The organism is Oceaniovalibus sp. ACAM 378 (assembly GCF_008085915.1).
Classification (GTDB): Bacteria; Pseudomonadota; Alphaproteobacteria; order Rhodobacterales; family Rhodobacteraceae; genus Oceaniglobus.
The window spans coordinates 56,436-169,290 of sequence record NZ_VSJK01000012.1 but is presented as its reverse complement, the minus strand read 5'-3'; the positions used below and the strand labels follow the sequence as shown (position 1 = coordinate 169,290).

At 60.7% G+C, this 112,855-nt stretch carries 108 protein-coding genes and 1 pseudogene (2 of these 109 only partly in view); 62 read left to right on the top strand and 47 right to left on the bottom strand.

The window, feature by feature from the left end; genetic code table 11:
• The 3 genes from addB to trxA all read left to right on the top strand — a co-directional run.
• Positions 1–2,772 carry the 3' portion of a double-strand break repair protein AddB gene (gene addB / locus FQ320_RS17115; protein ID WP_148474399.1) on the top strand. It extends 168 nt beyond the left edge of the window, so the window shows 2,772 of its 2,940 coding nt (coding positions 169–2,940); the start codon falls outside the window, past its left edge; the stop codon is at positions 2,770–2,772.
• Entirely contained in the window at positions 2,769–6,128 is a 3,360-nt protein-coding gene (gene addA, locus FQ320_RS17110) for a double-strand break repair helicase AddA (protein WP_148474398.1), read from the top strand. Before addB ends, addA begins: the two co-directional genes overlap by 4 nt.
• A gap of 88 nt (positions 6,129–6,216) precedes the next feature.
• Complete coding sequence (gene trxA / locus FQ320_RS17105) at positions 6,217–6,537, top strand: thioredoxin (protein WP_148474396.1); 321 nt, start codon at positions 6,217–6,219, stop codon at positions 6,535–6,537.
• A 56-nt stretch (positions 6,538–6,593) separates the two neighbouring features.
• Here the strand turns inward: trxA and FQ320_RS17100 are convergent, their stop codons facing one another.
• The gene (locus tag FQ320_RS17100; protein WP_148474394.1) at positions 6,594–7,505 is read right to left on the bottom strand and encodes a hypothetical protein; all 912 of its coding nucleotides are present in this window, start codon (positions 7,503–7,505) and stop codon (positions 6,594–6,596) included.
• A 62-nt stretch (positions 7,506–7,567) separates the two neighbouring features.
• Here FQ320_RS17100 and hslV point away from each other — a divergent pair, with 62 nt between their 5' ends.
• The 3 genes from hslV to FQ320_RS17085 all read left to right on the top strand — a co-directional run bounded on the left by hslV (position 7,568) and on the right by FQ320_RS17085 (position 10,795).
• Positions 7,568–8,125, top strand: coding sequence for an ATP-dependent protease subunit HslV (hslV, locus tag FQ320_RS17095; RefSeq protein ID WP_148474392.1), 558 nt, complete (start codon positions 7,568–7,570; stop codon positions 8,123–8,125).
• A 74-nt stretch (positions 8,126–8,199) separates the two neighbouring features.
• The gene (gene hslU / locus FQ320_RS17090; protein ID WP_148474390.1) at positions 8,200–9,510 is read left to right on the top strand and encodes an ATP-dependent protease ATPase subunit HslU; all 1,311 of its coding nucleotides are present in this window, start codon (positions 8,200–8,202) and stop codon (positions 9,508–9,510) included.
• A gap of 40 nt (positions 9,511–9,550) precedes the next feature.
• Positions 9,551–10,795, top strand: coding sequence for a nitrate/nitrite transporter (locus FQ320_RS17085; RefSeq protein WP_148474388.1), 1,245 nt, complete (start codon positions 9,551–9,553; stop codon positions 10,793–10,795).
• On the opposite strand, the gene FQ320_RS17080 is transcribed toward FQ320_RS17085, so the two are convergent.
• Genes FQ320_RS17080 through FQ320_RS17070 form a run of 3 tightly spaced genes read right to left on the bottom strand, consistent with a single transcriptional unit; the run spans position 10,757 to position 13,059 of the window.
• Positions 10,757–11,356, bottom strand: a complete 600-nt coding sequence (locus FQ320_RS17080; protein ID WP_255509564.1) for a Smr/MutS family protein — start codon at positions 11,354–11,356, stop codon at positions 10,757–10,759. The two genes, FQ320_RS17085 and FQ320_RS17080, sit on opposite strands and share 39 nt — an antisense overlap.
• A gap of 3 nt (positions 11,357–11,359) precedes the next feature.
• On the bottom strand, positions 11,360–12,397 hold the full coding sequence (locus FQ320_RS17075; RefSeq protein WP_148474386.1) for a murein transglycosylase A: 1,038 nt from the start codon (positions 12,395–12,397) through the stop codon (positions 11,360–11,362).
• The gene (locus FQ320_RS17070) at positions 12,394–13,059 is read right to left on the bottom strand and encodes a Tim44/TimA family putative adaptor protein (protein WP_148474384.1); all 666 of its coding nucleotides are present in this window, start codon (positions 13,057–13,059) and stop codon (positions 12,394–12,396) included. Before FQ320_RS17070 ends, FQ320_RS17075 begins: the two co-directional genes overlap by 4 nt.
• A 104-nt stretch (positions 13,060–13,163) precedes the next feature.
• Here FQ320_RS17070 and FQ320_RS17065 point away from each other — a divergent pair, with 104 nt between their 5' ends.
• On the top strand, positions 13,164–13,676 hold the full coding sequence (locus tag FQ320_RS17065) for an FxsA family protein (protein ID WP_148474382.1): 513 nt from the start codon (positions 13,164–13,166) through the stop codon (positions 13,674–13,676).
• 57 nt (positions 13,677–13,733) lie between these two features.
• Positions 13,734–14,237 (top strand): protein-export chaperone SecB, encoded by a 504-nt coding sequence (gene secB, locus FQ320_RS17060; protein ID WP_148474380.1) that lies wholly within the window; start codon positions 13,734–13,736, stop codon positions 14,235–14,237.
• A 95-nt stretch (positions 14,238–14,332) separates the two neighbouring features.
• Here the strand turns inward: secB and dnaQ are convergent, their stop codons facing one another.
• From dnaQ to FQ320_RS17040, 4 genes are read right to left on the bottom strand one after another with little or no spacing between them, the layout of a single operon-like run.
• Complete coding sequence (gene dnaQ, locus FQ320_RS17055) at positions 14,333–15,016, bottom strand: DNA polymerase III subunit epsilon (protein WP_148474378.1); 684 nt, start codon at positions 15,014–15,016, stop codon at positions 14,333–14,335.
• Complete coding sequence (coaE, locus tag FQ320_RS17050; protein WP_148474376.1) at positions 15,009–15,608, bottom strand: dephospho-CoA kinase; 600 nt, start codon at positions 15,606–15,608, stop codon at positions 15,009–15,011. The genes dnaQ and coaE overlap by 8 nt, the downstream gene beginning before the upstream one ends.
• Positions 15,605–16,441 (bottom strand): shikimate dehydrogenase, encoded by an 837-nt coding sequence (locus FQ320_RS17045; protein ID WP_148474374.1) that lies wholly within the window; start codon positions 16,439–16,441, stop codon positions 15,605–15,607. The genes coaE and FQ320_RS17045 overlap by 4 nt, the downstream gene beginning before the upstream one ends.
• A complete protein-coding gene (locus tag FQ320_RS17040; RefSeq protein WP_148474372.1) occupies positions 16,438–17,037 on the bottom strand; it encodes a nucleoside triphosphate pyrophosphatase in 600 nt (199 codons plus the stop codon). Before FQ320_RS17040 ends, FQ320_RS17045 begins: the two co-directional genes overlap by 4 nt.
• A gap of 409 nt (positions 17,038–17,446) precedes the next feature.
• On the opposite strand from FQ320_RS17040, the gene FQ320_RS17035 reads away from it, so the two are divergent.
• The 7 genes from FQ320_RS17035 to FQ320_RS17005 all read left to right on the top strand — a co-directional run bounded on the left by FQ320_RS17035 (position 17,447) and on the right by FQ320_RS17005 (position 24,831).
• Positions 17,447–17,899, top strand: a complete 453-nt coding sequence (locus FQ320_RS17035; RefSeq protein WP_148474370.1) for a CopD family protein — start codon at positions 17,447–17,449, stop codon at positions 17,897–17,899.
• Between the two features lie 131 nt (positions 17,900–18,030).
• Positions 18,031–19,302: a transcription termination factor Rho gene (gene rho / locus FQ320_RS17030; RefSeq protein WP_148474368.1), complete on the top strand. Its 1,272-nt coding sequence runs from the start codon at positions 18,031–18,033 to the stop codon at positions 19,300–19,302.
• Positions 19,303–19,329: 27 nt separating this feature from the next.
• Entirely contained in the window at positions 19,330–20,619 is a 1,290-nt protein-coding gene (gene mnmE, locus FQ320_RS17025) for a tRNA uridine-5-carboxymethylaminomethyl(34) synthesis GTPase MnmE (protein ID WP_148474366.1), read from the top strand.
• 3 nt (positions 20,620–20,622) lie between these two features.
• On the top strand, positions 20,623–22,497 hold the full coding sequence (gene mnmG / locus FQ320_RS17020) for a tRNA uridine-5-carboxymethylaminomethyl(34) synthesis enzyme MnmG (protein WP_187393934.1): 1,875 nt from the start codon (positions 20,623–20,625) through the stop codon (positions 22,495–22,497).
• An 8-nt stretch (positions 22,498–22,505) separates the two neighbouring features.
• Positions 22,506–23,123, top strand: coding sequence for a 16S rRNA (guanine(527)-N(7))-methyltransferase RsmG (gene rsmG, locus FQ320_RS17015; RefSeq protein WP_255509562.1), 618 nt, complete (start codon positions 22,506–22,508; stop codon positions 23,121–23,123).
• Positions 23,116–23,922, top strand: a complete 807-nt coding sequence (locus FQ320_RS17010; protein ID WP_148474362.1) for a ParA family protein — start codon at positions 23,116–23,118, stop codon at positions 23,920–23,922. Before rsmG ends, FQ320_RS17010 begins: the two co-directional genes overlap by 8 nt.
• Positions 23,923–23,934: 12 nt before the next feature.
• On the top strand, positions 23,935–24,831 hold the full coding sequence (locus FQ320_RS17005) for a ParB/RepB/Spo0J family partition protein (protein ID WP_148474360.1): 897 nt from the start codon (positions 23,935–23,937) through the stop codon (positions 24,829–24,831).
• Here FQ320_RS17005 and hemW read toward each other — a convergent pair.
• Genes hemW through rph form a run of 3 tightly spaced genes read right to left on the bottom strand, consistent with a single transcriptional unit; the run spans position 24,820 to position 27,306 of the window.
• On the bottom strand, positions 24,820–25,995 hold the full coding sequence (hemW, locus tag FQ320_RS17000) for a radical SAM family heme chaperone HemW (RefSeq protein WP_148474358.1): 1,176 nt from the start codon (positions 25,993–25,995) through the stop codon (positions 24,820–24,822). The two genes, FQ320_RS17005 and hemW, sit on opposite strands and share 12 nt — an antisense overlap.
• Complete coding sequence (rdgB, locus tag FQ320_RS16995) at positions 25,988–26,599, bottom strand: RdgB/HAM1 family non-canonical purine NTP pyrophosphatase (RefSeq protein ID WP_148474356.1); 612 nt, start codon at positions 26,597–26,599, stop codon at positions 25,988–25,990. The genes hemW and rdgB overlap by 8 nt, the downstream gene beginning before the upstream one ends.
• A complete protein-coding gene (gene rph, locus FQ320_RS16990; protein WP_148474354.1) occupies positions 26,596–27,306 on the bottom strand; it encodes a ribonuclease PH in 711 nt (236 codons plus the stop codon). Before rph ends, rdgB begins: the two co-directional genes overlap by 4 nt.
• A gap of 123 nt (positions 27,307–27,429) precedes the next feature.
• Here rph and hrcA point away from each other — a divergent pair, with 123 nt between their 5' ends.
• Together hrcA and FQ320_RS16980 are read left to right on the top strand one after the other, a co-directional pair.
• Positions 27,430–28,494 carry a heat-inducible transcriptional repressor HrcA gene (gene hrcA, locus FQ320_RS16985; RefSeq protein ID WP_148474351.1) on the top strand — a complete coding sequence of 355 codons (1,065 nt, stop codon included), beginning with the start codon at positions 27,430–27,432 and terminating at the stop codon, positions 28,492–28,494.
• A 55-nt stretch (positions 28,495–28,549) separates the two neighbouring features.
• Positions 28,550–29,119, top strand: a complete 570-nt coding sequence (locus FQ320_RS16980; RefSeq protein WP_370513081.1) for a nucleotide exchange factor GrpE — start codon at positions 28,550–28,552, stop codon at positions 29,117–29,119.
• On the opposite strand, the gene mutS is transcribed toward FQ320_RS16980, so the two are convergent.
• Positions 29,088–31,742, bottom strand: coding sequence for a DNA mismatch repair protein MutS (mutS, locus tag FQ320_RS16975; protein ID WP_187393933.1), 2,655 nt, complete (start codon positions 31,740–31,742; stop codon positions 29,088–29,090). The two genes, FQ320_RS16980 and mutS, sit on opposite strands and share 32 nt — an antisense overlap.
• A 155-nt stretch (positions 31,743–31,897) precedes the next feature.
• On the opposite strand from mutS, the gene FQ320_RS16970 reads away from it, so the two are divergent.
• Complete coding sequence (locus FQ320_RS16970; protein ID WP_148474348.1) at positions 31,898–32,608, top strand: HAD family hydrolase; 711 nt, start codon at positions 31,898–31,900, stop codon at positions 32,606–32,608.
• A gap of 41 nt (positions 32,609–32,649) precedes the next feature.
• Here FQ320_RS16970 and FQ320_RS16965 read toward each other — a convergent pair whose 3' ends face one another.
• A complete protein-coding gene (locus tag FQ320_RS16965; RefSeq protein WP_148474346.1) occupies positions 32,650–33,867 on the bottom strand; it encodes an argininosuccinate synthase in 1,218 nt (405 codons plus the stop codon).
• A 150-nt stretch (positions 33,868–34,017) separates the two neighbouring features.
• Between FQ320_RS16965 and ilvA the strand changes: the two genes are divergently transcribed.
• Positions 34,018–35,277, top strand: a complete 1,260-nt coding sequence (gene ilvA / locus FQ320_RS16960) for a threonine ammonia-lyase IlvA (RefSeq protein WP_148474344.1) — start codon at positions 34,018–34,020, stop codon at positions 35,275–35,277.
• Positions 35,278–35,289: 12 nt separating this feature from the next.
• Here the strand turns inward: ilvA and FQ320_RS16955 are convergent, their stop codons facing one another.
• Positions 35,290–35,607 (bottom strand): Hpt domain-containing protein, encoded by a 318-nt coding sequence (locus tag FQ320_RS16955; protein ID WP_370513080.1) that lies wholly within the window; start codon positions 35,605–35,607, stop codon positions 35,290–35,292.
• Between the two features lie 129 nt (positions 35,608–35,736).
• Here FQ320_RS16955 and FQ320_RS16950 point away from each other — a divergent pair, with 129 nt between their 5' ends.
• Positions 35,737–37,041: a PP2C family protein-serine/threonine phosphatase gene (locus FQ320_RS16950; protein WP_148474342.1), complete on the top strand. Its 1,305-nt coding sequence runs from the start codon at positions 35,737–35,739 to the stop codon at positions 37,039–37,041.
• On the opposite strand, the gene FQ320_RS16945 is transcribed toward FQ320_RS16950, so the two are convergent.
• Positions 37,038–37,484, bottom strand: a complete 447-nt coding sequence (locus FQ320_RS16945; RefSeq protein WP_148474340.1) for an NUDIX hydrolase — start codon at positions 37,482–37,484, stop codon at positions 37,038–37,040. The genes FQ320_RS16950 and FQ320_RS16945 overlap by 4 nt on opposite strands.
• Before the next feature lie 83 nt (positions 37,485–37,567).
• Here FQ320_RS16945 and FQ320_RS16940 point away from each other — a divergent pair, with 83 nt between their 5' ends.
• The 8 genes from FQ320_RS16940 (at position 37,568) to FQ320_RS16905 (ending at position 46,753) form a co-directional block, all read left to right on the top strand.
• Positions 37,568–38,566, top strand: a complete 999-nt coding sequence (locus FQ320_RS16940) for an Hsp33 family molecular chaperone HslO (RefSeq protein WP_148474339.1) — start codon at positions 37,568–37,570, stop codon at positions 38,564–38,566.
• Positions 38,553–39,149: a CoA pyrophosphatase gene (locus tag FQ320_RS16935; RefSeq protein ID WP_148474337.1), complete on the top strand. Its 597-nt coding sequence runs from the start codon at positions 38,553–38,555 to the stop codon at positions 39,147–39,149. Before FQ320_RS16940 ends, FQ320_RS16935 begins: the two co-directional genes overlap by 14 nt.
• Positions 39,146–40,297, top strand: coding sequence for a CCA tRNA nucleotidyltransferase (locus FQ320_RS16930; protein WP_255509561.1), 1,152 nt, complete (start codon positions 39,146–39,148; stop codon positions 40,295–40,297). The genes FQ320_RS16935 and FQ320_RS16930 overlap by 4 nt, the downstream gene beginning before the upstream one ends.
• A gap of 57 nt (positions 40,298–40,354) precedes the next feature.
• Positions 40,355–42,196, top strand: coding sequence for an ABC transporter ATP-binding protein (locus tag FQ320_RS16925; protein WP_148474333.1), 1,842 nt, complete (start codon positions 40,355–40,357; stop codon positions 42,194–42,196).
• A gap of 10 nt (positions 42,197–42,206) precedes the next feature.
• Complete coding sequence (locus FQ320_RS16920) at positions 42,207–44,060, top strand: ABC transporter ATP-binding protein (protein WP_148474331.1); 1,854 nt, start codon at positions 42,207–42,209, stop codon at positions 44,058–44,060.
• Between the two features lie 53 nt (positions 44,061–44,113).
• Positions 44,114–45,355: a class I SAM-dependent RNA methyltransferase gene (locus FQ320_RS16915; RefSeq protein ID WP_148474329.1), complete on the top strand. Its 1,242-nt coding sequence runs from the start codon at positions 44,114–44,116 to the stop codon at positions 45,353–45,355.
• Between the two features lie 16 nt (positions 45,356–45,371).
• A complete protein-coding gene (locus FQ320_RS16910; RefSeq protein ID WP_148474327.1) occupies positions 45,372–46,157 on the top strand; it encodes an ion transporter in 786 nt (261 codons plus the stop codon).
• A gap of 89 nt (positions 46,158–46,246) precedes the next feature.
• A complete protein-coding gene (locus FQ320_RS16905) occupies positions 46,247–46,753 on the top strand; it encodes a murein L,D-transpeptidase family protein (protein WP_148474325.1) in 507 nt (168 codons plus the stop codon).
• A gap of 42 nt (positions 46,754–46,795) precedes the next feature.
• Here the strand turns inward: FQ320_RS16905 and FQ320_RS16900 are convergent, their stop codons facing one another.
• Positions 46,796–47,308: a CAP domain-containing protein gene (locus FQ320_RS16900; RefSeq protein ID WP_148474323.1), complete on the bottom strand. Its 513-nt coding sequence runs from the start codon at positions 47,306–47,308 to the stop codon at positions 46,796–46,798.
• Between the two features lie 172 nt (positions 47,309–47,480).
• On the opposite strand from FQ320_RS16900, the gene FQ320_RS16895 reads away from it, so the two are divergent.
• Entirely contained in the window at positions 47,481–48,080 is a 600-nt protein-coding gene (locus FQ320_RS16895) for a L,D-transpeptidase (protein ID WP_148474321.1), read from the top strand.
• 149 nt (positions 48,081–48,229) lie between these two features.
• On the top strand, positions 48,230–48,412 hold the full coding sequence (locus tag FQ320_RS16890) for a hypothetical protein (protein WP_148474319.1): 183 nt from the start codon (positions 48,230–48,232) through the stop codon (positions 48,410–48,412).
• 74 nt (positions 48,413–48,486) lie between these two features.
• Here FQ320_RS16890 and hemH read toward each other — a convergent pair whose 3' ends face one another.
• Together hemH and FQ320_RS16880 are read right to left on the bottom strand one after the other, a co-directional pair.
• Entirely contained in the window at positions 48,487–49,584 is a 1,098-nt protein-coding gene (gene hemH / locus FQ320_RS16885) for a ferrochelatase (protein ID WP_255509560.1), read from the bottom strand.
• Positions 49,585–49,642: 58 nt separating this feature from the next.
• On the bottom strand, positions 49,643–50,485 hold the full coding sequence (locus FQ320_RS16880) for a methyltransferase domain-containing protein (RefSeq protein ID WP_148474317.1): 843 nt from the start codon (positions 50,483–50,485) through the stop codon (positions 49,643–49,645).
• Positions 50,486–50,513: 28 nt separating this feature from the next.
• On the opposite strand from FQ320_RS16880, the gene FQ320_RS16875 reads away from it, so the two are divergent.
• Together FQ320_RS16875 and grxC are read left to right on the top strand one after the other, a co-directional pair.
• Positions 50,514–51,230, top strand: a complete 717-nt coding sequence (locus FQ320_RS16875) for a ComF family protein (RefSeq protein WP_148474439.1) — start codon at positions 50,514–50,516, stop codon at positions 51,228–51,230.
• A gap of 33 nt (positions 51,231–51,263) precedes the next feature.
• A complete protein-coding gene (gene grxC / locus FQ320_RS16870) occupies positions 51,264–51,521 on the top strand; it encodes a glutaredoxin 3 (protein ID WP_148474315.1) in 258 nt (85 codons plus the stop codon).
• Between the two features lie 13 nt (positions 51,522–51,534).
• On the opposite strand, the gene ubiG is transcribed toward grxC, so the two are convergent.
• A complete protein-coding gene (ubiG, locus tag FQ320_RS16865; protein ID WP_148474314.1) occupies positions 51,535–52,284 on the bottom strand; it encodes a bifunctional 2-polyprenyl-6-hydroxyphenol methylase/3-demethylubiquinol 3-O-methyltransferase UbiG in 750 nt (249 codons plus the stop codon).
• An 81-nt stretch (positions 52,285–52,365) separates the two neighbouring features.
• Here ubiG and pip point away from each other — a divergent pair, with 81 nt between their 5' ends.
• The 5 genes from pip to FQ320_RS16840 all read left to right on the top strand — a co-directional run bounded on the left by pip (position 52,366) and on the right by FQ320_RS16840 (position 58,846).
• Positions 52,366–53,337 carry a prolyl aminopeptidase gene (gene pip, locus FQ320_RS16860; RefSeq protein WP_148474312.1) on the top strand — a complete coding sequence of 324 codons (972 nt, stop codon included), beginning with the start codon at positions 52,366–52,368 and terminating at the stop codon, positions 53,335–53,337.
• Positions 53,338–53,418: 81 nt separating this feature from the next.
• Positions 53,419–54,411, top strand: coding sequence for an ABC transporter permease (locus tag FQ320_RS16855; protein ID WP_148474310.1), 993 nt, complete (start codon positions 53,419–53,421; stop codon positions 54,409–54,411).
• Positions 54,408–55,577 (top strand): ABC transporter permease, encoded by a 1,170-nt coding sequence (locus tag FQ320_RS16850; RefSeq protein WP_148474308.1) that lies wholly within the window; start codon positions 54,408–54,410, stop codon positions 55,575–55,577. The genes FQ320_RS16855 and FQ320_RS16850 overlap by 4 nt, the downstream gene beginning before the upstream one ends.
• Entirely contained in the window at positions 55,574–57,217 is a 1,644-nt protein-coding gene (locus tag FQ320_RS16845) for an ABC transporter ATP-binding protein (RefSeq protein WP_148474306.1), read from the top strand. Before FQ320_RS16850 ends, FQ320_RS16845 begins: the two co-directional genes overlap by 4 nt.
• A gap of 84 nt (positions 57,218–57,301) precedes the next feature.
• Positions 57,302–58,846, top strand: a complete 1,545-nt coding sequence (locus FQ320_RS16840) for an ABC transporter substrate-binding protein (RefSeq protein WP_148474304.1) — start codon at positions 57,302–57,304, stop codon at positions 58,844–58,846.
• A 90-nt stretch (positions 58,847–58,936) separates the two neighbouring features.
• Here FQ320_RS16840 and FQ320_RS16835 read toward each other — a convergent pair whose 3' ends face one another.
• The 6 genes from FQ320_RS16835 to FQ320_RS16810 all read right to left on the bottom strand — a co-directional run bounded on the left by FQ320_RS16835 (position 58,937) and on the right by FQ320_RS16810 (position 65,752).
• A complete protein-coding gene (locus FQ320_RS16835; protein ID WP_148474302.1) occupies positions 58,937–60,259 on the bottom strand; it encodes a TRAP transporter large permease in 1,323 nt (440 codons plus the stop codon).
• Positions 60,256–60,762: a TRAP transporter small permease gene (locus FQ320_RS16830; protein ID WP_255509559.1), complete on the bottom strand. Its 507-nt coding sequence runs from the start codon at positions 60,760–60,762 to the stop codon at positions 60,256–60,258. Before FQ320_RS16830 ends, FQ320_RS16835 begins: the two co-directional genes overlap by 4 nt.
• Positions 60,763–60,813: 51 nt before the next feature.
• Positions 60,814–61,848: a TRAP transporter substrate-binding protein gene (locus FQ320_RS16825; RefSeq protein ID WP_148474300.1), complete on the bottom strand. Its 1,035-nt coding sequence runs from the start codon at positions 61,846–61,848 to the stop codon at positions 60,814–60,816.
• A gap of 384 nt (positions 61,849–62,232) precedes the next feature.
• Complete coding sequence (locus FQ320_RS16820; RefSeq protein ID WP_148474298.1) at positions 62,233–63,126, bottom strand: sugar kinase; 894 nt, start codon at positions 63,124–63,126, stop codon at positions 62,233–62,235.
• Positions 63,127–63,129: 3 nt separating this feature from the next.
• A complete protein-coding gene (locus FQ320_RS16815) occupies positions 63,130–63,966 on the bottom strand; it encodes an NAD(P)-dependent oxidoreductase (RefSeq protein ID WP_148474296.1) in 837 nt (278 codons plus the stop codon).
• An 85-nt stretch (positions 63,967–64,051) separates the two neighbouring features.
• Complete coding sequence (locus FQ320_RS16810) at positions 64,052–65,752, bottom strand: ATP-binding protein (protein WP_148474294.1); 1,701 nt, start codon at positions 65,750–65,752, stop codon at positions 64,052–64,054.
• A gap of 355 nt (positions 65,753–66,107) precedes the next feature.
• Here FQ320_RS16810 and rimP point away from each other — a divergent pair, with 355 nt between their 5' ends.
• Genes rimP through infB form a run of 4 tightly spaced genes read left to right on the top strand, consistent with a single transcriptional unit; the run spans position 66,108 to position 71,488 of the window.
• Complete coding sequence (rimP, locus tag FQ320_RS16805; protein ID WP_148474292.1) at positions 66,108–66,713, top strand: ribosome maturation factor RimP; 606 nt, start codon at positions 66,108–66,110, stop codon at positions 66,711–66,713.
• 3 nt (positions 66,714–66,716) lie between these two features.
• Positions 66,717–68,336 carry a transcription termination factor NusA gene (gene nusA / locus FQ320_RS16800; protein ID WP_148474290.1) on the top strand — a complete coding sequence of 540 codons (1,620 nt, stop codon included), beginning with the start codon at positions 66,717–66,719 and terminating at the stop codon, positions 68,334–68,336.
• A gap of 6 nt (positions 68,337–68,342) precedes the next feature.
• Complete coding sequence (locus FQ320_RS16795) at positions 68,343–68,990, top strand: RNA-binding protein (protein ID WP_148474288.1); 648 nt, start codon at positions 68,343–68,345, stop codon at positions 68,988–68,990.
• Positions 68,987–71,488, top strand: a complete 2,502-nt coding sequence (gene infB / locus FQ320_RS16790; protein ID WP_148474286.1) for a translation initiation factor IF-2 — start codon at positions 68,987–68,989, stop codon at positions 71,486–71,488. Before FQ320_RS16795 ends, infB begins: the two co-directional genes overlap by 4 nt.
• A gap of 356 nt (positions 71,489–71,844) precedes the next feature.
• On the opposite strand, the gene FQ320_RS25720 is transcribed toward infB, so the two are convergent.
• The 4 genes from FQ320_RS25720 to FQ320_RS16775 form a co-directional block, all read right to left on the bottom strand.
• Complete coding sequence (locus tag FQ320_RS25720) at positions 71,845–71,985, bottom strand: hypothetical protein (protein ID WP_187393932.1); 141 nt, start codon at positions 71,983–71,985, stop codon at positions 71,845–71,847.
• Positions 71,986–72,121: 136 nt separating this feature from the next.
• Positions 72,122–72,520 (bottom strand): (deoxy)nucleoside triphosphate pyrophosphohydrolase, encoded by a 399-nt coding sequence (locus FQ320_RS16785; protein ID WP_148474284.1) that lies wholly within the window; start codon positions 72,518–72,520, stop codon positions 72,122–72,124.
• On the bottom strand, positions 72,517–73,803 hold the full coding sequence (argJ, locus tag FQ320_RS16780) for a bifunctional glutamate N-acetyltransferase/amino-acid acetyltransferase ArgJ (RefSeq protein WP_255509575.1): 1,287 nt from the start codon (positions 73,801–73,803) through the stop codon (positions 72,517–72,519). Before argJ ends, FQ320_RS16785 begins: the two co-directional genes overlap by 4 nt.
• 128 nt (positions 73,804–73,931) lie before the next feature.
• A complete protein-coding gene (locus FQ320_RS16775) occupies positions 73,932–74,771 on the bottom strand; it encodes a peptidylprolyl isomerase (protein ID WP_148474282.1) in 840 nt (279 codons plus the stop codon).
• Positions 74,772–74,939: 168 nt separating this feature from the next.
• Between FQ320_RS16775 and secA the strand changes: the two genes are divergently transcribed.
• From secA to FQ320_RS16760, 3 genes are all read left to right on the top strand, one after another.
• Positions 74,940–77,636, top strand: a complete 2,697-nt coding sequence (gene secA / locus FQ320_RS16770) for a preprotein translocase subunit SecA (RefSeq protein ID WP_148474280.1) — start codon at positions 74,940–74,942, stop codon at positions 77,634–77,636.
• 101 nt (positions 77,637–77,737) lie between these two features.
• Positions 77,738–78,706: a hypothetical protein gene (locus tag FQ320_RS16765; protein WP_148474278.1), complete on the top strand. Its 969-nt coding sequence runs from the start codon at positions 77,738–77,740 to the stop codon at positions 78,704–78,706.
• A gap of 22 nt (positions 78,707–78,728) precedes the next feature.
• The gene (locus FQ320_RS16760) at positions 78,729–80,294 is read left to right on the top strand and encodes a phosphate ABC transporter substrate-binding/OmpA family protein (RefSeq protein ID WP_148474276.1); all 1,566 of its coding nucleotides are present in this window, start codon (positions 78,729–78,731) and stop codon (positions 80,292–80,294) included.
• A 40-nt stretch (positions 80,295–80,334) separates the two neighbouring features.
• Here FQ320_RS16760 and radC read toward each other — a convergent pair whose 3' ends face one another.
• Complete coding sequence (gene radC, locus FQ320_RS16755) at positions 80,335–81,093, bottom strand: DNA repair protein RadC (protein WP_148474274.1); 759 nt, start codon at positions 81,091–81,093, stop codon at positions 80,335–80,337.
• Between the two features lie 435 nt (positions 81,094–81,528).
• Here radC and FQ320_RS16750 point away from each other — a divergent pair, with 435 nt between their 5' ends.
• The gene (locus tag FQ320_RS16750) at positions 81,529–82,146 is read left to right on the top strand and encodes a TetR/AcrR family transcriptional regulator (RefSeq protein ID WP_148474272.1); all 618 of its coding nucleotides are present in this window, start codon (positions 81,529–81,531) and stop codon (positions 82,144–82,146) included.
• Positions 82,147–82,163: 17 nt separating this feature from the next.
• Here FQ320_RS16750 and FQ320_RS16745 read toward each other — a convergent pair whose 3' ends face one another.
• A complete protein-coding gene (locus FQ320_RS16745) occupies positions 82,164–82,919 on the bottom strand; it encodes an NYN domain-containing protein (RefSeq protein ID WP_148474270.1) in 756 nt (251 codons plus the stop codon).
• Between the two features lie 62 nt (positions 82,920–82,981).
• A pseudogene (locus FQ320_RS16740) lies at positions 82,982–83,116 on the bottom strand (S-(hydroxymethyl)glutathione dehydrogenase); the annotation flags it as partial.
• Between the two features lie 54 nt (positions 83,117–83,170).
• Between FQ320_RS16740 and FQ320_RS16735 the strand changes: the two are divergent.
• The gene (locus tag FQ320_RS16735; protein ID WP_148474268.1) at positions 83,171–83,470 is read left to right on the top strand and encodes a hypothetical protein; all 300 of its coding nucleotides are present in this window, start codon (positions 83,171–83,173) and stop codon (positions 83,468–83,470) included.
• Positions 83,471–83,483: 13 nt separating this feature from the next.
• Here FQ320_RS16735 and FQ320_RS16730 read toward each other — a convergent pair whose 3' ends face one another.
• Positions 83,484–83,924, bottom strand: coding sequence for a cytochrome c (locus FQ320_RS16730; protein WP_187393931.1), 441 nt, complete (start codon positions 83,922–83,924; stop codon positions 83,484–83,486).
• Positions 83,925–84,165: 241 nt separating this feature from the next.
• Here FQ320_RS16730 and FQ320_RS16725 point away from each other — a divergent pair, with 241 nt between their 5' ends.
• Together FQ320_RS16725 and FQ320_RS16720 are read left to right on the top strand one after the other, a co-directional pair.
• Positions 84,166–85,872 carry a DNA polymerase Y family protein gene (locus tag FQ320_RS16725; protein ID WP_148474433.1) on the top strand — a complete coding sequence of 569 codons (1,707 nt, stop codon included), beginning with the start codon at positions 84,166–84,168 and terminating at the stop codon, positions 85,870–85,872.
• 518 nt (positions 85,873–86,390) lie between these two features.
• Entirely contained in the window at positions 86,391–86,738 is a 348-nt protein-coding gene (locus FQ320_RS16720) for a DUF2794 domain-containing protein (RefSeq protein WP_148474264.1), read from the top strand.
• An 87-nt stretch (positions 86,739–86,825) separates the two neighbouring features.
• Here the strand turns inward: FQ320_RS16720 and FQ320_RS16715 are convergent, their stop codons facing one another.
• The 3 genes from FQ320_RS16715 to FQ320_RS16705 all read right to left on the bottom strand — a co-directional run bounded on the left by FQ320_RS16715 (position 86,826) and on the right by FQ320_RS16705 (position 89,594).
• The gene (locus FQ320_RS16715) at positions 86,826–87,668 is read right to left on the bottom strand and encodes an NlpC/P60 family protein (RefSeq protein ID WP_148474262.1); all 843 of its coding nucleotides are present in this window, start codon (positions 87,666–87,668) and stop codon (positions 86,826–86,828) included.
• Positions 87,665–89,062 (bottom strand): M17 family metallopeptidase, encoded by a 1,398-nt coding sequence (locus FQ320_RS16710; protein ID WP_148474260.1) that lies wholly within the window; start codon positions 89,060–89,062, stop codon positions 87,665–87,667. Before FQ320_RS16710 ends, FQ320_RS16715 begins: the two co-directional genes overlap by 4 nt.
• A gap of 142 nt (positions 89,063–89,204) precedes the next feature.
• Entirely contained in the window at positions 89,205–89,594 is a 390-nt protein-coding gene (locus FQ320_RS16705; protein ID WP_148474258.1) for a hypothetical protein, read from the bottom strand.
• A gap of 137 nt (positions 89,595–89,731) precedes the next feature.
• Here FQ320_RS16705 and FQ320_RS16700 point away from each other — a divergent pair, with 137 nt between their 5' ends.
• Positions 89,732–90,379, top strand: a complete 648-nt coding sequence (locus FQ320_RS16700) for a carbonic anhydrase (protein WP_148474256.1) — start codon at positions 89,732–89,734, stop codon at positions 90,377–90,379.
• Here FQ320_RS16700 and FQ320_RS26485 read toward each other — a convergent pair.
• Together FQ320_RS26485 and FQ320_RS26480 are read right to left on the bottom strand one after the other, a co-directional pair.
• Entirely contained in the window at positions 90,366–90,443 is a 78-nt protein-coding gene (locus tag FQ320_RS26485; protein WP_255509574.1) for a hypothetical protein, read from the bottom strand. The two genes, FQ320_RS16700 and FQ320_RS26485, sit on opposite strands and share 14 nt — an antisense overlap.
• Positions 90,440–90,640, bottom strand: coding sequence for an NAD(P)H-dependent oxidoreductase (locus FQ320_RS26480; protein WP_255509558.1), 201 nt, complete (start codon positions 90,638–90,640; stop codon positions 90,440–90,442). Before FQ320_RS26480 ends, FQ320_RS26485 begins: the two co-directional genes overlap by 4 nt.
• Before the next feature lie 119 nt (positions 90,641–90,759).
• Between FQ320_RS26480 and FQ320_RS16690 the strand changes: the two genes are divergently transcribed.
• Positions 90,760–92,418, top strand: a complete 1,659-nt coding sequence (locus tag FQ320_RS16690; RefSeq protein ID WP_148474254.1) for a thiamine pyrophosphate-binding protein — start codon at positions 90,760–90,762, stop codon at positions 92,416–92,418.
• Between the two features lie 12 nt (positions 92,419–92,430).
• Here FQ320_RS16690 and FQ320_RS16685 read toward each other — a convergent pair whose 3' ends face one another.
• From FQ320_RS16685 to FQ320_RS16675, 3 genes are read right to left on the bottom strand one after another with little or no spacing between them, the layout of a single operon-like run.
• Positions 92,431–92,793: a Lin0512 family protein gene (locus FQ320_RS16685; RefSeq protein ID WP_148474252.1), complete on the bottom strand. Its 363-nt coding sequence runs from the start codon at positions 92,791–92,793 to the stop codon at positions 92,431–92,433.
• Positions 92,790–93,152 carry a Lin0512 family protein gene (locus tag FQ320_RS16680; RefSeq protein WP_148474250.1) on the bottom strand — a complete coding sequence of 121 codons (363 nt, stop codon included), beginning with the start codon at positions 93,150–93,152 and terminating at the stop codon, positions 92,790–92,792. The genes FQ320_RS16685 and FQ320_RS16680 overlap by 4 nt, the downstream gene beginning before the upstream one ends.
• Before the next feature lie 3 nt (positions 93,153–93,155).
• The gene (locus FQ320_RS16675; protein ID WP_148474248.1) at positions 93,156–93,995 is read right to left on the bottom strand and encodes a prephenate dehydratase; all 840 of its coding nucleotides are present in this window, start codon (positions 93,993–93,995) and stop codon (positions 93,156–93,158) included.
• 131 nt (positions 93,996–94,126) lie between these two features.
• Here FQ320_RS16675 and FQ320_RS16670 point away from each other — a divergent pair, with 131 nt between their 5' ends.
• The 7 genes from FQ320_RS16670 to FQ320_RS16640 all read left to right on the top strand — a co-directional run bounded on the left by FQ320_RS16670 (position 94,127) and on the right by FQ320_RS16640 (position 102,889).
• Positions 94,127–94,639: a cytochrome c family protein gene (locus tag FQ320_RS16670; RefSeq protein WP_148474246.1), complete on the top strand. Its 513-nt coding sequence runs from the start codon at positions 94,127–94,129 to the stop codon at positions 94,637–94,639.
• A 202-nt stretch (positions 94,640–94,841) separates the two neighbouring features.
• Complete coding sequence (locus FQ320_RS16665; protein ID WP_148474244.1) at positions 94,842–96,884, top strand: extracellular solute-binding protein; 2,043 nt, start codon at positions 94,842–94,844, stop codon at positions 96,882–96,884.
• Positions 96,885–96,895: 11 nt separating this feature from the next.
• Positions 96,896–97,981 carry a microcin C ABC transporter permease YejB gene (locus FQ320_RS16660; RefSeq protein ID WP_148474242.1) on the top strand — a complete coding sequence of 362 codons (1,086 nt, stop codon included), beginning with the start codon at positions 96,896–96,898 and terminating at the stop codon, positions 97,979–97,981.
• A 40-nt stretch (positions 97,982–98,021) separates the two neighbouring features.
• Positions 98,022–99,173: an ABC transporter permease gene (locus FQ320_RS16655; RefSeq protein ID WP_255509573.1), complete on the top strand. Its 1,152-nt coding sequence runs from the start codon at positions 98,022–98,024 to the stop codon at positions 99,171–99,173.
• Positions 99,170–100,777, top strand: coding sequence for an ABC transporter ATP-binding protein (locus tag FQ320_RS16650; RefSeq protein WP_148474240.1), 1,608 nt, complete (start codon positions 99,170–99,172; stop codon positions 100,775–100,777). Before FQ320_RS16655 ends, FQ320_RS16650 begins: the two co-directional genes overlap by 4 nt.
• A 100-nt stretch (positions 100,778–100,877) precedes the next feature.
• On the top strand, positions 100,878–101,540 hold the full coding sequence (locus FQ320_RS16645) for a TrkA family potassium uptake protein (RefSeq protein ID WP_148474239.1): 663 nt from the start codon (positions 100,878–100,880) through the stop codon (positions 101,538–101,540).
• On the top strand, positions 101,540–102,889 hold the full coding sequence (locus FQ320_RS16640) for a TrkH family potassium uptake protein (protein ID WP_255509557.1): 1,350 nt from the start codon (positions 101,540–101,542) through the stop codon (positions 102,887–102,889). Before FQ320_RS16645 ends, FQ320_RS16640 begins: the two co-directional genes overlap by 1 nt.
• Here the strand turns inward: FQ320_RS16640 and FQ320_RS16635 are convergent.
• The 4 genes from FQ320_RS16635 to FQ320_RS16620 all read right to left on the bottom strand — a co-directional run bounded on the left by FQ320_RS16635 (position 102,877) and on the right by FQ320_RS16620 (position 107,321).
• Positions 102,877–103,719, bottom strand: coding sequence for a TIGR01459 family HAD-type hydrolase (locus FQ320_RS16635; RefSeq protein WP_148474237.1), 843 nt, complete (start codon positions 103,717–103,719; stop codon positions 102,877–102,879). The genes FQ320_RS16640 and FQ320_RS16635 overlap by 13 nt on opposite strands.
• Positions 103,716–104,972 carry an FGGY-family carbohydrate kinase gene (locus tag FQ320_RS16630; protein ID WP_148474235.1) on the bottom strand — a complete coding sequence of 419 codons (1,257 nt, stop codon included), beginning with the start codon at positions 104,970–104,972 and terminating at the stop codon, positions 103,716–103,718. The genes FQ320_RS16635 and FQ320_RS16630 overlap by 4 nt, the downstream gene beginning before the upstream one ends.
• A 58-nt stretch (positions 104,973–105,030) precedes the next feature.
• Positions 105,031–106,395 carry a D-alanyl-D-alanine carboxypeptidase family protein gene (locus tag FQ320_RS16625; RefSeq protein ID WP_148474428.1) on the bottom strand — a complete coding sequence of 455 codons (1,365 nt, stop codon included), beginning with the start codon at positions 106,393–106,395 and terminating at the stop codon, positions 105,031–105,033.
• 218 nt (positions 106,396–106,613) lie between these two features.
• Entirely contained in the window at positions 106,614–107,321 is a 708-nt protein-coding gene (locus FQ320_RS16620; RefSeq protein WP_148474233.1) for an HAD family hydrolase, read from the bottom strand.
• 127 nt (positions 107,322–107,448) lie between these two features.
• Between FQ320_RS16620 and clpS the strand changes: the two genes are divergently transcribed.
• The 4 genes from clpS (at position 107,449) to hemF (ending at position 110,632) form a co-directional block, all read left to right on the top strand.
• Entirely contained in the window at positions 107,449–107,769 is a 321-nt protein-coding gene (gene clpS, locus FQ320_RS16615) for an ATP-dependent Clp protease adapter ClpS (RefSeq protein WP_148474426.1), read from the top strand.
• A gap of 16 nt (positions 107,770–107,785) precedes the next feature.
• Positions 107,786–108,790 (top strand): class I SAM-dependent methyltransferase, encoded by a 1,005-nt coding sequence (locus FQ320_RS16610; RefSeq protein WP_148474232.1) that lies wholly within the window; start codon positions 107,786–107,788, stop codon positions 108,788–108,790.
• A 19-nt stretch (positions 108,791–108,809) separates the two neighbouring features.
• Positions 108,810–109,616: an SDR family NAD(P)-dependent oxidoreductase gene (locus FQ320_RS16605; RefSeq protein WP_148474230.1), complete on the top strand. Its 807-nt coding sequence runs from the start codon at positions 108,810–108,812 to the stop codon at positions 109,614–109,616.
• 92 nt (positions 109,617–109,708) lie between these two features.
• A complete protein-coding gene (gene hemF / locus FQ320_RS16600; protein WP_370513079.1) occupies positions 109,709–110,632 on the top strand; it encodes an oxygen-dependent coproporphyrinogen oxidase in 924 nt (307 codons plus the stop codon).
• A gap of 10 nt (positions 110,633–110,642) precedes the next feature.
• Here the strand turns inward: hemF and FQ320_RS16595 are convergent, their stop codons facing one another.
• Positions 110,643–111,023, bottom strand: a complete 381-nt coding sequence (locus FQ320_RS16595; protein WP_148474228.1) for a hypothetical protein — start codon at positions 111,021–111,023, stop codon at positions 110,643–110,645.
• A gap of 166 nt (positions 111,024–111,189) precedes the next feature.
• On the opposite strand from FQ320_RS16595, the gene FQ320_RS16590 reads away from it, so the two are divergent.
• Positions 111,190–112,662 (top strand): MFS transporter, encoded by a 1,473-nt coding sequence (locus FQ320_RS16590; RefSeq protein ID WP_222861622.1) that lies wholly within the window; start codon positions 111,190–111,192, stop codon positions 112,660–112,662.
• Here the strand turns inward: FQ320_RS16590 and hemE are convergent.
• On the bottom strand, positions 112,631–112,855 hold the end of the coding sequence (gene hemE / locus FQ320_RS16585) for a uroporphyrinogen decarboxylase (RefSeq protein WP_148474226.1). The gene runs 810 nt beyond the window's last position; only the last 225 of its 1,035 coding nucleotides appear in the window; the start codon falls outside the window, past its right edge; the stop codon is at positions 112,631–112,633. The genes FQ320_RS16590 and hemE overlap by 32 nt on opposite strands.

Below are 112,855 nucleotides of genomic sequence, written 5' to 3'. Positions count from 1 at the left end.
CTGTTTCACGCCCATACCGGCCTGTTGCCGCGCCTGCGATTGCTTGGCGATCTGTCGGGTGTGCTGCCCCCCACGGACGGCCCTGCCCCGGTGTCACCGCTGCAACGGCGGCTGGAATTGGCGCGGCTGGTCGGTCTGCTGATTGAGAGGGATCGCAGTCTGGCCCCCCGCGCGGCGATCTTCGATCTGGCCGAAAGCCTCGCCGCGTTGATGGAGGAAATGCAGGTCGAAGGTGTGGCCCCTGATGCGTTGGAGGCGCTGGATGTCAGTGACGAATCCGGCCATTGGGCGCGCAGTTTGCGATTCATCTCGATCGTGCGACAGTTTTTCGAACAGGATGCCGCGCCCGATCCGGGGCGGATGCTGCGCCAATCGGTCGACCGGTTGATCGCCCACTGGCAGGATAATCCGCCACAACATCCGGTGATCGTTGCAGGGTCAACCGGATCGCGCGGCGCGACGGCTGATCTGATGATGGCGGTGGCGCGTTTGCCGCAGGGCGCAGTGATCCTGCCCGGATTCGACTTTGACCAGCCCGATGCGGTCTGGGACAGGCTGGATGATGCGCTGTCGGGCGAAGATCACCCGCAGTTCCGTTTCGCCCGGCTGATGCAGCGGCTCGACATCACCCCCGACAAGGTTCAACGCTGGAGCGACGCCGATCCGGCCCGCGCGCGCAACCGGCTCGTCTCGCTTGCGCTGCGCCCCGCACCGGTGACAGACCAGTGGATGACCGAGGGCCCCAATCTGGGCGATCTGGCCCCCGCCACCCGCGACATGACCCTGATCGAGGCCGCGACCCCGCGACAAGAGGCGCTGGCGATTGCTCTGTGTCTGCGTGATGCTGCCGAGCGGGGTGAAACCGCCGCTCTGATCACCCCCGACCGGATGCTGACCCGGCAGGTTGCCGCGGCGCTGGACCGCTGGTCGCTGATTCCCGATGACAGCGCGGGGCGTCCTTTGGCGCTGTCCGCACCGGGGCGGTTTTTGCGGCAGGTGGCGGGGTTGTTCGGCACGCGACTGACCGCCGAAACGCTTTTGGCGCTGCTGAAACATCCATTGAGCAACTCGGCGGGTGATCGTGGCCCGCATCTGCGCCTGACCCGCGAATTTGAACTGTGGCAGCGGCGAAAAGGCCCCGCATTTCCCACGGGTGAAACCATCATGGGCTGGGCCGCCGACCGCAGCGCCGAAGACATCGCATGGGCCGGATGGCTCGCGCCGCTTCTGGCGGGGTTGGAATTCCTTGGCACAGACTCCCTGACCGTGCATCTGGAACGGCTGATCGCATTGTCCGAAGCGCTGGCCGGTGGTCCCGAAGGTGGCAGCGGCGAATTGTGGTTAAAGGAAGCGGGGAACGAGGCTGCAAAGAAGATCGCCGAACTGCGCGCCGTGGCCGACACCGGCGGCGACATGGGCACGGCGGATTTTCGCATGCTGTTGCAGGGTGTTCTGGATACCGGCGAAGTGCGCGAACCTGTGCAATCCCATCCCGGCGTGATGATCTGGGGCACGCTTGAGGCGCGGGTGCAGGGGGCCGATCTGGTGATCCTCGGCGGGCTGAACGATGGTATCTGGCCGCAACTGCCCGCGCCCGATCCATGGCTGAACCGGCGGATGCGTCAACAGGCCGGGTTGTTGCTGCCCGAACGGCGTGTCGGCCTGTCGGCGCATGATTTTCAGCAGGCGATTGGCGCGAAAACCGTCATCCTGACCCGCGCCACCCGCGACGCGGAGGCGGAAACCGTGGTGTCACGCTGGCTGAACCGGCTGAGCAACCTGCTCAGCGGGCTGCCCGGCATTGGCGGCCCCGAAGCTCTAGCCGCGATGCGCGCAAAGGGACAAGGCTGGCTCGATCTTGCCCGCGCCATCGAGGCGGATTTCGAGACGGTTTCCCCTGCGCCCCGTCCCGCCCCCCGACCGCCGGTCGAAGCCCGCCCGACGCAACTGTCGGTGACGCAGATCAAGACGCTGATCCGCGATCCCTATGCAATCTATGCCCGGCATATCCTGCGGCTGCGCCCGCTGGACCCGCTGCACCAGATGCCCGACGCGCCCCTGCGCGGCACGGTGGTGCATGCGATCTTTGAGCGTTTCGTCGCCGAAGTGCCAGATCCGACAGCGCCCGATGCGCGGGCTCGCCTGTTGGCGCTGACCGAGACTGTTCTGGCCGAAGAAGTGCCCTGGCCCACCGCCCGGCGCATGTGGGCGGCGCGGCTGGCGCGGGTCGCCGACTGGTTTCTGGACGGCGAAGCAACGCGGCGGATCGAGGCCACACCACTGGCTCTGGAAGGCAGCGGCGCCTTTGCGGTGCCCGGAACCGCCTTCACCCTGACCGGCAAAGCCGACAGGATCGACCGGCGGACCGACGGGCGGCTGGTGATCTATGACTATAAGACCGGCACACCGCCAAAGCCGCCCGAGATGGAATATTTCGACAAGCAGTTGCTGCTTGAGGCCGCCATGGCCGAGGCTGGCGCGGTCAAGGGCGTGCCCCGGGCGGCAGTGGCCGAAGTGGCCTATATCGGGCTGGGCAGCACCCCGGTGTTCACCCTCCTGCCCCTGCGCGATCACGAGGCCGAAGAACCGCTCGACCCCGATGAAACCATCGCCGGATTGCGTCGCCTGCTGGCGGCCTTTGATCGCCGGACCCAAGGGTATTCCAGCCGCCGCGCCATGCACAAGACGTGGAACGACGGTGATTACGACCATCTCGCGCGGTTCGGAGAATGGGACGAAAGCCAACCACCAATGCCGGAGGATGTCGGATGATCGCGCCAAACGAGGCCACCGCCCGCCAGATTCAGGCCGCCGATCCGGGCACGTCCACTTGGCTTTCGGCCAATGCCGGATCGGGCAAGACGCGGGTGCTGACTGACCGGGTGGCGCGGCTGTTGCTGGACGGGGCATCGCCACAGAACATCCTGTGCCTGACCTACACCAAGGCGGCGGCGTCCGAGATGCAGAACCGGCTGTTCCGGCGGCTGGGCGAATGGGCGATGACGCCCGACGCCGGGCTGCGCGCGGAACTTGGCGATCTTGGGCTGGGCGACGCAGAAGACATCGGGGCCGAGCGCCTTGCGCAGGCGCGCACGCTGTTCGCTCGGGCGATCGAAACCCCCGGTGGGCTGAAGATCCAGACGATCCACTCATTCTGCGCCGCGCTCTTGCGCCGCTTTCCGCTTGAGGCTGGAGTGTCGCCGCAGTTCACCGAAATGGATGAACGCGCCGCGCGGCTGCTGACCGATGAGATTGTCGAGGAGATGGCAGAGACCCTTGCGCCGGATGTGATCGACGGGCTGGCACGGCATTACACCGGCGAAGATTTTTCCGCCCTGATCGGCGCAGTCTCTCGTTATCGCGACCGTTTTCTGCCGCCACTGGATGATGCTGCTATATTCGGGCGGTTCGGCCTTGCCCCCGAATCGGACGCTGAAACGCTGATCGGTTCGGTGTTCCTTGGCAGTGAGCACGCGTTGTTTTCCCGCCTGCTGCCCGTACTTTCAGCCGGAACAGTCACAGACCAAAAGGCGGCGGCGGCGCTTGGTCCTGTCAATGCCACCAACCCCGGCCTTGGCGATCTGGCGATCTGCGAGGGTGTGATGCTTTTTGGCGGCACGGCCAAATCGCCGTTCGGCGCCAAGACGGGCAGCTTTCCCACCAAGGCGACACGTGGGAAACTGGGCGATGATATCACCGCGCTGGACAACCTGATGCTGCGGGTAGAGACGGCGCGCGACAGCCGACTTTGCCTGATCGCCGCCGAAAAATCCATCGCGCTGCACCGCTTCGCCCAGATTTTCCTGCCGTTGTACGAGGATCGCAAACTGGCACGCGGGTGGCTTGATTTCGAAGATCTGATTCTCAAAGCGCGCGGGTTGCTGACCGATCCGGCGGTCGCGCAATGGGTTCTGTTCCGGCTGGATGGCGGAATCGATCACATTCTGGTGGATGAGGCACAGGACACCAGCCCGGCGCAATGGAGCGTGATCGAGCGGCTGACTCAGGAGTTTTCCGCCGGAGACGGGTTACGCTCGGCGGGCGAGAGGTCGCTGTTTGTGGTCGGGGACCGGAAACAATCGATCTATTCCTTTCAGGGGGCCGATCCCGACGAATTTGAACGCATGTATGACCGGTTCCGCAGCAGGCTGTCGGGGACCGCTCCGTTGCAGAGGCTGGAACTGCAACACTCGTTCCGGTCGTCCGGTGCGGTGCTGTCGGTGGTGGATGCAGTGTTCGGCGGCGAGGGTGACGGCCCGCTTGACCTTACGGCAAGCCACCGGGCGTTTCACGATGATCTGCCCGGCCGGGTCGATCTCTGGCCGATCCTGCTTCCCGAGGATGAGGACGAGGACGCCGATTGGACCGATCCCGTCGACCGGGTCAGCCCCAACGCCGCCGATGTGCGATTGGCGCGGGCAATTGCCGGTGAAATCCGCCGGATGATCGACGACAAAGAGACTGTTCCGGCCCAAGGCGGCACACGACGCCCGGTTCATGCGGGCGATTTTCTGATCCTTGTGCAACGTCGCAAACGCCTGTTCAACGAGATCATCCGCGCCTGCAAGCAGCAGCGTCTGGACATTGCCGGGGCCGACCGGTTGAAACTTGGCGCGGAACTGGCGGTTCGCGATCTGCGCGCGCTTCTGTCGTTCCTTGCCACGCCCGAGGATGATCTGTCGCTTGCGGCCGCCCTGCGTTCGCCGCTGTTCGGGTGGAGCGAGGCAGAGCTCTATGGTCTGGCGGCGGAACGGAGCGAACGATACCTGTGGCAGGCTTTGCGCAATCGACGCGCCGAGTTTCCCGCAACGCTGGCGGTGATCGATGCCCTGCGCAAAGATGCCGATTTCTTGCGCCCCTATGACCTGCTTGACCGGATCATGCTGCGCCATCGCGGACGGGCCAATCTTTTGGCGCGGCTTGGCGACGAAGCTCAGGATGGGTTGGACGAACTGCTGAATCAGGCTCTGGCCTATGAACGGATGGATATTCCGTCGCTGACCGGGTTCCTTGCCTGGCTGGATGCCGACGATGTCGAGGTCAAGCGTCAGGCCGACAGTGCCGGCAGCCGAATCCGCGTGATGTCGGTGCATGGGGCCAAGGGGCTTGAAGCGCCGATCGTCATCCTGCCCGACACTCTGCGCAAGAAAACCGATATCCGCGACGAAGTTTTCCCGGCAGATGACGGCACCCCCCTGTGGCGCACCCGGGCCGACGAGATGCCGGAACTGCTGAAGTCCGCCAAGGCCGGGCTGGTCGAGGGTGACGATGCCGAACGGGCGCGGCTGCTGTATGTGGCGATGACCCGGGCGGAAACCTGGTTGATCGTCTGTGGCGCGGGCAATCCCCCCACGCCGTCATGGTATGGCGCCGTGGAACAGGCGATGTCGGACATGGATTTCCTGCGCTGCACCTTCCCCACCGGCGATGGCATAAGGCTTTCCCATGGCGACTGGACGGGGGGTGCGTTGGTCGAGCGGCAGGCCAAGCCCGCGCTGGTGTCGATGATGCCGGGCTGGGTGGCCCGGCCCGCACCCCTGCCCGCCGTCATTGAACCCGCGCTGATCCCTTCGGGGCTTGGCGGGGCAAAGGCGTTACCGGGCGAAATGATGCCTGAATTGCGCGACGAGGCGATGGAGCGGGGAACCGCGATTCACCTGCTGCTTGAGCATCTGCCGGGCCATGCGCCCGAATTGTGGCCCGCGATGGCCGCGCGTCTGGTGGGTGACGACCGGGCCGAGGAAACGTTGGAGGAGGTCCGCCCATCGCTGATCTCACCGGAACTGGCCGATCTGTTCGGCGCCGAGGGGCTGAGCGAGGTCGAGCTTTCGGCCCATCCGGGCGGGCAGGCGATGAACGGGATCGTCGACCGGCTGATCGTGACCGCTGACAGGGTTCTGGCCGTCGATTACAAATCGAACCGGCTGGTTCCGGAAACGGCCCAAGCGGTGCCCGAAGGGGTTCTGCGCCAGTTGGGGCTTTATGCCGCTGCACTGGCCGAAATATTCCCCGACCGCGCCATTGAGACCGCTATCCTGTGGACGCGCACTGCCACGTTGATGCCTGTGCCTGCCGCATTGTCCAAGGCGGCGCTGCTCCGGGCGCTGACCGCCACCACGACATCGTGAGATCGGGCGCACAATAACCCCGACATCTTGACGGCCCGATCCCCGGTACATAGGTTCCGGCCTGACCCCATTCCGCAGGAGAATTCACATGGCCACCTTTGCAGTCACCGACGCCACCTTCGATGCCGAAGTCAAACAGAGCGACATCCCCGTCGTCGTCGATTTCTGGGCCGAATGGTGTGGACCCTGCAAACAGATCGGCCCGGCGCTGGAAGAACTCAGCACCCAGTATGAAGGCCGGGTCAAGTTCGTCAAAGTCAACGTCGACGAGAACCCGAATTCCCCCTCTCAGATGGGCGTTCGCGGCATTCCGGCACTGTTCCTGTTCAAAGACGGAGCAGTCGTGTCGAACAAGGTGGGCGCAGCCCCCAAGGCGGCACTGGCCAGCTGGATCGAAAGCGAAATCTGAGCCATTCCGACAGGTTTCACGACAAGGGCGCCCCGCAACGGGCGCCCTTTTGCGTTTCAGACATCCCAGCCATGGCGACGCACGGCGGCGATGATCTGTTCCCCTGCCATGTCATCGCCCGCGTTGATCGTCGTCTGTTTCAGGAACCAATATAAGTATCCGGCGAAATCGGGCCGGTGGTCGGCAACCCGGGCAAAAGCGCGTTCGATGCCCAACATCGCGACATTCAGCGCGATATGGTGAAAATCGATTTGCGCGAACAGGATTGCGGGCTTTTCCAGAAAATATCCCATCAGGGCGACAGATGAATTCTGCGTCACCACATAGTCGCACCCCCGCAGCAGAGGCTCCATCGGGCGTTTTACGACCGAAAGGCGAGTGTGGGCACCGGCCAGCGTATCAAGTGCTGCGCGTTCGGCATCGTCATAGATCTCATTCGGGTGCAGCGCGGCGATGACCCGCCGGTCACCGCTGTGGGCCAGTGTTTCGCCGAGCATGGCAATCGGACTGACGGTCTGGAAACTGCGCCGGTCCAGCAATCGCCCCTGAAGCGGTACATAGACATATCCGTCACGGGTGATCTTGTCGGCGTGATGTCCGAAATGTTGCCTGCGCCGTCGGTCCCAGAACCGCTGTGCCGCCGCCCGGTCAATCATCCCGGGATCAAACGTTTCGCGGGTAATCGACCACTCCCACCGCTTTGCCGAAGCCTCGATCCGCCAGAAAGGATAAAGATAGGCAAGCCGCGTGGTCAGCGCCCGCGGGTGAAACGGATGTTCCATGTGAAACAAAGCATAGCCGGGCTGTTGCTCGGAAGCGGCGCGTGCGGCATCTGAATTGCGGCACAGTTCGACCGTCATGCCCCGGTCGTTGAACGCGGAAATCAGCCGGTTGGAATAATTGTGCTGCCCCGCCCGCGCCCGGGCCAGCAATTCCTCGTCATAAAACACGCTCAGGGTTTTGCACATCGGCAGACCGGTTGTCCTTGGCTGGGCCTGCCGCCATATAGCTTGAAACGAAAGGGCACGACATGGCTAAGAGCGAATTTCCCGGCTGGCACGGAACCACGATCATCGGCGTACGCAAGGGCGGCGAGGTGGTGATCGCCGGAGACGGGCAGGTCAGTCTGGGCCAGACGGTGATCAAGGGCACCGCGCGAAAGGTGCGCCGCCTGAAACCCGGCGGGCACGAAGTGGTGGCGGGGTTCGCCGGATCGACCGCCGACGCCTTTACCCTGCTGGAACGCCTCGAGGCCAAACTTGAGGCGACACCGGGCCAGTTGCAGCGCGCCGCGGTCGAACTGGCCAAGGACTGGCGTACCGACAAATACCTGCAAAAACTTGAAGCCATGCTGATCGTCACGGACGGCACTGATCTTTATGTGATCACCGGCGCGGGCGATGTTCTGGAACCGGAACATGACGTCACTGCCATCGGATCGGGCGGTAACTATGCGCTTGCGGCCGCCCGTGCCCTGATGGACGGCGATCTGGGTGCCGAGGAAATCGCCCGCCGCGCCATGGCGATTGCGGCAGATATCTGTGTCTACACCAACGGCAAGCTGACCGTCGAAAAGATCGCGCCGTGATGACCTTCCTCCGCCACATGGTTGGCAAACTTGCCCTTGGCACATAAGTCACACCGTAACAGAGGATGACACCCATGACCGATCTGACCCCCCGCGAAATCGTTTCCGAACTGGACCGTTTCATCATCGGCCAACAGGACGCCAAACGCGCCGTGGCCGTTGCCCTGCGCAACCGCTGGCGTCGCAAACAACTGGGCGATGACCTGCGGGACGAGGTGTATCCGAAGAATATCCTGATGATCGGCCCCACCGGCGTGGGCAAGACCGAGATTTCGCGCCGTCTGGCCAAACTGGCCCGCGCGCCCTTTCTGAAGGTCGAGGCGACGAAATTCACCGAAGTCGGATATGTCGGGCGCGACGTTGAACAGATCATCCGCGATCTGGTGGAATCCGCCATCACGATGACCCGCGACTATATGCGCGAAGACGTGAAGGCCCGGGCCCAGCAGAACGCCGAAAACCGCGTGGTTGAGGCGATTGCCGGCGAAGGCGCCCGCGAACAGACCCGCGAGATGTTCCGCAAGAAGCTGCGCGATGGTCTGTTGGACGATACCGAGATCGAGTTGGAACTGACCGACACTTCGAACCCTCTTGGCGCGATGGAACTGCCGGGGATGCAGCCCGGACAGATGGGCGGGATGATGAATCTGGGCGATCTGTTCGGCAAGGCGATGGGCGGTCGCAAGGTGAAAAAGCGGCTGACTGTTTTGGAAAGCTATGAGGTGCTGCTGGGCGAAGAGGCGGACAAGCTGCTGGACGATGAAACCGTCACTAAAGCCGCGCTGGAAGCGGTGCAGGAAAGCGGCATCGTGTTTCTTGATGAGATCGACAAGGTTTGTGCCCGCTCTGATGCGCGCGGCGCGGATGTGTCGCGTGAAGGCGTGCAGCGCGATCTGCTGCCCCTGATCGAAGGCACGACTGTTTCGACGAAATACGGCCCGGTCAAAACCGACCACATCCTGTTCATTGCATCAGGCGCATTTCACATCGCCAAACCCTCTGACCTGTTGCCCGAATTGCAGGGACGACTGCCGATCCGGGTGGAACTGCGCCCGCTTACCGAAGAAGATTTTGTGCGCATCCTGACCGAAACCGACAACGCGCTGACGCTGCAATACACCGCATTGATGAAGACCGAAGAGGTGGGCGTTTCCTTTACCCCCGAAGGTATCCGCGCGCTGGCCAAGATCGCGTTTCAGGTCAATGAAGCGATCGAGAATATCGGCGCGCGGCGTCTTTATACCATCATGGAAAGGGTGTTCGAGGAACTGTCGTTCACCGCGCCCGACCGTGGTGGCGAAGAAATCGTGGTGGATGCCGATTTCGTCGAGGCAAATCTGGGTGAACTGGCCCGTTCCGCCGATATGAGCAGATACGTGCTGTAGCCCCCTTCCCTTTCCTTGGGGAAAGGGATGAAAGGGTTGCATGACGTTCTTTCGCTTCCTTCACGCCAACCGGCTGTTTCTTTTGGCAGGCGTATTGCTGTCGTTTACCTCGAGCTATGGTCAAACGTTTTTCATTGCCCTGTTCTCGGGGCAGATCATGGAAGATTTCGGGCTGAGCGACGGACAATGGGGGCTGACCTATACCATCGCCACCACGGTATCGGCCATCGTCATGGTCTGGGCCGGGGTTCTGACCGACCAGTTTCGGATACGCAATCTGTCGGTGGTGGTGTCTCTGGGGTTGGCTCTGTCCTGTCTGGCGATGGCGGTCGTACAGCCGATCTGGGCGCTTGGGATCGTTGTCTTTGCGCTGCGCCTGTTCGGACAGGGCATGATGAGCCATCTCTGCGTCGTGTCCATGGCGCGCTGGTTCGTCGCCACGCGCGGGCGGGCGCTGTCGGTTGCGGCGATGGGTTTTGCCTTTGGACAAGCCGCGCTGCCGGTGATTTTCGTCTCGCTGCAAAAGGTGTGGGACTGGCGCCTGCTGTGGGTTCTGGCGGCGGTGCTGGTGCTGATTGCGACGCCGGTGATCTTTCGCCTGTTGAAGTCCGAACGCACGCCGCAGTCAGTTTCGGAATCCACCAGTTCCACAGGGATGAACGGACGTCAGTGGACACGGGGCGATCTGCTGCGTCACTGGTTGTTCTGGGTGCTGATACCGCTGATGCTGGGCCCAGCCGCCTGGGGCACGTCGCTGTTTTTTCATCAGGTGCACCTGACCGGCATCAAGGGCTGGGACATGGTGGATTTCGTCGCCTTGCTGCCGCTGTTCACAGTGGCATCAATCGCCGCGACATTTGGCACCGGCGCATTGATCGACAGGTTCGGCACTTCGCGGCTGATGCAGTTGTATCTGGTGCCCTTCATCATCTCGTTCTTCGTGATGGCCGGCGCCGAAACACTGTGGGGCGCGGCATTGGCGATGATGTTGCTTGGCATCGGCACCGGCAGTCAGGCCACCATTCCTGTCGCGTTCTGGGCCGAATACTATGGCACCCGGCATTTAGGGGCGATCCGTGCGCTGTCCGGGGCGGTCATGGTGTTCGGATCGGCCATCGGACCGGGGATCACGGCGGCGCTGATCGACCGGGGCATCGATTTCCCCGATCAGATGTGGGCAATGTCCGCCTATTTCGCCTTTTCGGCAGCGATCAGTACGATTGCCATCGCCAAGGCGCGCCAAACGTTAACGGTTGCGCCTGAGATAGACGTAATACGCGCCTGAGCCGCCATGGCTCTGATGCGCCTCCGAAACCTGCAATACTGCCTGCGACAGCGGCGCCATGCGCAACCACTGTGGAACCTGCCGTTTCAAAACTCCGGGGCCAGATCCAAACGGATCGTGCCGTTTACCCGACCCCTTGCCGGTAATCACCAACACCAACCGCCGGCCCATGGACTGCGATCCGAGGATAAACGAGGTCAGCGTCGGATTTGCCTGAGCCAGCGTCATACCGTGCAGATCGACCCGCCCCTCCACAGGCAGTTTGCCGCGCCGCATACGGGTGAACGCCTTGTGATCCATGTTCAGCCGGTCCTGTGCCAGACGCTGCTGAACCGGCGGAACAAGATCGAAGGCAGGCCGGGTGTCGCGCACCCGCTGGCCCATGGTGAACGTCGGAATCGGCGCGCGCGGCGGTTCGGGATCGGGGGGTGGTGGTGCAGGCTCGGGTGGATACGACGGCTTGCTGCGGGCTGGATGCATCGGCACGGCCTGATCCGCAACGCGACGCCAAAGCGCGCGGTCCTCGGCGCTCAGCCGGGGGGGCAGTTTACCGCGCACCACCTGTCAGAATCCGGGAGCAAGCGCATAGGCACGCTGAATCGGCATGAGCACGATCATCCGCCCGCGGTCTTTCACCCGCCCCGCTCGCAGACCGGCGGTGCGACCGGTACCGAAGAATATGTCGGCCCGCTGTGCGCCTTTGATCGCCGACCCGGTGTCCTGGGCAATCATCAGCCGTCGCATCGGTTCACGCCCGCCTTTTTCGATCCAGACGGGCGCACCCAACGGGGTGAAACGCGGATCGACGGCGACCGAGCGCAGGGTGGTAATCGACCGGTTCATCGCGCCCAGCGGACCCCTATCGGCAGGCACTTCACTGACTTCGCGGAAAAAGACATAGGACGGATTATGGCGCATCAGTTCGGCGCCGTCTTCTGGATTGGCCTTGACCCAGGCGCGGATCGCTTGTGCCGAAGCGGCATGGGGCGGAAAGGTACCACGGCGGATCAGCTCTTTCCCGATAGAGCGATAGCTGTGCCCGTTTTTCCCGGCATAACCCACGCGCATCCCGCCACCCTCGGCCAGTTTGACCCGGCCCGACCCTTGCACGTGCAGGAAATAGACATCGACCGGATCGTCGATCCAGGCGAGTTCCAGCCCCTTTTCCTCCATCACGCCCTCGGTTTCGATCGCCGCACGTGAATGCCAAGGTTGCCCCTGATCCGCGTCGCCTGGAAGGCCATAGAGTGGATACTGGTATTTTCCACCACGAAATCGTGATCCGCTGAGTTCAGGTTCATAATACCCGGTGAACAACATCGGATCGCCGTCTTCGATCAGCACCGGACGAAAGAACAGTTCAAAGAATGTACGCGCGTTAGTCTGACTGGCCGCCACGGCGCAAACGCTGCGCCATTCCGGATCGCGCATGTCGCGGCAGGTGTCTATGAACACCGACAGGGCTTCGGCGTGATCGTCGTTCTGCCATCCGTTGAGATCTGAGAACGACAGGATCTTGTGTGTTGTCTCGGCCAAGGCAGGAGGCGGGGTGGTCATCGAGACCAACCCCGCAAGCCAGGCTGCGACAACGGCACGGATCATTCCCCGGTGGCGACCAGTTGCCAGTTCGGATCGTTCGCACCCATGGTGCGCCCGAAGGTCCAGACGTCGCGCTGTCGCTTGATCTCGGTTGCGCTGCCTTCGATGATGTCGCCACCATGGTCGCGGACCACCGATGTCAATTCGCCGGTGAACCGGATGGTTACTTCGCCAAACTGGGTATCACGGGCGTATTCTGCCTCAGTCAGCGCAATTTCACGCAGGCCAATGAAACTCGCGTCGACCGTCAAACCTTTTTCGCGGCGGTCATGAATCACCTCTTCAAAAGCCTCGGCCACCTCGGGCGCAAGAAACGAACGAACCTCCGAGATATCGCCATTTTCAAAGGCCATCAGGATCATCTCATAGGCGCCACGCGCACCGGTGAGAAATTCGGTTACGTTGAAATCCGGCTCGGCCAGTTTCATTGCTGAAAGTGCCTTGGCGCTGGAGGTGCCATCCTCGACATGATCGGTGATGTCCCGGTCCGGCCCGCCTTCGATCACTTCGAAACCGCGGCGGTCCCGCTTTGCGTCGGTCGGGGTCGGGCCAGTCACCGGCGGTTTTTCAAATCCATCACGGGTACCTAGCACATTGCGCAGCCGCAAAATCAGAAAAACCGCGATGGCGGCCAGTACTAAAAGCTGGATCACGGCGGAACTCATCTGAACCTCATTCGGGGGCGGGGGTTTGTTTCGCCGCCTTTCTCAACATATGTAGGTGCGGGGGACGGTCAAGTCCACCACTGCACGGGAATACGGAGGTTGCTATGTGGCTGTTTGTGCTGTTTCTTGCCATTCCGCTGATCGAGATCGCACTGTTTATCCAGATTGGCGGGCTGATCGGGCTCTGGCCGACGTTGGGCGTCGTGATTCTGACGGCGATTCTGGGCACCTGGCTGGTTCGGGCGCAGGGTGCGCTGGCCCTTGGTCAATTGCGCGGTTCGTTCAATGAATTGCGCGATCCGACAGAACCTCTTGCCCATGGTGCGATGATACTTCTGGCGGGGGCGTTGTTGCTGACGCCGGGCTTTTTCACCGATTTCTGCGGGTTCGCGCTGCTGATTCCCGCGGTTCGCGCCGCTGCGTTCCGGTTTTTGCGCGCAAGGATCAGCGTTCAGGGCTTCAGTTATGGCAATAAGCCGCCGCACGCCACCACCGAACGATACCCGGGCGATGATAAAGGCCCGGTGATCGACGGTGATTACCACGAGGTCGAAGAATCGTCCAAGCGTCCGACCCATCCGCCCCGCACCGGACCGTCAGGTTGGACCCGGCATTGAGCGCCATGTGACGACCTGCTAGAACCGCTGCAACCAATTTTGATCAAGGAGCCGGATATGGCCGAACCCGAAGCGACGACACCCGAAGCCCCCAAGACACCGGCGATTCCGCAACTGCGGATTCTCGGGCAGTTCATCCGTGACATGTCGTTTGAAAACATCGTGTCGCGCAACGGATCGAACGGCGCGGTGACCCCCGATGTGCAGGTTCAGGTGGCGTTGGACGCCAAGAAACGCGGTGAAGGCCAGTTCGAAGTGACCGCCAAGTTCAACATCACCTCAAAGAACAAGGAAAGCGAAGCCACCCTGTTCGTGCTTGAACTGGAATACGGCGGTATCTTTGCCATCGAGAACGTGCCGGACGATCAGCTGCACCCGTTCCTGATGATCGAATGCCCGCGCATGTTGTTCCCCTTTGTGCGCAGGATCGTCAGCGATGTGACCCATGACGGCGGTTTTGCACCGCTGAACCTGGACACGATCGATTTTGTCGCACTGTATCGCCAAAGCCTGCAACAGCGTGCCGCTGCGCAAAAAGCCAGCGAAGCAAAGCCGAACTAGAGCGATCCGCCTCTACCAACAGACCACTGGAACGAAATCCGGCCGATCAACGGGCCGATTTCGTTCCAGTGGATAACCGCCTCGTTCAGCGGTGATCAGGCCTTGTTCCAAATCGCGCCGTCGCCCATGGCCTGAACAAAGGCGTTATGGGCGGCGGCTTCGGCATCGCTCAGCCGTGAAGGCAGGGCACGGGGCCGGGGATACGGGCGCCATGTGGCATCTCCGGATGATCCCTTCGCCCTTGTGGTTGCCAGCACCAGATCGGGCTGACGTCCGCCAATCAACTCCAGATACACTTCGGCCAGAATTTCCGAGTCCAAAAGCGCGCCGTGCAGAGTGCGGGACGAGTTGTCGATCCCAAACCGGCGGCACAAGGCATCCAGCGACGACGGCGAGCCGGGGAATTTCTTGCGCGCGATGGCCAGAGTATCGATGGCTTGGGTGATCGGTAGTGCGGGCAGACCCATCCAGCCAAGTTCAGCATTCAGAAACTTCATATCGAAGGCGGCGTTATGGATCACCATCTTCGCATCGCCGACAAAATCGACAAATTTCCGGCCCACGGCCGCGAACAGCGGCTTGTCGCGCAGAAAATTGTCACCCAATCCGTGAATTTCGAACGCGCCCTGCGGCATGCTGCGTTGGGGATTGATATATTCGTGAAAGGTCTTTCCGGTCGGCATGTGATTGAACAGTTCGACCGCGCCGATCTCGACGATTCTGTCACCGGTTTCCGGTTCAAACCCAGTGGTTTCTGTATCGAGAACGATTTCACGCATCTGCCTGCCCTTTTCTGATCTGCCGCATCAGCACCGCAACCGCCCGTTCGGCTCTGTCCAGCGTTGTCGTATCAATGACCACGTCGGCCCGTGCGCGTTTCTCGGCGTCGGGGAGCTGTTTGGCAAGGATCCGCTCGAATATCTCTTCGCTCATTTCGCCCCGCGCCATGACTCGGCGGCGCTGTTCAGCGGCATCGGTCGACACGACGACAATGGTGTCCATCTGCGCATCGGCCCCGGTTTCAAACAATAGCGGAACGTCAAGAACGATAATCGCTGCCGATGATCCTTCGACAAAGGCGCGCCGGTCCGCAGCGACCAGCGGGTGAACCAATGCTTCAATCCGGTTCAACGCTGCAGGGTCCCGGGCGATCCATTTCTTCAATCGCGCCCGGTCCACCTGTCCGTCCTGCACCGCATCGGGGCAGAGGGCCGCCATGGGCGCAACCGCCGCGCCATCAATGCCATAGATCCGATGTACGGCCGCATCCGCATCCCACACCGGAACCCCCAGTGCAGCGAACATGCCCGCCGTCGTGGATTTGCCCATGCCGATAGAGCCGGTCAGTCCGATCAGATGAGGCCTGCTCATCCGCCCAGAACCACCTCGCGGGTGCGAGCGTCAACCTCGGGGCGCATACCGAACCAGCGTTCGAACGCCGGTGCCGCCTGATAGATCAGCATCCCCAACCCATCGACGGTGACACAGCCGAATTCGCGTGCCCGTTGCAGGAATGTGGTGTCGAGCGGCGTATAGACCAAATCCGACACCACCGCTGTGGATGACAACCCGTCCAGCGGTACCCGGAAATCCGGTTTGCCCTGCATCCCCAAGGAACTTGCGTTTACCACGGTTTGCGCCTCGTCGAGCGCATTTCCGGCCTTTACCCAATCATAAACCACAATCTTGCCGCCGAATTCGGCTCTCAGCGCTTCGGACCTTGCGCGGGTGCGGTTGGTCAGGCGGATTTCCGGCACCCCGGCATCAATCAGTGATGTGATGACCGCACGGGCCGCACCCCCGGCGCCAAAAACCGCAGCCGGTCCCGACTTGGCATCCCAGCCCGGCGCAGATTGCCGCAGGTTTTGAATAAACCCGTAACCATCTGTATTGTCAGCATGAATCTTGCCGTCGGCACGAAAAATAAGCGTATTAGCTGCCCCGATCAATGCCGCACGATCGGTCACCAGATCGGCAAGCTCCAACACCGCTTCCTTATGGGGAATCGTCACATTGCAGCCGACGAACCCCATCTTTGGCAGGGCGCGGATCACTTCGGCCAGGTTCGACTGAGCCACATCCATGGGGATATAGAAGCCACGCAGCCCTAAGGTACGCAGCCAATGTTGATGCAGCGCCGGCGAACGACTGTGGGCGATGGGGCTGCCGATCACGCCGGCCAGTGGGATTTTTGCTTCGGTCATGATCGCAGAATGCCTTTCAACGTCAGCCACGACAAGAGCTCGAGCAGTGGCAGACCCAGTACTGTGAAATAATCGCCCTCAATACGCGTAAAGAGGCGCGCGCCTTCCTCCTCCAATTTGTAGCAGCCGACAGAGTGGCGAATGCTCTCCCAGTTTCGCGCTATATATTCGTCGATATACGTGTCGGAAAGATCACGCATCGTCAGGCGCACGGTTCCCACATGACGCCAGACCGGACGGGCATTTTCAAACACTACTATGGCCGAAAGCAGCCGATGGCTCTGCCCCGACAGCGCGCGCAGTTGCGCACCGGCATCCTCAGGTGAGTCTGGCTTGGCCATAATGCGCTGTCCGATCTCAAGCACCTGATCACAGCCGATCACCAATCCATTCGGGTATTTCTGCGCCACTTTCGCCGCCTTGAACTCGGCCAGAGCATCGGCAACATCGCGGGGCGTCGCCTGCTCGGCCTGCATCGCGGCACGGATCGCATCTTCGTCGATCCTTGGCGTTTCCACATCAAAGACCACCCCGGCCCGTTGCAACAGCTGTTGCCGGATGGCCGAAGAAGACGCGAGGATCAGTTGCGGCGTCATGGGATTATTCCGTGGATAAGTCACCCCGAAGGGTTGGGGCAAAATGGGACAGAAAGCAGGCATCACTGCTCATACAGGAATTCCAAGTTTCTTTTCACCTTTCGTCCAGAAATTGTCCACCGTGGATGAACCTTGCACAGCGAATGGGGACAGTCTGAAATTCGACAACCATCCCCAAAACCACCATTGGTTTCATCCACAGGCAAAAAACTGTAACCCATTGACTAATTACCATAATTACAGGTGTCTTAGAGTTACACACAGGGTTTTACCGGGCATGCGTCCCTCCGAACGCTCTGTGGACAACATGGGGGATTAGACGTTGATCCCCGTTATCCCGGCCCCTACTAACCACTACAACTCTTCTATCTTCTCTTTAATATAAGTGAAGGGAACTCAGAGGACCGCCATGACTGACCTGCTCTTCGTCATTTATCCCTGGATCAAATCCTTGCATGTGATCAGCGTGATCTCCTGGATGGCGGGGTTGTTCTATCTTCCACGGCTTTTCGTGCATCATGTAGAATCGGTGGCTCGGAACAGTGACAGCGAAGCAGTGTTTCAGATGATGGAGCGCAAACTGCTGCGGGTCATCATGACCCCTGCAATGATCGCCACCTGGCTGTTCGGTCTGATCCTGGTGGTCACCCCCGGGATCATCGATTGGACCGCTTACTGGCCTTGGACGAAGGCTGTGGCGGTCATTGCGATGACGTGGTTTCATATGTGGTGCGCAGGGCAACGAAAAGCCATTGAAACGGGCCGAAACACCCGTCCCGGAAGCTATTTTCGAAAGATGAACGAAGTGCCGACGCTGCTGATGTTCATCATCGTATTTTCGGTCATCGCTCGTCCGTTTTAAGATCGGTTGACATTGCGACCAGGATTGGCTAGCAGACAGTCCGGTGGTCGTCCGATCACTGAACCTCCCTTTCCGACCTGACAAAAGCACGCCTCGGCGTCTGTCATTTTTCGCTGTCGAGGATTGCCCGCATGACACAAGACCGTTTGAACCTAGCCGAACTGAAGGCGCAAAGCCCCAAGGCCCTGTTGTCCCTGGCTGAAGAGCTGGAGATTGAAAACGCGTCGACCATGCGTAAGGGCGAGATGATGTTCTCGATCCTCAAAGAACGCGCAGACGATGACTGGATCATCGGCGGTGACGGTGTGCTTGAGGTTCTGCAGGACGGTTTCGGGTTTCTGCGCTCGCCCGAGGCAAACTATCTTCCCGGCCCCGACGATATCTATGTTTCGCCCGATATGATCCGCCAGTACGCGCTGCGCACCGGCGACACGGTCGACGGCGTGATTCGTGGCCCCGACGAAAGTGAGCGGTATTTCGCGCTGACCGAAGTTGAATCGATCAACTTTGAAAGCCCAGAGAAGGCGCGCCATAAGGTTGCATTTGACAACCTGACGCCGCTGTATCCGGATGAGCGCTTCAAGATGGAGCTTGATGATCCGACGGTCAAAGACCGTTCGGCCAGAATCATCGATCTTGTGGCGCCCATTGGCAAGGGCCAGCGGGGATTGATTGTTGCGCCTCCACGTACTGGTAAGACGGTTCTGTTGCAAAACATTGCCCACTCGATCGAGAGAAACCATCCTGAAGTTTATCTGATCGTTCTGTTGATTGATGAACGGCCCGAGGAAGTCACGGACATGCAGCGTTCGGTCAAAGGCGAGGTCGTTTCCTCAACCTTCGACGAACCGGCAACCCGGCACGTTGCCGTGTCCGAAATGGTGATCGAAAAGGCCAAGCGGCTGGTGGAGCATAAGCGGGATGTCGTTATCCTGCTGGATTCGATCACCCGACTGGGTCGGGCATTCAACACGGTTGTGCCGTCTTCGGGCAAGGTTCTTACCGGTGGTGTTGATGCCAACGCGTTGCAACGGCCAAAGCGTTTCTTTGGCGCGGCCCGGAACATCGAAGAAGGTGGCTCGCTGACCATCATCGCCACCGCGCTGATTGATACCGGCAGCCGCATGGACGAAGTGATCTTTGAAGAGTTCAAAGGTACCGGCAACAGTGAGATTGTGCTGGATCGCAAGGTCGCAGACAAACGTGTCTATCCTGCGATGGATATTCTCAAATCCGGGACGCGCAAGGAAGAGCTGTTGATCGAGAAATCCGATCTTCAGAAAACCTATGTCCTACGCCGCATTTTGAATCCGATGGGAACAACCGACGCCATCGAGTTCCTGATTTCAAAACTGAAACAGACCAAATCAAACGCGGATTTCTTCGATTCTATGAACACCTGACACGCAAGGCGTTATCGGAGCCTGATCATGGATACGATTTTTGCGCTTGCCAGTGCCCAAGGTAAAGCGGGCGTCGCGGTTATACGAATCTCAGGTCCCCAGTCCTTTGAAACAGCTCGGGAACTTGTCGGGACACTCCCGCAGTCGCACAGGGCCGGACTGCGGGATATAACTGACCGGCAGGGCCGGTTGCTCGATACTGGTCTGGTCATCGCGTTTGATGATGGGCGCAGTTTTACGGGCGAACCCACGGTTGAATTCCAACTCCACGGCAGTGTTGCCGTCGTGATGGCCGTTCTGGATGTATTGGCGTCATTTCCTGACGTCAGAACGGCGGAGCCGGGCGAATTCACACGGAGAGCATTGGCCAAAAATCGGCTGGACCTTACTCAGGTTGAGGCATTGGCAGATCTGATCGACGCAGACACCGAATCCCAAAGATTGCAGGCGCAGCGTATCCTGTCGGGCGCGTTGGGCAAGATTACCGAAACCTGGCGAAAGAACCTGATACGTGCCGCCGCGCTGTTGGAAGCGACCATTGATTTCGCGGACGAGGATGTTCCCGAAGACGTCAGCCCAGAGGTTTTGAGCCTGATCGACAATACCCTGGTCAGTATACGAAAAGAGCTTGAAGGCAGCGGAGCCGCTGAACGGATCAGGCAAGGTTTTGAAGTGGCAATCGTTGGTCCGCCCAACATCGGAAAATCGACGCTATTGAACGCGCTGGCTGGACGGGAGGCTGCGATCACATCGGAGATCGCGGGCACGACTCGGGATGTGATTGAAGTCCAGATGAACCTTGGAGGATTGGCGGTGACGCTGCTGGATACGGCTGGCTTGCGCGAGACGACGGATATAGTCGAAAAGATGGGCGTTGAACGCGCGCTTTCGCGTGCAGAGACGGCAGATCTGCGGGTTATCTTGGTCCAAGACCTGGATAACAGTCCCAGCGTACTTCCTAGAGAAGGTGATTTGGTCCGTGTTGGGAAATGTGATAATGGCGGTGATACGGTCAACGGGGTGTCCGGGATAACCGGAAATGGCCTTGATCAAATGATTCGCGATATAACGGATGTACTTAAGGTGCGTGCTTCGGGGGCAGGGCTGGTTACGCGCTCACGACATCGGCAAGCGCTAAGTACGGGTGTTGCCGCTTTGGTTGAGGCGCAGCGTGAACTGTGCAATGATAATCCCCGATCCGAGTTGGTGGCGGAAGAGATTCGCCGATGTATCAGAGGCCTCGATATACTCGTTGGGCGTATTGGGATTGAGACAGTTTTGGACGAGATTTTTTCCAGTTTTTGCCTAGGTAAGTAAGGAGTGTTTCACGTGAAACAATTCGATGTCATAGTGGTAGGTGGCGGACATGCAGGTGCCGAGGCTGCGCATGCGGCTGCGCGCCTGGGTTGCAAAACCGCTTTGATTACCTTGGATAAAACTAAGATCGGAGTGATGTCTTGTAATCCGGCCATTGGTGGTTTGGGAAAAGGGCACTTGGTTCGTGAAATCGACGCCCTAGACGGTCTAATGGGCCGTGCTGCTGATCAAGCAGGCATACAATTCAGGTTGCTCAATCGCAGGAAGGGTCCGGCGGTACAGGGTCCGCGAACGCAAGCCGATAGAGATCTTTATCGAAATGCCATCCAAACCATGCTCGGCGCACATCCCAATATTGCCATAATTGATGGTGAGGTTGATGACTTATGTCTGGACCAAGGGTCTAAGATTACAGGTGTAAGGCTGGTCGATGGCACTCAGATCTCAGCGGGTAGCGTTGTCATCACAACTGGGACTTTTTTGCGTGGCATAATCCATATTGGCCACAATTCGCGTCCAGGGGGAAGAATGGGCGAGGGGGCGGTTTCCGGGCTTTCGCGGCGTTTCGATGAACTCGGCTTGCCTTTGGGACGCCTTAAAACCGGAACGCCGCCCCGTCTTCGTAGTGGCTCGATCAATTGGGCAGATTTGGAAACTCAACCCGGTGATGCAGAACCGACAATGTTGTCATTCTTGTCGGTCGCGCCAACCGCCCGGCAAATCTCTTGTGGAATCACCCACACAAATGAAAATACCCATGACATTATTCGTCAGAATATTGATCGGTCCGCGATGTACGGTGGACAAATAGATGGCGTCGGGCCGAGATACTGTCCTTCCATTGAAGACAAGATCATGCGTTTCGCTGACAAGTCCTCTCACCAAATTTTCCTTGAACCTGAGGGGCTTAATGTTGAATCCGTCTATCCTAATGGTATTTCAACGTCGTTGCCGGCCGAAGTCCAATTGGAGTACGTCCAGTCAATAAAGGGTTTGGAGGCCGCTGAGATCCTGCAACTTGGCTATGCGATCGAATATGACTATATCGATCCGCGTTCTCTGGATTCAACGCTTGCGGTGCGCGGTGTCCAAGGCCTTTATCTGGCGGGACAGATCAACGGAACGACGGGCTATGAGGAAGCGGCAGCACAAGGATTGGTGGCTGGTCTGAATGCCGGCCAACTGGCGCTTGGGGGCGAGCCAACTGAATTTCGCCGCTCCGAAAGCTATACTGGCGTCATGATAGACGATCTTGTTCTGCGGGGTGTATCTGAACCCTATCGTATGTTCACGTCACGCGCAGAGTTTCGACTTTCGCTTCGAGCTGATAATGCAGATCAGCGTCTGACCCCGATGGGAATCGCTTTGGGGTGCGTCGGTCAGGAGCGTCGGGAGTTCTATCACGCAAAGATAGATAGGTTGACTAAAGCAAAAGCCCAACTTTTGGCCTGTTCCTGGGCCCCCAGTACGTTGAAAGCTGCTGGTTTCAACCTGTCCAACGATGGCGTGAAACGTAATGGATTCCAGCTGCTCAGCTTCAATGGCATCGATTTCAGCGATTTGATCAAATTAGATCCCGCACTGGAGAAAATCGATCCATCCGAGCGAACTCAGTTATCGAACGATGCGCTGTACGCGAACTATTTGGACAGGCAACAGCGTGATGTGGAAATGCTGCGCGCCGATGAAGACTTGCGGATTCCGGCTGACCTCGACTTCGCACCGATTGGTGGGTTGTCTAATGAGGTTAAGTCCAAGTTGAAATTGGTTAGGCCGTCATCCATTGCACAGGCGTCAACAATTGAGGGCATGACTCCGGCGGCTTTAACTGTGATTATTGCTGCCATACGGGCGCGTGAATTGCGTAAGGTCGGTTGATGCAGTCTATGTCGGAGTTCATCGTAGGTCATCCGGTTGTTTCACGTGAAACATTAAAGCGTCTCGAAATCTATCAAGCGCTCCTTGCCGAGTGGAATAGACGGATCAATCTGGTTTCCAGCGCAACGCTTACTCAATTTTGGACTCGGCACATTGCTGACTCTGTTCAGTTGCTCGAATTTGCTGACAGAAGTGAGGGAAGATGGCTCGACATGGGAAGCGGTGCGGGGTTCCCGGGACTTGTGCTGGCTATGGTTGGTGCGGACTATAAGACTTCATTTGACTTTATCTTGTTAGAGAGCGATCAGCGAAAATCAACTTTTATGCGCGCAGTCGCAAGGGAAACGGACACCTCTGTAAATATCTTGTCATCGCGCATCGAGGAAACTCCACCAGTGAACGCACATATAATTTCTGCACGCGCGCTCGCGCCTTTGCCAAAATTGTTGGATTTGGCCGAAAGGCACAGAGCGCCACTGAGCCTATGTATTTTCCCGAAGGGCGCGACGGCTGATCAAGAGATATCCGATGCCCGTAAGGAGTGGATTTTTGACGCTAAAAAGCACTCCAGCAAGACGGACCCGAGTGCGACTGTGCTGGCAATAGGAGAGTTCAGACGTGGCTGATCCCATCAGGCCAGCCGCGGCCCGTATCATTGCAGTGGTGAATCAAAAGGGTGGGGTGGGTAAGACCACTACCACGATTAACCTGGGGGCAGCGTTGGCCGAAGATGGGTACAACGTGTTGATCGTCGATCTGGATCCGCAGGGAAACGCTTCGACGGGTCTTGGAATTGAATCGTCCAGCCGAAAATTGACGACGTATGATCTTTTGCTGGACGATGCTCCGCTGGAAGATGTCATTCACATTACGGAGTTCGATGGGCTTTGGATTTCGCCGGCGACGTCCGATCTTAGTTCGGCCGACATTCAGATGGTTTCCAATGAAAAGCGCAGCTTTTTGTTGTTTGATGCTTTGCGACAGCCCGCGATCGATAAATATGCGTTTGACTTCATCCTGATCGACTGTCCTCCGTCTTTGAGCCTGCTGACGGTCAATGCAATGGTCGCGGCACATTCGGTCCTTGTCCCGTTGCAAAGTGAGTTCTTTGCCCTGGAAGGGCTGTCGCAACTGATGTTGACCATTCGTGAGGTGCGCCATTCCGCCAACCCGGATTTAAGGATCGAAGGTGTGGTTCTTACGATGCATGACGGCCGCAATCGGCTTGCGCAACAGGTGGAACTGGACTCGCGCGAAACGCTGGGTGATTTGGTGTTTCAGACAATTATCCCACGGAATGTCAGGGTGAGCGAAGCGCCGTCATATGCACAGCCGGTTCTGACCTATGATACGGCGTCGAAGGGGAGCGTGGCCTATCGCGCACTTGCCCGGGAACTGGTACATCGTTACGAAATTTCTGGCTGATCGGATGGTAAAATGACAGACAAAAAACAGGAACGCAGAGGCTTGGGTCGTGGGCTGTCCGCATTGATGGCAGATGTTGGTGTTTCCGATGAGTCGGGTTCGGACCGAACGTCTCGTCGCGCGGATCAGCGCATTCCGGTGGATCATATCGAACCCAATCCGGATCAGCCGCGGCGGAGTTTTTCGGCTGAAAAACTTCAGGAGCTGGCCGCGTCGATACGGGAAAAGGGGGTTATTCAGCCTCTTATTCTTCGACGCAATCCCAGAAATCCTGATCGCTATGAAATTGTCGCAGGTGAACGCCGTTGGCGTGCGGCGCAGATGGCGCAATTGCATGATCTGCCAGCAGTCATTCGTGAACTGGATGACACGGAAGTTCTTGAAATTGCGATTATTGAGAATATTCAGCGCAGCGATCTGAACGCAGTTGAAGAGGCGGCGGGCTTTCGTCAGTTGATGGATCGATTTGGACATACCCAAGAACGTCTTGCCGAGGCTTTGGGGAAAAGCCGTAGCCATATCGCAAACCTGTTACGGCTGCTGAACCTGCCCGAGGATGTTCTGGCGCTGTTGCGCGACGGTGAGATTACCACTGGTCATGCGCGGGCATTGATCACCACCGATGATCCTTCCGGTCTGGCGAAACAGGTTGTGGCCAGAGGGCTTTCAGTGCGCCAAACTGAACAACTTGCCAAGGGTCCGAAGGGGCCAACCGATGCGCCGAAGCCGCGTCAGAAGCCTGAGAAAGACGCCGATACTCGCGCACTTGAGCAAGATCTTGCGGCGGCGGTTGGGATGTCAGTGGTGATCAGCCATGATGACGGCAAGGAATCAGGTGGAATAACGATCCGTTACAAGACCCTGGAAGAGTTGGATGAGCTTTGCAGGATGCTGTCGTCAAGTCGGTAGGGTGAATTGATCTTCCAACAGATTTCGCAATACGGCGTTCAACACTGATCGCCCGCGGTGTGTGGCCCGCAGATTATCGCCGGTCTGTTCGACGAGCCCGTCGGCGACCAGATCGGCAATCTTGCGGGAATTCAATGATGTGCTGCCCAGCGTTTGATATCGCTCAAGGGAAATGCCTTCGCTCAACCGCATTCCCATCATCAGGAATTCAGTGGCTTGATCGCGCCGCGACAGGATCTCGGTCGTGTCTGGTGCTTCGTCGCGCGATAGGGCCGCCATCCATCCGCCCGGTTGTCTGATGGCCTCGGTTGCGTATTTGGTACCCTCAATTGTCAAACGCCCATGGGCGCCGGGGCCCACGCCGACATAATCGCCATAGCGCCAATAGATCCGGTTATGACGGGATTCAGCGCCGGGTCTTGCGTGGTTTGAAACCTCATAGGCTGACAGACCGGCCGCGCCGCACAACTCTTGCGTCAGATCGAACATATCGGCGCTGCGGTCTTCATCTGGCAGGCCGGGCAATAGCCCCCGGGCGTGACGGTCCCCAAAGGCCGTTCCGTCCTCTACCGTCAATTGATAGAGCGACAGATGGTCCACCGCCATATCCAGCGCCAGTGTCAGCTCTTGCCGCCATTCTTCAAGCGTCTGTTTTTGTCTGGCATAGATCAGATCAAAGCTGACGTTGTCAAAAGTGGAGCGCGCAACGTCAAAGGCCGCAGTCGCTTCAGCGACGGTATGCAGCCGACCCAAAGCGCGAAGATCGGGATCATTCAGGGCCTGTATCCCCATTGAGATCCGGTTAACGCCCGCCGCGCGATAGTCACGGAACCTGCCAGAGTCGACCGAAGTGGGGTTTGCCTCAAGCGAAATTTCAAGATCGTTCGCGGTGGGCCAACAGGCGCGTGCGGTATCGATAACGGCTGATACAACATCCGGATTCATCAGGCTGGGTGTGCCGCCGCCGAAGAATATCGTGTTCAGGACACGATCGGGAACCAAGGCCGCTTGCCGACGGATTTCCGAAATAAGCGCGACCCGCCATGCATTTTGGTCGACCCGGGTAGTAACGTGACTGTTGAAGTCGCAATAGGGGCATTTCGATTGGCAGAATGGCCAATGCACATAAAGCCCAAACCCGCCTGCCTGCCAATCGTCAGGCAAAACAACCTGCCACAAGTTTGCGAAAGGCGTCGGCGCGGTGGCTGATGCGGTTCTTTTCCATGCGATCCATTTCACCAAATGTTATATTATAACCATCCGGCATGAAGATGGGGTCATACCCGTGCCCCTGTTCGCCGCGCATGGGCCAGACGACCTGACCGGGCATGACGCCCGGGAACACTTCGTCATGGCCATCGGGCCAGGCCATCACCAAGGTACAGCAAAACCGCGCTGTACGCGGATGGGGTGCATTCGCCGCCTCTAACTTGTCGTGCGTCCGGGACATCGCCATTGTGAAATCCCGGCCCTGAGGCGTTTCGGCCCAGTCGGCGGTATAGACGCCCGGCGCGCCATCCAGCGCGTCAATCTCGATCCCCGAGTCGTCGGACAGGGCGATCAGGCCACTGGCCTTAGCGGCGGCGTGGGCCTTCGTGCGGGCGTTTTCGACAAAGGTTGTGCCATCCTCGATTGGTTCGGGCAGGCCCAACTCTCCGGCAGACACCACCGCGACAGAAAACGGGCGGAGAAGATCGGCGATCTCCTCCAACTTGCCCGCGTTATGTGTCGCGATGAGCAGTCGCTCACCAGAGAACCGGCGTGTCATGCCACGGCTGCCTTTTGTGCCGCCACCAGAGCTGCCTTGCCCTTGTCGGCCAGATCCAGCAGTTCGGCCATTTCGTCGCGTGAGAATGTCGCGCCTTCTGCCGACATCTGCACTTCGACCAGACGGCCCGAGCCGAGCAGCACAAAATTGCCGTCAACGCCGGCTTCGCTGTCCTCGGGATAGTCCAGATCAAGCACCGGTTGGCCGGCGTACAAGCCACAGGACACCGCCGCCACATGATCGATGATCGGATCGGTCACAACGTCGCCGGCCTTCATCAACTTGTTCACCGCAAGCCGCAAAGCAACCCAACCACCGGTGATCGAGGCACAACGGGTGCCGCCATCGGCCTGAAGCACATCACAGTCGATGCTGATCTGCCGCTCGCCCAGAGCCACCCGGTCGATGCCTGCACGCAGGGAGCGACCGATCAGGCGCTGAATTTCCTGGGTACGACCGGATTGGCCGTTCTTGGCCTCGCGGCGCATGCGGGTGTGGGTGGCGCGGGGCAGCATACCGTATTCGGCGGTGACCCAGCCCAGACCGGTGTTTTTCAGAAACGGAGGCGGGCGATCTTCGATTGAGGCGGTACACAGAACATGTGTATCGCCGCACTTGATCAGGCACGATCCTTCGGCATGGCGGGTAAAGCCGGTTTCGATGGTGATCGGACGCATTTCGTCCAGTTTACGGCCAGAGGGGCGCATGGCATGTCCTTTGCAAATTCTGCGCGGTGATACCCATGGCCGCGCATCCGGTGCAACCCCCGCCGATTGACCTTATACGCGCACTCCGGTCTAACTGCACCCGCACATCCGGAGGGTGACGCGATGACCGATGCTTCCAAATTACTGGCGCAGATGAACGACCGCTCACGCGAAGTGTTTCGCCGGGTGGTCGAAGGATACCTTGAATCCGGCGATCCCGTGGGGTCGCGGACCCTAACGCGCACGATGACCGAAAAGGTCAGCGCGGCAACGGTGCGCAACGTCATGCAGGATCTGGAACATCTGGGTTTGCTGAACAGCCCCCATGTTTCGGCCGGGCGGATACCGACGCAGCAAGGGTTGCGGATGTTTGTCGACGGATTGCTTGAGATCGGCAATCTGACGGAAACCGACCGCGAAAAGATCGATGCCACCCTTGGGAAAAACGAAAGCGATGTGGGCGGCTTGCTTGACAGGGTCGGCAGCGCGCTTTCAACGGCCACCCGTGGGGCCAGTGTGGTGCTGGCGCCCAAGCACGAGGCACCGATCAAACATCTGGAGTTCGTCAGCCTGTCGGCGGAACGCGCGCTTGTGGTGATTGTTTTTGGCGATGGCCACGTGGAAAACCGCCTGTTTCATCCCCCGGCTGGTCAGACGCCCAGTTCCATGCGCGAGGCGGCGAATTTTCTGAATGCGTTGGCCATGGGCAAGACGCTGAGCGAGTTGCGCAGCACAACCGAGCGTGAAATCGCGACCCGGCGACAGGAACTTGACGCGCTGGCCGCCGATCTGGTGGAAAGCGGGCTGGCAATCTGGGAGAATGAAGGCGAGCGATATGAACGTCTGATTGTGCGGGGTCGGGCAAACCTGTTGGCGGGCGCCACCGAAACCGAAGACCTGGACCGCATCCGAACCTTGTTTGACGACCTGGAGCGCAAGCGCGATATCGCCGAGTTTCTGGAATTAACCGATGAAGGCGAGGGGGTGCGCATTTTTATCGGCTCTGAGAACAAGCTTTTTTCACTTTCGGGTTCCTCTCTGGTGGTTTCCCCATATATGAACGCTGACCGTAAGATCATTGGCGCCGTCGGCGTGATCGGACCGACCCGGCTGAACTATGGCAGGATTGTTCCGATCGTGGATTACACGGCGCAGATGGTTGGTAAGCTGCTGACCGACCGAGGTTGATTGGGTAATGAACATGACGAGACCAGAAAAAGACATCGAACGCGCAATTGAGGAAATGCTTGCCTCGGAAAAAGGGTTCCCCGAGAAAAAAGGTGTCGGGCCACAGTCGCTCGACGATCTGGCCGAGGGTGAGCCGGAAGATCCGTTGGCCGAACTGGACGCTCTGCGCGCCGATCGTGACCAATACCGTGATCGATTCATGCGTGCGCTGGCCGATGCGGAAAATGCGCGCAAGCGGTCCGACCGTGACCGTCGCGAGGCGGAACAATACGGCGGATCGAAACTGTCGCGCGACATTCTGCCCGTCTTCGATAACCTGAAGCGCGCGCTTGAAGTCGTCACCGACGAACAGCGCGCGTCGAACAAGGCGTTGCTGGACGGGATCGAGCTGACGATGCGCGAACTTATTTCAGTGCTTGCCAAGCATGGGATCGAGCCGATTACGCCCGAGATCGGCGATAGGTTCGACCCCAAGCTGCATCAGGCGATGTTCGAGGCGCCGGTGCCGGGTTCCAAGGCGGGCGATATCATTCAGGTGATGGGAACCGGGTTCGTGCTCCATGACCGGCTGTTGCGGGCGGCGCAGGTCGGCGTCAGCTCGACCCCGAAGCCGAAAGAGTCTTGAGCTCGTAAATCAGCTTCAATGCCTCGATGGGTGAAAGCTCATCGGGGCGAATGTCGCGCAACCGGTCCAATGCGGGTGATTTCACGGCAACCGGGGCAGGGGTGGCGACAATCGAGAACAGCGGCAGATCATCGATCAGTGTCGCCTTTTTCCCGCCGCCTTCCCGTTCGCCTGTTTCCAGCGCCTCAAGCACAACACGGGCACGGGCGACCACAGGGTCGGGCAGGCCCGCCAACCGTGCAACCTGCACCCCGTAAGACCGGTCTGCCGAGCCCTTGCGGACCTCGTGCAGGAACACCACGTCACCCTTCCACTCCTTGACCGTCACGGTGGCGTTCTGCGCCCCGGACAGGCGGTCGGCCAGCTGTGTCATCTCGTGGTAATGGGTGGCGAACAGGGCGCGGCAACGGTTAACGTCGTGCAGATGCTCCATTGTGGCCCAGGCGATGGACAGCCCGTCATAGGTGGCGGTGCCGCGGCCGATTTCATCCAGAATAACCAATGCACGATCATCGGCTTGATTGAGGATAGCAGCGGTTTCGACCATTTCCACCATGAAAGTCGATCGCCCCCGCGCCAGATCATCGGCAGCGCCGACCCGGCTGAACAGTTGCGACACGATGCCGATGCGCGCTTCTTTCGCGGGGACAAAACTGCCCATCTGCGCCAGCAGGGCAATCAGAGCGTTCTGCCGCAGGAACGTTGATTTACCCGCCATGTTGGGGCCGGTCAGCAGCCAGATCGCGGTGGGGCTGTCGGGTTCGGACAGATGGCAGTCATTGGCGATGAATCCGCCCTTGCCCTGTCGGCGCAGCGCCTGTTCCACCACCGGATGCCGTCCGCCGGTGACGTGAAACACCCGGCTGTCGTCGATCACTGGGGCGCACCAATCCTCGCCCCGGGCCAGATCGGCAAGTGCGGCCAGCAGATCGAGTTCGGCAAGCGCCGCAGCGGTCACGCCGATCCGTGCGGCCGAGGCTAGAACAGCGTCTTTCAAGCTGGCATAGAGCCGCTTTTCAATCTCCAGCGCCCGCGACCCGGCGTTCAGGATCTTTGTCTCAAGTTCGCTCAGCGGAACGGTGGTGAACCGCACAGCGCTGGCCGTGGTCTGGCGATGGATGAACGTGTCGTTCAGCGGTGGAGACAACATTTTTTCGGCATGGGTGGCCGTGGTTTCGATAAAGTAACCCAGCACATTGTTGTGGCGGATCTTCAGCGTAGGCACGCCGCATTGCGCCGCATAATCCGCCTGCATCCCGGCGATCACGCCGCGCCCTTCGTCGCGCAGGGTGCGCGCCTCGTCCAGCTCGGCGTCATAGCCTTGGGCGATGAAACCACCATCGCGCACCAGTAATGGCGGCTCGGCGATCAGTGCTCGGTCGAGCAATGCGGTCAGATCACCGTGCCCGCCCAACGCGTGCAATGCCTCGGAGATAATCTGTGGCATATCGCCGGTAATACGCTTGGCAATATCGCACGCGCGCTCCAACCCGGCGCGCATTGCGGTCAAATCGCGGGGGCCGCCGCGATCCAGCGCCAGACGTGACAGCGCACGGTCCATATCGGGCACCCGGCGCAGATCGGCGCGCAGATCCTCGGACAGCCGCACATCAGACACCAGCGCACGCACCCCCGCCTGCCGGGCCTGAATCGTGTCCAGCACCCGCGATGGGCTGTTCATCCGCCGATCAAGCAACCGCCCACCGCCCGCCGTCAGCGTGCGGTCGATGGCGGCGATCAGCGATCCGTCGCGCCCGCCCGACAGGCTGCGGGTGAGTTCAAGGTTACGGCGGGTTGCGGCGTCGATCTGCATGACGCGTTCCGCCGCTTCACGGACTGGCGGGCGCAGCAGCGGCAAATTGCCCCGCTGGGTCAGGTCAAGATATTCGACAAGGGCCGCCATGGCAGACACCTCGGCCCGGGTGAATGCGCCGAAAGCATCCAGCGACCCCACATGGAACAAGGCACACAGCCGCTTTTCCCCGCCGGCCGAATCGAAACTGCCCCGCGACATGGGCGTGATCGCCGCACCCATATCGGTAATGATCGGGGTCAAATCAGCCTCGCGGGTGTCGGCGACCAGAACTTCGCGCGGGGCGATGCGCGCCAGATCGGCACCCAGCCGCACAACGGGGCATTGGGTGACGCGAAATTCGCCAGTCGAAATATCGACCCATGCCAGCGCGGCGTCGTCGCGGATTTCCGCATGTGCCGCCAGAAAGTTGTTCTGCCGCGCCACCAAAAGACTGTCTTCAGTCAGGGTGCCGGGGGTAACCAGCCGCACAACGCCGCGCTCCACCACGGATTTCGCGCCGCGCTTTTTGGCCTCGGCGGGGTTCTCCAACTGTTCGGCAACCGCAACGCGAAACCCCTTGCGGATCAGGGTCAGCAGATATCCTTCCGCGGCATGGAACGGCACGCCGCACATGGGGATGTCTTCCTCCAGATGTTTGCCACGCTTGGTCAGCGCGATATCCAGCGCTTCGGCAGCCGCGACGGCATCGTCAAAGAACATCTCGTAAAAATCGCCCATGCGGTAAAACAGCAGGGCATGGGGATGGTCCGCTTTGATGGCAAGATATTGTGCCATCATCGGTGTGACGGCGGCGGCAGCGCTGGTCATATGTTCCCCCGGATTGGCCGCGGGCACGGTATCCGGGGCGACGGTCAGGTGAAAGGCGAAATCCGCCATTTTCAGGGTGTACGGCGCGGCAGGAAGCGTTGAAAGTTTGCCCTGACGGTGGCAGATATCTCAACGGTTCAGCGAAGGAGACGGATATGCGGATTGCCATGTGGTCGGGGCCGCGCAACCTGTCGACGGCGATGATGTATTCCTTTGGCGCGCGGGCCGATTTTGCCGTGTCGGATGAGCCGTTTTATGCCGCCTGGCTGACCGAGTCAGGCGTCCGTCATCCGATGCGCGATGCGATTATCGCCGCCCAAGACGCCGACGCAGACAAAGTGGCCGCGACCTGTACCGGGCCGGTGCCGGGCGGACGGGCGCACTGGTATCAAAAACACATGCCACACCACATGCGCCCCGGTTTCATGCCCGACTGGCCCGATGACACGCGGCATGTGTTCCTGATCCGCCATCCGGCGCGTGTCGTGGCGAGCTATGCGGCCAAGTCGGAAAATCCGACAGTGCAAGGGCTGGGATTTGAAGATCAGTACCGGCTGTTCCGTACGTTTGCCGAAAATGGGCCGGTGCCGCTGGTGATCGACAGTGAGATAATCCGCGCCGACCCGGAAACCGCGCTTGAGGGGCTGTGTGTGGCCCTTGGCGTGGGGTTTGACCCTGCCATGCTGCACTGGCCGGTGGGTGGACATGCGAGCGATGGAGTGTGGGCCGCCCATTGGTATGGGGCGGTGCATCGTTCAACCGGATTCGCCGGGCCCGAGGGTCCGTTGCCCGAATTGGCCGGGCGCTATGGCGAATTGGCCGAGGCGGGCATGGCGCCATATGAGAAGTTGCGGGAGTATTGTTGAACGTGCGCCCCGGCTGTTGAACAACCGGGGCGTTTGATTGATCAGGCCGTCCGCTTGTTCCGGTTGGCAATCAATTTCAGGCGCAGCGCGTTCAGGTGGATGAACCCGGCGGCGTCTTTCTGATCATAGGCTCCGGCGTCGTCCTCAAACGTTACATGCGCCTCGGAATACAGCGAATGATCAGACCAGCGGGCAACGGTGCGTGCCGATCCCTTGTACAGCTTGATACGGACCGTGCCGGTGACATGCTCCTGGCTCTTGTCGATCAGGGCCTGCAACATTTCACGCTCGGGGGAGAACCAGAAGCCGTTATAGATCAGTTCAGCATAGCGCGGCATGATCGAATCTTTCAGATGCGCCGAACCTGAATCCAGCGTGATCTGTTCGATGCCCCGATGCGCCTCAAGCAGGAGCGTACCGCCCGGTGTTTCATAGACGCCGCGCGATTTCATCCCGACAAAGCGGTTTTCCACCAGATCCAGAATGCCGACACCATGTTTGCCGCCCAGCTCGTTCAGGCGGGTCAGGATGGTGGCGGGTGACATCGCTTCGCCATTGATCGCGACCGCATCGCCTTTTTCAAAGGTAACCTCGACCATCTCGGGGGTGTCGGGTGCATCTTCGGGGCGGGTGGTTCGTTGCAGAACGTAATCCGGAGCCTCTTCGGCGGGATTTTCCAGAACCTTACCCTCGGACGAGGTATGCAGAAGGTTGGCATCGACGCTGAACGGTGCTTCGCCCCGTTTGTCCTTGGCGATGGGAATCTGGTTTTCTTCAGCAAAGGCCAGCAGTTTGGTCCGGCTTGACAGATCCCACTCGCGCCAGGGCGCAATCACCCTGATATCGGGGTTCAGTGCATAGGCGGCCAGTTCGAACCGTACCTGATCATTGCCCTTGCCGGTGGCACCGTGGGCGACGGCATCGGCACCTTCGCGTGCGGCGATTTCGACCAGCCGCTTGGAAATCAGCGGGCGGGCGATTGATGTGCCCAGCAGGTACAGCCCTTCGTACAGGGCGTTGGCGCGAAACATCGGGAAAACGAAATCGCGCACGAATTCTTCGCGCAGGTCTTCGACATAGATCGCCGATGCGCCCATCAACTCGGCTTTGGCGCGGGCGGGTTCCAGTTCTTCGCCCTGACCCAGATCGGCGGTAAAGGTCACCACCTCGCAGCCGTATTCGGTCTGCAGCCATTTCAGGATGATCGAGGTGTCGAGACCCCCGGAATAGGCAAGCACGACTTTCTTGGGTGCAGACATCGGATGTTCTCCATGGGGCGGACAGACAGCGGCGGCGATACAGCGTTTGCGCCTCAAGAGCAAGTTGGCGGCGCAGGGAGCAGACGTCAGTGGCGTCGAACCCGCAACTGCGGTCTTGTCGCCGGTCCGCAAACGCGGCACTTAGAGGTCATGAATGATTTTCAGGACGATTTCCAAGACAGGGCTCTGGCGACCACCGCCCGGTTGCGCGCGCTTTTCCCCGCCACACCGTTGCAGCACAATGACTATCTGTCGCAACGATTTGGCGCCGATATCTGGCTGAAACGCGAAGATCTGACGCCTGTCCGATCCTATAAGATCCGCGGCGCGTTCAATGCGATGCGCAAAGTGCGCAAAGACAACCCGGAGCAGGATCTTTTCGTCTGCGCCAGTGCCGGCAATCATGCGCAGGGCGTGGCCTTTGTCTGCCGTCATTTCGGTGTGCGCGGCGTGATCTTCATGCCGGTTACGACGCCGCAGCAAAAAATCTTCAAGACCCGCACTTTTGGTGGCGAAAATATCGAAATCCGCCTGATTGGTGACTATTTTGATGCGACGCTGAAGGCCGCACAAGAGTATTGTGTGACGGCGGGCGGGCATTTCCTGTCGCCCTTCGACGACCTTAACGTGATCGAGGGTCAGGCCAGTGTCGCAGTGGAAATGCTTGAGGAAATCGGCACGCCCCCGGACGTGGTGATTCTTCCGGTCGGCGGGGGCGGGCTTTCCTCGGGGATGAAACGCTTTCTCGACCGGGTCGCGCCCGAATGCGAGTTGATATTGGTTGAACCAAAAGGCGGGGCCAGCCTGACCGCAGCCCTTGCAGCGGGCGAGCCGGTGACCCTGCCACAGATCGATTCATTCGTGGATGGTGCTGCCGTTGCCCGAATCGGCGAGCTGACGTTTGAGGTGCTCAAGCATGTTGCGCCCGAAAATGTGGTGCTGGCGCCCGAGGATCGGATCTGCGTCACCATCCAGAATATGCTGAACGTCGAGGGGATCGTTTTGGAACCGGCCGGCGCGCTGTCGATTGACGTGCTCGAGGATGTGGCGGATCGGATCAAGGGCAAACGTGTGGTCTGCGTCACCTCGGGCGGCAATTTTGATTTCGAACGCCTTCCCGAGGTCAAGGAACGGGCGCAGCGTTATGCGGGCGTCAAGAAGTACTTTATTCTGCGGATGCCCCAACGCCCCGGCGCCCTGCGTGATTTTCTTGCGATGCTGGGCCCGGAAGACGACATTACCCGCTTTGAATACCTCAAGAAATCTGCCCGCAACTTTGGATCGGTCCTTTTGGGCATCGAAACCTCGGATGCGGATAATTTCGTGATCCTGACCGAGAAACTGAATGCCACAGATTTTACATTTCGCGACATTACAAACGATTTGGCGCTGACCGAGTTCCTGATCTGAACCACCGGGCGCCTAAAGCCCGGCAAGAAATTCTGTGCGCGACGCATCATAGCACCGGATCACATCAGCGACAGGCACCTGATCAGCCCTGCCCGTTTCAGCCAGTGCTTCGCCCTGTTCACACAGGTCGGCGAAGGCGGCAAACCCCAGATTCAGCGCCGAACCTTTCAGAAAATGCAGATCGGCGGCCATGGTTGCCGGATCGGATGTGATGCGCAGGCGGTCGATCACGCCGTCCACCTCCTCCAGAAACAGCGCGACGACTTCGGAAAAGTCATCTTCACCGATCTCGGATCTAAGTTGGGTGATACGGCCCCATGCAATCATCATCGTCTCTCCCTCGTAGAGAGCCTTTTGCCGCAAACCCCTTAAGGTATGATGATTAGATACAAAACCGTTCAGGCAGCGTTTTCACGGAACCTTAACCCCAGTGCGTGAAAAGATGTTATGGATTCCGAAATGGGCGACTTCGAAAACGATTCCGGCGTACCGGGCCCCCAACTCAACTCAACCGCGATCGTGGATCCGATTGAACGGGTTCTTGTTGTCGACGACAGCCGGCTGCAACGCAAGATCCTGACGTCCTCGCTTGAAAAATGGGGGTTTGAGGTTCATCAGGCCGAATCAGGGCAGGCGGCGCTGGACCTCTGCGAGACCGAAACTTTTGACCTGATCATCAGTGACTGGATGATGCCGGGGATGAGCGGGCTGGAATTTTGCCGGATATTCCGCAAACGGGCGCGGAAACGGTATGTCTATTTCATTCTTCTCACTTCCAAATCCGAAAAGAACGAGGTGGCCACCGGGCTGGAAAGCGGTGCTGACGATTTCATCACCAAACCCGTCAGCGCCGAGGAATTGCGCGCGCGTATCGCGGCTGCCGCACGGATCATGAAGAACGAACGCGAACTGTCGGAAAAGAACCGCATGATCTCGGCGGCCTATGCCGAAATCAAGGCGCTGTATGCGGCCGTTGACCGTGACCTGAATGAGGCCCGCAAATTACAACATTCGTTGCTGCGCGAGCGGGCGGTGGATTTCGGAACGGCCCAGGCGGCGCTTGTCCTGCGATCTTGTGGCCATGTCGGCGGCGATCTGGTGGGGCATTTCCGGATCGACAAACACCGGGTGGGCCTGTTTTCGCTCGATGTATCGGGCCATGGCATTGCCCCGGCCCTGTTGACCGCGCGGCTGGCAGGATATCTTTCGGGCAGTTCGCCGGATCAGAATATGGCGCTGATCCAGACCGCGCCGGGTGTCTATTCTGCCCGCGACCTGTCCGAGGTGGCGCACCGGTTGAACCGGATGATGATCGACGATGTGGATACCGAACATTATTTTACCATGCTACTGGCCTATGTCGATTTGTCTTCGGGGGCTGTCGAGATGATTCAATGCGGCCATCCCCACCCCTTGCTGCAACGGGCCGACGGATCAGTCGAACAGCTGGGCACGGGCGGGATGCCGATCGGCCTGTTATCCGATCCGGTGTTCGGCCTGTGTTCTGCCCGGTTGAATCCGGGCGACCGCCTGTTGCTCGCATCGGACGGTATAACCGAATGCGCCGACGAAGCGGGCACCCTTCTGGGCGAGGAAGGATTGATCGAAATCATGCAATCCAGCGCCGATGTGAAGGGCGAGGCGTTTTTTCAGGCGCTTCTGTGGGATCTTGCATCCTATGCCACCAAGGAAGAAATGGATGATGACGTTTCGGGTGTTCTGTTGGAGTTTACCGGCCCTGATACGGGCCCAGAAGTCGGTTAAAAATGAATGCCGCAGAAATGTTCCAGCAGCGCCGCATCCCCCGGATTGCCAAGCAGGTCCAGCGCCTGACCGGTTTCGACCCAGACGGCCGAATGCCCCGGTTCGCTTGGCGGGCCGCGCTGCAATATCGGGCGCGCCACATAGATATGACAGACCTTTTCCGCGTGGATTCCGTATTCGGGCATATATGTGAACCGCCTGAATGCGCCGATCCGGCGCGGGGCCGCGATGTGCCATCCGGTTTCTTCGTACACTTCGCGGTGCAATGCGGCGATGGGTGATTCGCCCGGATCGATGCCCCCGCCCGGCAGTTGAAACTCGGGCACCGGTTCGGCCTGCATCGTCAAAAGCAGAGATCCGCCCCGGGGCAGGATCGCATAGGCGCCGGGCCGGTGCACATATTGCACCCCGAATTTGGGCGCTTCGCCATACCGCCTGATCATAACTGTCCCTCTGGTGGTTGGTGATCCGGTTGTCCGACCTATATAGACGCGGTATGCCAAGGCGCGCCGCGCAAGGAAACCCCATGACCATCGCTTCGAAAATTGCTTGGGATGATACCGTCCTGCCGTTCCAACTTGACCGTTCCGACATCCGGGGGCGAATCGTGCGCCTTGATGGTGTGCTGGACAATGTGCTTGAACAGCACTCGTATCCGCCCCAGATCGAATCTCTGGTGGCTGAAATGGTCTTGCTGACCGCATTGATCGGTCAAACGATAAAACTTCGCTGGAAACTGTCGCTGCAAGTGCGCGGCGATGGCCCCGCCCGGTTGATCGCCACGGATTACTATGCCCCCGGTGCCGATGGATCGCCCGCGCGCATCCGCGCCTGGGCCAGTTTCGATGCGGATCGGCTGGACGCAGAAAAAGCGCCGTTCGATCTGATCGGCAATGGGTATTTCGCGCTTTTGCTGGATCAAGGGCAGGGTAATACGCCTTATCAGGGGATCACGCCGATTGCCGGAGGCTCGCTTTCATCCTGTGCGCAGACCTATTTCGCCCAGTCTGAACAACTGCCCACCCGGTTCGCGCTGTCTTTTGGCCGGTCGCAGATTCCGGGCGAAACGGAAGGGTGGCGCGGTGGTGGCGTGATGCTGCAACACATGCCCAAATCATCGCCCTTTACCGCAAGTGGGGATGCCACCGGCGAGGGTGGGCTTCTTGAGCCGGCCGATATTCTTGACGGGGACGAAGGCGAAAACTGGCTGCGTGCCAATACGCTTTTGGATACGGTGGATGATCTTGAGCTGATCGGGCCATCGGTTCAGCCAACCGACCTTCTCTATCGATTGTTCCACGAGGAACGCCCGCGGGTGTTCGACGCGCAACCGGTAACCTTTGGGTGTGGCTGTTCCGAAGACAAAGTGCGGCAAAGCCTGTCGATCTATTCGACCCGCGACATCGCGACCATGACGACCGACGACGGTATCGTCACCGCCGATTGTCAGTTCTGCGGTGCGCATTACAAACTTGACCCCGCCACGCTGGGGTTCGAGGCGAAGACGGCTGATGACGACGCGTGACCGCCTTATGGCGGCGTTGGACAGACCGGCCGCCGCCGCTTCGTCGGATTTTGACCTGAACCCCGGCACCTTGCTGCCGCAGGGGCGGAGTTTGCGTGGGGCCGGGGTGCTGATCGGGGTGATCAACGGCGATCGCGGGGCACAATTGATCCTGACCAAACGCTCGTCGGCGCTCAGGCATCATCCGGGACAGATCGCTTTTCCGGGTGGCAAGATCGATCCAAGCGATGCAGATGCCACCGCCGCCGCCCTGCGCGAGGCGCAGGAGGAAATCGGGCTGGACCCCGCCAATGTCGAAGTCTTGGGCGCCCTGCCATCCCATGAAACCGTCACCGGGTTCACCATCACGCCGGTGATCGCGCTGATTCGCGCCGAATTCGATGCGCGTCCCGAACCGGGCGAAGTTGACGAGGTGTTTCGCGTGCCCCTGTCCCATGTCGCCGATCCGGGCCAGTATAAGATACAGGGCCGTCGCTGGCGCGGGACCGAGCGTCTGTATTTCACGGTGCCATGGGGACCATATTATATCTGGGGCGCAACCGCCCGCATTCTGCGCGCTTTGGCCGACCGGATGCAGCCGTGACCCGGGTGACCGGTGATTGGCTGACCCATCCCGGCACTCAGACGGTTTTGGCAGTGTTGACGAACGGCGGACACCGGGCGTTTCTTGTGGGTGGTTGTGTGCGCAATGCCCTGATCGGCGCCCCCGTCGGAGACATCGACATTTCCACCAATGCAACACCGGACCGGGTGACCGAACTTGCCGAGTCCGGCGGATTGCGGGTCGTGCCGACAGGGATTGACCATGGTACGGTCACGGTGATCGCCCACGGTCAGCCGCACGAGGTGACAACATTCCGCCGCGATGTGGAAACCGATGGACGGCGCGCGGTGGTGCGATTTTCCGACCGGATCGAAGATGACGCGAGCCGCCGCGATTTCACGATGAACGCGCTTTATGCCGATGCTTCGGGACAGGTGGCCGATCCGCTGAACGGTCTGGCCGATCTGCTGGCCCGCAAGGTGCGGTTTATCGATGATCCGGCGGCGCGGATAACCGAGGACCACCTGCGCATCCTGCGGTTTTTCCGCTTTCACGCGTGGTATGGCGATCCGGCGCAGGGCATTGATCCTGAAGGACTGGCCGCCTGTGCTGCGCTGGCCGATGGGATCGATCAGCTCTCGCGTGAGCGTATCGGGGCCGAAATGCTTAAGCTTCTGGCCGCCCCCGATCCCGCCCCCGCCATTGCTGCCATGACGCAGGCCGGTGTTCTGGCGCGCGTGATGCCCGGTGCCGACCCCGTGACCTTGGCGCCGCTGGTGCATCTGGAAAATGACCGCATCGCCGATCCGATCCGCCGTTTGGCCGCGCTGGGTGGCGTGGGCGTGGACGAGAGGTTGCGCCTGTCCCGGAAAGATAGCGCGCGTTTGAAAATCTTGCGCGACGGTATCGGTGACATGATGCGGCCTGCCGAACTGGGTTGGCGGCACGGTGCGCAGACCGCAACACACATCCTGCTGTTGCGCGCAGCGATTTTGGACCGTCCGATAAGTACTGCCGATCTGTCCGATATCGCCGCCGGTGCTGCAGCGGTCTTTCCAGTATCCGCCGCGGATCTGATGCCCGGTCTGACCGGTCCGGCGCTTGGCGCAGAGCTGAAACGGTTGGAACGCCGCTGGATCGATGCGCGCTTTGCCCTGAGCCGGGACGATTTGCTGAACGCTCCCTGACGTTCTATCTTCTCCGGGGCCGCGAAGTTTATCAGGGCCCTCAAAGGCACATTGCGCATGTTCCGATTTTTCGAGAATCTGGTCGACCCTTATATCGCGTATGAGGAAGTGGACAGACCGCCAACGCGGCTCTGGCCGTTCATGCGTGACTATTCCCGCCCGTTTCGCCGTGTCTTCATTCTGACCGGAGCCAGCGCGGTGGCTGTGGCGGCGGTGGAAATCTGGCTGATCTGGTACATGGGGCGGGTGGTCGATCTGTTGTCGTCGGACGCCCCCGGCACCATCTGGGCGCGCCACGGCACCGAATTCATCGCCGTTGCTCTGTTCATCCTGTTCATCCGGCCACTGTTGCAGGCGGTGAATGTCGCGCTTTTGAACAACGGAATTCTGCCGAATTATGGCACGCTTTATCGTTGGCGGGCGCATCGCCATGTGCTGCGTCAATCGGTCGGTTGGTATGAAAACGATTTTGCCGGGCGCATCGCCAACCGGATCATGCAGACCCCGCCCGCAGCGGGCGAGGTGGTGTTTCAGGCTTTCGATGCCATTGCGTTTTCAATTGCCTACATCATCGGTGCGGCGGTGCTTTTGTGGGGCGCGGATGTGCGGCTGGTGGTGCCGCTGCTGTTCTGGCTGGTGCTTTATGCCCTGCTGATCCGCTGGACTGTGGCACGGGTCGGCCCGGCGTCGCAGGCGGCGTCGGATGCCCGCAGCGCGGTGACCGGGCGGGTGGTGGACAGTTACACCAACATTCATTCGGTGAAACTGTTCGCGCAGGACGATACCGAAGTCAGCTATGCCCGCGATGCGATCGAACAGGCGCGGCGAACATTCAACGTCGAGATGCGGATTTTCACCACGATGGATGTGACGCTTGTGGCGCTGAACGGTCTGCTGATCGTCGGGGTTGTCGGTTGGGCGATATGGCTGCTGATCGGCGGCAGCGCGACAGTGGGCGTGGTTGCGGCGGCGACCGCTCTGGCGCTGCGGCTGAACGCGATGACCGGCTGGGTGATGTGGGCGCTGACGACATTCTTTCGCAATCTTGGCGTGGTGGCCGAAGGGATGCAGACCATCGCCCAGCCGATCACCCTGACCGATGCACCGGATGCGCCGCCATTGAACCTGACCGCAGGGCGGATCGAGTTGCGCGGGCTGACGCATCACTATGGCCGCACCTCGGGCGGATTGGCCGATATTTCGCTGGTGATCGAGCCGGGCGAAAAGGTCGGCATCGTCGGGCGATCCGGGGCGGGGAAATCCACCCTCGTCAAGCTGCTTTTGCGGTTCTACGACCCTGACGGCGGGCAGATCCTGATTGACGGACAGGACATCACCGGAGTGCAGCAGGATTCACTGCGCGCCGCCATCGGCATGGTGCAGCAGGACAGCTCACTTTTGCACCGCTCGGTGCGCGAAAACATCCTGTATGGCAACCGGACCGCCACCGAGGCTGATATGTTAGCGGCGACAAGACAGGCCGAGGCGCATGATTTCATTATGGATCTGGAAGATCCCGAAGGGCGGCGTGGATTTGACGCGCAGGTGGGCGAACGCGGCGTGAAACTGTCGGGTGGCCAACGGCAGCGCGTGGCGCTGGCCCGGGTGATGCTGAAGAACGCGCCGATCCTCGTGCTGGACGAAGCCACCAGCGCACTGGATTCCGAGGTCGAGGCCGCGATTCAATCCACCCTCTATGGCATGATGGAGGATAAGACGGTGATCGCCATCGCGCACCGCCTGTCCACGCTCAAAGCGATGGATCGAATCGTGGTGATTGACGACGGGCGCATTGCCGAAACCGGCGATCACGATACCTTGCTTGCCAAAGGCGGGCTCTATGCCCGGTTCTGGGCGCGCCAGTCGGGTGGGTTCATCGATACGGAAGCAGCAGAGTGATTGTCCCAGAATGAACATTTCCGTCACGCGATTTGCCGATCTGATCGATGCCTTTCGTCCAGCCGAGGGCCCGCCGCCGCGCACCCTTTGGGCGTTTTTTGCTTGGAACCTGTCGGGGGCATGGCGCTGGCTTTGGGTGGCGGGTGGATTGTCGGCGCTGGCCGGCACTGCCGAAGTGGTTACGGCGCTGATGCTGGGCTGGGTGATCGACGCAGCGCTGAACACCGGGGCGGCGACATTCTTTGGCGAAAACCTGTGGCTGCTGATCGGTGTCGCAGCGTTCTTCATTCTGGTGCGCCCGCTGTTGTTCGGGCTGTCGGCTGCATCAAACGCGATCATTGTCGGCCCCAATGTGAACCCGCTTGTGCTGACCCGGTTGCACCGCTGGACGCTGGGCCAGGCGGTGACGTTCTTTGATGACGATTTCGCCGGACGCATTGCACAAAAACAGATGCAGACCAGCCGCGCGATCACCGATGTGGCGACCGAGGTGATCAACGTGGTGTTCTTCGCGCTTGCCTCGCTTGTCGGATCGGCGCTGTTGCTGACCACGATCAACGGTTGGGTCGCTTTGGCGCTGTTTGTCTGGCTGGTGACTTATCTATGGCTGATCCGTTGGTTCATGCCGCGCATCCGCAAGCGGGCAAAGGCCCGGGCGGCCTCGCGTGCCATGGTGTCGGGGCAGGTTGTGGATACGATCACCAACATCAAGACGGTGAAACTGTTCGCCCATGACGATCACGAGGACCGCGCTGCCATTGGTGCCATCTCGACCTTCCGTGACCGGGTGATCCATTTCGGCGTGCTGGCTTCTGGGTTCCGAATTTCGCTGATGACGCTGGCGGGGACGCTGCCGGTGCTTTTGGTCGGCGGAACGCTGTATCTCTGGGCGCAGGGCACGGCGACCCCCGGTGATATCGCCGCTGCCGGGGCGATCTCGATCAGGATTGCACAGATGACCGGCTGGGTGTCGTTCACGATCATGGCGATCTATGCCAATGTCGGCGAGATCGAGGATGGGATGAACACCCTCAGCCCGGCCCACACCCTGACCGACCGTTCCGGCGCGCGGGAACTGCAGGGCGATGGACCGGTGCATTTTGACCACCTGAGCTTTGCCTATGGCCGCAAGACGGGTGGCATCCGCGATATCGACCTGACGGTCGCGCGAGGTGAAAAGCTGGGGATTGTCGGGGCTTCGGGGGCGGGAAAATCGACGCTGACCTCGCTGTTGTTGCGGCTCTATGATGCTGAACAGGGCCGGATCACCATCGCCGGGCAGGACATCCGTGACGTCACACAGGCCAGCCTGCGCGGCAAGATCGCCATGGTCACGCAGGAAACCGCGATGTTCAACCGGTCGGCCCGCGACAACATCATGTATGGCCGCCCCGGTGCGACCGAGGACCAGATGATCGCCGCCGCCAAACGTGCGGAGGCGCATGAATTCATCCTGAAACTTGAGGATTTCAAAGGCCGCACGGGATATGACGCGCATCTTGGCGAACGCGGCGTGAAGCTTTCGGGCGGACAGCGGCAGCGCATCGCGCTTGCCCGCGCCATGCTGAAGGACGCACCGATCCTTGTGCTGGACGAAGCGACAAGTGCGCTGGATTCCGAGGTCGAGGCAGACATCCAGCGTGCATTGGATCAGGTGATGGAAGGCAAGACCGTGCTGGCCATCGCGCACCGCCTGTCCACAATCGCGCGGATGGACCGCATCGTGGTGCTTGAGGACGGGCAGATCGTCGAGCAAGGCACCCATTCCGATCTCCTGGCGAGAAACGGCATCTATGCCCGGTACTGGAACCGCCAGTCGGGTGGGTTTGTCACATTTTCGGAAACTGGCGAAGCTGCCGAGTGATTCCGCCGCTGGCTGGCATTGTGCCGCCGCGCCGCAAGGCGTAACCCCGTTCGATGGAACATCGCATTGAACGACTTGGCCACATGGGCGACGGCATCGCGCCAACCGCTGACCGGGGGCCCGTATTTGCCCCGCGCACCCTCCCCGGAGAGGTGGTGAGCGGCGAGATCATCGGCGACCGGATCGCGGCGCCAAAGATCGTCACGCCCTCATCCGACCGGGTGACGCCGCCCTGTCCGCATTATAAATCCTGTGGCGGCTGCTCGTTGCAACACGCCAGCGATGGTTTCGTCGCCGCGTGGAAGGTGGATGTGGTGCGCCGGGCCCTGACCGCGCAGGGGATCGATGCGCAAATCCATAGCCCTGAAACGTCACCGCCGAACAGCCGACGCCGCGCAACTCTGTCGGCGCGGCGTACAAAGCGCGGCGCGACGGTGGGCTTTCACGGGCGCGCATCAGGTACAATCACCGAGATTCCCCATTGTTTGCTGGTCGATCCGGCCATCGTTTCGGCTCTGCCGGTGCTGGAAATCCTGACCGTAGAGGGTGCGTCGCGTAAGGGCGAAATCGCGTTTGCCGTCACGGTGTCGGGGTCTGGTCTGGATGTATCTGCGACCGGGGGCAAACCGCTGGACGGGCCTTTGCGCGTCACGCTGGCCGGGATCGTTGCGCAGACCGGATTGGCCCGGCTGACCTGGGACGGTGAGACGGTCGCGATGGCCGAACCCCCCGAACAACGGTTCGGTGCGGCGCGCGTGGTGCCACCGCCCGGCGCATTTCTTCAGGCCACCGATCACGGGCAGGCGGCGCTGACCCACGCGGTTCTGACTGCGGTGGGCGGTGCAAAACGGGTGGCCGATCTGTTTGCCGGGTGCGGCACTTTCTCGTTGCCACTTGCCGCCAAGGCCGAGGTACATGCGGTCGAAGGCGAATCAGACATGATGGCCGCGCTGGATCGGGGTTGGCGGGGTGCTGCGGGATTGAAACGCGTGACATGCGAAACCCGCGATCTGTTCCGTCGCCCGCTGCTGCCCGACGAATTGAACCGTTTCGATGCCGTGGTGATCGATCCGCCCCGCGCCGGTGCCGAAGCACAGGTGGCCGAGATCGTGCAGAGCCGGGTCGCAACTGTCGTCATGGTGTCGTGCAATCCTGTCACTTTTGCCCGTGATGCCAGCGCATTGATTGCCGGCGGATTTACCCTTGCTGATGTGACGACGGTCGATCAATTTCGCTGGTCGCCCCATGTCGAACTTGCGGCGCGGTTTGATCGACGCCATATCGCAACCGCCTGACAAAGACGGAGACGAGATGGGATTTCGCGAAAGACTGGCGTGCTGGCTGGATCAACCTTCTGTCACGAATTTCATCCTTGGCGTGATCCTGTTCAATGCGGTGCTTTTGGGGCTGGAAACCTCGGACACTGTCATGGATATGACGGGGCCGCTGATTCCGGCGCTCGATTCGCTTTGTCTGGCGATTTTTGTGGTCGAACTTCTGGCCAAGATGCTGGCCCATGGCGCGCGATTCTGGCGCAGGGGCTGGAACATCTTTGATTTCGTCATCGTCGGCGTGGCGCTGGTTCCGGGGGCGCAATCGCTGACCGTTCTGCGCGCCCTGCGGATATTGCGGCTGTTCCGGGTGCTGTCGGTCGCGCCCAGCCTGCGCCGTGTCGTCGAAGGATTCGTGAGCGCGCTGCCTGGAATGGCCTCGGTCTTTGTGTTGATGAGCGTGATTTTCTACATCGGTGCGGTGATGTCGACGAAACTGTTCGGCCAGAGCTTTCCCGACTGGTTCGGCGATATCGGTCTGTCAGCCTATACGCTGTTCCAGATCATGACGCTTGAATCCTGGTCCATGGGGATCGTGCGGCCGGTGATGGAGACCTATCCCTATGCCTGGATGTTCTTTGTTCCGTTCATCGTTGTGACCACCTTTGCGGTGGTCAATCTTTTGGTTGGTCTGATCGTGAACTCGATGCAGGATGCCCACGCCTCAGAGAGCAATGAACGAACCGACACTTACCGCGACGAGGTGCTGATCCGTCTGATCGCGATCGAGTCGCGGCTGAAAGGCGACACAGACGCGAAACCGTGACCGAGGGGGCACGATATCCTGTTCCGGGGCGCGAGCGAATCCGCTATGGTGAAAGAAAACACCCGAGCAGTAGCAGCAGTAGGCAGATCATGACTTTGAACCGTCGATTCTTTCTTTTTTCGGCACTGGCCGCGCTCAGCGCCTGTGCCAGCTCGAAATTCCGTCGTTATAACGGCCCCGAGGTGACGCAGGTCGTCGTCAACAAGGGCCAGCGTCAGATGTATCTGATGAACGGCAACCGGCAGCTGAAGAAATATAAATTCGATCTGGGATTCGCACCTGCCGGCCACAAACAGGTGGAAGGCGACGGCAGGACGCCCGAAGGCGTTTATTTCATCGACCGCCGCAATCCGGAAAGCCGGTTCCACCTGTCGCTGGGCATATCCTATCCCAACGAGCAGGATCGTTTCCTGGCGTCGCAAATGGGCAAAAGCCCGGGGGGCGACATCTTTATCCACGGGCGCGGCCCGTTTTATAACCTCAAGAAGAACCGCAAGCCGGATTGGACATGGGGCTGCATTTCGATCAGCGACCGTGAGGTCGAAGATGTCTATGCGATGGTGAAAACCGGCACCCCGATCGTGATCACCGCCTGAACTGTCGGCGGTGATCAAAAGGTTCTGATCACAGTCCGGCGATCAGGTTCCGGTGATCATCGTCCACCAGATTTTGCCTGAATCTTCCTGATACCAGGCAAAGCCCAGGCTCCGCGCCCGCGAGTCGGTCATGATGTCGCGTGTCGACGGTTCGCTCGCCCAGGCGCCCAGGGTTTCGATCTCGGTCTCGAAACTCTCGGAGATATTTTCACCCAGCAGCGTTCCGGTGTATCCGACACGGCGCACCCGATCCAGTGGCGACGATCCGTCCGATCCGAAATGCCAGGGCCGGTTCTGTACCGCCATGTCGCGCGAATGGGTGGCGGCGGCGGCGGTCAGTTCCGCGTTCAGCTGCAGCGGCACCCCGCCCGACGCCGTACGCAGCGCATTGACCGAATCCAACAGTCGAAATTGGATCTCGGCCGTATCCGACGCGTTGATATGATAGACCCGGGACAGCGGCTTGCCGTCGGTGCCAAGGGTCGGCGGGGCGGGTGTGGCGCAGGCGGCCAGCCCCAACATGAGGGAAAACAAAATAGCAATGCGACGCGTCATCGTGGGTTCATCCGGCTGGGTTTGCTGACCTCGTTTATAGGCAAACGTGTGCCGGTTCAAACCCCAACGATCGGACGGCGAGCATGTTCGCGCCAGAGTGATTTGCGACGTGGGCCGACTCAGGATATATTTCAGAGTATTCACACATCTTTTATCAATCTGAAGGTTTGACATGGCTATGTTCACCAAACCGACACTGACCCGCCGGAATTTTCTGGCCAACTCCGCAGCCGTCTCGGCCGTTCTGGCCACGCCAGCGCTGGCCCAGCAAAGCGGCAGCACCGAATATCTTCCCCCGGCCAGCACCGCACGCCGCAATGCGTCGAGTTTTCGAATGCTGGATTGGCGCCCGTATTTCAAATCGCTCGCCGGTGGTGCCATTCTGGTGGATATCGATTCGCGCGCCCTGCATTTCTGGACAGCAGACGAAGCGACTTACAAACTGTTCCCGACATCGGTACCTCTGACTGACGATTTGACGCGTCTCGGGCGCACAAGCGTCGTGCGAAAGGTCGAGGGCCCCGAATGGCGTCCGACCCCTTCGATGAAAAAGCGCAATCCCGAATGGCCCGACTTTGTCCCCGCGGGCCCGGATAATCCGCTGGGAACGCATGCACTGTATCTGAGCTGGACATATTACCGGATTCACGGCACCCATGACACGCGCAAAATCGGTCGCAGATCATCGAACGGCTGCATTGGTCTTTACAACGAGCATATCGCCCAGCTGTTTGGAATGACCTCCAACGGCACACAAGTGTTGCTTATTTGACGAAATTCAGCGCGTGCAGGGCCTTATGGCATGATCAGTCATTTGCATCGGCGTGCCTTTGCTGCTTAAACATTTGTACGAGGTACAGTCTTGGGTGCCTGTTGCCGTCCTCAATAACCCTCGGCGGCAGGCGGATACTGGAGGATACAATGAAGAAACTTGCACTCGCAGCCGCACTTTCGGTTGCCGCAACCGGCGCATTCGCCGGCGGCCTGGCCGCTCCGATCCTGGAGCCCGCGATCATCGTCGAAGAAACCACGTCTTCTTCCGGCGGCATCGTGATTCCGCTTCTGCTTTTGGCCGTGATTGTGGCTGTTGCCGCATCCGACTGATCGCTTTTGCGATACGACAACAAAAAGGCGGCCAGACTGCTCTGGCCGCCTTTTTTCATGGGTAAATCCCGGGCTCATTCCCGGTTGATCCAGCCCTTCAGGTTTCGTTCGATCACGTCCGACAGGACGTTCAGATGCGCCGCATCATCGTTCAGACAGGGGATATAGGTGAATTCTTCACCGCCCGCATGTTCGAAACTTTCGCGGATTTCCCCGTTGATCTCTTCCAGCGTCTCAATGCAATCAGCCGAAAACGCGGGCGATATGACTGCGATCCGCCTTTTGCCGGCCCGCGCCAGTCGCGCGACCTCTTCCACCGTATAGGGCTGAAGCCATTCCTCAGAGCCGAATCGCGACTGAAATGTCGTGATGATCTGGTCATCCGCCCAACCAAGCCGCTCTTTCAGCAGCCGCGTGGTTTTTTGGCAGTGGCAGTGATAGGGGTCGCCCTCAAGAAGATAGCGTTTCGGCAGACCGTGATATGTCGCCACCAGAATGTCGGGCTTTTCCTCCATGGCGTCATAGGCCCGCGCGACCGATTGGGCCAATGCATCGATATAGCCCGGCTCTTCGAAATAGGCAGGAACCGTGCGTACAGAGGGCTGCCATTTTTCAGCCATCAACGCGCGGAACATCTGGTCGTTCGCCGTGGCCGTCGTCGGCGCTGCGTATTGCGGATAAAGCGGGAAGAACAGGATCTTCTGGCACCCGGCATCAATCAGGCGCCGCAGCCGTGATGCCGTCGACGGGTTGCCATAGCGCATGCAGTAATCAACCATCACATCGTCGCCAAAACGCGCCTGCATCGTGGCGGCGATCCCGGCTGTCTGTGCCTTGGTGATGGTGGCAAGGGGGCTTTCATCCGCCTCGTTGTTCCAGATCAGCTTATAGTTCGCGCCCGAGGTAAACGGGCGTTTCGTCAGGATGACCAGTTGTAACAGCGGCTGCCAAAGCCAGCGTGAATAATCGATCACGCGCTTGTCAGACAGGAATTCATTCAGATAACGGCGCATCGACCAATAGTCATAACCGTCCGGTGTACCGAGGTTGGCCAGCAGCACACCGATCTTTTCGGGCGGTATTTTTGGGTGGTCCACCGGCGCATGGGCCGGGCACACCGCATCTGTGGCCGTGAAAAGGGGCGTTTCGTCCATTGATTTCGTCTCTGGCATGTTCGGCCCCGTCATTCATGGTGATCAAAGGCTTGAGATAACGGGTTTTGCCCGGGGGTCAATCGCGGTGCGACGTCACGTCATCGTGCAGCCCGGTCTCCGTCACACCCAAAGCCTCGGCCAGCCGGCCTTTCGCGGATCCCGGGCGCAGCGCCTTCGGTTGGCTGTCGTCAGGCGCCCATCCGGTCAGGAACACCAGATCGAAAGTCGCCCGAATGCGCCCGTCTTCGGCAGGAAAACCCGCTGCATACAGGGTGGCGGCCTGAGTAAACAGCGCGCGGGGGGCGGGTCGACGGTCACGCGCCAGCAGGGCGTTGGTTTCGCCCATCGCCCGCAGATCGCGCATCAGGTGCAGCGGCGTGGCATAGGTAACGCGCAGAGGTGTCGAATCCGCCACCGGCAGCGCGAAACCCGCCCGTTGCAAAAGTGCACCCAGATCACGGATTTCGCCCATGGGTGCGATCCGGGGCGAAAGACCACCGCGCACCGCGATCTCGGCTTCGGCCAGCGCTGCGCGCAGTTCGTTCAGGGTCTGACCGCCGAACAGGACCGCAATCAGCAGCCCATCTGGCCGCAACGCCCGCCGCGCCTGCACCAGTTGCCCCACCGGATCATCGGCCCAGTGCAGCGCCATCGCGTGAATCACCAGATCGTGCGCCAGCGGCAAAAGGTCGGTCGTTTCGTTATCGGCAACAATCCGGGCGCCCGGAATGGCATTGGCCCATAATTGCGGATGACCGGTGATAATCGCCGGGCTGGTAAACGTCCTGTTAACCTCTTCCAGTCTCTCCTGCACCTGCGCGATGGCTTCGTCATGGAGAAACGCCGCCGGATCGCGTGTTGCGCGTTGTCGGTGCAGGGTTAGGGCAGTGCGGTCGGTCAGGCGGGGCGGTGTGCTCATGGGAGGGAGTTAAGCGCGAATGACCAGAATGCAAAGTGCGCTGAGCCTTATCTATCCCCACCAATGCGTTTCTTGCGATGTGCTGGTCGAACAAGGGGGCGGGCTGTGCGGCAGTTGCTGGCGCGACACGCCGTTCATCTCGGGCCTTGTTTGCGACAGTTGCGGCACGCCACTGATGGGGCAGGAGTCTGACCGGGCCGAGCATTGTGACGACTGCCTGACGCTTGAGAGGCCATGGGGGCGGGGGCGGTCGGTTATGCTGTACCGTGATCGCGGGCGGCGGTTGGTGCTGGCGCTGAAACATGGCGACCGGCACGACATCGCGCGTCCGGCGGCCGGTTGGATGGCCCGTGCGGCGGCGCCGGTGATCCGGCCCGACACATTGGTCGTTCCGGTGCCCATTCATTGGCTTCGGATGTTGAAGCGGCGGTTCAATCAGGCGGCGCTGCTCGCGACCGCGCTGGGCGCTGCGGCGCGATTGCAGGTGTCGACCCGGGCGTTGGCGCGGACACGGCGTACCGATCTCCAGGATGGTAAATCCCCCGAACAGCGGTTCGCCAATGTCGCAGGGTCGATCCGCCCGCATGCGAAATACGGTGCCTTGCTGGATGGGCGGCATATTCTGCTGGTGGACGACGTGATGACCACCGGCGCGACCCTGGCCGCCTGCGCCGAGGTCTGTCTCGCGGCGGGTGCGCAGAGCGTTGATATTGTCACACTGGCAAGGGTGGCCAAGGATGCCTAGGTATTGCATCAAACCGGATAAGGAGAATGCACCATGGCCACTGTCGAAATCTATACCTCGCCGACTTGCGGATTCTGCCACGCGGCCAAGCGGCTGCTGACAACTAAGGGTGCCGGCTTTGCCGAGATCGATGTGTCCCGCGATGCGGCGCAGAAACAGGCGATGATGCAGCGTGCCAATGGCCGCCGCACAGTGCCGCAGATTTTCATCGACGGTCAGCATGTGGGCGGTTTCGACGAATTGAATGCGCTGGAGCGGGCTGGCAAACTCGACCCCATGCTGGCGGCCTGACAGGCGCGCCGGCTCAGGCCGGTTTCACGCTGGTTGTGGTGTAATTGCAGCTCAGATCGCGGTCGGACAGGCTCCAGTTCCATGACAACGGATTGAAGACAAAACCGGTCTTGTCCACCGGATCGAGCCCCGCGCGGCGCAGCAGGTCGAACAATTCGTCGGGAGTGATGAATTTCGACCAGTCGTGGGTGCCCTTTGGCAGCCAGCGCATCACCCATTCCGCCCCGAGAATCGCCATGGCAAAGCTTTTGGGGTTCCGGTTCAGCGTTGAACAGACCATCAATCCGCCGGGTTTCATAAGCTGGCGGCAGGCCGTCAGATAGATCAGCGGATCGGCGACGTGTTCGACGACTTCCATGTTCAGCACGGCGTCAAACTGTTCGCCCGCTTCGGCCAGTGCCTCGGCCGTGGTATGGCGGTAATCGATGGTCAGGCCCGACTGTTCGGCGTGCAGCTGCGCAACCGGAATGTTGCGTTCGGCAGCGTCGGCGCCCACCACATCGGCCCCCAGCCGCGCCATGGGTTCAGACAACAACCCGCCACCGCAGCCGATATCGAGGATTCGCAGCCCGGCGAACGGCGCCTGCGTCTTCAGGTCGCAGCCAAATTCCGCAGCGATCTGCGCGGTGATATAATCCAGCCGGCAGGGATTCAGCATGTGTAGCGGCTTGAATTTTCCGTTCGGATCCCACCATTCGGCTGCCATCGCCTCAAATTTCGCGATTTCGCTGTCATCGACGGTGTTTATGGCGGCGCTGGACATGGGCGGACCTTTTTGCGTTGGCGGGCCCCTTTTCGCGACGATACCGTGGCGGGGCGGGTTTGCACCATATATAGGACTGTCATGGATAAGGTCTCTGGTCAAAAGAACGCAGCCCAGTTTTTGTATCCGCCGGTCGATCCGTTCGATCAGCGGATGCTGGAGGTGGGAGATGGTCATCGCATTTATGTCGAGCAATGCGGGGCGCGTGACGGAATTCCGGTGATCGTGCTGCATGGCGGCCCCGGCGGGGGCTGTTCGCCGTCAATGCGGCGATATTTCGACCCGTCAGTGTATCGCATCGTGTTGTTCGATCAGCGCGGCTGTGGTCGTTCGCGCCCGCATGCCTCTGTCGAGGCGAACACCACATGGCATCTGGTCGCCGATATCGAACGGATCCGAAAGGCACTGGCCGTCGACAAGTTCATCGTGTTTGGCGGAAGCTGGGGTGCGACGCTGGCGCTGATCTATGGCGAAACGCATCCCGAACGGGTGGCGCATCTGGTGCTGCGCGGTGTGTTCACGATGACGCAGGCGGAATTGCAGTGGTTCTATGGCGGTGGCGCGGGTCAGTTCTGGCCCGATGTCTGGTCACGGTTCACCGATCTGATTCCCGAAGATGAGCGTCACGATCTGATCGCAGCCTATCACCGGCGGCTGTTTTCCGGCGATTTGCAGGTCGAAACCCGTCATGCACGTGCCTGGACCGCCTGGGAAAATACGCTGGCCAGTATCGACAACGACGGTCCCGGCGGCGAAAGTCCGGGGGAGTATGCCCGTGCCTTTGCCCGGTTGGAGAACCACTATTTCACCAATGCCGGATTTCTGGAACGTGACGGCCAGATCCTGAGCGATATCGGCCGGTTAAAAAATGTGCCGGGCACAATCGTGCAGGGCCGGTATGACATGATCTGCCCGCCCGCATCGGCATACGGGCTGCACCGGGCATGGCCGGGATCGCGCCTGATCATGATACCGCGCGCCGGACACGCGCTGTCAGAACCGGGGATCAGTCGCGCATTGGTCCAGACGATGGACGGGCTGAGGCCGGATTGAATTCCGCGTCGTCGCCGGTGACTCGGGGGCGATGCCAAGGGGCTTTACACGCGGCACCAGCTTTCACTACTCTGGCGGTCAATGAAAAGCCTGACACGCATTGTATTGCACCGGCTGTTTCTGGGTCTGCTGACACTTTTTGTGGTTTCGGTCGTAATTTTCACGGCCGTCAACATGTTGCCCGGGGATTTTGCGCAGGCGATTCTGGGGCAAGGTGCCACGCCTGAAGCCGTGGCATCAATCCGTCGCGATCTGGGGTTGGATCAGCCGCCGGTCATTCGGTATTTTCAATGGCTGGCAGGGGTCATTCAGGGCGATCTGGGCAGAAGTTTCGCACAGGCAAATTTCACCAGCTTCACCGGCACCACGTCGGGGCAATCCAGCGTTATGGGACAGATTGCGCCACGGTTTGCCAACACCATGTTTCTGGCCGGGGTGACTGCGGCGATCGCCGTGCCAGTCTCGCTGGCCCTTGGGATTCTTGCCGCGCTGTATCGGAATTCGGTTTTTGATCGGGTGGTGAATATCGCCACCCTATCGTCGATTTCGTCGCCGGAGTTCTTTCTGGCTTATATCCTGATCCTGTTTCTGGCGGTGCTGAATCCGTTGCTGCCGTCCCTGTCCAACATTTATTCCGATATGGGCTTGGGCGAGAGGCTGGAACGGACTCTGTTGCCCGCGCTGACCCTGACGCTGGTGGTGACTGCACATATGATGCGCATGACCCGTGCGGCGATTATTAACCTGTTGGCCAGCCCATATATCGAAATGGCGCGGCTCAAGGGGCTGTCGCCGATGCGGGTGATTCTGCGTCATGCGCTGCCCAATGCGCTGGCGCCGATCATCAACGTGATCGCGCTGAATCTGGCCTATCTGATCACTGGTGTCGTGGTGGTTGAGGTGGTGTTTGTCTATCCCGGCATCGGGCAGTTGTTTGTTGATTCGGTCAAGAACCGGGATATTCCGGTGGTACAGGCCTGCTGTCTGATCTTTGCCGCCGCCTATATCCTACTGAACCTGATGGCGGATCTGATGTCGATTCTGTCGAATCCCCGGCTGAGGCATCCCCGATGATCGTTCTGACCGGCCTTGCGGCAACAATTGCCGGGTTGCTGCTTGCAGCATGGGTTTTTCGCTTTTTTGGCCGAATGTCCGGGCGGCCCGCGTTTCGCGACATGGGGATGACATCTGCCTTTGGCTGGATGCTGGCGGTGTTCTTGTTGTTCTGGGCGGTGCGGCTGTATTTCTTTGTCGATGGCGCCGTTTTCTTCCGCTGGGCGGTGCAGGGGTTCATTCTGTTCGCTGTCATGGCATTTCTGTTTCGGCTGCTGGGGCGGTATCTGGGCACGGCTGCCACAAAGCGCCTGTTCCGGGCGATGCCGCTGACCGCCAGTTTCGGCATCCTGACAATTCTGCTCTATGCTGTCGTGGCGATCTTTGCCGGGTCCATCGCACCCCACGGACAAGAAGAGATTTTTGCCCGGGTCAATATCCTGCCCGGTGGCAATCCGGAATTTGGCGGCGATCCGGCGTTTCCTCTGGGCACCGACCAGATCGGGCGCGACCTGCTGAGTCGGCTGATCTTCGGCGCGCAAAATACGGTTGGCATCGCCTTTGCAACGACGCTGTTGGCGTTTCTTCTGGGCGGGACTCTGGGGTTTCTGGCGGCGACGCTGGGGGGCTGGCTGGATCAGTTGCTCAGCCGGATGGTTGACGTGCTGATGGCGATTCCGTCGCTGATCTTTGCGCTGCTGCTGATGACGATCGCGTCGGCCTGGGCGGGGTCAGAGCAGGGGCTGCTGACGCTTTACATGATCTTCATTATCGCACTGATCGATTCGACCCGGGTTTACCGGCTGGCCCGGGCGGTGGGCGGAAACATAGTGGTGATGGATTATATCGAGGCGGCGAAGCTTCGCGGCGAAGGGATGGGATACCTGATCTTTCGCGAAATCCTGCCCAATGCCATGGCGCCTCTGCTGGCCGAATTCGGGCTGCGGTTCTGTTTCGTGTTCCTGACCATCGCATCGCTGTCGTTTCTCGGCGTGGGCATCCAGCCGCCGCTGGCCGACTGGGGCACCATGGTGCGGGACCTGTCGCAATTCATCAACTTTGCCGCGTTTTCACCGCTGACAGCCGCATTGCCATTGATGGCGGCAGGGGCCATCGCTCTGTTGACCGTGGCGGTGAGTTTCACGGTGGACTGGATGCTGCACCGGTCATCGGGGCTTAAAGAATGACACAGCTTCTAAAAATCCGCGGTCTGAAGATCGAAGGTCGCAGCGATGAGATCTGGATGCCCATCGTCAACGGTATCGATCTGGATCTGAACAAGGGCGAGGTGCTGGGCCTGATCGGCGAATCCGGCGCGGGCAAATCCACTGTCGGGCTGGCCGCCATGGGGTTCACCCGTGACGGATGCCGGATTTCGGCTGGATCGGTGGCGTTCGACGGCGTGGATCTGGTCAGCGCCCCGGCGGCTGTGAAACGTGCGATGCTGGGCAGGCGTATCGCCTATGTGGCGCAATCGGCAGCGGCGAGCTTCAATCCGGCGCACCGGATCATCGACCAGCACACCGAAGGCCCGACGCAGCACCACGTCATGGACCGCGCCCAAAGCCAGCGTGACGCGATGGATCTCTATGCCAAGCTGCGCCTGCCCAACCCCGAAGAAATCGGATTCCGCTATCCCCATCAGGTCAGCGGCGGGCAGTTGCAGCGCGCGATGACGGCGATGGCCATGTCATGTCGGCCCGACCTGATCGTGTTCGACGAACCCACCACCGCGCTGGACGTCACGACCCAGATCGAGGTTTTGGCGTCGATCCGTGACATCGTGGAACAGTTTGGCACAGCCGCAATCTATATCACCCACGATCTTGCCGTGGTTGCGCAGATGGCTGACCGGATCAAGGTGCTGCTGAAGGGCGACGAGGTCGAAGAGGCCGATACACGCACCATGCTGTCAGCGCCGACGCAGGAGTATACCCGTTCGCTTTGGGCCGTGCGAAGCTTTCAGCGCCCCGCGAAACCCGCCATTCCTGTGGCTGCCGTGCCAAGCGTTCGGGTGCGCGGCATCAGCGCCTCCTATGGCAAGATCAGCGTGCTGCACGACGTTAGCTTTGACATCCACGCCGGGCGCACCCTTGCCGTTGTCGGTGAATCCGGGTCGGGAAAATCCACTGTCGCGCGCTGTATCACCGGGCTCTTGCCACCCTCGGATGGGTCGATCGAATTTGATGGCGTGTCCTTGCCCGCCGATTATCGCAGGCGCACCAAGGATCAGTTGCGTCAGGCGCAGATGATCTATCAGATGGCCGATACGGCGCTGAATCCGCGCAAGACAATCGGTGAAATCATCGGTCGCCCGGTTGAATTCTATGGCGGGATCCGAGGCGCCAGAAAACGCGCCCGGGTCGAGGCATTGCTGAACGAGATCGAGCTTGAGCCGAAGCAATACATCGACCGGCTGCCGTCGGAATTGTCGGGCGGGCAGAAACAGCGCGTCGGCATTGCCCGGGCGCTGGCGGCCGAACCGAAGTTTATCATCTGCGACGAAGTGACCAGCGCGCTGGATCAACTGGTCGCAGAGGGCATTCTGAAATTGCTGGCACGCTTGCAGGATGACCTGGGGCTTACCTATATGTTCATTACCCACGATCTGGCGACGGTTCGCGCCATCGCCGACGAAGTGGTGGTGATGAAGGACGGACGCGTGGTCGAACAGGGCGGCAAGGCCGGGATGTTTCAGCCGCCGCACCATCCCTATACCGACCTGTTGTTGTCGTCGGTGCCGGAGATGGACCCTGATTGGCTGACGCGGCTTCTTGCCGAACGCGGAAATGATACCATCGGTGACGGCGCAACTGATAAGATGTGACAGGATCATGCCAGATGTCCGGTCATCCGGACGCCAAGAAGGCGGAACAGAACCGCCGCAGCACAAGGCAACAGGGAGAAAGACATGACACGGATTTCACGACGCGGTCTTCTGCGCAGCGGTGCGGCTGTGGGCGTTCTTGCGGCCACCGGATTTCCAGTACTGGCACAGGCGAAAAGGGGCGGGCGGCTGCGGCTGGGTCTGAATGGCGCCAACACATCCGACAGCTGGGATGGCCGGACCCATTCCGATGCTTTCATGGTCAACGGTGCCCATGGCTGCGTGTTCGACTGCCTGACCGAGGTTTCGGCAACCGGCGAACTGATCGGCGAACTGGCCGAAAGCTGGGAGGCCACGCCGGATGCAAAGACCTGGACGTTCACCCTGCGGCAGGGCGTGACCTTTCACAACGGCAAGGCATTCGGCGCCGATGACGTGCTGGAATCCCTGTCGATGCACGTGGCTGACGGCGCAAAATCAGCCGCCCAGCCCATCGTCGCCAGTATCGACGAGATGAAAAAGACCGGCGACCATCAGGTTCAGATCGTGCTGAAGGAAGGCAACGCAGACTTTCCCTTCCTGATGTCGGATTACCACCTTCTGATGTACCCCGCCGGCCAGATCGACGAGGCGATTGTCAAAGGCATCGGAACGGGAATGTACGAGGTGGTCAGTTTCGATCCCGGCGTGCGTTTCGTGGGCAAACGGGTGGCAAGCCACTATAAGGATGGCAAGGCGGGGTGGTTCGATGAGGTTGAATTCATCGCGATCAACGATTCTTCGGCCCGGATGAACGCGCTGCTGACCGGACAGGTCGACGCGGTAAATCGGATCGACTTCAAGACCGAGCCGCTGCTGAAGGCCAATCCGAAGATCAAGATTTTCGAAGTGACGGGCAACCAGCACAATACCTTTCCGATGTTGATGGACGTTCCGCCCTTCGACAATCTGGATGTGCGGCTGGCGCTGAAATATTCGGTGGATCGTCAGGAACTGGTCAACAAGATCCTGCAAGGCCACGGTGCCGTCGGCAACGACCACCCCATCGGCCCGGCAAACCAGTATTATGCCAAAGATCTGCCGCAGATCGAAATGGACCCCGACAAGGCAAAGTTTCACCTGAAAAAGGCCGGGATGGAAAATCTGACGGTCGATTTGCGAGTGTCGAATGCTGCGTTCAACGGCGCTGTGGATTCCGCGCAGTTGTATCAGGCATCGGCGAAAAAATCCGGTATCGACATCAACGTGGTGCAGGAACCGGCCGATGGATATTGGTCGAATGTTTGGCTGAAACAGCCATGGTGTGCGGCATATTTCTCGGGCCGCGCGACCGAGGACTGGATGTTCGCCACAGCATACGAGGCCGGTGTGCCGTGGAATGACAGCCACTGGACCGATGCGCGTTTTCAGGAGTTGCTGTTGCAGGGTCGCAAAGAGCTGGATTCGGCCAAGCGGCGCACGATCTATTACGAAATGCAGCAGATTCTGTCGGAACGCGGCAGTACCGTGATCCCGATGTATGCCAACTTTGTCGATGCGGCGGCGTCGGGGTTGGCCCATGGAGAAACTCTGGGCAACAACTTTCAGATGGACGGGTCGCGCATTGCCGAGCGGTGGTGGTTTTCGTAACCGCCGCAGACCGTTCGAAAAGGCCAGATGAAAACGCAAGCCTGACATGCAACTCCCCGCCACCGCGCGGGGAGTTTTCGGTTCACCCGGTCAATAGACGATCCAGACCAGCCAGAGCGTGATCGCGGGAAACGCGGCCAAAATCGCAACCCGCAGGATATCAGTGAGGACAAACGGCAAGACGCCGCGAAAGGTCTGACCGATGGGAATGTCCTTTGCCATCGAATTGATGACGAACAGGTTCATTCCCACGGGCGGTGTGATCAGCCCGACTTCGACCACGATCAGCACCAGAATGCCGAACCACAGCCCGAATTCGGCGGGCGGCACGCCGAAATCCAGCGCCGACATGATCGGAAAGATGATCGGAACGGTCAGCAGGATCATCGACAGACTGTCCATGATACAGCCAAACGCCAGATACATGATCAGAACCACTGTAAGGATGAACCAGGGCGAAAAACCCTGACCGGCCACCCATTCTGCCGAGTGTTGCGGCAGTTGCGTCAGGGCGAGAAACCCGTTGAACAGTGCCGCGCCCAGAACGATCAAAAAGATCATGCCGGTTGAGGATGCGGTCGCCAGAATCGCCTGCACCAGTTTCGCCCAGCTCATCCCGCCGGACAGAGCCGCCGCTATTCCGGTACCCGCAGCACCCACGGCTGCGGCCTCGGTCGGGGTGAAAACGCCCAGATAGATGCCGCCGACCACCACAAGAAAGATCGTCAGCACCGGCCAGACTTTGCCCAATGCGCGCATCCGCGCCCCCCAGGGCACGCGCGGCAATGTCCCGCCCGAGTTTGGCGAGATCCGGACCCAGATCGCGATGGCGCACATATATCCCAGTGCTGCCAGCAACCCCGGTATCATCGCAGCGACGAACAGCTTGGCGATGTTCTGTTCCGTCAGAATTGCATAGATCACCAGAATGACGGAGGGCGGAATCAGAATACCCAGCGTCCCGCCCGCCGCCAGTGTCCCGGTGGCCAGCGCCCCGGAATAGCCATAGCGGCGCAGCTCGGGCAAGGCGACCTGCCCCATGGTGGCGGCGGTGGCCAAGGATGATCCGCAGATCGCCCCGAACCCGGCACAGGCCCCGACGGCCGACATGGCGACGCCGCCCTTCCTGTGGCCCAAAAACGCCTCGGCTGTTTTGAACAGAGATCTGCTCATTCCCGACAGGGTGGCGAACTGACCCATCAAAAGAAACAGCGGGACTATGGAGAGAGAATAGCTTGAAAATGTGCTGAACGTCAGGCTTTTCATCTGGTTCAGCGTCATACCCGTTGCGCCGGTCACCAGATAGGTTCCACCAAAGGCGACGGTCAGCATCGCCAGCGCAATCGGGATGCGCAGGAAGATCAGCACCAGCAGCGCCGGAAACGACCAAAGGGCAAGCTCGTAATTGCTCATTCCCGGGCCTCGGCCACAGCGCGGATCACACAGAACGCAGCGACCAGCGCAAACACCACAGCCCCGACCAGCCCGGCGGCATAGGCCTGCCACAACGGCAGTTGCAGGATGAACGTCGTTTCACCATAGCGCAGTTTGTCAGCCATCCCGAGATACAGCCGCCAAGCTATGATCGTTGCAGCGGCAGTCATCAACAGGTTTGACAGAATGTCGATTGCCGCATTTCCGCGCGTGCCGAACCAGTTTTGAAACAGGTCGACTCTGGCATGGCCGCCGGTGAACTGACACCAGGGCAGAAAGCTGAAGACGGCAAACCCGACACCCAATTCGATCCATTCGAAATCACCGGGAACCGGGCCCAACCCGATGTTCAGTGGCACAAGGGCGCGCCCGGTGATGCTGACACAGGTCATCGCGACCAGAGCCAGCAGAACCGCACCGCCGATCAGCGCCATTGCCATGGCCATCAGACCGGCGGCGCGTTCAAGATTTGAATAGAACATGAAGATCCCGGCAGATGGTGGCGCGACCCCTCGCGGGACTCGCGCCGCGCGTCATTTTCCGGAGTTCGCGGCGATGTGGGCGCGAGCTTCGTCGATCAGGGCCTGACCGTCGATGCCCTTGTCGTTCATCTCGGCGATCCAGCGGGCATAGACCGGCTGTGCGGCCTCTTTCCAGCGTGCCGTCTCGGTTTCGTCCAATGTGGTGATCGAGTTGCCGGCGGCCGCTGCGATATCACGCGCGGGCTTGTCGTATTCGAACATCACTTCGCCCGCGAACCGGGCCAGCTTTTCGCCACTCTCCGCCTCGATGATCGCCTTGAGGTCGTCGGGCAGCGCATCGAACCTGTCCTGATTCATCACCAGAACGAAGGTGGCGGTGTAAAGCGCCTCGGTTCCGCCAAATTCGGCATGGTTGGTGACCAATTCGGACAGCTTCATCGCCGGCGTCACTTCCCAAGGGATGACGGTGCCGTTGATCACACCCTTTGACAGCGCCTCGGGCACGGCGGGCAGCGGCATTCCGACAGCGGTCGCGCCAAGCTCGCCCAGCAGATCGGTGATGATCCGCGTCGGCGCACGCAGGGTCTTGCCCTGCATGTCTTCCAACCGGGTCACCGGATCTTTGGTGTGGATCACGCCCGGGCCGTGCACCCAACCGCTCAGCACCTTGACGTCGGCATATTCGTTGGCCTGAAAATCGCTCTCGATCATCTGCCAAAAGGATACGGCGGTCGCCACGGGATCGCTCATCATGAACGGCAGTTCGAACACTTCGGTGCGTGGAAAACGGCCCGGAGTATAGCCTGACAGCGTCATCGAGATGTCGACGACTCCGTCGCGCGCCTGATCCAGCAGCGCATTGGGCGCCCCACCCAGAGCCATCGCATCGAACATCTGGATTTCAATGCGTCCGTCCGATGCCTCTTTCAGCCGTTCGGCCCATGGCACCAGCATGTTCTTTGGCAGGTTCGCGGCCGGTGGCAGGAACTGGTGCAAGCGCAGGGTAACGTCCTGTGCAAAGGACGGCGCGGCGGCCAAAACCAGTGCACCGGCGGTCGCAAGACCAAAAAGAGCGCGACGTTTCATGGAAGTCCTCCGTGGTGTGACCCGGGGTTCGGCCCCGGTGCGAGTATTTTTGCGTTCGTTGACGCAGATGGCCCATTTGTCCCGCTGCAGCGACACACCGCAAGACCAAACATGAAAGGGCGCAAGCATCATCGCCGGTATTCGGATGTCCGGAGCGGATGCTCCTCCTTGGGTGTTGACCGCTGAATTCTATTCAACCTCATCCTGAATCGGTTCGCCGATCAGGGGTCTGCCTTGGAAACGGGCGGCGACTTAGGGCAAGATGGCCGGCAAAACCCTGACGGCGTCGTGTCCGGCCACCAACAGGAACTGGCTCGCCGGTTTGTTGGACATGTCGATCAACGATTTGCCGTGGGCCTTTGGTCCATGCCGGGCACCGCGCCATCAGTCACGGGGCAAAATCGCACCCCGAACGCCGACAACCCGGCGCGCCATGTCATGACCGCGCAGCATCGCGAGGCCCAGATCGTCCGAGATCAGGTATTCGGCCAGAAATCCGCCGTTGAAGCTGTCGCCTGCCGCGGTGGAATCGACGATCCGCTCGGCCCGGAGATAGGTGGCGCCGGGCATCGCTGCACCGATCGGCAAAGGTCCGTCGGCGCCGCGTTTCAGGGCGCCAGTGCCAACTCCGGTATCTGTTAGCCGCGTAATGACCGCTGCGTCCGAAGCATCGCCGAACAGCGCCTGTTCGTCGTCGACCGACGGCAGGGCAATATCCGCCCGCGCCCAAAAGGCCGACATGGTGGCGCGGGCGGTCGCTGCATCCTCCCACAGGCGGGGGCGATAGTTCGAATCAAAGGCCACCCGCCGCCCGGCGGCACGCAGACGGTCCAATGTGGCCAGTAGCCGGTCGCGGCCTTCGGGCGACAAGATCGCGATGCTGATGCCGGACAGATAAATCACATCGGCCGCGTCCATTGCGGCCTGTTCCGCGTCACTGGTGAACATTTGCCGCGCGGCGGACTGATTGCGCCAATAGTGGAAACTGCGTTCGCCCGCGTCATCGACGGCGATGGAATAAATGCCCACCTGCCGCTCGGGATCACAGGTAATTCCCTCGGTGCCGATGCCTTCGTCGGCGGCAAAATCGATCAGCCCCTTAGACAGCGGATCCTGCCCGACACGGGTCAGGTATTGTACCTGCCCGGCGTCGCCCAATGCGCGTTGCAGATAGATCGCGGTATTCAGCGTGTCACCCGCAAAGCCGACGCGAAAACCACTTTGATCGCTGCTGATCTCGGCCATCGCTTCGCCAAGGCATACTATGTTGAGTGTCATGGCTCAGACCTTCTTGCGATCATTGACGATGGTCATCTGCGCCAATCCGCTGTTGCCCAGATCGACGGCGGCGAAAGGTCCGCCATGGCACATATGGCCCGGATCGGCCGGGTCTTGCGGGGTGGTTTCAGCCAACACCTGTTCCGCGAACTGTTCGGCGTTGTCTTTCGGACGGTACCCGAGGAACGCGGCGGCGGAATTGTCGACCGGCGCGCGGTCGTTGTCGCTGACGCCATAAATCACCGTGAATCCGGTGACCGGCGTGTCGATGGCGCGCTGCACCAGCTGAATCAGGTCGTCATAGGACAGCCACGACCCCAGAGCCCGGGCATTGTTCACCTGAGCACAGGACAGGATGCGCAGGTGAACAGATTCCAGGCCGCGCTTTTCCCAGTACATCCGCCCCAGATCCTCGGCGAAACATTTCGCCAGACCATAGAAGGTGTCGGGCCGGTGCGGCACGTCGGTGCCGATGAATTCTGTCTTGGGGTACATCCCCACCGCATGGATCGAACTGGCATAAACCACCCGGCGCACCCCATGGCGGCTGGCGGATTCCCAAATGTTGTAGGCGCCGATAAAGTTCGGGCCAAGCAGCTCTTCAAACGGGGCTTCGTCGACGATGGCACCGAAATGCACCACCATGTCAGCGCCTTCCAGCAAAGCGTGGATCGCATCGAAGTCGGCCAGATCAGCGCGCACAAAGGATTCGCCCGGATACAGGGTGCCGATGTCTTCCGCGATATCTGAACTGACCAGCGAATCGCAAATCTTGCTCAGCGGTTCGCGCAGGTACGACCCCAGCCGCCCGGCGGCCCCGGTCAGGACGATCTTTTTCATCGGCAGTTTCTCCTCGGGTGGTGTGTTGCCACGACCCTAGCATTCCGTCGAAAGCACCGCCAGCATCCGCCGCACCACCCGGCCATCAGCGCGGTTTCAGCACCCGCGCGAGTTCGGCCACCAGCCTGTCCCGTTCCAGCGGCTTTGACAGGTATCCGTCAAATCCTGCCCGCAGGAAACGTTCGCGGTCTTCCGGCGCGGCGTCGGCGGTCAAAGCAATCACCGGGACGGACCCGCCATCGCCGTGACCGACACGCAGCCGGTCCAGTGTTTGCCGTCCGTCAAGGCCGGGCATGTGCATGTCGAGCAGCAGGAAATCGAACTGCTCCGCGACCAACCGCTCCAGTGCCGCCGCTCCGCTGTCGGCCTGCTGCGATTTTACCCCCAAGCGGCCAAGCAAAGCCGTGGCGATCACCCGATTCGCCCGGTTGTCGTCGACCACAAGAGCGTGCAGCCCGTCGAACGATTGCGACCCGCCCGGTGTTGGTTTGGATAAGGTGTCGGAGTCGGCGACGATCAGCGGGATCAGCGTTTCAAACGCGCTGCCCTGTCCCGGGGTCGAGCGGACGGTGATCGTGCCGCCCATCAGCGTGACAAGCGAGTGCGATATGGCAAGGCCCAGCCCGGTGCCCGAGGCCGCCCGCGCGCCGTCCGGATCGACCTGGCTGAACGATCGGAACAGCCGCCCAAGCGCCACAGCATCCATACCAGAGCCGGTGTCGGTAACGATGATCTGCAAAACCCGGGCGTCCGGCGGGCCAGTGCTACCGACCGTCATCCATACATGACCTGAATCGGTGAATTTCAACGCGTTCGAGATCAGGTTGGTCATCACCTGCCTGATCCGCTGTGGATCAATCATCAGTCGCGGCGGCAGGTCGGGATCGACGGTCAGGCCGAGCGAAAGCCCCTTGTCCCGCGCCAGATCTGCGAACAGGGCGATGACCCCCGATGCGACCGCCCCGATTTCGGCGGAAACGGGCTTTACATCCATACGCCCCGCTTCGATCTTGGCGTGATCCAGCACGTCATCCATCAATGATTTCAGCGACAACGCTGAATCAAACAGGATGCGCGCACGGTCGCGTGCGGTGTCGTCGCGCGCTTCGTCCTGTGCCAGTTGGGCAATGCCAAGAATACCGTTGAGCGGGGTGCGAATCTCATGGCTCATCGCGGCCACGAAACGGGATTTCGCGCGGTTCGCGCTTTCCGCATGATAAAGGGCGCGCACCAACAGGGTCTGCACCTTGTTCATATCGAGGATCGCCAACACCACATAGAGTGTCGCAACCCCCGTCATCACCAGCCCCATGGCGATTTCAAACTGCGATGTGTCGGACACCAAAATGGGCACCACAACCATCAGGACGAAAATCAACAGCGGACCACCCGGACACAATGCGCTGAGCAGCAGAAACCGACGCACCAGCAGAACATGGATCAGCATCCCGACAAATATGCTGAACGCGAACATTCTTGCGGCGGGTGATCCGTCTTGCCAGGCGAGAAATGCGATCAGGTCGACCCCGATGGAAATCGACACGTCCAGCAGCATATTCAATATATGGACCCGCCGGTCATAGCGTTTCTCAAGATAGCGAACTGTCACCAGCGCATAGTATTCAGCAAACGGGTAGGCCCATGCAAGCGTCAGAGCCACCCATGAGGGGACAAACACCGATCCCACAAGAATCGCCAGACAGACCGTCACGATCCGCGCAGGCATTTCCTGAACCGTCATTTCATTTTGACGCCGCATCGCGCGCAGATAGCTGTTTGACGGCACGCCATCCCTTTCCCGGTCAGCCCGGCGGTATACTGGCCCGGCGGGGTTAATCTTTTCCGAACTTTGGCCCGAACTTTGGCCGGATCATTGGCCCAAAAAAGTTCGGACTTCGCTCGGGCGCGAATTTCGCCTTGGCCGGATTCCGCTCCGGCGCGGCGCTGGCGGAGGAAACTGCGCGTTTTGGCCTTGAACCGGGATCAATGTGTCTGTATGTGGTCGTTCATCAGCGGTGCGTCGGGGTCCAAACCCGAAGGCCCCACCGGAACTTGTGACGGGCCGCGCGCCCGTTTTTTTGTGCCCAGCCGCCAGACCCGAACGCCAAACCCGATTCCACACCGAACCCCGAGGCCCGGACATGTCCGAAATGATTGCGAAATCCAACATCGACCGCCGCCTTGCCGCGGTTTTCGGCCCCGTGATCGAGGGGCTGGGATTCGAACTGGTGCGCGTCCGTTACATGGGCGGCAAGACCCCCACGGTTCAGATCATGGCCGAACGCCCCAATGGTGGCATCGAAGTGGACGAATGCGGCCAGATATCCACAGCGATATCGGCCCATCTGGATGTCGAAGATCTGATCGATGAGGCCTATTCGCTTGAGGTTTCCAGCCCCGGCATTGACCGCCCGCTGACCCGGCTCAAGGATTTCCAGACCTGGGAAGGTTATGAGGTCAAGCTTGAAACCGATGAGCTGATCGACGGTCGCCGCCGGTTCAAGGGTATTCTGGCCGGTGTCGAAGGCTCTGAAGTGCTGATCGAGATCGAAGAAGGCACTATCGGGCTGCAATTTGACTGGTTGTCGGATGCAAAGCTGGTTCTGACCGAAGACCTGATCCGCGACGTCCTGCGCAGCCGCAAGGATGCCGGATTGATCGACGAGACACAGTTTGATGCGGTTGAAACCGTGTTGGACGATGAAGACGAAGACGAAAAGGGCAACACGCCCCCGAGGGAGAATTGAGCGATGGCAATCACATCCGCCAACCAGCTGGAACTGTTGCAGACCGCCGAGGCGGTGGCCCGCGAAAAAATGATCGACCCGATTCTGGTGATCGAGGCGATGGAAGAATCGCTCGCCCGTGCCGCAAAGTCCCGCTATGGCAGCGAAATGGACATCCGCGTCCATATCGACCGTAAAACCGGTCGCGCCGCGTTTACCCGCGTGCGCACGGTGGTCGAGGATGAATTGCTTGAGAACTATCAGTCCGAACTGACCGTCGAACAGGCGAAACAGTTTATGGCCGATCCTTCCGTCGGTGACGAGCTGACCGAAGAAGTGCCGCCGGTCGAAATGGGCCGCATCGCCGCGCAAAGCGCCAAGCAGGTGATCCTGCAAAAGGTGCGCGAAGCCGAGCGTGATCGTCAGTTCGAAGAATTCAAGGATCGTGCAGGCACCATCATCAACGGTGTCGTCAAACGCGAGGAATACGGCAACGTCATCGTCGATATCGGTCGGGGCGAAGGCATCCTGCGCCGCAACGACAAGATCGGGCGCGAAAGCTATCGCCCGAACGACCGCGTGCGCTGCTATATCAAGGACGTGCGCCGCGAGGTTCGTGGCCCACAGATTTTCCTCAGCCGCACCGATCCGCAGTTCATGGCCGAGCTGTTCAAGATGGAAGTGCCCGAGATCTATGATGGTATCATCGAGATCAAGGCCGTCGCCCGTGACCCGGGTTCGCGCGCCAAGATCGCCGTGATTTCCTATGACAGCTCCATCGATCCGGTGGGTGCCTGCGTTGGTATGCGCGGCAGCCGGGTTCAGGCCGTGGTGAACGAACTTCAGGGCGAGAAGATCGACATCATCCCCTGGAACGAAGACATGCCGACATTCCTTGTCAACGCGCTGCAGCCGGCCGAAGTGTCGAAGGTGGTGCTGGACGAAGAAACCGGCCGGATCGAAGTCGTCGTGCCCGACGAGCAGCTTTCGCTGGCCATCGGACGGCGTGGACAGAACGTGCGGCTTGCGTCGCAGCTGACCGGCCTCGACATCGATATCATGACCGAAGAGCAGGAAAGCTCGCGTCGTCAGGCGGAATTCGAAGAACGGACCAAGCTGTTCATGGACACGCTGGACCTGGATGAATTCTTTGCTCAGCTTCTGGTGTCGGAAGGCTTTACCAATCTGGAAGAAGTCGCCTATGTCGAAGCGAATGAGCTGCTGGTGATCGAAGGCGTCGATGAATCCACCGCTCAGGAGCTTCAGGCGCGGGCCAAGGACTATCTGGACGAACAAAATCGCAAGGCTCTGGAAAAGGGTCGCGCGCTGGGTGTTCAGGACAGTCTGGTTGACTTTGATGGCCTGACTCCCCAGATGATCGTTGCACTGGCAGAAGATGGCGTGATGACGCTGGAAGATTTCGCCACCTGCGCCGACTGGGAACTGGCCGGCGGCTGGACCACGGTGGACGGCGAGCGTGTCAAGGACGACGGCGTGCTTGAGAAGTTTGACGTTTCTCTGGAAGAGGCGCAAACTATGGTTATGACTGCCCGGATTCAGCTGGGTTGGGTTGATCCCGCCGAACTCGAGTCCAAGGCGGAAGAAGAGCCAGTCGAAGATGCCGACGCCGAGACCGGGGTATAGTCCCTGATGTCCCGCGGAGGTCGCGAAAAGGTCCATGACGATCCCGAGCGCAAGTGTATTGCGACCGGGGATATCCACCCAAAGCGGGGTCTGATCCGCTTTGTCGTGGGGCCGGATAACACGGTGTATTGCGACGTCTCGGAAAAGTTGCCGGGGCGGGGCATGTGGGTTTCGGCAGAACGTGCAGCGCTGGAAATGGCGGTGCAGAAAAAGCTGTTCTCGCGCGCTGCGAAACAGCAGGTGACGGTGCCTGACACGCTGATTGCGGATGTTGATGCCGCGTTGCTGAAGCGGGTGACGGACCGGTTGTCGATGGCGCGCAAGGCGGGCCGGGCGATCGCCGGATTTGAAAAGGTCAAGGATTGGCTGGGTAAAGAACAAGTATCCATCCTGATACAAGCCTCGGACGGGTCCCCACGGGGAAAGTCCAAGTTGCGACCGCCCGGCGGACGGGGGTCGTTTTTCGATATTTTGACCGCGCCAGAAATCGGTTTGGCATTCGGTCGGGAACATGTGATACATGCGGCGCTCGCCGCCGGGGCACTTGCTGATCGATTTCGCGAGGACGCCGTGCGGCTTTCGGGCGTTCGAGATGCCGGTGAGCAGACAAATGTCGGTGGAGCGTCCACCGGAAAGGTGAAAAAGACCACATGAGCGATAGTGACGGTAAAAAGACACTCGGCCTTATGGGCGGTCCACGGTCGGGGCAGGTGAAGCAGAGCTTCAGCCACGGACGGACCAAAAGTGTCGTGGTCGAAACCAAGCGCAAGCGCGTCGTGGTGCCAAAGCCCGTAGCGACAAAACCCGGCGGCGGAGGATCCTCTGCCAGGGGTGGAGATCCATCCAAGCGGCCGGCCGGAATTACGGATGCCGAACTCGAGCGCCGGATGAAGGCGCTTGCCGCCGCCCGCGCCCGTGAGGCCGAGGAAACCGCTCAGCGTGAAGCCGACGAAAAAGCCCGCGCCGAAGAGCGTGAGCGTCGCCGTGCGGAAATCGATGCCAAAGAGCGCGAAGAGCGCGAGCGTGAAGAAGCGCTGAAGGCAAAGGCCGAGGAAGAAGAGCGTCGCAAACGCGAAGAGGCCGCAATCAAGGCCCGTGCCAACGCGCCTGTTGCCCCCGCCGCAACGCCCGCCGACCTTGAGGCGCAAACAGCCGATTCGCCACGCGGAAAATCTTCGGTTGCTCCGCGCAAGGTTGATGATCGCGAAACCGATCGAAATGCCAAGAATGCCAAGACCCGTGAAGATTCGCGCCGGTCGGGCAAACTGACGTTGAACCAAGCGCTGACCGGTGGCGAAGGCGGCCGTCAACGCTCCATGGCACAGATGAAGCGCAAGCAAGACCGTGCGCGTCAAAAGGCGATGGGTCAACAGGTCGAGCGGGAGAAGATCGTGCGCAACGTGAACCTCCCCGAGGCAATCACTGTGCAGGAGCTGGCCGTTCGTATGGCCGAGCGTGTGGCCGACGTCGTGAAGTTCCTGATGAAAGAAGGCGTCATGGCGACGCAGAATCAGGTGATCGACGCCGATTTGGCCGAACTGGTCATCGAAGAATTTGGCCATAAGGTTGTGCGAGTGTCTGATTCTGACGTTGAGCAAGTGATCGATCAGGTCGCAGACGATCCGAAAGACCTGAAACCACGTGCGCCGATCATCACGGTCATGGGCCACGTCGACCACGGCAAGACCTCTCTTCTTGATGCAATCCGCAAGGCCAAGGTCGTTTCGGGCGAAGCCGGCGGGATCACTCAGCATATCGGCGCCTATCAGGTGACCACAGAGGCAGGTACGAACCTGACGTTCCTGGATACACCGGGTCACGCCGCGTTCACATCGATGCGGGCCCGTGGCGCGCAGGTGACCGACATTGTGGTTCTGGTCGTTGCGGCGGATGACGCCGTGATGCCCCAGACGATCGAGGCGATCCATCACGCCAAGGCCGCCAATGTGCCGATGATCGTGGCGATCAACAAGATCGACCGCCCCGCGGCCAATCCAACCAAAGTCCGCACCGATCTGCTGAACCACGAAGTCGTGGTTGAAAAGATGTCCGGCGATGTTCTTGACGTCGAAGTGTCGGCGCTGACCGGTCAGGGCATGGACAGCCTGCTTGAGGCGATTGCGCTTCAGGCGGAATTGCTGGATCTGAAGGCGAATCCCGATCGCGCCGCCATGGGTGCGGTGATCGAGGCACAGCTTGACGTCGGTCGCGGCCCGGTCGCAACCGTTCTGGTGCAAAACGGCACCCTGAAGCGCGGCGATATCTTTGTCGTCGGCGAGCAGTGGGGCAAGGTGCGCGCTCTGATCAACGACAAGGGCGAACGCGTGAACGAGGCCGGTCCGTCGGTTCCGGTCGAGGTTCTGGGCCTGAATGGCACACCCGAGGCAGGCGATGTTCTGAACGTCGTGGATACCGAGGCGCAGGCGCGTGAAATCGCCGAATACCGTGCCCATGCATCCAAGGACAAGCGCGCAGCGGCAGGTGCCGCGACCACGCTGGAACAGATGATGGCGAAAGCCAAGGCCGATCAGGAAGTCGCCGAGCTGCACATCCTGCTGAAAGCCGACGTTCAGGGTTCTGCCGAGGCCATTGTTCAGGCGTTGGAGAAGATCGGCAACGACGAGGTCCGTGTGCGTGTATTGCACTATGGCGTCGGCGCGATCACGGAATCCGACATCGGTCTGGCCGAGGCCAGCGGTGCGCCTGTGATTGGCTTCAACGTCCGTGCCAATGCTCCGGCGCGGAATGCCGCCAGCCAGAAGGGTGTGGAGATCCGGTATTATTCGGTGATCTATGACCTTGTGGATGATGTAACGGCTGCGGCCAGCGGTCTTCTGTCGGCCGAGGTGCGCGAAAACTTCATCGGCTATGCGGAAATTCGCGAAGTGTTCAAAGTGTCGAACGTGGGCAATGTTGCCGGGTGTCTGGTGACCGAAGGTGTTGCACGTCGCAGCGCCGGTGTCCGTCTGCTGCGCGACAACACGGTTATTCACGAGGGCACACTGAAGACGCTGAAGCGCTTCAAGGACGAAGTGCCCGAGGTTCAGTCGGGTCAGGAATGCGGTATGGCGTTCGAGAAATACGACGACGTTCGCCCCGGCGATGTCATCGAGATCTTCGAGCGCGAGGAAGTTGAGCGTAATCTCAGCTGATCACGGCGATACGGAAAAGCAGGGCCCGAAGAGAGGCCTGCGCGTTTCAAAAAAATTTAATCCCCGGCAGAGATAGATCTGCCGGGGATTTTTTGTTGGATAGCGGTCAGAACGCCGGTCTTTCACTGATGCGATAGTTTGGGATGTCGTGGGCCCGAGGCTGGCACGCGCAGGCCTTATCGACGCCGGGTTGATCGCCAAAACCACCAGCCGAATCGGGAACTCGACCGGATGTGCCTGGCTATGTCCGACACTGGTGAGAAGGATATCGTCGAATCACATGGGGCGCCGACCGTCACCCTTTTCGGCCAATTTCCCCATTGGCGTCAAAGGATCACGGCAGGCGCCCCAAGAGATTATGCGGTCAGCGGCTGTTGAATCGGCTGACCCGCATAGACAAGCGGGCCGACCTGAACCACCAACCTGCCGCATTCAAGCGAGCGCACAACCGTGCCCTGAACGGAAACGCAGCTTCCTATCGTGATTGTCTTAACCATTGGATTCTCCCCATCTACAGGGAAATTGTTACGGGAAATGATTTAACAAACTAGCCCTAACCTAAGATTTTTCTGCCTCGCCGCCGGTTGGAGAACAACTTTGGTAATCTGTGATATAAATACGGCAAATCCGCAGCTAAAGCCAATCACGCAGAACCGGAATCAGCGGCAGATCGGCGGGCGGCATGGGATAGCTGCGCATATCCAACGGTCTGACCCATTTCAAAACCTGACCCTCGCGGGCGTGCGGCGTTCCCTCCCATTTACGACAGGCAAACAGCGGCATGAGCAGGTGAAAATCGTCATAAGTGTGACTCGCGAAGCTGAGTGGAGCAAGACAGCTTTTCCAAGTGTCGATGCCCAATTCTTCCTGCAATTCGCGGATCAGCGCCACCTCGGGGGTTTCGCCCGGCTCTACTTTGCCGCCCGGAAACTCCCACAGGCCCGCCATGGATTTACCCGGCGGGCGTTGGGCCAGAAGAACCCGGCCGTCGACATCGATCAGTGCGACGGCCGAGACAAGAAGGGTTTTCACGACCGATAGTCAGCGTTGATCGTGATGTATTGATGCGTGAGATCGCAGGTCCAGACGGTCGATTTCCCGCCGCCCAGCCCCAGGTCGACGTTGATCGCAAGATCCTGTTGTTTCATATAACCCGCCCCGGCATCCTCAGAGTATTCGGGCGAAACCCAACCATTTTCGGCCACGAGGATATCGCCGAACCGGATCGTCAGCCGATCACGGTCAGCCGCTGCGCCGGATTTACCGACGGCCATGACGATGCGGCCCCAATTAGGATCCTCCCCCGCGATGGCGGTTTTGACCAATGGCGAATTGGCGATGGCCATTGCCACCCTGCGCGCATCAGGGTCGTTTTCGGCGCCGGTCACGTTCACTTCGACAAATTTGGTCGCACCTTCGCCGTCGCGCACCACCTGATGAGCCAGATTCAGCATGACGGCGCCCAACGCGGCCTCGAATGCCTTGCCATCGCGAGAGTTGGTCTTCTCGATGGGGGCATTGCCTGCCGCGCCCGTAGCGGCCACCAGCAGGGTGTCCGAGGTCGAGGTGTCGCTGTCCACGGTGATGGCATTGAACGATGTTTCGTTCTGCCGGCTGACAATGCGTTGCAGGGCTGCTTGTGAGATCGCGGCATCGGTGAACACATAGACCAGCATGGTTGCCATATCAGGGGCAATCATCCCCGAACCTTTGGCGATTCCGGCGATTTTCACCGGCATGCCGTCAAGTTCCAACGTGGCAAGTGCGCCTTTGGGGAAGGTGTCGGTGGTCATGATCGCCGCGGCGGCATCGGCGATTGCCGCGGGAGACAGGCCGTCGTGCAATTCGCCAATCTTTGCGGTGATTCGTTCATCGGGCAGCGGTTGCCCGATGACCCCGGTCGAGGATGAAAACACCCGCAGTTCGGGAATATCCAGCGCCTGCGCGACGGCGCTGGTGATTCGTGTGACCGCATCTTGCCCGCCCGCACCGGTAAAGGCGTTCGAGTTGCCCGAGTTCACGATGATCGCCGCCCCGGCCGTGCTGTCGCCGCCGATCTTGGCCTGACAATCGAGCACGGGGGCCGACCGGGTCGCCGACCGGGTGAAGGCACCGGCGATGGCCGTACCGGGGGCCAGACGGGCCAGCATCACATCTTTACGGCCCTGATATTTGACCCCGGCGGCCACCGCGGAAAATTCAACGCCCGCGATTTCGGGCAGATTGGGAAACCCGTCTTTCGGAGCCAACGGCGACACCGGGTTGGGTGCCTTGGTCACGGTCGCAACCAAGACTCTGCCGACTTTCGCCGCCATTTTCTCGGCCTTCTTCAGGGCCTTCGCCATGGCTTTGGCATTCTTGGCCGACGATTTGTCTTGTTTCGCCTTCTTCTTGAGCTTTTTCTTCTTGTCGTCGGCCATGGTGCGGGCTCCGGTTTCAGGTATCAGTTGGCAAGCAGGCTGCCGTCGCGCAGCTTCGCTGGATCGACATCGGTAGTGTCGGCCCGGGTGATTTCAGCCCCTTCGGTCGCCGATGCAATCATCGCCTCGACAGCGGCCTGACGAATGCCATCAGCCAGTTCATCGCGCACGGTATCAAGCGACGGAGCCTCTTTCTCGCGAGTGTCGAGCAGTTTGATCACGTGCCAGCCGAATTGTGTCTTGATCGGTGCCGAAACGTCTCCGACTGCCATGTCGGTCACAGCAACTTCGAATTCGGGGACCATCATTCCTTTGCCGAACCAACCCAGTTCGCCGCCATTGGGGCCGGACGGTCCGGTCGATTTCGTCTTGGCCAGTTCGGTGAAATCGGCACCGTCTGCCAGATCGGTCACCAATGCCTTGGCCTCATCTTCGGTTTCGACCAGAATGTGGCTTGCTTGCCATTCTGTCTCGGGCTCGGTGCCGGCGTAAGCCTGGTCATAGGCGGACTGAACTGCCGCATCGGTAACCGCTTCGCCTGCTGCAAGGTCGATCACCTCGCCCGCCAAAAGCGCGCGTTTTTCGTTCTCAAGGATCAGCTCGGCCCGCTTGTTCAACTCGCCAACCTGTGCGCCCAGAGCGGTCTGCTGGATCAACTGCTCAAGAATGCCGTCGAAAAGCACGTCGTCAGCGAGTTCCTGGTATTGCTGGGGCAGACGCTGTGCCAGCACGATCATGTGACCCAGAGTAATATCGGTGCCGTTCACGGTGGCAACGACCGTATCGGCGTCTTGTGCCGAAGCGGGCGTTGCGAGCCCAAGAAGCAGAGTCCCGACAAGAGAATAAGCGCGAAAATTTGACATAGTTTCGTCCTTCCTGCCACACCATCCTTTGGGCGCGACGTTGACACGTGTTTGACAGCCCCTTACATCGCCTTTGGGCCAGAAGAGGCTTTGTATTGCTGCCGTATCTATGGCGCTCCGCCGACGCGGGCAAGCAATCCCTCTCACACGAAGCCGTCAGGAGAGAACATGCTGGGATTGGGAACGCTAACCCGAAAGGTTTTCGGAACGCCGAATGACCGCAAGGTCAAATCTGTGCTTCCGTTGATCGAACGGATAAATGCCCATGAACTTGAATTCGAAAAGCTGACCGATCAGGGGATCAAGGACCGAACCGAAGATCTGGCCAAACGGGCCCTCGGCGGCGAATCGCTGGACGATCTGCTGCCCGAAGCGTTTGCGAACTGCCGTGAGGCGGCGCGCCGCGCCCTTGGCCTGCGCGCGTTCGACGTGCAGTTGATGGGCGGGATTTTCCTGCATCAGGGCAATATCGCCGAAATGAAAACCGGCGAGGGCAAGACGCTCGTCGCTACTTTTCCGGCCTATCTGAACGCGCTGACCGGCAAGGGCGTGCATATCGTCACGGTCAACGATTACCTCGTGCGCCGCGATGCCGACTGGATGGGCAAGGTGTTCAACGCGCTTGGTCTGACCTGCGGCGCTGTTTATCCCGGACAGCCCGAGATTGAGAAGAAAGCCGCCTATGCCGCGAGCGTGACTTATGCCACGAACAACGAATTGGGCTTTGATTACCTGCGCGATAATATGAAATCGGAACTGTCCGATATTTATCAGCGGGTTCACAACTTTGCGATCGTCGATGAGGTCGACAGTATTCTGATCGACGAGGCACGCACGCCGCTGATCATTTCCGGTCCGTCACAGGATCGGAGCGATCTGTACCGCACCATCGACGCCGTGATTCCGTTGTTGAACGAGACGCACTTCAAGCTGGATGAGAAAACCCGCAACGTCACCTATACCGACGAAGGCAACGAGTTTCTGGAGAACCATCTGGCCGGAGCGGGCATCCTGCCCGAGGGGCAGTCGTTGTATGATCCGGAATCCACCACCATCGTCCATCACGTCAATCAGGGCCTGCGCGCGCACAAGCTGTTCACGAAGGACAAGGATTATATCGTGCGCGACAACGAAGTCGTCTTGATCGACGAATTCACGGGCCGGATGATGGCCGGGCGGCGGCTGTCCGACGGTTTGCATCAGGCGATCGAAGCAAAGGAAGGCGCGGACATCCAGCCCGAGAATATCACGCTGGCCTCTGTCACCTTCCAGAATTATTTCCGCCTCTACGACAAACTGTCCGGGATGACCGGCACAGCCTCGACCGAGGCCGAGGAGTTCGCCGAAATCTATGGTCTTGGTGTGGTCGAAATGCCGACCAACCGGCCCATCGCCCGGGTCGACGATCACGATGCGGTCTATCGCACGGCGCGCGAAAAATACGCTGCGATTGTCGAAACGATCAAGGTGGCACATGCGACCGGACAGCCGATTCTGGTCGGAACCACATCGATTGAGAAATCCGAGTTCCTGTCGGATTTGTTGAAATCCGCCGACATTGCCCATAATGTCCTGAACGCCAGACAACACGAACAAGAAGCGCAGATCGTCGGCGACGCGGGCAAGTTTGGTGCGGTCACCATCGCCACCAACATGGCCGGGCGCGGCACCGACATTCAGCTTGGCGGTAACGTCGACATGAAGGTGATGCAGGCTTTGGAGTTCGATCCCGAGGCCGAGCCCGAAGCTCTGCGCAAGGCGACCGAGGCTGAAGTTGCAGGCGACAAGAAACGCGTGATTGATGCCGGCGGGCTGTTCGTTCTGGCCACAGAACGCCACGAATCCCGGCGCATCGACAATCAGTTGCGCGGCCGGTCGGGGCGTCAGGGCGACCCGGGCAAATCCTCGTTCTATCTGTCGCTGGAAGACGACCTGATGCGGATCTTCGGGTCCGACAGGTTGGAGAGCGTCCTGTCGAAGCTGGGGATGAAGGAAGGCGAGGCAATCATTCACCCTTGGGTGAATAAATCGCTGGAAAAGGCGCAGGCCAAGGTCGAAGGGCGCAACTTTGACATCCGCAAGCAGCTTTTGAAATTCGACGACGTGATGAACGACCAGCGCAAGGTGATCTTTGGCCAGCGCCGTGAGATCATGGAAAGCAAGGACCTGCGCGAAATCACCGATGACATGCGCCATCAGGTGATCGATGATCTGGTCGCCCAATTCATTCCGGCCAAGACCTATGCCGATCAATGGAACGGTGAGGGGCTGTATGTTGCAGCCATTGAAAATCTCGGTATCGACGTGCCGGTCATCGCCTGGACGGACGAAGACGGTGTGGACGCCGAGGTGATCACCGAACGTCTGGTCAAGGCCAGCGATGAATTCATGGCGGCCAAGGCGGCTCAGTTCGGCCTTGAAAACATGCGCCAGATCGAAAAACAGCTGTTGTTGCAGACGATTGACGCTAAATGGCGCGAACACCTGCTGACGCTGGAACATCTGCGGTCGGTCGTGGGGTTCCGCGGCTATGCTCAGCGCGATCCGCTGAACGAATACAAGACCGAGGGGTTCCAGTTGTTCGAAAGCATGCTGGATTCCCTGCGCGAGGACGTGACCCAGAAACTGGCTCAGATCCGTCCGCTCAGCCAGGAGGAACAGCAGGCGATGCTGGCGCGAATGACGGCCCAGCGTGAAGCGACAGCCGAGGCGGCCGAACCTGAACACGAAGCGCCCGCCGAAAATCCCGCCACTGGCTTTGTCGAGGACGATCCGCAAACATGGGGCAACCCCGGGCGCAACGACCTCTGCCCCTGTGGGTCAGGCCGCAAGTTCAAACATTGCCACGGTGAAGTGAAAGTCTGAGCAAGCGCAACAATACCGTGTTGCCGTCCCGACTATGCCCTGATCCGGGCTTAATCTGATGGCAACTTGTTTCCGATCATATGAGATCGGGAGAGATGCGGATGTCTAAGAAGCTCAGGGTTGTTGTGGTGAAAGGGTTGGCGGTGCTGACCTTTGGCTTTGCAACTGTGACGGGTGCGACCCATCTGGTTCAATCCAATGATGGCGCACTGACTGTGGCAGATCTTGGCAGGGTTCAACTGGCCAGCGCGCAGCCCGGTGTGCCCACAGCCGCTGGACCCCGGGCACCGCAACTGCCCGCCCGGGCTCTGACGCCGGGAGAGGTGCTGAGCCCCTTGGTCAAACTGCCTGCGGGGGCGGTACCGGCCCCGACGTTTGCCCGGACGCATGCGAATTGCGAGCTGTCCTTTATTGCGACTTTGTCGAGTGGCACCATGGTTGACCTTGACGCCCGCGCACCCTGCGCTCCGAACACGCGGATCGCCATCCGGCAGGGCGATCTCGTCTTCGATTCGATGACCGACGACAGTGGCCGGTTCCACACCTCCGTCCCCGGCCTTGACCGGATGGCGACGTTCGATGCGGAAATTGCAGGCGAAACCAAACGCGTAAACGTCAATATTCCGGATTTTGAGGTTTTTGACCGTGTCGCGCTGCAATGGCAGGGGCAAACCGGGCTCAACATTCATGCGCTGGAATTCGGCGCCACCCACGGCGGTGACGGGCATATCTGGGCCAGTAAGCCGCAATCAGCGCATCGCGCGGTCAATGCACGGGGCGGTTTCCTGACCCGGCTTGGCCTTGAAACGCTGAGCGATGGGCGGATGGCCGAAATCTATGTCTATCCGGCGGGGCAGGCGCACAGGGCGGGCGCGGTTCGCATCAGTGTCGAGGCTGAAATTACGGCGTTGTCTTGTGGACGTCTGGTGACGGGGCAGGCGCTGCAATCCGGGGCCAACGGCGCGCTTGCGATCAGCGAACTGACCATCGAAATGCCCGGTTGCGATGCCATCGGTGACATTCTGGTGTTGAAAAACCTGATCAGGGACATGAAAGTCGCTGCCAACTGATCCTCGCAAGAACAGGCGTTCCATGTTCCTCTTACGCGCGGCGGCATGTACCGTGCTCCTCCTGATGACCGCTCTTGTCAGCCCGGCTTTGGCCGAAGACGTTACGCTGACCTCGCGCGACGGTTCAGTCAAAGTGGCGGGCAATCTTTTGGGCTATGACGGCGAATTCTACCGCGTCGACACTGAATATGGCGTGTTGACGCTGGACGGGTCAGGCGTGATCTGCGACGGGCCGGGTTGCCCGGACCTGACGGCATTTGTTGCCGAGCTTTCCTTGTCCGGTGCGCCGACGATGGGTGCGATCCTGTTGCCTGCACTGCTGGAAACCTTTGCGGCGCGCAACGGGTTTGCTGCGCGCCGGATCGTTCAGTCCGATGACCGCTTTATCTACGAACTTAGCGAACGTGCCAGCGGTGCGCCGGCGGCGCGCTTTGCATTCTTTCTCAGCAGTACCGACGAAGGGTTCGCAGACCTGATTTCTGATGAAGCCGACATCGCCCTGTCCCTGCGCGAGGTCAGCCCAGACGAGGCGGCATTGGCACGCACCGGCGATCTGGGTGATCTGACGGCGCCGGGCCGGTCGCGCATCGTGGCGTTGGACGCGATGGTTCCGCTGGTTGCCGATTCGAACTCTGTCACCACACTGCGCATGTCCGATCTTGCGGCGGTATTCGCCGGCGACATCACAACGTGGGAGGGGCTGGGCAGCGTTGCAGAACCCATCGTCTTGCATCTGCGCGATGACAATTCGGGATTGGTACAGGCGTTCCGGCGCCGCGTGATGGAGGAGTATGACATCACCGCGCTGGCCCCCGGTATCATCCGCCATGCCAGCAACGCCGCACTGGCTGATGCCGTTGCCGTTGATCCTTTTGCGCTGGGTATCGGCAGCTTTTCCGAGATCGGCAATGCGGTGCCACTGACAATAAGCGGGCCTTGTTCGCTTTCAGCCGACGCCACAGTGACCAATATCAAATCCGAGGATTATCCTTTGACGGCGCCGATGTTCGTCTATCTTCCGAACCGCCGGCTGCCGCGGATTGCACGGGATTTCCTGCGTTATATCGCATCACCGGCGGCGCAACCGGTGATCCGTCGGGCAGGGTTTGTCGATCAGTTTCCTGCCGCAATGCCATTTCAGGAACAGGGCCAGCGGTTTGCCAATGCAATCGAGAGTGCTGGGGTCGACACCGATCTGGTCGAGTTGCAGCGGATGGTGCGTGTGCTGTCCGGGCACAGCCGCCTGACCGTGACCTTTCGGTTCGAGGGCGGTTCGTCCGAACTGGACGCGCAAAGCAGGTCGAATGTCGCCCTGCTGGCCGAGGCGTTGGAGCGGGGGGTATTCGACGACCATGAACTGGTCTTCGTCGGGTTCTCGGATGGGGATGGCCCGGGCGCAATCAACCGCCGCCTGTCGCAGACCCGTGCCCGAGCCGTGCGCGAGGCGGTCCGCACAGCGGCGCGCACCGTCGATCCGACCCGCCTGACCCTGCGGACCGAAGCTTTCGGCGAAGCGATGCCCATGGCCTGTGACGAGGTGCCCTGGGGCCGTCGTGTCAACCGACGGGTCGAGGTCTGGCTCAAATAGCAATCGCGCCGCCCATAGTGCCGGGCGGCGCCGTTGGGCGTCAAAGGTAACCTGCGCTGCGAAAGCTCAGTTCGGCCGATTTTCCGATGATCAGGTGGTCGTGCAGCGTGATGCCCAATGTGCGGCAGGCGTCATTGATCTGGCCGGTCATGGCGATGTCACTGTCGCTGGGCGTTGGATCGCCCGAGGGGTGATTGTGCACAAGGATCAAGGCTGATGCGTTCAGGGCCAGCGCCCGTTTCACCACTTCGCGCGGATAGACCGGAACGTGATCGACAGTGCCTTTGGCCTGTTCCTCGTCCGCGATAATGGTGTTCTTGCGATCGAGAAACAGGATGCGGAACTGTTCGGTCTCTCGGTGGGCCATGGTGGTGTGGCAATAATCCAGCACGGCGTCCCAACTGCTGATCACGTGGCGCTGCATAACCCGGGCACGGGCAATCCTGTGGGCCGTTGCCTCGATGATCTTGAGGTCCTGCATCACGGCCTCGCCGACGCCTTCAACTTCGAGCAATTGGGTCGGGCTTGCCGCCATGATCCGGCCCAAATCCCCGAAGTGGGCCATCAGGCGGCGGGCAAGCGGTTTCACATCCTGCCGGGGTATGGCGCGGAACAACAGCAGTTCCAGTAGCTCATATTCCGGCACGGCATCGGCACCGCCTGCCATGAACCGTTCGCGCAACCGCTTGCGGTGGTCGCGGATATAGGATGGCAAACGTTCGCCAGTTTGCAAAACCGGTACGGCATCGCCGAACAAGGGCATCGGGGCTTCATTAAAGGAGTTCGGGTTGCGGGTCATGATCTGACGTTGCCTGATTCTGGTAAACTAATGGTTAACCCGCAAGCGGTGCACCGCCGTATTCTCCCGCACCTGCCAGTGGGCGAGGGGGCAATACATCTTGCAAAATGAACCGAACGGTTTATATAAATGAACAATACGGTTTACTTAAAGGAGCATCGCCATGACCCGTCTTGCCATAGCCGCCACCGCCGCGGTTTTCCTGTCGGCCCTTTCGGCCAGCGCTTTCGATATCCTACCGCCGGACCTTCAGTATCCACCTGACAAAGCAACGATTTCAACGAAAACAGCCCCGGCTACATCCACCTCTCCGGCCCCCGCCCCCGTCCGTCGATAATCCGGGAGAGCGCGCCGCGCAGAATTCCGGCGGACATGACCGGCGGCTTGCCGGAACTGAACCAAACGGTCTACAGTGACGCAAGGGTGGGGGACGCGATGAACCAGTTGAAGTCGGAGATCAAAAGGGGCCGCAAATTCGATCAGGTTCTCGAGGGCGCCCGCGCGGTGTTCCTGAAGGACGGTTTCGAGGGTGCCAGCGTCGACATCATCGCGCGTGAGGCGGGCGTGTCCAAGGCGACAATGTACAGCTATTTCCCCGACAAGCGGTTGCTGTTCATGGAGGTCGCGGCGAACGAGTGCAAATGTCAGGCTGCTGCGGCGACTGCCTCGATCGACATGTCCGCGCAGCCGGAAGCGGTGCTGCGCAAGGCTGCGGCGCACCTGATTGATTATTTCCTGTCCGATTTCGGGCTGCGGGTGTTTCGCATCTGCGTGGCAGAAGCCGACCGGTTTCCCGAACTCGGGCAAAAATTCTATGACAGCGGTCCGGCGCTCGTTGAGACCACCCTGTCGGGTTATTTCGATCTGGCCATCGCGCGGGGCGAACTTGCCATCGACGACAAATCGCTGGCCGCGCATCAGTTTTCAGAACTGTGCAAGGCCCGGTTGTTTCCCCGGCTGGTTTTTGGCGTCCAGACCCAATTTTCCAAGGCCGAGATCGCCACGGTGATTGACGGTGCGGTTGAAATGTTTATGGCGCGCTACGGCACCTGAACGGCGCCGGAGCCGGTTCAATCCACGCGGCGGACGTGAAACTGACTGCCGACCTTTTTGGTCTCGAACCGCTTCAGTTCCAGAATCAGATCGCTCAGCTTGCGCTTGCCATAGGTGCGGGCGTCGAAATCGGGGTTTTCGGCGGTCAGATACTGGCCCAAGGGCCCCAGCGCATACCATTCGTCGTCTTGTGCGATTTTATCCATGGCGCGCAGGATCAGCGGAACAGCATTTATCGGCGGCTGTTTGACGGGTGCATGCTGATGCGGTTCACTGGGCTCGGCGCGATCATCGGTCCTGTCGCGGGCTTCGCGCGGTTCGGGAAGCATCTCGTCGACGATATTCTCGATCATCACAAAGCGATTGCACACATTCCGGAGCGATTCCGGCGATTTCGATTCGCCGATGCCGATCACGTCCAGTCCCTGTTCGCGGATCCGGTTGGCCAGAGCGGTGAAATCGCTGTCGGAACTGACCAGAACGAATCCGTCGAACCGTCCGGTGTGCAGGATATCCATGGCATCGATCACCAGTCCGATGTCGGATGCATTCTTGCCCACCGTGTTGGCGGTTTCCTGATGCGCCACCAGCCCCAGATCGCGCACGACCCGGCTCCAGTTGTTCAGCCGACCTGACGACCAGTCACCATAGACCCGACGCAGCGCCGGTTCACCAAAACTGGTGATTTCCTGAAGGATGGGCGCCGCAAATTTCGCCGGAATATTATCGGCATCAATCAGGACGGCGTACAGCGGGCGTTCTTTCTGTTTCATGACAGCCCCATATCAGATTGGCCAATCTTTGCCAGCGTCATTGGGCCGCGGATCATTGGCCCGGTGTGGCAATGGCCGGTGGCCTTGATTTCGACCAATACCTCTCCGGCGCGTCCGGAGCGCGCTCCGTCCAGATTTGCCTTCATGATCTCAAGGCGTTTTCCAGCGGTAAGTGTGACGGCGGCGCGGGTTCTCATGGCGTGTCTCTTGGGTTAACAATTGGCGCGGTTCTGGGCCGAAAGGAGATCGAAATGCAACCTGAGTGGATGATGCGTGCTGGGCTTGCCGGATTTGTGCTGCTTGCGGCCTGTACGCCGGTACCACCGGCATCGGACAGTCCTGTGTTGATACCGGAAACGGAAAATCAAGCCTGCCGTGCTGCCGAGTTTCAGAGCCTGATCGGTCGCGATCCGGGGACAGTGCGTTTGCCGAGCGGGCTGAATGTTCGCTTTGTCAGTCCCGATATGGCCGTCACCGCAGATCATGTCCCCACCCGCATGAACGTTTGGGTGGGGCGCAATGATCTGATCGAACGGGTCTATTGCGGCTGATCCGCCGCGCCGGTCACTTCTTGACGCGATAGGTCTCGTGACAGGCACCGCAGGCTTTGCCAAGATTGCCCATCGCCGCGCCCAAAGCGGCCTGATCGGCGACGCCTGCGGTGGCTGAGGCGGCGGCTCCCATAGCGCTGGCCTTGGCGGTGAAGTCGTCAAACTGTTCCCAGATGATCGGCAGCGCCTCGGTTTCGCCTTCCAGAGATTTGGTTTCAAACTTGACTGGAATCTCTTTTGCGGCAGCGGCCAGTGTTTCGGCTGCGGCTGTGGCGGCGACGGCATCGAAGGGGGTGACGCCTTTGGCCATGTCGCCAAGGATCTTGGTCTGGCCGCCGACGGATTTCATCAGCGCCTGACGCATGGCGACGGCATCCGCATGGGCGTCGGCGTTGGCAACGGCAACCGATCCGACAATGCCGAGAGCGATGAGGGCGAAGACTGACTTTTTCATGGCTTGCTTTCTGTTGGCGTGCATTCAATCTTCCAACTCTAGGAATCAGTGGCATCCTGTCCAGCAAAATTTATGTGACTTGACGGCGGTATGGGCGTCTCGCGCCGGGGCGGCATATTGAAAGCCGTGTGCAACCGGCGTCTGAAATCATCAGAACACTACAGTGACTCGACTCTGACGGCGGTGATTTGATATCGTGAACGAACCATGAACATGATTGTTGCCGCCGATGTCTCCGCTGATGCCTCACCGCCGGATCCTGTCGCTGTGGTTTCCACGGCTGGGGGCTGAACGCCTGCTCAGACAGGCGCGCGGCACGATCGACGCGCCCTTCGCCGTGATTGCAGACAGCGGCACCATGCAAGTGATCCACAGCCTGTCGGGCATTGCCGAATCGGCGGGGCTGCGGGTCGGGCAGCCGTTGCGCGATGCGATGGCGATCTGCCCCGCGCTGATCACCCGGCTGCGCAATGAACAGGCCGAAGCGGCCTTTTTGCAATCGTTGCGGCGCTGGGCCGGGAAATATTCCCCCTGGGTGGCCGAACAGGGGTCTGCGTCGCTGATCGTCGATCTGACCGGCTGTGCACATCTGTTTGGCGGTGAACCGGCGCTGCTGGATCAGTTGCACGAGGATTGCACCGGTCTGGAGCTGACCCTCTGCGCCGGAATCGCCGATACTCTGGGCGCAGCCTGGGCGCTGGCGCGCTATGCAGGGGCCGATCTGCCCGTGACGCGGTCGGGCGATGCCATCGATCAAGAGGCCCATGCAACCCGTTCCCGCGCAGCCAAACGCCGTCATTGGGAGCGGGGCGGTCCGACGCCCATGGTGACGACGGGAGCGATCCATCCTCATGATATCGCACCGAAGATGGTCCATCCCAACATTGCACTGCCCGGGCAGACCCGGCAGGCGCTGGCGAAACTGCCCGTCGCCGCGCTCCGGTTGGAGCCGGGGGTGGCGGCAGAACTGACCCGTCTGGGCCTGCGCCGGATCGAGGATCTGGCAAATCAGCCGCGCGCCCCACTGGCGCGGCGGTTTGGGCGGATGATGGTGCGCCGGCTGGATCAGGCACTGGGCGTCGAGCCTGAACCAGTGTCGCCCGCCCCGCCGCCTTTCCGGTTCGCCGTGCGGCTGACCCTGCCTGATCCTGTGGGGTTGGAGTCCGACCTGCTCGCAGCGCTCGACCGGCTTTTACCACCTCTGGGCACCCGGCTGGAGAAAAAGGGACGCGGTGCGCGGCGGGTGCGGATGCAATGCTTTCGCAGTGACAACACCATGCAGGCGGTCGAGGTGGGGCTGGCCCGTCCGTCGCACGATCCCGACCGGATCCGCCCGCTTCTGGCGATGCGAATCGGCGATATCGACGCGGGATTCGGCATCGACATGATCCGGATCGAAGCGGTGCAGACAGAACCGCTGACCGATGCGCACCGCGGCCATGCCGGTGCCGCCAATAGCGCTCGTGCCCGCGTCGTGAATGGGGCGGCGATGGATGATCTGATTGGCCGGCTGGGCGCGCGAATCGGGCTGGAACAGATCACCCGCCGTCACCCGGCCGACAGCCATCTGCCGGAAAAATCCACACTGGTCTTGGCCGCCGCCTGGTCCGATCCCGCCCCGGCTTGGCGCACCGCTGCCCGGTCCGCGTCCGCGGTGCCGCGCCCGTTGATGATCTGGCCGCCCGAACCGGTGGCCGCACCAGACATGACACCGCACAGATCCGCTCCGCCCGCCGGGTTCCGCTGGCGCAGGCGCGATTTCGACACCTGCGCACAGGCGGGGCCGGAACGGATCGCGCCCGAATGGTGGCTGGACGATCCTGCCTGGCGGTCGGGCGTGCGCGATTACTGGCGGGTCACAACCGTGCAGGGCGACCGGTTGTGGCTGTTCTTTGCCCATGGTGCCACGATGTCGCCGGGCTGGTTCTGCCACGGCAGCTTCGGCTGAATCCGGGCTTCTTCTTTGTAAAAATACTCATGATGCTCGGCCACAGAAAGCCGTGTCGTTCATGATGAGGGGGCATGATGAAGGGGGGGATTGACCCGGTGTCGCGCACTGGTGGGGGCAATGAAAACACGACACCGGGTTGAAGCGATCCTTCGCTCTGACACCGTTTATGCCGGGCAATGACGACAGAGCAAAGACGCCGCAGTGGCGGTTTCTCGGTCATGTCGTGGCATTTCCGGGGCAGAAGGCTGCCCAAGGAAACCACAGCACGAGACCCGACACTGTCGCGCTTGGGCGTGAACCTGTCGGATTGAAAAGTCGGAAAAATTGGCCCCGGTGCGGCGAACTGGGTGGGGGCCGTTAACTCACAGCACCGGGGGTGGCGAACTTTCACCATGCCACCTCTATGCCGGGCAAAGCGGGCGGTTCCGGGGAGGGCACGAGACCTCTTCGGGGTTTTCGGGCGGCGAAACCGCGATGGCTTGCCTTTGTGCCGGACTGGCGGCAGAGTTACGGGAATGACCCCACAACCCCCCACCCCGTTTCCCGCGCGCTCCGATCCGGACGACCGGGTGGCTTTCGACCGGCAGGAACTGGGGTCAATCCTGACACTCTATGGCCGGATGGTCGCCGCTGGTGAATGGCGTGACTACGGCATGTCGTTCCTGCGCGATGTGGCTGTGTTTTCGGTGTTCCGGCGCACGGCCGAAAATCCCATTTATCGGATCGAGAAACGCCCCCGGCTGCGGGCGCGACAGGGAATGTATGCGGTGATTGGAATGGACGGGCAGATCCTGAAGCGCGGCGCTGATCTGCGGCAGGTGCTGCGGGTGCTTGAGCGCAAGCTGATCCGCGCGGTCGACTGACCTGCGCGACGCGCCTGTTGCGAGGGCAGGAGCGAGGGGCCAGCCCCTCGCGCTCCCCGGAGTATTTCTGCAAAGAAGAAACCAAGGTTAGAGAAGCAGACGACGTCGCGCGATGATTTCGCCGTCGCCTGCGGCATGAATTCTGGCAATCGCGCTTGCGATATCCTCGCGGATCACCGCCATGGCGAAGGCGGTGGCGTGGATCATGGTTTGTGGGCTTTCGACCAGCGCGACATGGCCGTTCCAGAACAACAGGTCGTTCCGACGCAGGGGGTCAGCGTCATCGATCACAGTGCCCAACGTGCGCGCCTGCTGGTCGCTGTCGCCCCGACAAGGAAGTCCGGCGGCAAGGCAGGCGGCCTGAACCAACCCGGAACAATCGATTCCGTCGCCGGTATTGCCTGCCCACAGGTAGGGCGTGCCAAGAAACAGTGCCGCCGTAGCCGCCGGATCGTGCAGATAGGCGGTCAGATGGCGCAGGTGGGACTTTGGGAGGATGCCGGTCCCGCCGCTCCATGCGATTTCGGTCCAGTTGCCGGAATGACCTGTGACACAGACCCTTGCACCGAAGGGCAGGCGCAGAAGCGGTGGCGCCTTGAAGCCGGCGGGCGGGTAAATATGGGTCTGGCGCAGGCAGACAGCATGGGTCGCTGCAACGGGTTCAGCCAGCGACACGGCAGGCACATAGCCGCAGTATCCATCCTTTGCCGACTGGACAAAGGCCCAGCCGTCGCGGGTTTCGAAAACAGTTACATCGTCACCGAACAGCAGTTGCCGGTCCAGCGGGCCGTCGGGCGTGGCGTATAGGCCAGCCTGAAACTGGATCACCTGGGCCGGGGTGCCGTCGGTGAAGGATTCAGCCTGGATCTGGCCGCGCAGATGGCTGGCGGCGACGCGGCCGTTGGCGGGTGTGAGGCGACGGTCGTTCACAGTGACAGAAGGCCGGGCAGAGCCTGAAGGATCGCCCGGGCGCCCTGGCCCGCTCCGCCTTTTGGACGGGCGGGGGCGGGGCTGGGTTGCCAGCCATAGATATCGAAATGGACATAGGGTGCCGACCCGGCAAAGCGGCGCAGGAACAGCGCTGCCGTGATCGAACCTGCGAAACCGCCCGAGGGCGCATTGTCGAGGTCGGCGATACCCGGCTCGATCATCGGTTCATAGGGCGCCCAGAAAGGCATGCGCCACAGAGGGTCGCGCACCGCCGCACCCGCCTGTGCCAAGGCCGCTGCAATCGCGTCATCGTCACAATAGAAGGGTGCCAGATCGGGGCCGACCGCCACTCGTGCAGCACCAGTCAGGGTGGCCATGGAGATTGTCAGGTCGGATTCGCCCTCGGCCGCGAGGGCAAGGGCATCGGCCAGCACCAGCCGGCCCTCGGCATCGGTGTTGTTGATTTCAACCGTCAGCCCTTTGCGTGATTTCAGGATGTCGCTGGGGCGGAAACTGTTGCCGGACACAGCATTTTCCACCGCCGGAATCAGCACCCTGAGGCGCAGTGGCAGGTTCAGGCCCATGATCATCTGCGCCAAGCCCAGAACGGTTGCCGCCCCGCCCATATCCTTTTTCATCAGCCCCATGGAGGCTCCGGGTTTCAGGTTCAGCCCGCCGGTGTCGAAACAGACGCCCTTGCCGACCAGGGTCAGGCGGGGGCCCGATGTGCCCCAGGTCATGTCGATCAGGCGGGGCGCATCCGATGCGGCGCGTCCGACGGCATGGATCAGCGGGAAATTCGCGTCGGTCAGCTCGTCGCCGATCACCGAGGTCACTTCGGCGCCGAACTCTCGTGCCAGATCGCGCACTGCCCGTTCCAAAGCCGCCGGGCCCATATCGTTGGCGGGCGTATTGATCAGATCGCGGGTCAGCGCTTCGCCTGCGGCGATGATCTCAAGCCGCCGGGCGTCGCAGCCCTCTGGCGCCATCAACTGTGCCTTGAGGGCGGGATTCATTGGGTCGGACATTGTCGCATAGCGATCGAACCGGTATCCGGCCAGCAACCAGCCGAGAGCGGCCTCGTTACGCATGGGTTCGGGCAGGTCGGTGGCCAGATGCCAGGTGCCGGCCGGAAGTTTTTCGCGCGCACCCCCCAGGACGAACCGATGGCGGCCTGCCTTGGCCGGATCACCGAGACCAACCAAGGCCAACGCCGGGAGGCCCTGTCCGTTGGGCACGACCAGCACCGCCCCGACGCCGGCGGTGAATCCGTTGGCGCCAATCCAGGCCTGTACCGTCGCATCCTGCCCCGTCAGCCAAGTGTCGAGTGAGGCTGTATCGACAAGGTGGATCGGGCGGGAATCGTCGGCGGGCGCAGCGAAGGTCTGGGTCATCGCGATGTCTTTCCTTGGGGGCGGGCCGAGGGCCGATCACCGGTCCGCTGAAATGGTCCGATCACGGGGCAGGGCGCCGTTGCGTTCTGCTGCCCACCCTATCCGCCCGCCGCGCGCCTGCAAGGTGTCAGGTGATGACAGATCAGACGATCCTGTCCTGCAAATCCCAGATGGCGGTCAGCGCATCGTTGCCCAGCCGGATCATCCGCGACAGATTGGCCGCCAGCGCAACGGAATCGTGGCTGTGCGTCAAGACGGCCACTGTGCAGGCCACACGGCCCAGCCGGTCAAGCCCGAGAAGAGCCGCCGCATGGGCCGTCTCGCGGCTGGCGGCATCCAGACGTTCAAACCTGTCGTCGCGATAGGCGATGGCCGCGCGGGACATGGCAAGGGCCAGATCCTCAAGCGCTTCGCCCAGCGCGCGGTTGACCACCTGCGGATTGCCGACGCCGCGCAGATGCGCGAGGGTTTCATTATCGATGGATATCCCCTCGCGCGGAACCAGATTGGTGACCCCGATGATTTCACTCATGCCATACCCCTTGCGCCCCGCCATGGGTGTGCCATCGATTGCTCAAGAATTCCTTGCGGGGGGCGGCAGAAATAGCTCGAATTCCTGCAAAATGCCCGCTAGACAGGCCGAGAACATCCCAGCCTCAGGTCTGACAGATGCCCCATGTCCGCCCACTTCCCGCCTATCTGATCCAACGTTTTCACGGCTGGAAGGCGACGACCTATGCTGAAAACCGGGTGTGGTACAAACGCCTTGCAGACGAAGGCCAGCGGCCCCGCGCCATGGTGATCTCGTGCTGTGACAGCCGGGTGCATGTCACCTCGATCTTTGGCGCGGATCAGGGCGAATTCTTTATCCATCGCAACATTGCCAGCCTTGTGCCGCCTTACACGCCCGATGGCGACCATCACGGCACCTCGGCGGCGGTAGAATACGCCGTCAGTGCGCTGAAGGTGGCGCATCTGATCGTGCTGGGTCACTCCAACTGCGGCGGCGTGCAGGGTTGTTATGACATGTGTTCGGGGCAAGCCCCCGATCTGGAGCAGAAGTCGAGCTTTATCGGTCGCTGGATGGATATTCTGCGCCCGGGATTCGATGGCCTTCCGGACGTGGACGAACAGGCGCGGCGCACCGAACTGGAAAAAGTTGCGGTGCGGATATCGCTGGACAACCTGATGACCTTTCCGTTCATCGCAGACGCCGTAAACGAAGAACGGCTGAGCCTGCACGGGCTTTGGAACGACATCGGCGAAGGTGAATTGCACGCGTTGGATCCGGTCAGCGGGACTTTCAGTTCGGTCTGACCGGATCCAACGCATTTTTCCGCACATCCGACAGCGGCTGATTGTACTCGGGCGTCGCGATCACGACCGCTCCGGCCTCTGAGATTTGTGCTGCCAGTGTTCGACCGCACCGGGGATGCCATCCGAAGTTTCAAAATCGCCGTCATAGAGCGGTAAGCGCAGATCAGCATCGGCGTGGGGCCTGCCGTTAAGCCGCGCCGCCTCGGCCAGCATCTTGCAGTTGTTGGAGGCTTTATGCAGGGTGCCAGAGATGCAAAGCAATATGTAGTCAGCCTTTCAGGATCGGGTTGGTGCAGACCGGGACCGGATGCACCACAACAACAAAACAAACACCGTCACGATTGGCGACAAGATCGGTGACACGAAAACGGAGAACGGCGATGCGGCACGGTGGCGAGATTCTGGCAAACGCTCTTGCGGCGCATGGGGTCGGGCGGGTGTTCTCGGTTCCCGGCGAGAGTTTTCTGGCGGCGCTCGACGGGCTTTACGAGATCGGGATTCCCAACACCGTCTGCCGTCAGGAAGGCGGCGCCGCGATGATGGCCGAGGCATGGGGCAAGCTGACCGGACAGCCCGGCGTGCTGTTCGTCACCCGAGGGCCGGGGGTCAGCAATGCCTGCGCCGGTCTGCATGTCGCGATGCAGGATTCCACCCCGATGATCGCCTTTGTCGGACAGATCTCCCGGGGCCACCGCGACCGCGAGGCCTTTCAGGAGGTCGATTACCGCAGCGTTTTTGGCAGCTTTGTGAAATGGGTGGCCGAAGTCGATCAGACCGAGCGCTTGCCGGAATACATCAACCGCGCGTTTCATATGGCGATGTCGGGTCGCCCCGGTCCGGTGGTTCTGGCTCTGCCCGAAGACATGCTGTCGGCCCTGTCCGACGCGCCCGATCTGGCCCCCACCGCGCCTGCCATTGCTGGGGTTTCCGATGCGCAGGTGTCGGCCTTGGCGGGAATGATCGCTGCCGCCGAACGCCCCTTGATCGTGGCTGGCGGTCCGGGCTGGTCAGAGCAAGCCGCAGCCGACCTAAAGGATTTCGCCGAAAGCTGGGGGTTGCCGGTCGCGGTGACCTTCCGCCGTCAGGGGCATATGGACAACCGTTCGCCCGCCTATGCCGGGGATCTGGCCGTGGGGATGAACCCGCAACTGGGCGCGCGGCTGCAATCTGCCGATCTGCTGGTGCTGCTGGGTACGCGGTTTGGGGATATTCCGACGGGAGGGTACGAGCTGATTGATCCTGCCGCGCCGGGCGTTGCGATTGCCCATATTCACCCGTCGCCGGACGAGATTGGGCGGGTGTACCGCACCGATCTGGCAATTCCGGCGCGTGCGGCGGATGTTCTGGCGGCGCTGGTCCGGCTGACGCCTCCGCCCCGCGATTTGGAATGGCAGGCGACAGCGCGGGCAGAATACGAGACTTGGCAACAGCCCAAGGAAACGCCGGGTGCGGTCAAGCTGGAACAGGTGATCGGCTGGCTGTCGGCCAACCTGCCCGATGACGCGGTGCTGACCAACGGCGCGGGCAACTATGCCGCCTTCCTGCACCGATATTTCCGGTTTAAACATTATGGCACGCAACTGGCTCCGACCAGCGGGTCGATGGGATATGGATTTCCGGCGGCCATCGCGGCATCGCTCGCCAGTCCGGGGTCATGCGTGGTGTGCCTTGCCGGGGACGGGTGTTTCCAGATGACGCTGAATGAGATGTCCACGGCGGTCCAGCATGGCGCGACGCCTATTGTGGTGGTGGTTAACAACGGGCGTTACGGTACAATCCGCATGCATCAGGAAAACCACTATCCCGGGCGGGTCAGCGGCACCGATCTGGTCAATCCGGATTTCGCCGCACTGGCCCGTGCCTATGGCGGGCACGGCGAAACGGTTGTGGCGACAGCGGATTTTCCGGTGGCATTCGCGCGGGCGCGGGACAGCGGTAAACCGGCGGTGATCGAATTGCAGGTCGACCCGGACACCTTGTCCACCGGCCAGAGCCTGAGCGGAACACGCGCGGCGGCACTGGCGCGACTGGGGCGGTAATCCCGGGCGCCCTCAGGCGTTGGACGTCCAGCCGGTTTGCGGCGGCAGAAACGCCTCGACTGCGGCGGTTGCGATCACCGTGATTTCGCCGGTGTCGGGGTTGGTCACGTCAAGCCCGCCATGCACCGCCGTGACGCTGACCCGGCCCCGGGGCAGGCCGGTGGCCAGCGCTGCGCAATCCACCGCATCGGGGTTCTGGACGGCGACAGTCACCCGCACCTCCATCGTATCGTGCGGCAGGTCCAGCGCGCCGAACAGCGGAATCGAGGAATGGCGAATCGCGTCTTCGATCGCGCGGCGGGCAGCCTTGGTGTAATCCTGCCCGTGCAGATCGTTGCCCGTGCCCATTTCGATGATGAACCGCTGCATGGTCACTCTCCCCCGGCCTCGTCGGCCCTGCTCATGTCGAAACTGACCGAAATCGCGGCATTGGCAATCACCGTGGGTTTGCCGCCATCAGCGCGGGGCACGTCCAGCCCGCCCTTGACCACCCGCACCACCGGTTGCCCATAGGGGAATACGGCGGCCAGAGCGGCGGTGTCGACTGCTTCGGGCTGTTGCACGCCGACTTCCACGTCGATCAGCATGGCATTTTTGTCGAACCCGAACAGTTCGGCAAGATTGATTGAATTGTGCCACAGCGCATCTCTCAGCGCCCTGACCGAAGCCTCGGTATAGTCCTGTCGGCGCAGGGATGTCCCCATGCCGAATTCTGTCAGAAGGCGTCGCTTCATGGCTCAGGCTCCGATGCGGCGAGGATCGGCGGGATAGGTGCCCAGCATGATGATCTCATCGGTAAAGTGTTCAAGCTCTTCGAACGCGCGGAGCATGTTGGCATCTTCGGGGTGGCCCTCGACGTCAGCATAGAACTGGGTCGCGGTGAAATCGCCGCCGACCATATAACTTTCCAGCTTCGTCATGTTGATGCTGTTGGTCGCGAAACCGCCCATCGCCTTGTACAGCGCAGCGGGGATGTTGCGCACGCGGAACACGAAAGACGTGATCATCGGGCCGTCACCGCGGCGCGACAGATCCGCGTCGCGGGCCATGACAAGGAACCGGGTGGTGTTGTTGTCGAAATCTTCAATATGCCGGGCCAGCACGTCGAGCCCATAGATTTCGCCCGCCAACTCGCTGGCCAGCGCCGCCGCCGAAGGTTCGCCCGCCTGCGCCACAAGCGCCGCAGATCCGGCAGTGTCGATCCCGGTCAGCGGACGGATGGCGTGGTCTTTCAAGAAAGTGCGGCACTGACCCAGCAGCACCGTATGGCTCATCGCCGTCTTGACCTGCTCCAGCCGGGTGCCCGGCACGGCCAGCAGATTGATATGGACCCGTACAAAGGTTTCATCGACAATTTTCAGCCCGCTTTCGGGCAACAGCGAATGCACGTCGGCCACCCGACCATAGGTCGAATTCTCGACCGCGATCATTCCAAGCTCGGCGTCGCCGTTGCGCACGGCGGAAATCGCGTCTTCGAATGTGGTGCAGGGATGGGGAGTGAAATCGGGTCGCGCCTGGACGCAGGCCTGATGACCATAAGCGCCAAGTTCGCCCTGAAATGCGATCGATCTGGTCATGGTTGTCCTTTTCTGCGCCCCGTCGCTCTGGAAAATTGGCCAAGGGCGAATGGTCGCGGTTCATATCGCTTGAAAGCGGGTGCTGTAAGGGGATAGGAAGCTGTCAACCAACTGGCAAGACGGATCGCGACATGTTCGACACAATGACCCTGACCAAGATCGTTGGCGCCTTCTGCGGGGCGCTTCTGGTATTCCTGCTTGGCGGGTGGGTGGCGGAAACGCTGTATCACACCGGCGGTGACCACGGCGAAGACCACCAACAAGCCTATGCGATCGAGACCGGCATCGAAGAGGTCGACGAATCAGCACCCGAAGTGGATGTCGCCGAATTGATGGCATCGGCCGATGCCGCTGCCGGCGAACGGGTGTTCTCCAAGTGCAAGGCCTGTCACAAACTTGACGGATCAAACGGCACTGGCCCGCATCTGGACGGCGTCGTCGGACGCGCGGTCGATTCAGTTGACGGTTTCAACTACTCTGGCGCGCTGGAAGAGGTGGCACAGGTTTGGGATCATGAACATCTGTTCGGCTTCCTGGCCAACCCGAAGCAATACGCACCGGGCACCAAGATGAGCTTTTCCGGTCTGCCCAAGGACACCGACCGTGCCAACCTCATCGCTTATCTTGAGACATTTTCAGGCTGATCGCACCACCCGTGCGCACGCCCCGGATGCCGGCCCCCGTGGCCGGCATTTTCGTATCGCGCTGGCGGCATACGGTCGGATCACCACAAGTTCACCAGTTTCGGCTTGATCATTCCGCACCCGACCTTACCGTGAAACAACGCTTGTAACGGGCAGGATCTCGCCCGCCCGCACCACATCCGTGCCGATTTAGGAGCCGTCGATGCCCCACCCCCAACCCGCTATCCCGTCGCGTATTCTGTCGCGTACCGATCCGGTGGAACGTGCGCTGCGATGGGGGGCTGCATTGTTGGCGGGGGTCGCGATTGCGCTGGGTGCGACGATGGTCCGTGCGCAGAGCGACGAGAATATCACCGTCAGCCACGGTTTTTCCGACCTCGGCGGATTGGTCTATGATGCGGATTTCACCCATCTGAATTACGTGAACCCGGACGCGCCGAAGGGTGGCGAGATTTCGACATGGGCGCGGGGCACCTTCGATTCGATGAACCCCTATACCCGCAAGGGGCGGGCGCATGGGTTTTCTGTTCTGCCCTATGAACAGATCATGATTTCGACCGCCGACGATGCCTATGGCTCGTATTGCATGCTGTGCGAAACGCTGGAGTATCCCGAAAGTCAGGATTGGGTAATCTTCAACCTGCGTCCCGAGGCGCGGTTTTCCGATGGCTCGCCGCTGACTGCCGAAGATGTGAAATTCACCTATGATCTGATGACCGAACAGGGTCTGCCGTCGTTTTCATCCTCGGTCAAAAGCCTGATTCCCTCGGCCGAGGTTTTGGGCCCACAGCGTATCAAGTTTTTCTTCAATCCCGATGTTCCGAAAAAGGGCCGGATTGGTCAGGCCGGGTATTTCGTGGTGTTCCAGAAGAAATGGTACGACGACACCGGTGCCCGGCTGGACGAATCGCGGCTGGAAAATTCGCCCGGCTCCGGCCCCTATGTGATTTCCGAGGTCGAGGTGAACCGTAGGATCGTCGCCACCCGCAACCCCGATTACTGGGGCAAGGATCTGCCGATCATGCAGGGGCGCGCGAATTTCGACAAGATGCGGGTCGAGTTCTTTGCCGACAGCACCGCCGCCATCGAAGGGCTGAAGGCGGGGGTCTATACCTTCCGGCAAGAGACAAGCTCGATCGACTGGGCGACCTCCTATGACTTTCCAAACATTGACGATGGCACCATCGTGAAAAAGGAACTGCCCAACGGCAGCCTTCCGGCGGCGAGCGGTTTTGTCTTCAATCTGCGCAAGGAAAAGTTTCAGGATGTTCGCGTCAGGCAGGCGCTGGGCGCGATGTTCAATTTCACCTGGACGAATGACACCCTGCAATATGGGCTGTTCGCGCACCGCACATCGTTCTGGGAAAACACCCCGCTTGCCGCAACGGGCCTGCCCGAAGGGCGCGAGTTGGAATTGCTGCAAAAGCTGGGCGATCTTGTCGATCCGGCGATCCTGACCGAACCTGCCGTCATGCCCAGTCCCGGAAGCGACCGGCAGCTTGACCGCGATGCGCTGACAGCGGCTTCGGCGCTGCTGGATGCGGCGGGATGGATGACGGGACCGGAAGGCATCCGGATGAAGGACGGCCAGCCGCTGACCGTCGAACTGGTTGAGAACAATCCCAGTTTCGACCGTATTCTGTTGCCCTATATCGACAATCTGAAACGGCTGGGGGTCAAGGCGGTCTATAACCGGATCGACGATGCGCAATACACCCTGCGGGTCCGTGAGCATGATTTCGACATGGTGTTCGACAATTATGTGAACGGTCTGGAAGAAGGGCTGGGGATTTCCCAACGCTATGGCTGTGAAGACCGCGACGATGTGTTCAACCCCGCCGGGTTCTGCAGTCCGGCGGTTGACCAGCTTATCGACGACGTGGTGAAGTCCGAAACCCTAGAGGATATGCAGGCCAGCGTGCGCGCCATCGACCGTATCCTGCGGGCCGAGTATTTCGTTGTGCCGGTCTGGTATAACAACACCTTCTGGGTCGCCTATTACGATATGTTCGAACACCCCGAGCCGCTGCCGCCCTATGCTTTGGGACAGTTGGATTTCTGGTGGTACAATGCCGAGAAGGCGAAAAATATCGCCGGGACCATCAGCGATGACGGCGATGCGGATGCCACGCTGATTGCCGGAGTGCTTGGCTTTCTCGCACTTGCTGGCTTCGTCGGGTACAGAATTCGCCGCAAAAGACGGCTGGCCAATGCGGACTCCGGTCCCATCGCGTCGTCGCGTTAGAGACCGGTCGTATGGGCGCCTATATCCTTCGACGGTTGCTGTTGATCATTCCGACTTTGATCGGGATCATGATCATCAACTTCACCCTGACGCAATTCGTGCCCGGCGGTCCGATCGAACAGATCATCGCAAGGCTGGAGGGCGAAGGCGACGTTTTTGCCGGGATCTCTGGCGGCAGCGGAGACGCAGGCGCGCAGCAGGGGTTCGAGACGGAAAACTATGTTGGGTCGCGCGGCTTGCCGCCTGAATTCATCGCCAAGCTGGAAAAGGAATTCGGCTTTGACAAGCCACCGCTCGAGCGGTTCCTGAACATGATGTGGAACTATATCCGCTTCGATTTTGGCGACAGTTACTTCCGCTCGATCTCGGTCATGGATCTGGTGTTGGAAAAGATGCCGGTGTCGATCACGCTGGGATTATGGAGCACGGTGATCGCCTATCTTGTCTCGATCCCTCTGGGCATCCGAAAGGCGGTGCGGGACGGCAGCAGTTTCGATACCTGGACCAGCGGCCTGATCATCATCGCCTATGCGATTCCCGGGTTCCTGTTCGCGATTCTGCTGTTGGTGCTGTTCGCGGGCGGATCGTATTTTCAGATATTCCCGCTGCGCGGTCTGACCAGCGACAACTGGGATCAGATGTCATTGCTGGGCAAGGTGGTGGATTATTTCTGGCATATCGCCCTTCCGGTCATCGCCAGCACGATTTCCGCCTTTGCCACGCTGACCCTGCTGACCAAGAACAGTTTTCTGGATGAGATAAAGAAACAGTATGTCGTCACCGCCAAGGCCAAGGGCCTGTCGGAATCGGCGGTTCTGTACGGGCATATCTTCCGCAACGCGATGCTGATCGTGATTGCCGGATTCCCGTCGGTGTTCATCGGTGTGTTCTTTGGTGGATCGCTGATCATCGAAACCATATTCTCGCTTGATGGGTTGGGCCGACTGGGGTTCGAGGCGGCGGTGGCGCGGGATTATCCGGTGATCTTCGGCACACTGTTCTTCTTTGGGCTGATCGGACTTGTTGTCGGCATCCTGTCCGACCTGATGTATGTCTTCGTCGATCCGCGCATCGACTTTGAATCGCGCGAGGGCTGACATGACATTGCCCGATAAACCCGTCGTGCCCGCCGCGGGCATGGATGCTCCGGCCCCGGTGATCCCGGGCAAGAAACGCCTGTATCTGTCGCCGCTCAATCAGCGGCGTTGGCGCAACTTCAAACGCAACCGCCGCGCGCTCTGGTCGCTGTGGATCTTTGGCGTGATCTTTTTCGTCTCGCTGTTTGCCGAATTCATCGCCAACGACAAACCGATCCTGGTGAACTACCGCGGCGAATATTTCATGCCGGTGTTCAGTTTCTATCCCGAAACCGCCTTTGGTGGCGATTTCAAGAGCGAAGCGGTCTATGCCGACCCCGAGGTGCAATGCCTTATCCGAACCGGCGGGATGGAGGGTTGTTTCGACAGCCCCGACACCCTGATCGCATCGGTAGAGTCCGGAGAATTGCAGGCCGCCGACCCCGAGGCGGTAACCGGATGGATCCTTTGGCCGCCGATCCCCTATTCCTATAACACGATCAACGATATCGGGCGCGCTGCACCCTCGCCGCCCGACCGCGATCACATTCTGGGGACCGATGACACCGCACGGGATGTGGCGGCGCGGGTGCTTTACGGATTCCGTTTGTCGATCCTGTTCACCCTGATCGTCACGGTGATCACCAGCATTGTCGGTATCATTGCCGGGGCGCTTCAGGGGTTCTTTGGCGGCTGGACCGATCTGTTGTTTCAGCGGTTCCTTGAAATCTGGTCCAGTATGCCGTCGCTCTACGTCATCATCATCCTGTTCGCGATTCTCGGGCGGGGGTTCTGGTTGCTGGTCTTTGTCACCGTGTTGTTCGGCTGGCCGGCCTTGGTCGGGGTTGTGCGGGCTGAATTTTTGCGGGCGCGCAACTTTGAATATGTCCGCGCGGCGCGGGCTTTGGGCGTGGGGAACTGGACGATCATGTTCCGTCATATGCTGCCCAATGCCATGGTCGCCACGGTCACGATGCTGCCGTTCATCATCACCGGGACCATTGCCACGCTGGCCAGCCTTGATTTTCTCGGCTTCGGGTTGCCGTCTTCTTCGCCGTCTCTGGGCGAGCTGACGTTGCAGGCGAAACAGAACCTTCAAGCGCCCTGGCTGGGCTTCACCGCCTTCTTCACCTTTGCGATCATGCTGTCGCTGCTGGTGTTCATATTTGAAGGCATCCGCGACGCCTTTGACCCCAGAAAGACCTTCCTTTGACCGTTTCCGAGACCGTCCTTAAAGTCACCGATCTGAACGTGTCATTCCGGCAGGACGGGGCCGAAACCCATGCGGTGCGTGGGGTGACGTTTCATGTGGACCGGGGCGAAACCGTCGCGCTGGTCGGAGAGTCCGGCTCAGGCAAATCAGTGACTGCGCTGTCCACCGTTTCGCTGTTGGGGGATTCGGCCCATACGACCGGCTCGATTGTTTATGAGGGCACCGAGATGATCGGTGCGGCCGAGAAGGACCTGCGCCGGGTGCGCGGCAACGACATCAGCTTTATCTTTCAAGAGCCGATGACATCACTGAACCCGCTGCACACACTGGAGCGGCAGTTGGCCGAATCTCTGGCCTTGCATCAGGGGCTGAGCGGCCAAAAGGCCCGCGCCCGGATTATCGAACTGCTGATACAGGTCGGGATCAACGATCCTGAATCGCGGCTGGGGGCCTATGCGCACCAGTTGTCGGGCGGGCAGCGTCAACGGGTGATGATCGCCATGGCGCTTGCCAACGGGCCTGACCTGTTGATCGCTGATGAACCGACCACCGCTCTGGACGTGACGATTCAGGCGCAGATCCTTGACCTGCTGGCCGATCTGAAACGCGATGCCGGGCTGTCGATGCTGTTCATCACCCATGACCTTGGCATCGTGCGAAAGATTGCCGACCGGGTTTGCGTGATGAAAGACGGGCAGATCGTCGAACAGGGTCCGACGGCTGAAATCTTCGGCAATCCACAGCATCCCTATACGAAATCGCTCCTGAGCGCGGAAAGCACCGGCACCCCCGCCCCCGTTCCCGAGGACGCCGAGGAAATCGTGCGTACCGAAAATCTGCGCATCTGGTTTCCGATCCAGCGCGGGTTGCTGAAACGCACCGTGGGCCACGTCAAGGCGGTGAATGCCGCGACACTTGCGGTGCGATCGGGCGAAACGGTCGGGATTGTCGGCGAATCGGGCTCGGGCAAGACCACTCTGGCGCTGGCGATCATGCGGCTCATTCCCTCCAAAGGGCCGGTGGTCTTCATGGGCCGCGACATTCAGGGTCTGCGCGGGCGTGACATGCGGCCGATCCGGGCGGCGATGCAGATCGTGTTTCAGGATCCATATGGGTCGCTGTCGCCACGCATGACGGTTGAAGAAATCATCGCCGAGGGTCTGACTGTCCACGGCACCCGTGACGGGCAGGACAAGCGCACCATGGTCGCCAACATCATGTCCGAGGTGGGGTTGGACCCGACCACGATGCACCGCTATCCGCATGAATTTTCCGGCGGCCAGCGACAGCGTATCGCCATCGCCCGGGCGATGATCCTGCGCCCGCTTCTGGTGGTTCTGGACGAGCCCACATCGGCGCTGGACATGACGGTGCAGGTGCAGATCGTGAAGCTTCTGCGCGATTTGCAGCAGAAATACCGGCTTGCCTATCTGTTCATCTCGCACGACCTGAAGGTGGTGCGCGCCCTGTCGCACAAGGTGCTGGTGATGAAGCAGGGCGATGTGGTGGAGCAGGGCAGCGCCTCTGACATCTTCGAGGCGCCACAGACCGAATACACCCGCACCCTTCTGGCCGCCGCACTGGATCACCGCGCAACAGTTTAAGGACCTGCGGGGGGTGGGTTGCAATGTGACCCATTCCCATGACCGGGCAACTGCGGCAGGTTCGGTATCGAAACGCCATAAGCAAAGAACCGGAGCAACCATGGCAAGGCAGGAACGACTGTTCGGCGTGATCGGACTGGGAAATTTCGGTGGCACCGTCGCGACCGAGCTGACGCGGTTCGGCAATCATGTGATCGGGATTGATCAGAATGAACGGCTGGTGTCGGCCCATGCCGAACAGCTTAGTCAGGCGATGATCGCCGATGCCCGCGACGAAGCCGCCCTGCGCGAGGCGGGTTTGGGCGAATGCGATATCGTTCTGGTCGCCATGGGCCACGATCTCGAGGCGAATATTCTGGCCTCGATCAACCTGAAAATGATCGGCGTCAAAACCGTCTGGGCCAAGGCGACGACCCGCACCCACCACCGGATTCTGTCGAAACTGGGGGTTGATCGGATCATCCACCCCGAGGTCGAGGTGGGCCAGCACATCGCGCAAGTGCTGCATAATCCGCTGGTGCGAGACTATGTCTCGCTTGGCAACGGATATCATGTGGTGAACTTCATGGTGCCCGAAAGCCTCGAGGGCAAACGTCTTTCCGACCTGCCCCATACCAACGACCACAACCTGCGCTGTGTCGGCGTGATGCGTGGCACTGAATTTGTCGGGCGGGATGGCGACGGATGTATATTGGAGGGTGATGACCGGCTGCTTTTGCTGGGCCAGCGCAAGGATCTTCGGGCGTTTGCGGCCACCCTTTAATGCAGCGGATGTTCAACACCCGGAGCAGGAAAACCCGGCTGGAACGACTGCCGCCACCCGCCCTGCTTGCGCTGATGTATCTGGTGCTGATCTTCGTCGGAACCGCTTTGTTGCTTGCTCCGGTTTCCAACCACGGTGGGGTCACATGGGGGGATGCGCTGTTTACCTCGACCTCGGCGGTGACGGTGACCGGGCTGGTGGTTGTAGACATCGGCAGCACGTTCACCCTGTTCGGTCAGGGGGTGATCGCAGTGCTGATCCAGATGGGCGGGCTGGGTTTGATGACCTTCGGTGTGCTGCTTTGGCGGGCGCTGGGCCTGCCGCTTAACATGCCGCAACGGATGATCCTGCGCGAGGATCTGAATCAGACGTCGATTGGCAATCTGACAGCGCTGGTGCGGGTGATCATGTTGGTCGCGCTGGGCTGCGAGGCGGTGGGCACCCTGCTGCTGGCGCTTGTTTTTGTGCCTGAACTGGGTTGGGCGCAGGGGCTTTGGCATGCGGCCTTTCACGCGATATCGGCCTTTAACAATGCCGGTTTCGCGCTTTATCCTGACAGTCTGTCGCGCTGGGTTGGCAACCCTCTGGTGAACATCACCGTGCCTGCGCTGTTCATTCTGGGCGGGCTGGGGTTCATCGTGATCGCCGATATCTGCGACAAGCGGCGGTTTCGCACGCTGATGCTGCATTCCAAGCTGATGCTGGTGGGCACGCTGGGCCTGATCCTTTGGGCCTGGGTGATGTTCGCGGCGCTGGAATGGACGAACCTTGGCACCCTTGGCGGGCTGGACAGCACCCTTGATCGGCTGATCGCAAGCTGGTTTCAGGCCGTCACACCGCGCACCGCCGGGTTCAACACGCTGGATACCACGGCGATGCACGATTCAACCGCGCTGCTGACGATCACGCTGATGCTTGTGGGCGGTGGCAGCACTTCCACAGCCGGCGGGATCAAGGTGACGACGCTGTTTGTGCTGGTGCTGGCCACTGTGGCGTTCTTTCGCCGCTCGACCACGTTGCACATCTTTGGGCGATCCCTGGGGGGGGATGAGGTGATGAAGGTGATGGCTCTGACCACCATTTCGATTGTGCTGATGCTCACCGGAATCTTCTTCATCTCGATAACCCACGATGGCGAATTCCTGCATCTGGCCTTCGAGGTGGCATCGGCATTCGGCACCGTCGGCATGTCCATGGGCGCGACCGAAGATCTGGACGGATTTGGCCGCGCGATGATCATGATAATCATGTTTCTTGGCCGGGTCGGGCCGCTGACGCTGGGGTTCTTTCTGGCGACACAGGGGGTGCCTCGGGTGCGGTATCCTGCCGGGCAGGTCTATCTGGGCTGAAGCGCGAATCGCTCTGTGACATGGGTGGGCCGCGCTCCGGCAGCATCGCACAGCGCCAGCCGCGCGGCGTCGTTCAGCCCGGCGTGGATGCCGGTTCGCACCAACGCGCTGTCAAACCCGGCGTTGGCCGCGCCGAGGATGTCATGGTCGGGACTGTCGCCAATACAGATCACACGGGCGGGATCACCCAGCATTTCGCGGGCGATATCATAGATCAGGCGGTGCGGCTTGCCGATCCTCTCGACCGTTCCGCCCATGGTTTCATACAGTTCCGCGATACGCCCGGCACCGAAATCCGGACCCTTGGCGGTGAGCATCGTCATGTCGGGGTTGGTGCACAGGGCCGGAACCCGCCGCGCTGCCGGATCGCTCAGGATGGCGCGATAGCCGTCCAGACCGATTTCCGCGCCCAGCGAACCAGCGATCAGGATCAGATTGGCTTGTGTCGGATCGTCGGTCGCCCTCAGGTCCAGCCCGTCGATCGCCGAAAGATCACCGTCACGGGCCAGCAGCAGAACCCGGGCACCTGCGGCAATCTCGTCCGCTGCGATTCGCCGGGCCAGCAATCCATGCGCCGCCTCGCCCGAGGACAGGACGGTCTCAAAGCTGTCGCGTCGAAACCCCAGCCGCTCCAGCCGCGCGGCGTTCGGCGCGGCGCGTTTGCCCGAATTCGACAGCAGTACGATACGTTTGCCCGGGCGCCGCGCCAGCCAATCCAGCGCCTGCGCCGCACCGGGATAGGCACCACCGCCCGACAGCAAGACACCGAACTGATCGATCAGAAAGGCATCGTAACGCTCGGCCAGTTGTTCCAGCGTCGCGGGCGTCATGATACGCCGTGCCGAGCCAGAAGGGCGGTGCCAAAGGCGGCGTCGGTAGACAGGGCCGGGGCCATCGTTACCCCAAGCCGCCGCTCGCGCAGCCTTGTCCAGACGGGATTGGCCGCGCCGCCGCCGACGCTGCGCAGACGTGTCAGGGCGGGCGCACCCAATTCGCGCAGACGTTGATATCCGAGCGCCTCGATCGCGGCGATCCCGTCGAACAGACCGTGCAGAAACGGCAGGTCGTCATCGGGTCGGGGGGACATGCGGGGCGGCAGGGCGGGATCGGCAATGGGAAACCTTTCGCCCGGGCGCAGCAGCGGGTAAAAATCGCAGCCGCTGTCGGTTTCAGGGTCGATCAGCGCAGTCAGTGCCGCCAGCCGCTCCGGCGTGAAATAGTGCAGCAGCACGCCCCCCCCGCTGTTCGATGCGCCGCCGGCCAGCCATTGCCCCAGAATGCGATGGCTATAGATACCGAATTCGGGGGCAAAGACCGGGCGGTCCGACAGCAGTTTCAGGGTCAGTGTGCTCCCCAGCGCCGTCACCCCGTCGCCGGGCCGGTCGGCCCCTGTGGCCAGAAATGACGCACAGCCATCCGTGGTGCCTGACACGACAACCGCCTCCAAAGGCAGGCCGAATCTATGGGCCATGCCCGGCAGACAGGGCGCGATCACCTCTCCCGCAGGCGGCACATCGGGCAACAGCGCCATATCGGCACCCGTGCGCGCGATCCACTCGGGCCAATGGGCCGCCACCGGGTCGTATCCGGTTTTCAGCGCGTTGTTCTCATCGCTGATCCAGCGCCCCGAAAATTGCCCCGAGATCCAGTCGGCCTGATGCAGCACCCGCGCCGGGCGGTGCTGCATCAGCCCGATCAGTCGGGCCAGACCGCTGGTGGCACCATGGGCCGCACTTGTCGCGGGGGCGTGGGTTGCAATGGTGTGCAGGAGGGCCGGATCGGTGCAGGGATCGTTGTACATCCGCGCCTCGGCCAGCGGTTTTCCGGCGTCATCCGTGGCCAACATCGTGCCGGATGTGCCGTCCACAGCCAGCGCCCGAACGCGGCGCGCATCGACCTGTGCCAGCGCCTGATCCAGCGCGGTCTGCACCGCCTGCCACCACAGCGCCGGGTCACGGGGCGCTTTGATGGAGTTGTATCGCGCAGTCCCGACCGCCAGACAGGTGCTGTCATCGTCAATGACGACAGCCCGGGCCCCCGAGGTGCCGAGATCTATGCCAAGATAAAGATCGTTTTGTGCCATGCCCCGTTGTGCCGCGCGGCAATCGCCACCGCAAGGCTGGTTGCATGTTCGGTCAGGTTCAGCTGGGTCCGAAGGTTGAGCAGGTGACGCGCCGCGCCTCAAGCCTGCGACAGGCAAGAGCCGCCATGTCTTCTGTCATGCCGACGAAGTTTGCCTCATATCCGGTCCTGCCGGTGACCACCTTGCGCAGCGCTTCGTCCAGCGTGCCGATTTCGATCAGCGCGGTTTTCAGCAGCACACGCTCGGCCTCGTATTTCGAAGCATAGCTCCCGACATTGATCCCATAACCGCGACCACCCGAGGTGGACAGGCGGGTGACGACCTCAAGTTTCAATGGTTCGGCGGCGCCTTTTGGCGCCTCTGCCACAAGTGTCTCGGGTCGCGGCGGTGGCGCGGCGACAACCGCCAGCGCGATAACCGTCTGTGCATCGGCCCCTTCGGCCTGTGCCACCATCAACGCTGGTGCCTCGGGTTCGGCAACCAGGGTCGGCGACGCGTTCGGACGGGGTTGAGGGCGCACGGATTTGCTGACCGTCGTGATCAACCGAATCGTCTTGCCTTGCAGGCCTGGGTCGGCCTCGGCGACATATTGCGGTGCTGCGGGCATGGAGACCGGCGCGTTGTTGGGCGAGCGTTTGAACCCCAGATCCAGCAGTTCGGCCACTTTGGCATTGCGCGCCGCGGTCGAGCGTCCGCCGAATACCGTGGCGATGACTCTTTCATTGCCACGAACGGCAGAGGCGACAAGGTTGAACCCTGCCGCGCTGGTATAACCCGTCTTGATTCCATCTGCGCCGGCGTATTGCGACAACAGCCGGCGGTTGGTGTTGTTGACCTGGCGCACGCCGGCATCTTCGGTCCGGCGCGAGAAAAGATTATAGTACTGCGGATAATCGTACAAAAGCCGCCGGCCCAGCATCGTCATGTCGCGGGCGGTGGACAGGTGCCCTTCTTCGGTCAGGCCATGGGCGTTCTTGAATGTGGTGCGGGTCATGCCCAGGGCGGCGGCGGTGCGGGTCATCCGGCGGGCAAACGCCGCCTCGGATCCCTCGATCGCTTCGCCCAGAGCCGTGGCCGCATCATTGGCGGATTTGATCGCAGCGGCGCGAATCAGATATTTGAGCTCAATGGTCTGCCCAGATTTCAGCCCCAGTTTCGACGGTGGTTCGGATGCCGCATTGCTGGAAATCCGCACCTTGGTCTCAAGCGAAATCTCGCCGCGCCGGATCGCCTCAAAGGTGATGTAAAGCGTCATCATCTTGGTCAGCGATGCGGGATGCAGCCGGGTATCGGCGTTGCGGGCATGCAACACCTCGCCAGAACGAGCATCAATGACGAAGGCCGCATAGGGTGCGGGCCGCGCTATGGACGGGATGGCCAGCGATGCAATCAGCACCGCGAACAGGAGTCCTGCCCGGAACATGTTCCGAAATCGCGTTTCCACGGTTCACTGCCTTTTTCTGCCTCAAGCGGCCAGATCTAACGCCCGGTTCGCATTTATCTGACGCTAGCACAGAAGTTACGCGCAGAAAACATCCTTAATTCAGGGGCTTTGAAGAATCTCTTAATGTAGTGCAACTATATGTAGACGGGGTGATCCGGACAACCGCAACATCTCTGCACACATGGACTTCGTGGTGGTCAAGGATCGCGCAACCTCAGGCAGAGTTCGGCGATCCGCTCAAGCGACTCGACCTCACGAAATCGCGGATGATCGGCGGGTGTTTCGGCATGTTCCAGCGCCCAGGTGACGCCGTGGGGAACATGCACCCCCCAACCCCCAAGGGTCAAAACCGGAATAACGTCGGATTTCAGCGAGTTTCCGATCATCATCGCTGATTCGCAGGGTGTATCGTGACGGGCAAAAATCGCGGCATAGGCGGCGGGCGTCTTGTCCGACACGATCTCGATTCCGTCGAACAGGTCGCCAAGGCCCGATTGCGCCACCTTGCGTTCCTGATCCAGCAGATCGCCCTTGGTGATCACCAGCAGGCGGAAGTCGGGGGCAAGTGCCGCAATTGCCGATTCGACTCCGGGCAAAAGATCGATCGGATGGCGCAGCATCTCGTGCCCGGCCTCGATGATTTCGCGGATCACCTGTGCGGGCACGCGATCATCCGTCACCTCGATGGCGGTTTCGATCATCGACAGAACGAATCCCTTGATGCCAAAGCCATAGCGCCCCAGATTGCGCCGTTCGGCAGCCAGCAGGCGTTCGTTCAGGTGGTCGCGCCCGGCGTGATCGGCCAGAAGCTCGGCAAACCTGTCCTGTGTGATGCGGAAGAAACATTCGTTCTGCCACAGTGTATCGTCGGCATCAAAGGCGATGGTGGTCAGGTGATGGGGCATTTGTTCCGGGTGTGAATTGGAGTGTGTGGGCGACCCCCCCTTTTCACACGGTTCTTCGGGCTTATATAGTGCGCTTTGATCCCACCCGACCCGACGGAGCTGCAAAGTGACATCAAGTGACGAAATGATGTCTGGCAAGGATGAACCCGGCCAGGACGATACCGGGGTCATTCTCGAGACTCGCAAGAAGACTCAGCGCCCGCCCCTGTACAAGGTGATGCTGCTGAACGATGACTATACGCCAATGGAATTCGTGGTTCATGTGCTGGAGCGATTCTTCGGTATGAACCACGCCCAGAGTTTCGAAGTGATGCTGACGGTGCACAAAAAAGGTTTGGCGGTGGTTGGCGTGTTCTCGTTCGAAGTGGCCGAGACGAAGGTGGCGCAGGTGATGGATTTCGCACGCCGCAATCAGCACCCGCTGCAATGCACCATGGAAAAGGAATAGGGCGAACGCCCGACCCATGCTTTCATCCCGTTTGAATATCGCCCGCGACGACGGGCTTTTACCGCTTACTGCCCGCTGGATTGTTTTTGGCGCAAGGGCGGACGACGACCTGTCGGCGCTGGGCGCTGACCTGCAAGTGGTGCAGGGGTTCTTTCCCGATGTCGCCGCGCTGCGTGCCCGGGGCCATGACGTGGTCACCGAACCCTCAGGCGCGTTCGATGCGGCGCTGGTGGTGCTGCCCCGGGCAAAGGCGGCTGCACGGGATCTGATCGCGCAGGCGGTCGTCCAGTGTGGCACGGTCTGGATCGACGGGCAAAAGACCGACGGGGCCGATGGATTGATCCGTGATCTGCGCAGTCGCGGAACGGTGTCTTCGGTGATCGCCAAAGCTCATGGCAAGCTGTTTGCCTTCACCGGGGCCGATCTGTCGGACTGGCGCGCCGAAGCCACCCGCCACGGCGATGGCGCGATAACCCTGCCCGGCGTGTTTTCCGCCGACGGACCGGACCGCGCATCTGTCCTGCTGGCCAGTTTCTTGCCGCCGAAAATGCCGGGTGTTGTCGTCGATCTGGGGGCCGGCTGGGGGTATCTTGCACGCGAGATCCTGCAACGCGAGGGCGTGACCGCCTGTCATCTGGTCGAGGCGGATCATGCCGCGCTGACCTGCGCGCGGACCAATGTGACCGACGAACGGGCGCAGTTTCACTGGGCCGACGCGCTGTCCTTTGCCCTTCCGGGGGGGGCAGATCATGTGGTGACGAACCCGCCATTCCATATCGCCCGGGCCGCCGATCCGGGTCTTGGGCGTGACTTTATCGTCGCGGCAGCACGGCTGCTGAAACCACAGGGAAAACTGTGGCTGGTGGCGAACCGGCATCTGCCCTATGAGACTGCGCTGACCGAAAGCTTTTCCAAGGTGACCCTGCTTTCGGACGATCCGGCGTTCAAGGTTGTTCAGGCCGAACGTCCTTTGCGCCAGTCGAATCGTCCGTCCAACAGAACGGCCCGTACCTCCCGCTGATTCCCACCGGAGCATTTAAATGTCCCTATCAATCGCAGGCAAGACCGCTGTCGTCACAGGTGCGGCCAACGGTATCGGGCTCGCCATTGCGCGGCATTTCGTCGACAACGGCGCGAATGTGATGTTTGCCGACATGGACGAGGCCGCTCTGGAAAGTGAATGTGCCGAGGCACAGGACGATGCCGGGCAGGTGCGTTATTTTGTCGGTGATTTGCGTGAACGGCTGACGGTCGCCAATCTTCTGTCGGCCACGGTCGATGCCTTTGACCGGGTCGATATATTGGTCAATGCGTCGCGTCAGATGATGCCGACCGATCCCCTGAACCCCGAGGACACGTCGGTTTCCACGCTGCTGGAACAGAACCTGATGACGACGCTGCGTCTGTCGCAATCCTTTGCCAAACGGATGATCAAGCAATCGGCCAAGGATGACGACGATCGTCCGGCCGGGGCGATCGTCAACCTCAGCTCGATCGCGGCGCGCCGCACCCGGTCCGATCTTCTGGCCTATTCGGTCAGTTGCGCCGCGCTGGATCAGGCCACGCGCAGCCTTGCCGTGGCACTCGCGCCCAACCGTATCCGGGTGAACGCCGTGGCTTTCGGCAGCGTGATGAGCGCGTCATTGCAAGGCGCGATCAAGGGCAATTCCGAGATGCGCGCCGATATCATCGGTCACACCCCCCTGGCGCGAATTGCCAGCCCCACCGAGGTGGCCGAGGCGGTGCAGTTTCTGGCCAGTGACGGTGCCGGGTTCATCACCGGTCAGATCCTCACCATCGATGGTGGGCGTACCCTGATCGACGGGGTGGACAGTTCAGCCCACTAGCGCGATTCGGCCCCCGATCACACCGTCCAAGGCTTGCCAACCCCGCGCCCATGGCTGACAGTCGCGCCGCGAAAACAGCCGAAAGACCTGTCATGGAAACCTCTGCATTTCACGCCCCGACCACTCCGGACGCGATGACCGACGAAAAAACCACTGCCGCGGCGTGGTTTCATACCCTGCGCGACGAAATCGTCGCCGCGTTCGAATCGCTTGAGGACCGTCAGACCGAAGGCCCTTCCGCCAACCTGCCCGCAGGCCGGTTCGAGGTGAGCGAGACGCGCCGCCGGTCCGACGACGGCAGCGATGCGGGCGGCGGATTGATGAGTGTGATGCGCGGCGGGCGCGTGTTCGAAAAGGTCGGGGTGAACGTCTCCACCGTTTTCGGCAAGCTGGGCGAACGGGCGCAGCATGCCATGGCGGCGCGCAAGGGGATCCCGGGCATGGCCGGAGATCCACAGTTCTGGGCCAGTGGCATATCGCTGGTGGCGCATATGCAAAACCCCCATGTGCCCGCCGTGCATATGAACACCCGTATGTTCTGGACCCCCCATGCCTGGTGGTTCGGCGGTGGGTCCGACCTGAACCCCTGCATCGAATACGCCGAAGATACGGCGCATTTTCACGAGGTTCAAAAGACGCATCTCGATCCCCACGGCACGGCGCATTATCCGCGCCTGAAGGCTTGGGCCGATGAATATTTCTTTATTCCGCACCGGGGCCGCGCAAGGGGTGTCGGCGGCATCTTCATGGACGATCACTGCACCGGCGATTGGCAGACCGATATGGCGCTGACACGGGACATCGGGCGCGCTTTTCTTCCCGCCTTTGTGCCGCTGGTCGACCGGCGCCGCGATATGGCTTGGGGCGATGCGGAAAGGGACACGCAGCTGATCCATCGCGGGCTCTATGCGGAATACAATCTGGTCTATGACCGGGGTACGAAATTCGGGCTGGAAACCGGGCATGATGCAAATGCGGTTCTGATGAGCCTGCCACCCCTGGCAAAATGGGTGTGACGCCGTTGATTCACCCGTCGGCGGGCGGGCGTTCAAATCTTGCGCCGCTGATCACGCGCACTGCTGCAACTGGCGCCTCGTCGGGGGCATCGCCGCGACCCTGAGCGATGGCCTGCAGGCTGGACGCGACCTGTTCGCGGCTGACACTGCCCTGTCCCTGCCGGGTGATCAGGTCGACCGTCAGATCGGGCGCCACTGCCAGTGCGGCGCGCGCAAGCCGTCTTTGCACAACCGCCCGGCGCAGATCCGCGGGGTCCTGACCTTCGCGCGACAGCGCCCGCAGTTCGGCGCCATTGGGCGGAGCGACGATGAACCAGCCGCTAAGGGTGACCGAACAGGCGATCAGCCCGGCGCGCAAAACGGCAAGGCAGAGACGAAGGATCAGGCGCATAGCTTTCGTTTCCTTTCTTTCCGGCCCTGTTCCCCGGCAGAATTCCATGCCACAGCGTCGCGGGCGCGGCGCTCAGGTGACGAATCCTTGACGCCCGCCTTGGAAGACCGGACCGCCACCCTAGTTAGCGATCTGGTCCGCCGTCCGACCGCAGAAAGGTATGTCCATGTCTGAAACCACCGCCGACGCGCCACCCGATTCCCGGGCGCGCTGGATCGCCATGGCCGTATTGCTGGTTGCGGGGTTCATGAATCTCATCGACGTAACGATCGTGAACGTCGCCCTGCCCAGTATGCAGGACGCGTTGGGTGCAAGCCCTGAAGAGATCGAATGGGTCGTGGCCATCTATATCCTCGTGTTTGCGCTCTGCCTGATTCCGGGCGGGCGGTTCGGCGATATCTATGGGCGGCGCAACGTCTTTATCGCCGGGGTTGTGGTGTTCACCATCGGGTCGGCGTTCTGCGGCCTTGCGCCGACGATCGAAACGCTGGTCGGGGCGCGTGTGGTGCAGGGGGTTGGCGGGGCGTTGATGATCCCCCAGACGCTGGCGCTTGTTCCGGCCCTGTTTCCGCCCGAAGAACGCGGCGCAGCCTTCGCGATGTTCGGGCTGTCTGCCGGGCTTGCCTCGGTCACCGGGCCGGTTCTGGGCGGGCTGTTGATCGGAGCTGACATTTGGGGGCTGGACTGGCGGCCGATCTTTCTGGTCAACATCCCGGTCGGGATCGCAGCGATCCTTCTGGCCCTGCGGTTTCTGCCAAAGGTGGCGCGACGGCGCGATCTGGGGATCGATACGGTGGGCATCCTTCTGGCCGGTGCGACCCTGTTGATGGTGGTGTTTCCGCTGATCGAAGGGCGCGCACTGGGCTGGCCAACGTGGTGTTTCGTGATGATGGCCGGGGCTGTGCCCATGGCCTATCTGTTCGCCCGCTGGCAACGCAGGCAGGCGGCGTCAGGCCGACCCGAGCTGTTGCCCGCGAGCCTGTTGGCCAACCGCACCTATCTTTTGGGCATCCTGATCACCGCGCTGCTGTTTTCGGGCATTCCGGGGTTCTTCCTGATCATGGCGCTGTTCCTGCAAAACGGTTTCGGCCTGACGCCGCTACAATCGGGGCTGACGACGATGCCGTTCTCGTTCGGGGTGCTGGCCGCATCTCTGGTGGCCGGGCGGATGGGCAACCGGGTGCTGCGGTCGCGGATCGCGGTTGGCGGTCTGTCCGTCGCGCTGGGCATGGGCAGCCTGTGGATCGTGGTGGCGCAGTTGGAGAACGAGATTGTGATCAGCGCCTTCATCCTGCCGCTGCTGTTGGCCGGTTTTGGGCTGGGCACTGCAATTTCGCCGCTGTTCAACACGATCCTGTCTTCGGTTTCCGGGCCGGACAGCGGATCGGCCTCGGGGACATTGCAGGCGTTTCAGCAGGTGGGCGGCGCTATGGGCGTGGCGATTGTCGGGCAAATCTTCTTTTCGATGCTCGACGGCGTTCCGGCGGCGGGCAGCGCGGCGGCGCATTTGGTGTACGAACGCGCCTTTTCCACCGCCATCGCCTATCCGGTGCTGTCCTTTGCGCTGTTGGCCGGGGTGGTGTGGCTGTTGCCCCGGCCCACGGCCCTCAGCTCCGAAGCGTCTCCAGCATCAGTGTGACGTTGTCGGGGTTGGCGTCCGGCGTGATCCCATGGCCCAGATTGAAGATATGCGGGCCGCCCGAGAATGCCGCTTTGATCCGGCGCACCTCGTCCACAAGCGCCTGACCGCCGGTGACCAAATGGCTTGGGGCAAGGTTGCCTTGCACGCAGCCGTCGATCTGCACGTTTGCCGCTGCCCAATCGGCATCGAC

Excerpts from the sequence above, each read along its gene's own strand:
- FQ320_RS16895 (WP_148474321.1), top strand. The coding sequence starts at position 47,481 with ATGGCTATGTTCACCAAACCGACACTGACCCGCCGGAATTTTCTGGCC.
- FQ320_RS16970 (WP_148474348.1), top strand. The coding sequence starts at position 31,898 with ATGCGGATTGCCATGTGGTCGGGGCCGCGCAACCTGTCGACGGCGATG.
- hrcA (WP_148474351.1), top strand. The coding sequence starts at position 27,430 with ATGACCGATGCTTCCAAATTACTGGCGCAGATGAACGACCGCTCACGC.
- FQ320_RS16605 (WP_148474230.1), top strand. The coding sequence starts at position 108,810 with ATGTCCCTATCAATCGCAGGCAAGACCGCTGTCGTCACAGGTGCGGCC.
- FQ320_RS17075 (WP_148474386.1), bottom strand. The coding sequence starts at position 12,397 with ATGATCCGTGCCGTTGTCGCAGCCTGGCTTGCGGGGTTGGTCTCGATG.
- FQ320_RS16625 (WP_148474428.1), bottom strand. The coding sequence starts at position 106,395 with ATGTTCCGGGCAGGACTCCTGTTCGCGGTGCTGATTGCATCGCTGGCC.
- FQ320_RS17035 (WP_148474370.1), top strand. The coding sequence starts at position 17,447 with ATGACTGACCTGCTCTTCGTCATTTATCCCTGGATCAAATCCTTGCAT.
- FQ320_RS16855 (WP_148474310.1), top strand. The coding sequence starts at position 53,419 with ATGAAAAGCCTGACACGCATTGTATTGCACCGGCTGTTTCTGGGTCTG.
- dnaQ (WP_148474378.1), bottom strand. The coding sequence starts at position 15,016 with ATGCGTGAAATCGTTCTCGATACAGAAACCACTGGGTTTGAACCGGAA.
- rimP (WP_148474292.1), top strand. The coding sequence starts at position 66,108 with ATGTCCGAAATGATTGCGAAATCCAACATCGACCGCCGCCTTGCCGCG.
- mutS (WP_187393933.1), bottom strand. The coding sequence starts at position 31,742 with ATGACCAGCGCTGCCGCCGCCGTCACACCGATGATGGCACAATATCTT.
- FQ320_RS16850 (WP_148474308.1), top strand. The coding sequence starts at position 54,408 with ATGATCGTTCTGACCGGCCTTGCGGCAACAATTGCCGGGTTGCTGCTT.
- FQ320_RS17100 (WP_148474394.1), bottom strand. The coding sequence starts at position 7,505 with ATGTGCAAAACCCTGAGCGTGTTTTATGACGAGGAATTGCTGGCCCGG.
- FQ320_RS16620 (WP_148474233.1), bottom strand. The coding sequence starts at position 107,321 with ATGCCCCATCACCTGACCACCATCGCCTTTGATGCCGACGATACACTG.
- FQ320_RS16940 (WP_148474339.1), top strand. The coding sequence starts at position 37,568 with ATGACCATCGCTTCGAAAATTGCTTGGGATGATACCGTCCTGCCGTTC.
- FQ320_RS16915 (WP_148474329.1), top strand. The coding sequence starts at position 44,114 with ATGGAACATCGCATTGAACGACTTGGCCACATGGGCGACGGCATCGCG.
- FQ320_RS17065 (WP_148474382.1), top strand. The coding sequence starts at position 13,164 with ATGTGGCTGTTTGTGCTGTTTCTTGCCATTCCGCTGATCGAGATCGCA.
- FQ320_RS16630 (WP_148474235.1), bottom strand. The coding sequence starts at position 104,972 with ATGGCACAAAACGATCTTTATCTTGGCATAGATCTCGGCACCTCGGGG.
- FQ320_RS17005 (WP_148474360.1), top strand. The coding sequence starts at position 23,935 with ATGACAGACAAAAAACAGGAACGCAGAGGCTTGGGTCGTGGGCTGTCC.
- FQ320_RS16905 (WP_148474325.1), top strand. The coding sequence starts at position 46,247 with ATGACTTTGAACCGTCGATTCTTTCTTTTTTCGGCACTGGCCGCGCTC.
- FQ320_RS16965 (WP_148474346.1), bottom strand. The coding sequence starts at position 33,867 with ATGTCTGCACCCAAGAAAGTCGTGCTTGCCTATTCCGGGGGTCTCGAC.
- nusA (WP_148474290.1), top strand. The coding sequence starts at position 66,717 with ATGGCAATCACATCCGCCAACCAGCTGGAACTGTTGCAGACCGCCGAG.
- hemH (WP_255509560.1), bottom strand. The coding sequence starts at position 49,584 with ATGCCAGAGACGAAATCAATGGACGAAACGCCCCTTTTCACGGCCACA.
- FQ320_RS16945 (WP_148474340.1), bottom strand. The coding sequence starts at position 37,484 with ATGATCAGGCGGTATGGCGAAGCGCCCAAATTCGGGGTGCAATATGTG.
- grxC (WP_148474315.1), top strand. The coding sequence starts at position 51,264 with ATGGCCACTGTCGAAATCTATACCTCGCCGACTTGCGGATTCTGCCAC.
- FQ320_RS16680 (WP_148474250.1), bottom strand. The coding sequence starts at position 93,152 with ATGAAGCGACGCCTTCTGACAGAATTCGGCATGGGGACATCCCTGCGC.
- ubiG (WP_148474314.1), bottom strand. The coding sequence starts at position 52,284 with ATGTCCAGCGCCGCCATAAACACCGTCGATGACAGCGAAATCGCGAAA.
- FQ320_RS16660 (WP_148474242.1), top strand. The coding sequence starts at position 96,896 with ATGGGCGCCTATATCCTTCGACGGTTGCTGTTGATCATTCCGACTTTG.
- FQ320_RS16760 (WP_148474276.1), top strand. The coding sequence starts at position 78,729 with ATGTTCCTCTTACGCGCGGCGGCATGTACCGTGCTCCTCCTGATGACC.
- secB (WP_148474380.1), top strand. The coding sequence starts at position 13,734 with ATGGCCGAACCCGAAGCGACGACACCCGAAGCCCCCAAGACACCGGCG.
- rho (WP_148474368.1), top strand. The coding sequence starts at position 18,031 with ATGACACAAGACCGTTTGAACCTAGCCGAACTGAAGGCGCAAAGCCCC.
- hslU (WP_148474390.1), top strand. The coding sequence starts at position 8,200 with ATGACCGATCTGACCCCCCGCGAAATCGTTTCCGAACTGGACCGTTTC.
- FQ320_RS16840 (WP_148474304.1), top strand. The coding sequence starts at position 57,302 with ATGACACGGATTTCACGACGCGGTCTTCTGCGCAGCGGTGCGGCTGTG.
- clpS (WP_148474426.1), top strand. The coding sequence starts at position 107,449 with ATGTCTGGCAAGGATGAACCCGGCCAGGACGATACCGGGGTCATTCTC.
- mnmE (WP_148474366.1), top strand. The coding sequence starts at position 19,330 with ATGGATACGATTTTTGCGCTTGCCAGTGCCCAAGGTAAAGCGGGCGTC.
- FQ320_RS16925 (WP_148474333.1), top strand. The coding sequence starts at position 40,355 with ATGTTCCGATTTTTCGAGAATCTGGTCGACCCTTATATCGCGTATGAG.
- FQ320_RS16820 (WP_148474298.1), bottom strand. The coding sequence starts at position 63,126 with ATGACACTCAACATAGTATGCCTTGGCGAAGCGATGGCCGAGATCAGC.
- argJ (WP_255509575.1), bottom strand. The coding sequence starts at position 73,803 with ATGGCGGCGAAAGTCGGCAGAGTCTTGGTTGCGACCGTGACCAAGGCA.
- FQ320_RS16835 (WP_148474302.1), bottom strand. The coding sequence starts at position 60,259 with ATGAGCAATTACGAGCTTGCCCTTTGGTCGTTTCCGGCGCTGCTGGTG.
- FQ320_RS16875 (WP_148474439.1), top strand. The coding sequence starts at position 50,514 with ATGCAAAGTGCGCTGAGCCTTATCTATCCCCACCAATGCGTTTCTTGC.
- rdgB (WP_148474356.1), bottom strand. The coding sequence starts at position 26,599 with ATGACACGCCGGTTCTCTGGTGAGCGACTGCTCATCGCGACACATAAC.
- FQ320_RS16750 (WP_148474272.1), top strand. The coding sequence starts at position 81,529 with ATGAACCAGTTGAAGTCGGAGATCAAAAGGGGCCGCAAATTCGATCAG.
- FQ320_RS16935 (WP_148474337.1), top strand. The coding sequence starts at position 38,553 with ATGACGACGCGTGACCGCCTTATGGCGGCGTTGGACAGACCGGCCGCC.
- FQ320_RS16765 (WP_148474278.1), top strand. The coding sequence starts at position 77,738 with ATGTCTAAGAAGCTCAGGGTTGTTGTGGTGAAAGGGTTGGCGGTGCTG.
- FQ320_RS16590 (WP_222861622.1), top strand. The coding sequence starts at position 111,190 with ATGTCTGAAACCACCGCCGACGCGCCACCCGATTCCCGGGCGCGCTGG.
- FQ320_RS16675 (WP_148474248.1), bottom strand. The coding sequence starts at position 93,995 with ATGACCAGATCGATCGCATTTCAGGGCGAACTTGGCGCTTATGGTCAT.
- FQ320_RS16690 (WP_148474254.1), top strand. The coding sequence starts at position 90,760 with ATGCGGCACGGTGGCGAGATTCTGGCAAACGCTCTTGCGGCGCATGGG.
- FQ320_RS16890 (WP_148474319.1), top strand. The coding sequence starts at position 48,230 with ATGAAGAAACTTGCACTCGCAGCCGCACTTTCGGTTGCCGCAACCGGC.
- FQ320_RS16950 (WP_148474342.1), top strand. The coding sequence starts at position 35,737 with ATGGGCGACTTCGAAAACGATTCCGGCGTACCGGGCCCCCAACTCAAC.
- FQ320_RS16610 (WP_148474232.1), top strand. The coding sequence starts at position 107,786 with ATGCTTTCATCCCGTTTGAATATCGCCCGCGACGACGGGCTTTTACCG.
- FQ320_RS16635 (WP_148474237.1), bottom strand. The coding sequence starts at position 103,719 with ATGACGCCCGCGACGCTGGAACAACTGGCCGAGCGTTACGATGCCTTT.
- rsmG (WP_255509562.1), top strand. The coding sequence starts at position 22,506 with ATGTCGGAGTTCATCGTAGGTCATCCGGTTGTTTCACGTGAAACATTA.
- FQ320_RS16795 (WP_148474288.1), top strand. The coding sequence starts at position 68,343 with ATGTCCCGCGGAGGTCGCGAAAAGGTCCATGACGATCCCGAGCGCAAG.
- FQ320_RS16830 (WP_255509559.1), bottom strand. The coding sequence starts at position 60,762 with ATGTTCTATTCAAATCTTGAACGCGCCGCCGGTCTGATGGCCATGGCA.
- FQ320_RS17070 (WP_148474384.1), bottom strand. The coding sequence starts at position 13,059 with ATGAGTTCCGCCGTGATCCAGCTTTTAGTACTGGCCGCCATCGCGGTT.
- FQ320_RS16815 (WP_148474296.1), bottom strand. The coding sequence starts at position 63,966 with ATGAAAAAGATCGTCCTGACCGGGGCCGCCGGGCGGCTGGGGTCGTAC.
- FQ320_RS16920 (WP_148474331.1), top strand. The coding sequence starts at position 42,207 with ATGAACATTTCCGTCACGCGATTTGCCGATCTGATCGATGCCTTTCGT.
- pip (WP_148474312.1), top strand. The coding sequence starts at position 52,366 with ATGGATAAGGTCTCTGGTCAAAAGAACGCAGCCCAGTTTTTGTATCCG.
- FQ320_RS16735 (WP_148474268.1), top strand. The coding sequence starts at position 83,171 with ATGCAACCTGAGTGGATGATGCGTGCTGGGCTTGCCGGATTTGTGCTG.
- FQ320_RS16710 (WP_148474260.1), bottom strand. The coding sequence starts at position 89,062 with ATGACCCAGACCTTCGCTGCGCCCGCCGACGATTCCCGCCCGATCCAC.
- FQ320_RS16900 (WP_148474323.1), bottom strand. The coding sequence starts at position 47,308 with ATGACGCGTCGCATTGCTATTTTGTTTTCCCTCATGTTGGGGCTGGCC.
- infB (WP_148474286.1), top strand. The coding sequence starts at position 68,987 with ATGAGCGATAGTGACGGTAAAAAGACACTCGGCCTTATGGGCGGTCCA.
- rph (WP_148474354.1), bottom strand. The coding sequence starts at position 27,306 with ATGCGCCCCTCTGGCCGTAAACTGGACGAAATGCGTCCGATCACCATC.
- FQ320_RS16775 (WP_148474282.1), bottom strand. The coding sequence starts at position 74,771 with ATGTCAAATTTTCGCGCTTATTCTCTTGTCGGGACTCTGCTTCTTGGG.
- FQ320_RS16910 (WP_148474327.1), top strand. The coding sequence starts at position 45,372 with ATGGGATTTCGCGAAAGACTGGCGTGCTGGCTGGATCAACCTTCTGTC.
- FQ320_RS16655 (WP_255509573.1), top strand. The coding sequence starts at position 98,022 with ATGGATGCTCCGGCCCCGGTGATCCCGGGCAAGAAACGCCTGTATCTG.
- radC (WP_148474274.1), bottom strand. The coding sequence starts at position 81,093 with ATGACCCGCAACCCGAACTCCTTTAATGAAGCCCCGATGCCCTTGTTC.
- FQ320_RS17085 (WP_148474388.1), top strand. The coding sequence starts at position 9,551 with ATGACGTTCTTTCGCTTCCTTCACGCCAACCGGCTGTTTCTTTTGGCA.
- secA (WP_148474280.1), top strand. The coding sequence starts at position 74,940 with ATGCTGGGATTGGGAACGCTAACCCGAAAGGTTTTCGGAACGCCGAAT.
- addA (WP_148474398.1), top strand. The coding sequence starts at position 2,769 with ATGATCGCGCCAAACGAGGCCACCGCCCGCCAGATTCAGGCCGCCGAT.
- FQ320_RS16665 (WP_148474244.1), top strand. The coding sequence starts at position 94,842 with ATGCCCCACCCCCAACCCGCTATCCCGTCGCGTATTCTGTCGCGTACC.
- FQ320_RS16845 (WP_148474306.1), top strand. The coding sequence starts at position 55,574 with ATGACACAGCTTCTAAAAATCCGCGGTCTGAAGATCGAAGGTCGCAGC.
- FQ320_RS16670 (WP_148474246.1), top strand. The coding sequence starts at position 94,127 with ATGTTCGACACAATGACCCTGACCAAGATCGTTGGCGCCTTCTGCGGG.
- FQ320_RS16955 (WP_370513080.1), bottom strand. The coding sequence starts at position 35,607 with ATGATGATTGCATGGGGCCGTATCACCCAACTTAGATCCGAGATCGGT.
- FQ320_RS16745 (WP_148474270.1), bottom strand. The coding sequence starts at position 82,919 with ATGAAACAGAAAGAACGCCCGCTGTACGCCGTCCTGATTGATGCCGAT.
- FQ320_RS16645 (WP_148474239.1), top strand. The coding sequence starts at position 100,878 with ATGGCAAGGCAGGAACGACTGTTCGGCGTGATCGGACTGGGAAATTTC.
- FQ320_RS16730 (WP_187393931.1), bottom strand. The coding sequence starts at position 83,924 with ATGAAAAAGTCAGTCTTCGCCCTCATCGCTCTCGGCATTGTCGGATCG.
- FQ320_RS25720 (WP_187393932.1), bottom strand. The coding sequence starts at position 71,985 with ATGGTTAAGACAATCACGATAGGAAGCTGCGTTTCCGTTCAGGGCACG.
- FQ320_RS16980 (WP_370513081.1), top strand. The coding sequence starts at position 28,550 with ATGCTTGCCTCGGAAAAAGGGTTCCCCGAGAAAAAAGGTGTCGGGCCA.
- FQ320_RS17040 (WP_148474372.1), bottom strand. The coding sequence starts at position 17,037 with ATGACGCCGCAACTGATCCTCGCGTCTTCTTCGGCCATCCGGCAACAG.
- FQ320_RS16595 (WP_148474228.1), bottom strand. The coding sequence starts at position 111,023 with ATGCGCCTGATCCTTCGTCTCTGCCTTGCCGTTTTGCGCGCCGGGCTG.
- FQ320_RS16825 (WP_148474300.1), bottom strand. The coding sequence starts at position 61,848 with ATGAAACGTCGCGCTCTTTTTGGTCTTGCGACCGCCGGTGCACTGGTT.
- hslV (WP_148474392.1), top strand. The coding sequence starts at position 7,568 with ATGGCTAAGAGCGAATTTCCCGGCTGGCACGGAACCACGATCATCGGC.
- ilvA (WP_148474344.1), top strand. The coding sequence starts at position 34,018 with ATGAATGATTTTCAGGACGATTTCCAAGACAGGGCTCTGGCGACCACC.
- FQ320_RS16880 (WP_148474317.1), bottom strand. The coding sequence starts at position 50,485 with ATGAGCACACCGCCCCGCCTGACCGACCGCACTGCCCTAACCCTGCAC.
- FQ320_RS16725 (WP_148474433.1), top strand. The coding sequence starts at position 84,166 with ATGCCTCACCGCCGGATCCTGTCGCTGTGGTTTCCACGGCTGGGGGCT.
- trxA (WP_148474396.1), top strand. The coding sequence starts at position 6,217 with ATGGCCACCTTTGCAGTCACCGACGCCACCTTCGATGCCGAAGTCAAA.
- hemF (WP_370513079.1), top strand. The coding sequence starts at position 109,709 with ATGGAAACCTCTGCATTTCACGCCCCGACCACTCCGGACGCGATGACC.
- FQ320_RS16640 (WP_255509557.1), top strand. The coding sequence starts at position 101,540 with ATGCAGCGGATGTTCAACACCCGGAGCAGGAAAACCCGGCTGGAACGA.
- FQ320_RS17045 (WP_148474374.1), bottom strand. The coding sequence starts at position 16,441 with ATGACCGAAGCAAAAATCCCACTGGCCGGCGTGATCGGCAGCCCCATC.
- FQ320_RS16720 (WP_148474264.1), top strand. The coding sequence starts at position 86,391 with ATGACCCCACAACCCCCCACCCCGTTTCCCGCGCGCTCCGATCCGGAC.
- FQ320_RS16700 (WP_148474256.1), top strand. The coding sequence starts at position 89,732 with ATGCCCCATGTCCGCCCACTTCCCGCCTATCTGATCCAACGTTTTCAC.
- coaE (WP_148474376.1), bottom strand. The coding sequence starts at position 15,608 with ATGAGCAGGCCTCATCTGATCGGACTGACCGGCTCTATCGGCATGGGC.
- FQ320_RS16705 (WP_148474258.1), bottom strand. The coding sequence starts at position 89,594 with ATGAGTGAAATCATCGGGGTCACCAATCTGGTTCCGCGCGAGGGGATA.